The 115343-nt window shown below is 71.5% G+C and carries 93 protein-coding genes and 1 other RNA gene (2 of these 94 running past the window's edge); 34 read left to right on the top strand and 60 right to left on the bottom strand.

What is annotated here, in order from left to right; genetic code table 11:
* Together ACTOQ3_RS15460 and ACTOQ3_RS15465 are read right to left on the bottom strand one after the other, a co-directional pair.
* A protein-coding gene (locus ACTOQ3_RS15460; RefSeq protein WP_440084072.1) for an acyl-CoA dehydrogenase crosses the window boundary here: on the bottom strand, positions 1 to 242 show its beginning. 1996 nt of this gene lie to the left of the window's left edge; the window shows 242 of its 2238 coding nt (coding positions 1–242); it begins with the start codon at positions 240 to 242; the stop codon falls past the left edge of the window.
* Between the two features lie 193 nt (positions 243 to 435).
* Positions 436 to 1680: a hypothetical protein gene (locus ACTOQ3_RS15465; protein WP_440084073.1), complete on the bottom strand. Its 1245-nt coding sequence runs from the start codon at positions 1678 to 1680 to the stop codon at positions 436 to 438.
* Positions 1681 to 1814: 134 nt separating this feature from the next.
* Here ACTOQ3_RS15465 and ACTOQ3_RS15470 point away from each other — a divergent pair, with 134 nt between their 5' ends.
* The gene (locus ACTOQ3_RS15470) at positions 1815 to 3323 is read left to right on the top strand and encodes an AMP-binding protein (RefSeq protein ID WP_440084074.1); all 1509 of its coding nucleotides are present in this window, start codon (positions 1815 to 1817) and stop codon (positions 3321 to 3323) included.
* Between the two features lie 19 nt (positions 3324 to 3342).
* Positions 3343 to 4464 (top strand): S1C family serine protease, encoded by a 1122-nt coding sequence (locus ACTOQ3_RS15475; protein WP_440084075.1) that lies wholly within the window; start codon positions 3343 to 3345, stop codon positions 4462 to 4464.
* A gap of 93 nt (positions 4465 to 4557) precedes the next feature.
* Here the strand turns inward: ACTOQ3_RS15475 and ACTOQ3_RS15480 are convergent, their stop codons facing one another.
* Entirely contained in the window at positions 4558 to 5628 is a 1071-nt protein-coding gene (locus tag ACTOQ3_RS15480) for a polysaccharide deacetylase family protein (RefSeq protein ID WP_440084076.1), read from the bottom strand.
* Between the two features lie 367 nt (positions 5629 to 5995).
* On the opposite strand from ACTOQ3_RS15480, the gene ACTOQ3_RS15485 reads away from it, so the two are divergent.
* The 4 genes from ACTOQ3_RS15485 to ACTOQ3_RS15500 all read left to right on the top strand — a co-directional run bounded on the left by ACTOQ3_RS15485 (position 5996) and on the right by ACTOQ3_RS15500 (position 9142).
* Positions 5996 to 6826: an MIP/aquaporin family protein gene (locus ACTOQ3_RS15485; RefSeq protein WP_440084077.1), complete on the top strand. Its 831-nt coding sequence runs from the start codon at positions 5996 to 5998 to the stop codon at positions 6824 to 6826.
* 97 nt (positions 6827 to 6923) lie between these two features.
* Positions 6924 to 8441 carry a glycerol kinase GlpK gene (gene glpK / locus ACTOQ3_RS15490; RefSeq protein ID WP_440084078.1) on the top strand — a complete coding sequence of 506 codons (1518 nt, stop codon included), beginning with the start codon at positions 6924 to 6926 and terminating at the stop codon, positions 8439 to 8441.
* Between the two features lie 129 nt (positions 8442 to 8570).
* Positions 8571 to 8771, top strand: coding sequence for an Arc family DNA-binding protein (locus ACTOQ3_RS15495; RefSeq protein ID WP_440084079.1), 201 nt, complete (start codon positions 8571 to 8573; stop codon positions 8769 to 8771).
* Positions 8768 to 9142: a type II toxin-antitoxin system death-on-curing family toxin gene (locus ACTOQ3_RS15500; protein WP_440084080.1), complete on the top strand. Its 375-nt coding sequence runs from the start codon at positions 8768 to 8770 to the stop codon at positions 9140 to 9142. Before ACTOQ3_RS15495 ends, ACTOQ3_RS15500 begins: the two co-directional genes overlap by 4 nt.
* Before the next feature lie 134 nt (positions 9143 to 9276).
* Here the strand turns inward: ACTOQ3_RS15500 and ssrA are convergent.
* The 5 genes from ssrA to ftsE all read right to left on the bottom strand — a co-directional run bounded on the left by ssrA (position 9277) and on the right by ftsE (position 14124).
* Positions 9277 to 9661, bottom strand: a transfer-messenger RNA (tmRNA) gene (ssrA, locus tag ACTOQ3_RS15505).
* 340 nt (positions 9662 to 10001) lie between these two features.
* The gene (locus tag ACTOQ3_RS15510; protein ID WP_440084081.1) at positions 10002 to 11903 is read right to left on the bottom strand and encodes a penicillin-binding transpeptidase domain-containing protein; all 1902 of its coding nucleotides are present in this window, start codon (positions 11901 to 11903) and stop codon (positions 10002 to 10004) included.
* 2 nt (positions 11904 to 11905) lie between these two features.
* Positions 11906 to 12373 carry an SsrA-binding protein SmpB gene (smpB, locus tag ACTOQ3_RS15515; RefSeq protein WP_362679364.1) on the bottom strand — a complete coding sequence of 156 codons (468 nt, stop codon included), beginning with the start codon at positions 12371 to 12373 and terminating at the stop codon, positions 11906 to 11908.
* A 121-nt stretch (positions 12374 to 12494) separates the two neighbouring features.
* Positions 12495 to 13403 (bottom strand): permease-like cell division protein FtsX, encoded by a 909-nt coding sequence (gene ftsX, locus ACTOQ3_RS15520; RefSeq protein WP_440084082.1) that lies wholly within the window; start codon positions 13401 to 13403, stop codon positions 12495 to 12497.
* A gap of 31 nt (positions 13404 to 13434) precedes the next feature.
* A complete protein-coding gene (gene ftsE / locus ACTOQ3_RS15525) occupies positions 13435 to 14124 on the bottom strand; it encodes a cell division ATP-binding protein FtsE (RefSeq protein ID WP_012888192.1) in 690 nt (229 codons plus the stop codon).
* 236 nt (positions 14125 to 14360) lie between these two features.
* Between ftsE and ACTOQ3_RS15530 the strand changes: the two genes are divergently transcribed.
* On the top strand, positions 14361 to 14552 hold the full coding sequence (locus ACTOQ3_RS15530; RefSeq protein ID WP_440084083.1) for a hypothetical protein: 192 nt from the start codon (positions 14361 to 14363) through the stop codon (positions 14550 to 14552).
* Between the two features lie 192 nt (positions 14553 to 14744).
* Here ACTOQ3_RS15530 and prfB read toward each other — a convergent pair whose 3' ends face one another.
* Complete coding sequence (prfB, locus tag ACTOQ3_RS15535) at positions 14745 to 15863, bottom strand: peptide chain release factor 2 (protein ID WP_362837605.1); 1119 nt, start codon at positions 15861 to 15863, stop codon at positions 14745 to 14747.
* Between the two features lie 103 nt (positions 15864 to 15966).
* Between prfB and ACTOQ3_RS15540 the strand changes: the two genes are divergently transcribed.
* Entirely contained in the window at positions 15967 to 17037 is a 1071-nt protein-coding gene (locus ACTOQ3_RS15540) for a hypothetical protein (protein WP_440084084.1), read from the top strand.
* 129 nt (positions 17038 to 17166) lie between these two features.
* Here ACTOQ3_RS15540 and ACTOQ3_RS15545 read toward each other — a convergent pair whose 3' ends face one another.
* From ACTOQ3_RS15545 to ACTOQ3_RS15555, 3 genes are all read right to left on the bottom strand, one after another.
* Complete coding sequence (locus ACTOQ3_RS15545; protein ID WP_440084085.1) at positions 17167 to 22047, bottom strand: NAD-glutamate dehydrogenase; 4881 nt, start codon at positions 22045 to 22047, stop codon at positions 17167 to 17169.
* A 548-nt stretch (positions 22048 to 22595) separates the two neighbouring features.
* Positions 22596 to 22799: a zf-HC2 domain-containing protein gene (locus ACTOQ3_RS15550; protein WP_440084086.1), complete on the bottom strand. Its 204-nt coding sequence runs from the start codon at positions 22797 to 22799 to the stop codon at positions 22596 to 22598.
* A complete protein-coding gene (locus tag ACTOQ3_RS15555) occupies positions 22799 to 23338 on the bottom strand; it encodes a sigma-70 family RNA polymerase sigma factor (protein ID WP_329090583.1) in 540 nt (179 codons plus the stop codon). Before ACTOQ3_RS15555 ends, ACTOQ3_RS15550 begins: the two co-directional genes overlap by 1 nt.
* Before the next feature lie 306 nt (positions 23339 to 23644).
* Between ACTOQ3_RS15555 and ACTOQ3_RS15560 the strand changes: the two genes are divergently transcribed.
* The 5 genes from ACTOQ3_RS15560 to ACTOQ3_RS15580 all read left to right on the top strand — a co-directional run bounded on the left by ACTOQ3_RS15560 (position 23645) and on the right by ACTOQ3_RS15580 (position 29770).
* Positions 23645 to 24313 carry a DUF4142 domain-containing protein gene (locus tag ACTOQ3_RS15560; RefSeq protein WP_440084087.1) on the top strand — a complete coding sequence of 223 codons (669 nt, stop codon included), beginning with the start codon at positions 23645 to 23647 and terminating at the stop codon, positions 24311 to 24313.
* 5 nt (positions 24314 to 24318) lie between these two features.
* Positions 24319 to 25752: a DUF1996 domain-containing protein gene (locus tag ACTOQ3_RS15565; protein WP_440084208.1), complete on the top strand. Its 1434-nt coding sequence runs from the start codon at positions 24319 to 24321 to the stop codon at positions 25750 to 25752.
* 140 nt (positions 25753 to 25892) lie between these two features.
* Entirely contained in the window at positions 25893 to 26714 is an 822-nt protein-coding gene (locus ACTOQ3_RS15570) for a hypothetical protein (protein WP_440084088.1), read from the top strand.
* Positions 26711 to 28168, top strand: a complete 1458-nt coding sequence (locus tag ACTOQ3_RS15575) for an NADH-ubiquinone oxidoreductase-F iron-sulfur binding region domain-containing protein (protein ID WP_440084089.1) — start codon at positions 26711 to 26713, stop codon at positions 28166 to 28168. Before ACTOQ3_RS15570 ends, ACTOQ3_RS15575 begins: the two co-directional genes overlap by 4 nt.
* Positions 28169 to 28270: 102 nt before the next feature.
* Positions 28271 to 29770 carry an FAD-binding oxidoreductase gene (locus tag ACTOQ3_RS15580; RefSeq protein ID WP_440084090.1) on the top strand — a complete coding sequence of 500 codons (1500 nt, stop codon included), beginning with the start codon at positions 28271 to 28273 and terminating at the stop codon, positions 29768 to 29770.
* A 34-nt stretch (positions 29771 to 29804) separates the two neighbouring features.
* On the opposite strand, the gene ACTOQ3_RS15585 is transcribed toward ACTOQ3_RS15580, so the two are convergent.
* The 5 genes from ACTOQ3_RS15585 to ACTOQ3_RS15605 all read right to left on the bottom strand — a co-directional run bounded on the left by ACTOQ3_RS15585 (position 29805) and on the right by ACTOQ3_RS15605 (position 35140).
* On the bottom strand, positions 29805 to 31784 hold the full coding sequence (locus ACTOQ3_RS15585; protein ID WP_440084091.1) for an acetoacetate--CoA ligase: 1980 nt from the start codon (positions 31782 to 31784) through the stop codon (positions 29805 to 29807).
* Positions 31785 to 32036: 252 nt separating this feature from the next.
* Positions 32037 to 32771 (bottom strand): HAD family hydrolase, encoded by a 735-nt coding sequence (locus tag ACTOQ3_RS15590; RefSeq protein ID WP_440084209.1) that lies wholly within the window; start codon positions 32769 to 32771, stop codon positions 32037 to 32039.
* 220 nt (positions 32772 to 32991) lie between these two features.
* Entirely contained in the window at positions 32992 to 33624 is a 633-nt protein-coding gene (locus ACTOQ3_RS15595) for an HAD family hydrolase (protein ID WP_440084092.1), read from the bottom strand.
* A gap of 140 nt (positions 33625 to 33764) precedes the next feature.
* Positions 33765 to 34271 carry a DUF6912 family protein gene (locus ACTOQ3_RS15600; protein ID WP_362837783.1) on the bottom strand — a complete coding sequence of 169 codons (507 nt, stop codon included), beginning with the start codon at positions 34269 to 34271 and terminating at the stop codon, positions 33765 to 33767.
* A gap of 224 nt (positions 34272 to 34495) precedes the next feature.
* A complete protein-coding gene (locus ACTOQ3_RS15605) occupies positions 34496 to 35140 on the bottom strand; it encodes an HAD family hydrolase (protein WP_440084093.1) in 645 nt (214 codons plus the stop codon).
* 82 nt (positions 35141 to 35222) lie between these two features.
* Between ACTOQ3_RS15605 and ACTOQ3_RS15610 the strand changes: the two genes are divergently transcribed.
* On the top strand, positions 35223 to 36425 hold the full coding sequence (locus tag ACTOQ3_RS15610) for an acyl-CoA dehydrogenase family protein (protein ID WP_440084210.1): 1203 nt from the start codon (positions 35223 to 35225) through the stop codon (positions 36423 to 36425).
* 454 nt (positions 36426 to 36879) lie between these two features.
* On the opposite strand, the gene ACTOQ3_RS15615 is transcribed toward ACTOQ3_RS15610, so the two are convergent.
* Positions 36880 to 37713: a hypothetical protein gene (locus ACTOQ3_RS15615; RefSeq protein WP_440084094.1), complete on the bottom strand. Its 834-nt coding sequence runs from the start codon at positions 37711 to 37713 to the stop codon at positions 36880 to 36882.
* Between the two features lie 132 nt (positions 37714 to 37845).
* Between ACTOQ3_RS15615 and ACTOQ3_RS15620 the strand changes: the two genes are divergently transcribed.
* Positions 37846 to 42462 carry an HAD-IC family P-type ATPase gene (locus ACTOQ3_RS15620; RefSeq protein ID WP_440084095.1) on the top strand — a complete coding sequence of 1539 codons (4617 nt, stop codon included), beginning with the start codon at positions 37846 to 37848 and terminating at the stop codon, positions 42460 to 42462.
* A 66-nt stretch (positions 42463 to 42528) separates the two neighbouring features.
* A complete protein-coding gene (locus ACTOQ3_RS15625) occupies positions 42529 to 42654 on the top strand; it encodes a hypothetical protein (RefSeq protein WP_440067410.1) in 126 nt (41 codons plus the stop codon).
* A 119-nt stretch (positions 42655 to 42773) separates the two neighbouring features.
* Here the strand turns inward: ACTOQ3_RS15625 and ACTOQ3_RS15630 are convergent, their stop codons facing one another.
* The 7 genes from ACTOQ3_RS15630 to ACTOQ3_RS15660 all read right to left on the bottom strand — a co-directional run bounded on the left by ACTOQ3_RS15630 (position 42774) and on the right by ACTOQ3_RS15660 (position 48963).
* Positions 42774 to 44132 (bottom strand): glycoside hydrolase family 3 protein, encoded by a 1359-nt coding sequence (locus ACTOQ3_RS15630; protein WP_440084096.1) that lies wholly within the window; start codon positions 44130 to 44132, stop codon positions 42774 to 42776.
* A gap of 144 nt (positions 44133 to 44276) precedes the next feature.
* The gene (gene ptsP / locus ACTOQ3_RS15635; protein WP_440084097.1) at positions 44277 to 45968 is read right to left on the bottom strand and encodes a phosphoenolpyruvate--protein phosphotransferase; all 1692 of its coding nucleotides are present in this window, start codon (positions 45966 to 45968) and stop codon (positions 44277 to 44279) included.
* Positions 45965 to 46222, bottom strand: coding sequence for an HPr family phosphocarrier protein (locus ACTOQ3_RS15640; RefSeq protein WP_362837571.1), 258 nt, complete (start codon positions 46220 to 46222; stop codon positions 45965 to 45967). Before ACTOQ3_RS15640 ends, ptsP begins: the two co-directional genes overlap by 4 nt.
* A gap of 28 nt (positions 46223 to 46250) precedes the next feature.
* Positions 46251 to 46937, bottom strand: coding sequence for an HAD family hydrolase (locus ACTOQ3_RS15645; RefSeq protein WP_440084098.1), 687 nt, complete (start codon positions 46935 to 46937; stop codon positions 46251 to 46253).
* An 81-nt stretch (positions 46938 to 47018) separates the two neighbouring features.
* Positions 47019 to 47474 carry a PTS sugar transporter subunit IIA gene (locus tag ACTOQ3_RS15650; protein WP_440084099.1) on the bottom strand — a complete coding sequence of 152 codons (456 nt, stop codon included), beginning with the start codon at positions 47472 to 47474 and terminating at the stop codon, positions 47019 to 47021.
* A gap of 153 nt (positions 47475 to 47627) precedes the next feature.
* Entirely contained in the window at positions 47628 to 47864 is a 237-nt protein-coding gene (locus ACTOQ3_RS15655) for a glucose PTS transporter subunit EIIB (protein WP_440084100.1), read from the bottom strand.
* 64 nt (positions 47865 to 47928) lie between these two features.
* Positions 47929 to 48963: an SIS domain-containing protein gene (locus tag ACTOQ3_RS15660; protein WP_440084101.1), complete on the bottom strand. Its 1035-nt coding sequence runs from the start codon at positions 48961 to 48963 to the stop codon at positions 47929 to 47931.
* 159 nt (positions 48964 to 49122) lie between these two features.
* Between ACTOQ3_RS15660 and ACTOQ3_RS15665 the strand changes: the two genes are divergently transcribed.
* From ACTOQ3_RS15665 to ACTOQ3_RS15675, 3 genes are all read left to right on the top strand, one after another.
* Positions 49123 to 49863, top strand: coding sequence for a GntR family transcriptional regulator (locus ACTOQ3_RS15665; protein WP_362837563.1), 741 nt, complete (start codon positions 49123 to 49125; stop codon positions 49861 to 49863).
* Positions 49864 to 50134: 271 nt separating this feature from the next.
* Positions 50135 to 51529 (top strand): PTS transporter subunit EIIC, encoded by a 1395-nt coding sequence (locus tag ACTOQ3_RS15670; protein WP_440084102.1) that lies wholly within the window; start codon positions 50135 to 50137, stop codon positions 51527 to 51529.
* Positions 51530 to 51831: 302 nt separating this feature from the next.
* Positions 51832 to 52404 carry an Rv3235 family protein gene (locus ACTOQ3_RS15675; RefSeq protein WP_440084103.1) on the top strand — a complete coding sequence of 191 codons (573 nt, stop codon included), beginning with the start codon at positions 51832 to 51834 and terminating at the stop codon, positions 52402 to 52404.
* 59 nt (positions 52405 to 52463) lie between these two features.
* Here ACTOQ3_RS15675 and secA read toward each other — a convergent pair whose 3' ends face one another.
* Entirely contained in the window at positions 52464 to 55277 is a 2814-nt protein-coding gene (gene secA, locus ACTOQ3_RS15680; RefSeq protein WP_440084104.1) for a preprotein translocase subunit SecA, read from the bottom strand.
* A gap of 252 nt (positions 55278 to 55529) precedes the next feature.
* Here secA and ACTOQ3_RS15685 point away from each other — a divergent pair, with 252 nt between their 5' ends.
* Together ACTOQ3_RS15685 and ACTOQ3_RS15690 are read left to right on the top strand one after the other, a co-directional pair.
* Positions 55530 to 55847 (top strand): HGxxPAAW family protein, encoded by a 318-nt coding sequence (locus ACTOQ3_RS15685; RefSeq protein WP_440084105.1) that lies wholly within the window; start codon positions 55530 to 55532, stop codon positions 55845 to 55847.
* 234 nt (positions 55848 to 56081) lie between these two features.
* The gene (locus ACTOQ3_RS15690) at positions 56082 to 57272 is read left to right on the top strand and encodes a winged helix-turn-helix domain-containing protein (RefSeq protein WP_440084106.1); all 1191 of its coding nucleotides are present in this window, start codon (positions 56082 to 56084) and stop codon (positions 57270 to 57272) included.
* 174 nt (positions 57273 to 57446) lie between these two features.
* Here ACTOQ3_RS15690 and ACTOQ3_RS15695 read toward each other — a convergent pair whose 3' ends face one another.
* From ACTOQ3_RS15695 to mtrA, 6 genes are all read right to left on the bottom strand, one after another.
* Positions 57447 to 58151, bottom strand: coding sequence for a response regulator transcription factor (locus tag ACTOQ3_RS15695; protein ID WP_329090540.1), 705 nt, complete (start codon positions 58149 to 58151; stop codon positions 57447 to 57449).
* A 94-nt stretch (positions 58152 to 58245) separates the two neighbouring features.
* Positions 58246 to 58905: a ribosome hibernation-promoting factor, HPF/YfiA family gene (gene hpf / locus ACTOQ3_RS15700; RefSeq protein ID WP_440084107.1), complete on the bottom strand. Its 660-nt coding sequence runs from the start codon at positions 58903 to 58905 to the stop codon at positions 58246 to 58248.
* Between the two features lie 518 nt (positions 58906 to 59423).
* Complete coding sequence (locus ACTOQ3_RS15705) at positions 59424 to 60128, bottom strand: ComF family protein (RefSeq protein ID WP_440084108.1); 705 nt, start codon at positions 60126 to 60128, stop codon at positions 59424 to 59426.
* A gap of 168 nt (positions 60129 to 60296) precedes the next feature.
* Positions 60297 to 62078: an LpqB family beta-propeller domain-containing protein gene (locus ACTOQ3_RS15710; protein ID WP_440084109.1), complete on the bottom strand. Its 1782-nt coding sequence runs from the start codon at positions 62076 to 62078 to the stop codon at positions 60297 to 60299.
* Between the two features lie 139 nt (positions 62079 to 62217).
* On the bottom strand, positions 62218 to 63939 hold the full coding sequence (mtrB, locus tag ACTOQ3_RS15715) for an MtrAB system histidine kinase MtrB (protein ID WP_440084110.1): 1722 nt from the start codon (positions 63937 to 63939) through the stop codon (positions 62218 to 62220).
* Positions 63940 to 63964: 25 nt separating this feature from the next.
* On the bottom strand, positions 63965 to 64642 hold the full coding sequence (gene mtrA / locus ACTOQ3_RS15720; protein ID WP_030907316.1) for an MtrAB system response regulator MtrA: 678 nt from the start codon (positions 64640 to 64642) through the stop codon (positions 63965 to 63967).
* 343 nt (positions 64643 to 64985) lie between these two features.
* Between mtrA and ACTOQ3_RS15725 the strand changes: the two genes are divergently transcribed.
* The 5 genes from ACTOQ3_RS15725 (at position 64986) to ACTOQ3_RS15745 (ending at position 70570) form a co-directional block, all read left to right on the top strand.
* Positions 64986 to 66290, top strand: a complete 1305-nt coding sequence (locus ACTOQ3_RS15725) for a hypothetical protein (RefSeq protein WP_440084111.1) — start codon at positions 64986 to 64988, stop codon at positions 66288 to 66290.
* Positions 66275 to 66916: a DUF4129 domain-containing protein gene (locus tag ACTOQ3_RS15730; RefSeq protein WP_440084112.1), complete on the top strand. Its 642-nt coding sequence runs from the start codon at positions 66275 to 66277 to the stop codon at positions 66914 to 66916. Before ACTOQ3_RS15725 ends, ACTOQ3_RS15730 begins: the two co-directional genes overlap by 16 nt.
* Complete coding sequence (locus tag ACTOQ3_RS15735; protein WP_440084113.1) at positions 66913 to 68166, top strand: DUF4350 domain-containing protein; 1254 nt, start codon at positions 66913 to 66915, stop codon at positions 68164 to 68166. Before ACTOQ3_RS15730 ends, ACTOQ3_RS15735 begins: the two co-directional genes overlap by 4 nt.
* Before the next feature lie 74 nt (positions 68167 to 68240).
* Complete coding sequence (locus tag ACTOQ3_RS15740; RefSeq protein ID WP_440084211.1) at positions 68241 to 69203, top strand: AAA family ATPase; 963 nt, start codon at positions 68241 to 68243, stop codon at positions 69201 to 69203.
* A 2-nt stretch (positions 69204 to 69205) separates the two neighbouring features.
* The gene (locus tag ACTOQ3_RS15745) at positions 69206 to 70570 is read left to right on the top strand and encodes a DUF58 domain-containing protein (protein ID WP_440084114.1); all 1365 of its coding nucleotides are present in this window, start codon (positions 69206 to 69208) and stop codon (positions 70568 to 70570) included.
* Between the two features lie 107 nt (positions 70571 to 70677).
* On the opposite strand, the gene ACTOQ3_RS15750 is transcribed toward ACTOQ3_RS15745, so the two are convergent.
* On the bottom strand, positions 70678 to 71673 hold the full coding sequence (locus ACTOQ3_RS15750) for a stage II sporulation protein M (protein ID WP_440084115.1): 996 nt from the start codon (positions 71671 to 71673) through the stop codon (positions 70678 to 70680).
* 37 nt (positions 71674 to 71710) lie between these two features.
* Between ACTOQ3_RS15750 and ACTOQ3_RS15755 the strand changes: the two genes are divergently transcribed.
* Positions 71711 to 72829, top strand: a complete 1119-nt coding sequence (locus ACTOQ3_RS15755) for an RDD family protein (RefSeq protein ID WP_440084116.1) — start codon at positions 71711 to 71713, stop codon at positions 72827 to 72829.
* Between the two features lie 187 nt (positions 72830 to 73016).
* On the opposite strand, the gene ACTOQ3_RS15760 is transcribed toward ACTOQ3_RS15755, so the two are convergent.
* Positions 73017 to 74399 carry an LVIVD repeat-containing protein gene (locus tag ACTOQ3_RS15760; RefSeq protein WP_440084117.1) on the bottom strand — a complete coding sequence of 461 codons (1383 nt, stop codon included), beginning with the start codon at positions 74397 to 74399 and terminating at the stop codon, positions 73017 to 73019.
* A 278-nt stretch (positions 74400 to 74677) separates the two neighbouring features.
* On the bottom strand, positions 74678 to 76099 hold the full coding sequence (locus tag ACTOQ3_RS15765; protein ID WP_440084118.1) for an LVIVD repeat-containing protein: 1422 nt from the start codon (positions 76097 to 76099) through the stop codon (positions 74678 to 74680).
* A 182-nt stretch (positions 76100 to 76281) separates the two neighbouring features.
* Here ACTOQ3_RS15765 and ACTOQ3_RS15770 point away from each other — a divergent pair, with 182 nt between their 5' ends.
* Positions 76282 to 76911 carry a DUF305 domain-containing protein gene (locus tag ACTOQ3_RS15770; RefSeq protein WP_440084119.1) on the top strand — a complete coding sequence of 210 codons (630 nt, stop codon included), beginning with the start codon at positions 76282 to 76284 and terminating at the stop codon, positions 76909 to 76911.
* Positions 76912 to 77060: 149 nt separating this feature from the next.
* Here the strand turns inward: ACTOQ3_RS15770 and ACTOQ3_RS15775 are convergent, their stop codons facing one another.
* Entirely contained in the window at positions 77061 to 78302 is a 1242-nt protein-coding gene (locus ACTOQ3_RS15775) for an adenosylhomocysteinase (protein ID WP_440084120.1), read from the bottom strand.
* 145 nt (positions 78303 to 78447) lie between these two features.
* The gene (gene ahcY, locus ACTOQ3_RS15780) at positions 78448 to 79875 is read right to left on the bottom strand and encodes an adenosylhomocysteinase (protein ID WP_440084121.1); all 1428 of its coding nucleotides are present in this window, start codon (positions 79873 to 79875) and stop codon (positions 78448 to 78450) included.
* A gap of 221 nt (positions 79876 to 80096) precedes the next feature.
* On the opposite strand from ahcY, the gene ACTOQ3_RS15785 reads away from it, so the two are divergent.
* Complete coding sequence (locus tag ACTOQ3_RS15785; protein WP_440067461.1) at positions 80097 to 80438, top strand: MerR family transcriptional regulator; 342 nt, start codon at positions 80097 to 80099, stop codon at positions 80436 to 80438.
* Between the two features lie 195 nt (positions 80439 to 80633).
* Here the strand turns inward: ACTOQ3_RS15785 and ACTOQ3_RS15790 are convergent, their stop codons facing one another.
* The 5 genes from ACTOQ3_RS15790 to ACTOQ3_RS15810 are packed head-to-tail and all read right to left on the bottom strand — an operon-like array spanning position 80634 to position 84668.
* Positions 80634 to 81566 carry a cation diffusion facilitator family transporter gene (locus ACTOQ3_RS15790; protein ID WP_440084122.1) on the bottom strand — a complete coding sequence of 311 codons (933 nt, stop codon included), beginning with the start codon at positions 81564 to 81566 and terminating at the stop codon, positions 80634 to 80636.
* 47 nt (positions 81567 to 81613) lie between these two features.
* A complete protein-coding gene (locus ACTOQ3_RS15795; RefSeq protein WP_440084123.1) occupies positions 81614 to 82720 on the bottom strand; it encodes an SIS domain-containing protein in 1107 nt (368 codons plus the stop codon).
* Positions 82717 to 82890: a Trm112 family protein gene (locus ACTOQ3_RS15800; protein ID WP_012888128.1), complete on the bottom strand. Its 174-nt coding sequence runs from the start codon at positions 82888 to 82890 to the stop codon at positions 82717 to 82719. The genes ACTOQ3_RS15795 and ACTOQ3_RS15800 overlap by 4 nt, the downstream gene beginning before the upstream one ends.
* Positions 82891 to 82894: 4 nt before the next feature.
* Entirely contained in the window at positions 82895 to 84250 is a 1356-nt protein-coding gene (locus tag ACTOQ3_RS15805; RefSeq protein WP_440084124.1) for a phosphomannomutase/phosphoglucomutase, read from the bottom strand.
* Between the two features lie 49 nt (positions 84251 to 84299).
* Positions 84300 to 84668, bottom strand: a complete 369-nt coding sequence (locus tag ACTOQ3_RS15810) for a DUF3499 domain-containing protein (protein ID WP_329090499.1) — start codon at positions 84666 to 84668, stop codon at positions 84300 to 84302.
* Between the two features lie 240 nt (positions 84669 to 84908).
* Between ACTOQ3_RS15810 and ACTOQ3_RS15815 the strand changes: the two genes are divergently transcribed.
* Complete coding sequence (locus tag ACTOQ3_RS15815) at positions 84909 to 85364, top strand: metallopeptidase family protein (protein WP_362679198.1); 456 nt, start codon at positions 84909 to 84911, stop codon at positions 85362 to 85364.
* Positions 85365 to 85556: 192 nt separating this feature from the next.
* On the opposite strand, the gene ACTOQ3_RS15820 is transcribed toward ACTOQ3_RS15815, so the two are convergent.
* The 4 genes from ACTOQ3_RS15820 to ACTOQ3_RS15835 form a co-directional block, all read right to left on the bottom strand.
* A complete protein-coding gene (locus ACTOQ3_RS15820) occupies positions 85557 to 86972 on the bottom strand; it encodes a DUF5719 family protein (protein ID WP_440084125.1) in 1416 nt (471 codons plus the stop codon).
* Positions 86969 to 89851: a glycosyltransferase gene (locus ACTOQ3_RS15825; RefSeq protein WP_440084126.1), complete on the bottom strand. Its 2883-nt coding sequence runs from the start codon at positions 89849 to 89851 to the stop codon at positions 86969 to 86971. Before ACTOQ3_RS15825 ends, ACTOQ3_RS15820 begins: the two co-directional genes overlap by 4 nt.
* A 303-nt stretch (positions 89852 to 90154) precedes the next feature.
* Positions 90155 to 90415, bottom strand: coding sequence for a WhiB family transcriptional regulator (locus tag ACTOQ3_RS15830; protein WP_037969494.1), 261 nt, complete (start codon positions 90413 to 90415; stop codon positions 90155 to 90157).
* A 228-nt stretch (positions 90416 to 90643) separates the two neighbouring features.
* Positions 90644 to 93178 carry a hypothetical protein gene (locus ACTOQ3_RS15835; RefSeq protein ID WP_440084127.1) on the bottom strand — a complete coding sequence of 845 codons (2535 nt, stop codon included), beginning with the start codon at positions 93176 to 93178 and terminating at the stop codon, positions 90644 to 90646.
* Between the two features lie 239 nt (positions 93179 to 93417).
* Here ACTOQ3_RS15835 and cofD point away from each other — a divergent pair, with 239 nt between their 5' ends.
* On the top strand, positions 93418 to 94434 hold the full coding sequence (gene cofD / locus ACTOQ3_RS15840; protein WP_440084128.1) for a 2-phospho-L-lactate transferase: 1017 nt from the start codon (positions 93418 to 93420) through the stop codon (positions 94432 to 94434).
* The gene (locus tag ACTOQ3_RS15845) at positions 94431 to 95750 is read left to right on the top strand and encodes a coenzyme F420-0:L-glutamate ligase (RefSeq protein ID WP_440084129.1); all 1320 of its coding nucleotides are present in this window, start codon (positions 94431 to 94433) and stop codon (positions 95748 to 95750) included. The genes cofD and ACTOQ3_RS15845 overlap by 4 nt, the downstream gene beginning before the upstream one ends.
* Before the next feature lie 58 nt (positions 95751 to 95808).
* Here ACTOQ3_RS15845 and ACTOQ3_RS15850 read toward each other — a convergent pair whose 3' ends face one another.
* From ACTOQ3_RS15850 to ACTOQ3_RS15895, 10 genes are all read right to left on the bottom strand, one after another.
* Complete coding sequence (locus tag ACTOQ3_RS15850; RefSeq protein ID WP_440084130.1) at positions 95809 to 96681, bottom strand: tetratricopeptide repeat protein; 873 nt, start codon at positions 96679 to 96681, stop codon at positions 95809 to 95811.
* A 241-nt stretch (positions 96682 to 96922) separates the two neighbouring features.
* Complete coding sequence (locus tag ACTOQ3_RS15855; protein ID WP_440084131.1) at positions 96923 to 98164, bottom strand: RNA polymerase sigma factor; 1242 nt, start codon at positions 98162 to 98164, stop codon at positions 96923 to 96925.
* Positions 98161 to 98499 (bottom strand): YciI family protein, encoded by a 339-nt coding sequence (locus ACTOQ3_RS15860; RefSeq protein WP_440084132.1) that lies wholly within the window; start codon positions 98497 to 98499, stop codon positions 98161 to 98163. The genes ACTOQ3_RS15855 and ACTOQ3_RS15860 overlap by 4 nt, the downstream gene beginning before the upstream one ends.
* Before the next feature lie 250 nt (positions 98500 to 98749).
* Positions 98750 to 100480, bottom strand: a complete 1731-nt coding sequence (locus ACTOQ3_RS15865; protein ID WP_440084133.1) for a substrate-binding and VWA domain-containing protein — start codon at positions 100478 to 100480, stop codon at positions 98750 to 98752.
* A gap of 111 nt (positions 100481 to 100591) precedes the next feature.
* Positions 100592 to 103201, bottom strand: coding sequence for a bifunctional FO biosynthesis protein CofGH (locus ACTOQ3_RS15870; protein WP_440084134.1), 2610 nt, complete (start codon positions 103199 to 103201; stop codon positions 100592 to 100594).
* Positions 103202 to 103580: 379 nt separating this feature from the next.
* Positions 103581 to 104390, bottom strand: a complete 810-nt coding sequence (locus ACTOQ3_RS15875; RefSeq protein WP_440084135.1) for a DNA-3-methyladenine glycosylase family protein — start codon at positions 104388 to 104390, stop codon at positions 103581 to 103583.
* A 178-nt stretch (positions 104391 to 104568) separates the two neighbouring features.
* On the bottom strand, positions 104569 to 105648 hold the full coding sequence (locus ACTOQ3_RS15880; RefSeq protein WP_440084136.1) for a sugar phosphate nucleotidyltransferase: 1080 nt from the start codon (positions 105646 to 105648) through the stop codon (positions 104569 to 104571).
* A 32-nt stretch (positions 105649 to 105680) separates the two neighbouring features.
* On the bottom strand, positions 105681 to 106802 hold the full coding sequence (locus ACTOQ3_RS15885) for a glycosyltransferase family 4 protein (RefSeq protein ID WP_440084137.1): 1122 nt from the start codon (positions 106800 to 106802) through the stop codon (positions 105681 to 105683).
* Between the two features lie 91 nt (positions 106803 to 106893).
* Positions 106894 to 107811, bottom strand: a complete 918-nt coding sequence (locus ACTOQ3_RS15890; protein WP_440084138.1) for a lysylphosphatidylglycerol synthase domain-containing protein — start codon at positions 107809 to 107811, stop codon at positions 106894 to 106896.
* Positions 107812 to 107959: 148 nt separating this feature from the next.
* Entirely contained in the window at positions 107960 to 108799 is an 840-nt protein-coding gene (locus ACTOQ3_RS15895) for a class I SAM-dependent methyltransferase (RefSeq protein ID WP_440084139.1), read from the bottom strand.
* Positions 108800 to 108925: 126 nt separating this feature from the next.
* On the opposite strand from ACTOQ3_RS15895, the gene ACTOQ3_RS15900 reads away from it, so the two are divergent.
* Positions 108926 to 109891 (top strand): lysylphosphatidylglycerol synthase domain-containing protein, encoded by a 966-nt coding sequence (locus ACTOQ3_RS15900; RefSeq protein ID WP_440084140.1) that lies wholly within the window; start codon positions 108926 to 108928, stop codon positions 109889 to 109891.
* Here the strand turns inward: ACTOQ3_RS15900 and ACTOQ3_RS15905 are convergent.
* The 4 genes from ACTOQ3_RS15905 to ACTOQ3_RS15920 all read right to left on the bottom strand — a co-directional run bounded on the left by ACTOQ3_RS15905 (position 109846) and on the right by ACTOQ3_RS15920 (position 114530).
* A complete protein-coding gene (locus tag ACTOQ3_RS15905; protein ID WP_440084141.1) occupies positions 109846 to 110946 on the bottom strand; it encodes a glycosyltransferase family 4 protein in 1101 nt (366 codons plus the stop codon). The genes ACTOQ3_RS15900 and ACTOQ3_RS15905 overlap by 46 nt on opposite strands.
* Positions 110946 to 111839 carry a glycosyltransferase family 2 protein gene (locus ACTOQ3_RS15910; protein ID WP_440084142.1) on the bottom strand — a complete coding sequence of 298 codons (894 nt, stop codon included), beginning with the start codon at positions 111837 to 111839 and terminating at the stop codon, positions 110946 to 110948. The genes ACTOQ3_RS15905 and ACTOQ3_RS15910 overlap by 1 nt, the downstream gene beginning before the upstream one ends.
* Before the next feature lie 162 nt (positions 111840 to 112001).
* Entirely contained in the window at positions 112002 to 112259 is a 258-nt protein-coding gene (locus ACTOQ3_RS15915) for a type II toxin-antitoxin system Phd/YefM family antitoxin (protein WP_440084143.1), read from the bottom strand.
* A gap of 168 nt (positions 112260 to 112427) precedes the next feature.
* Positions 112428 to 114530, bottom strand: a complete 2103-nt coding sequence (locus ACTOQ3_RS15920; protein ID WP_440084144.1) for a hypothetical protein — start codon at positions 114528 to 114530, stop codon at positions 112428 to 112430.
* 225 nt (positions 114531 to 114755) lie between these two features.
* Between ACTOQ3_RS15920 and ACTOQ3_RS15925 the strand changes: the two genes are divergently transcribed.
* A protein-coding gene (locus ACTOQ3_RS15925; RefSeq protein ID WP_440084145.1) for a hypothetical protein crosses the window boundary here: on the top strand, positions 114756 to 115343 show its beginning. 870 nt of this gene lie beyond the right edge of the window; 588 of the gene's 1458 nt are visible here — the first part of the coding sequence; the start codon lies at positions 114756 to 114758; the stop codon falls past the right edge of the window.

Consider the following 115343-nt stretch of genomic DNA (forward strand, 5'->3'; position numbering starts at 1 on the left):
CGCTCGCCGAGGGCCTCGACGGCGACGGCGGTCTCCAGCAGGCCGTAGCCGCTGCCGCCGTGCTCCTCGGGGACGTGCAGGCCGAGCAGCCCCTGGTCGGCCAGTGCCGCCCAGAAACCGGGGCGCTCCGCGCCCTCGGCCGCGACGGCGGCGCGCACGACCTCGGACGGGACGTTGCGCTCCGCCCACCTGGTCACCGACTCCCGGAGCGCCTCGTGCTCCTCGCTCAACCCGATCGCCATGACAGCCTCCAGACAGGATTCAATGCCAGAACCATATTCTAGAAGGTGCTTCCATCACAACGCGCGAGCCCTCATCACCGGGTACGCCGCCCCCTGCCGCCCCGCCCCGGGCCGGCCCGCTCCGTGGACGGCCGGGGAGAACCCGCTCGCCGGAGATCCCGGCCCCGGCGAGCCGGGCGGGTGCCGGAGAACGTCAGAGGGCGCGGACGCTCGCCATCAGGGGGGCGATGTCGGCCCAGAGCCGCTTGCGCGTGTCGGGCACGGTCACGAAGAGCACGGAGGGCTTGCGGCGGCCGACGTCGATCACCGCGAGCGCCGCCTGGGAGGTGTGCCTCACGCCCTTGACCTGGTAGGTGACCCGGTAGCCGAGCATCCACCCCTTGCCTCCCGCGGGCCGCTGCGAGGCGGTCCAGGTGACCTTTCCCCCCGCCGGGTGGTGGTTGCGGATCGTCCACCGCACCGCGTTCAGCGCCGCCCTGCGGTAGTCGGCGTCGCTCTTGAGGGCCTTGGCCGGGGTGGCGCCGGGAAGCGGCCCCGAGGCGATGACCGTGCGCGGCAACCTGGCCGTGCCGACCTGCTGGCCGACGGAGAACGACGGCACCGCCTCGGTCTTCCAGGGTGCGCCCAGGCTGACGTAGGTCAGCGCGGACCTGGTGTCGGTCACCGCGCCCAGCACCACGCTCGGCCTGCCCGGCAGAACCCGCAGGGCGGTCGCGCCCGGCAGGGCGGGCAGCGTGATCGGCGAGACGGTCGGCGAGGGCTTCGCGGTGGGCAGCACGGCCCGGCCGACCCCGGCCGGATCACCGGGCTCGTCACCGGAGAACAGCACGAAGATCAGGACCACGATGACACCGGTGAGGGCGGCGGCGCCCAGGCTGTAGGCGACCCGGATCGGGATGTCGCCGATCCGCATCAGCAGGCCGCCGGACCTCTTCGTCCCGCTCTTCGCCTCCGGGCCGCCCTGCGCGCCACCGGGCCGGCTCTGGAGACCGGGCTCCGCGAACACCTCGGGCCGCTGCGCCGCGCCGGGCCATCCCGCCGCCACGCCACCGCGTCCGTCACCGGCGTCCGCCGAGGCGCCCGCGCCCGGCCGGCCGGGCATCCCGTTCCTGTCGGGACGCCAGGGTCCCGCGGATCCGCCTACCTGCCTGACCGGGATCGTCCCGATCCCACCCGATTCGTGCACCTGGCCGGCGTCCGCCTCCGGCTCGTCCCGCCGGTCGCCGGGCGCGGCCACGGGGCGAGGGAACGATCCAGGGGGCCTGGAGACCAGAGCGGTCTCCTCGCCGTCGCCGATGGGGAACCTCCGGGGCACCCGGGGGCTGATGATCGAACCGTCCTCGGCGGGAATGGCGGGTATGGGAGCCGTGGGCGCGTCATATGAGGGGATGTATCTCTCGTGAGAGCGCCCGGAGGAGTTGCCGCCGACGTCCGCCATACGCGCCAGGTTATGTCACCTCGGAAAGATTCGACGCATCGTCCTTTATTACGCTTCGGCCACGAGGTGTGCATCAGCCCAGGTAACCGTCCTTCCCCTTCCATGAACAGAATGTCGTTCTGTATGGTCGCGCCATGAGGGCTACGAGGGGCTTCTACGAGATCGCGGCGGCCGATCCCGGACGCGTCGCCGTCGTCGCGGACGCGACCACGACCACCGCCACGGACGCGACCGGGGACGCGACCACGACCTACGGCGAGCTGTACGAGCGGGTCAACCAGGTCTCGCACGGCCTTCTGGCGCGCGGCACCCGGCCGGGGGACACCGTCGTGACGGTCCTGCCCAACGGGGTCGACGCGATCACGATGATGCTGGCGACGTACCAGATCGGCGCCTATCACGTCCCGGTCAACTGGCACTACACGGCCGACGAGGTCGGTTACATCGTCACCGACTGCGCGGCGCGGGTGGTGGTGAGCTCCGAGCGGTACGGGCACGCGGTGCCGGGCGGGTTCACGGAGACCGGCGCCCTCGCCGAGGGGCGGCCGGCCACGCCCCCCGAGGGGCGCAGGGCCGGGTCGATGATGCTCTACACCTCGGGGACCACCGGCAGGCCCAAGGGCGTGCGGCGGCGGCTGATCGAGCTGAGCCCCGAGGACCTCTACCCGATCCTGATGCGCAAGGGCTGGCGGCACTTCGGGCTGCCGCCCGACGGGGTGCACCTGCTACTTTCGCAGCTCTACCACTCGGCGCCGTACGGGCAGGCGATGATGGCCCTGCAGTTCGGGCACACCCTCGTGGTGACCGAGCGGTTCGACGCCGGGGAGACGCTGGAGCTGGTCGAGCGGCACCGGGTGACCAACGCGTTCATGGTGCCGACCATGTTCCACCGGCTGCTGGCCCTGCCCGCCTCCATCAGGACAAAGTACGATTTATCGTCATTGACGCATCTGTATCACGGTGCCGCCCCCTGCCCGCCCGCCACCAAGCAGGCGATGATCGAATGGCTCGGCCCCGTGCTGTGGGAGTACTACGGCTCGACCGAGGCCGCCGTGGCCACGATGGTCTCCTCGGCGGAGTGGCTGGAGCGGCCGGGCACCGTCGGCCGGGCGATCGACGGCATCACGTTCACGATCATCGGTGACGACGGCGCGGAGCTCCCGCCCGGCGAGCCCGGCATGGTCTACATCGGCGGAATCAACCGCTTCGAGTACCACCGCGACCCGTCCAAGACCGCCTCCACGATGCGCGGCCCCCTCTACACCCCCGGCGACATCGGCTACCTGGACGAGGACGGCTACCTGTTCCTCTGTGACCGGCGCACAGACCTGATCATCTCCGGCGGGGTCAACATCTACCCGGCCGAGATCGAGGCCGTGCTCCAGGAACACCCCTCGGTCGCGGACGTGGCGGTGATCGGCGTCCCCGACCCGGAGTGGGGCCAGCGCGTCGTCGCGCTGGTCCAGCCCGCGGCGGGCGTCACCCCCGGCGCGGAGCTCACCGGCGAGCTGCTGGCCCACTGCGACTCCCGGCTGGCCCGCCTCAAGCACCCCCGGGTGATCGAGTACCGCGACCCGCTGCCGCGTACTCCCACGGGCAAGCTCAGCCGGAGCAACCTGCGCAATACGTATCTTCCTTCCTGAGCTGGGCAAATACCCTTGCATGGGGGGATCAACGACAGGCGCCGCGCTACTGGCGGCCGCCGTCATGACGCTCGCGGGCTGCGGTCAGGGCCTGCAACTGCAAACACCCGGGACGGCCGGCTCGCCGGGCGCTCCCACACCCGGCGCGTCGGCGAGCATCTCCGCCACGGCCTCCCCGAGGGGCTCACCCACCACCCCCGGCCCCGTCCCGGACGCCCTGGAGGCCGCGTACGAGCGGACCATCGCCAGGGTGCTGCCGTCCATCGTGCAGATCACCACGGGGGACGGTCTCGGCTCGGGGATCGTGTACGACACCGCAGGGCACGTCATCACCAACGCCCACGTGGTCGGGAGCGCCAGGACTTTCAAGGTCACGCTCGCCAACGGCGGCACCCCGCGCACCGCGAGGCTGGTCGACTCGTTCGAGCTGGGCGACCTGGCGGTGATCAAGGTGGACGACCCGGCCGGGCTGAAACCCGCCGTCTTCGGCGACTCCTCCAAGCTGAGGGTCGGCGAGATCGTGATGGCCATGGGAAACCCGCTGGGCCTGTCGGGCAGCGTCACCGAGGGGATCATCTCGGCACTGGGCCGCACGGTCACCGAGCCCGGGGGCGAGGGCTCGCCGGGCGCGACGATCAGCGGGGCCATCCAGACCTCCGCGCCCATCAACCCGGGCAACAGCGGCGGCGCCCTGGTCAACCTCAGGGGCGAGGTCGTCGGCGTGCCGACCCTGACCGCCGTCAACCCCGAGCTCGGCAACGCCCAGGCCCCGGGCATCGGCTTCGCGATCCCGGCCAACACCGTCAAGGACGTCGCCACGCAGATCATCAGGGACGGCAGGGTCACCAACACCCGCAGGGCCGCGCTCGGCGTCGTCGTACGGACCGTGATCGACATGAACGGGCAGCCCGCGGGCGTCAGCGTCGTACGGGTACAGCGCAACAGCGGCGCGGAGCGTGCGGGACTCAAGGCCGGGAACCTGATCGTCTCGGTCGACGGCATGCCCACCCCGTCGACCCAGGAGCTGGCGGCGGTCCTCGCCCAGCTCAGGCCCGGCCAGGACGCGAAGGTCGAGGTCCTGCGCCCCGACGGCTCGACGACCACCGTGGTCGTCCCCCTCACGGAGCTCCCGGGCGGCTGACGCCGGCGCCCCGCCCGATCACGCCGGGACCACCGCGGCCGCCCGGCCGGCGTGATCCGTGATCGGGCGGCCGGGCCGGGCGGGCCGGGGCGGTCAGTAGGGCAGGACGCGGTCGGTGAAGGGCTTGGCCACGAAAGGCGCCTTGAACTTCGGGAAGGCGACCGTCTTGACGTCGCCGTCGGAGGTGTAGCGCTCGTCGGCGTTCGCCTTCAGCCAGTCGAGCCAGGCCACGGAGCAGAACTTGGCGCAGTCGCCCTTCTTGTCCATCGAGCGGATGCGCGGGATGCCGAGCGGGTCGAACTTCTTGTTGAACGGGGACAGCGCCGGGGTGTAACCGGCGAGGAACACGCCGCCGTAGTCGTAGGAGACGTCTCCCGAGGAGCCTTTGCGACCCCACGCCTTGCCGTCGGGCTGAATGCCGTACGGCAGGGCAAGCGTGACCGGCGGCACCTTGATCAGGCCGGTGATGAGCCTGTGGCCCGCCGCCACCTCCGCGTTGACCGCCTTCTTCGGCTTGCCGCCCAGGCTGAGATGGTCGCGGGTGTGGTTGCCGATGTCGAAGCCCTTGTCGGTGAGCCAGAGGAGCATCTGCGCTCCCTCCTCGGGCGTCGCCTTGCCGAACATGTCGCGCGTGACGTAGAACGTTCCAACGCCGCGGAAGCCCGGGTAGGTCTTGGCGACGTCCTGGAGGATCGCGACGGCGGTGTTCGGCTTGGGCAGCCCCATCCCGTCCAGCTCGAACTGCGAGGGCGAGGAGTCGTCGAAGGTGAGGACGACGGGATGCTTGCCCGCCGGGATGTCCATGCGCCCGGTGACGAACTCGGCCGCGGTGACCGCGACGTAGTCCTCCTTGGCCAGCCGCTCCAGCTCGGTGCGGAACTGCTTGGGTGTGCGGTCGTCCTGGGTGGAGGGCTTGTCGATCACCCGGTGGTACATGAGGACGGGCACCTGCCCGAGCTCGTTGGCCTTGACCTTGGCGGCGGCCTGCGTCTTGGCCTTGAGGAGGTTGGCCTGCGAGGCGCCGGCGGCCGACGCCTTGGCCGAGGCCGCCACCTTGGCCTTCTGTTCGTCGCCCTCGCCCGAACCCGTCGATCCACATCCGGCCAGCACGGCTCCTGTCGCGATGACGACCACACCGGCCCTGCCCACTCTGAGACGGCCCATCGAATTCCTCCAAAGCGCACTGACGATACGCTTCTCATCCCCCTCCGACCTGCGGATCGACCTCCACGCCCGGCAAAGGTTCCCGCCGGAGCGGCTCTCGGCGGCTCTAGGCGGCACTGCGCGGCATCGGGCGGCACCGCGCGGCTCAGCCGGAGACGGGGGCCCTCCACACCCGGAGACGCCGGACGGTGACAGGGTTCTCACCCAGCGGAGACACCGCAAGTGCGGACGTCATACCACATTTCGGTCTCGTTACCGACACCTTAGATTGTTGACCAAAATTCAATAATTTCGTCACGTTACCGTTGACTGCCCTGAAATTCCCGCTTACCGTCCGGGCATCCGAGCGGCGTCGTGAGGGGGAAAGATGGCGGAACGCCTGAAGAATCGGGGGCTTGTCGGCGAGCTGGCGGCCGAGTTCGCGGGCACCATGATCCTGATTCTGTTCGGGGTGGCGGTGGTGGCCCAGGTCGTGGCGGCCGAGATCGGCGACCACGACAGCATCGCGTGGGCGTGGGGACTCGGAGTGACCCTGGGCGTCTACGTCGCCGCCCGCACCAGCGGGGCCCACCTCAACCCCGCCGTCACCATCGCGCTCGCCGCCTTCAAGGGGTTCTCCTGGCGCAAGGTCCTGCCGTACTCCCTGGCGCAGACGGCGGGCGCGTTCGTGGCGGCGCTCATCGTCCGCTTCAACTACAGCGAGGTACTGCAGAAGGCCGACCCCGGGCTCACGATCAAGACCCAGGGCGTCTTCTCGACCCTGCCCGGCAACGGGAGCCTGCCCATCGGCACCTGGGGCGCCTTCCGCGACCAGGTGATCGGCACCGCGATCCTGCTCCTGCTCGTCCTCGCCGTCTCCGACGCGCGCAACTCGGCGCCCATGGCCAACCTGGCCCCCTTCGTGGTCGGCCTGATCGTGGTGGCCATCGGGATGGCCTGGGGCACCAACGCCGGGTACGCCATCAACCCCGCCCGCGACTTCGGGCCGCGACTCGCCTCGTACCTCACCGGATACGAGACCGCCTGGCAGGATCAGTACGGCCAGCTCTACTTCTGGGTGCCGATCGTGGCGCCCGTCATCGGGGCCCTGATCGGGGCGTTCCTGTACCAGGTCCTGATCGCCAGGTTCCTTCCCCCCGAGGACGCCGAGCCCGAGGTGGGGCGGATGCCGTCCGACGAGGGGGCCACCCCCGCCTGAACGAGGGCGGGTGACGGCCCTCGTCCGGACGGGGCCGGGAACCGTTACGGGGAGAGCGGCAGATCTCCCGGAGAGTCTCACAGAGGAGGCACCATCCATGCCTGACTTCGTCGGAGCGATCGACCAGGGAACGACGAGCACCCGATTCATGATCTTCGATCATGGCGGTAACGAGATAGGCCGCCACCAGCTCGAACACGAGCAGATCCTGCCCCGCGCCGGATGGGTGGAGCACAACCCCACGGAGATCTGGGAACGCACGAGGGCGGTGATCGAGACCGCGATGAACAGGGCGGGCCTCGCCGCCTCCGACCTGGCCGCGCTCGGCGTCACCAACCAGCGCGAGACCGCGGTGGTCTGGAACCGCAGGACCGGGCGCCCGTACCACAACGCGATCGTCTGGCAGGACACCCGCACCGACCGGATCGCGTCCGCCCTGGACCGAGACGGCAGGGGCGACGTCATCCGCCGCAAGGCGGGCCTGCCCCCGGCGACGTACTTCTCCGGCGGCAAGATCCAGTGGATCCTGGAGAACGTCGACGGCGTGCGCGAGGCGGCCGAGGCGGGAGACGCGATCTTCGGCAACACCGACACGTGGCTGCTGTGGAACCTGACCGGCGGCACCGACGGCGGCGTGCACGTCACCGATCCGACCAACGCCAGCCGCACGATGCTGATGGACCTGGAGACCCTCGACTGGGACGACGAGCTGCTGTCGTTCTTCGGCATCCCCCGTCAGATGCTGCCGTCCATCGCCCCCTCCTCCCACCCCGGCCTGTACGGCACCACCCGGGCGACCGGCCCGCTGAAGGGGGAGGTCCCGCTCTCCGGCGACCTCGGCGACCAGCAGGCCGCCACCGTCGGGCAGGTCTGCTTCGGCGTCGGCGAGGCCAAGAACACCTACGGCACCGGCAACTTCCTGCTGCTCAACACCGGCACCGAGCTCGTACGGTCCCAGAACGGCCTGCTCACCACCGTCTGCTACCGCTTCGGCGAGGAGCCGCCGGTGTACGCGCTGGAGGGCTCCATCGCGGTGACCGGCTCCGCCGTGCAGTGGCTGCGCGACCAGCTCGGCATCATCTCGGGAGCGGCGCAGAGCGAGGCGCTCGCCCGGCAGGTCGAGGACAACGGCGGCGTCTACTTCGTCCCCGCCTTCTCCGGCCTCTTCGCCCCGTACTGGCGGTCCGACGCCCGGGGCGCCATCGTCGGCCTGTCGCGCTTCAACAACAACGCCCACCTCGCGCGGGCCACCCTGGAGTCCATCTGCTACCAGAGCCGCGACGTGGTCGAGGCGATGCGGCAGGACTCCGGCGTCGCCCTCGACGTGCTGCGCGTCGACGGCGGCGTCACCGCGAACGACCTGTGCATGCAGATCCAGGCCGACATCCTCGGCGTGTCCGTCTCCCGGCCCGTCGTGGCCGAGACGACCGCCCTGGGGGCCGCGTACGCGGCGGGGCTGGCGGTCGGCTTCTGGAAGTCGACCGACGAGCTCAAGCAGAACTGGCAGGAGGGCCGCCGCTGGGAGCCCCAGTGGTCGGACGAGCAGCGGGCCACCGGCTACGCCGGCTGGAAGAAGGCGGTCGAACGCACCCTCGACTGGGTCGACGTGTCCTGACCTGCGGGGATCACGGGACGGCTGATGAAATGTGCTACCCGACGGCACCGGGTGGCACATAAGTCGTACGTCGGCATGCGCCGGGAAGTGACACCATTTTTTGACACCATTACTGGGTACCATTGCGTCATGGACCTTCGACTCCGCCTTCCCGACGAGACCCACCGGCGGCTGCGCGCCGTCGCCGACGAGAGCGACAACAGCCTCAACACCGAGATCCTGATCGCCATCGAGGAGCACCTGGAGCGCAGGCAGACCAGCGCGGTGCGGGCCATCGCCCGCAAGGTCGCCAAGCGTGACGCCGAACTCCTGGACAGGCTCTCCAAGTGACCGTCTACCTCACGAAGGCCGACGTTCTGGCCATCGCCGAGGAGATCCTGCCTTCGGTCGGCCTGCGGGACGGCGGCCAGTTGCACGCGGCGGTGCTCAGGCCGCAGACCAGCGTGTTCGGAGACGACGCCTACCCAGACCCGTGGACCAAGGCGGCGGGGCTGATGCAAAGCCTGATCATCGGCCACCCTCTGGTCGACGGGAACAAGCGGCTCGGCTGGACGTCGGCCGTCGTCTTCCTGGAGCTGAACGGCGAGACGCTGAGCGGCACCGACACGGACGCGGCCGAAGCCCTCGTGATCGCCGTCACCACGGGAGAGCTGGACGACGTGACCGAGATCGCCAAACGGCTCCGCGAGCTGGAGCCGTAGTTCGCGGCGGACTCGACCGCGGTCCATGTCCGCCAGGGAGTGTGGCCACAAGAAGACGAAGGGCGGCCGGGACGGCACGGGGCCGACCCGACCGCCCTTCGGCGATCTGCTCCGCACGGTTCGATGCGGAACGGGGGTGGAGGTGGCGGGAATCGAACCCGCGTCCTTCAACTCCAAGACAGGGCTTCTCCGGGTGGAGCCTGCTGTGCTTTTCTCAGCCCCGGCAATCACGCAGGCAAGTCGCCGACGGGCTCAGCCACTGTAAGATTTCCCGATCTTCCCCGTGGCCGGGTCGATCGGTTGAGCCTCCTAGCGATGCCGGATCCGGGCCGGAGGCGCTCCCGGGCCGGCAGAAGTCACTCGCTGCTTAGGCGGCGAGTGCCAGGTTGCCCTGGCTGACTTCGGAGTGCGTCTTATTGGCACTTGTTGGTCGCGGTCACAGTGTTAACGAGGTTATGTCCGCAGTCCTCGACCCGCTTCACCTGACTTGAAAAGCCAAAGTCGAAACCAGTCACCCCCTGTTGAGTTTTCAACGCGACCCCGAGGGGCCGAGCCATCCGAAGATACCCCTTACAACACGGCTGACGCGAATCGAATTCCCGCCGGGCGCGCCACGGCGGGCCGGGGACGCCGGCACCCCGGGAACGCCGAAACCCCGGGGACACCCGCGAATCGCGAGCGTCCCCGGGGTTGACCGGCAGGGTCGAGCCGGTCCTGACGGCAGGGCCTCCCCCGAGATGAAGCCCTGATCTCATCACAGCGACCGGGTCCGCAACCCCCCAAGCGGAGCCCGGTCACTTAGAAGGACGCAAACAAGACACTCCATGGTTGCTCAGGGTGAAAAGAATATTCCGCAGCGTCACAGACCGGCGTGCAGCCCCTGGAAGAAGCGCCCGGCGGCGGAAGCTCCCGCCGTGGCGTCCGAGCTCTGCGTCAGCACGGCGACGGCCACGTCCCCCTGCCACCCGACGAACCAGGAGAGCGGCTTGCGGTTCTGCGAGGCGGAGGCGGTGATGCCGTGGACGGGGTCGCCGGGGGCCGCGGCGGCCCGCGCGGAGCCCCCGGTCACTCCGCTGCGCATGAAGGCGCGGAGGGTCTCGACCGTCTTGTCGTCCAGCTGGACCGGGGCGGGCGCCTTGGAGGGCTTGGCGTCGGTCGTGGGGTCGGCCGTCTGGGGCTCGGTGACCAGGACCGGCGGGCGCCAGGTGCCGGAGGCGACGGCCCCCGCGACCAGCGCCATGGACAGCGGGCTGACCAGGACGTTCTGCCCGGTGATGGCCTTGGCCGTGGCCGCGTCGTTCTTCAGCGGTTTCTTGGAGTTCACGGAACCGCTGAACGACTTCAGCGGGAGGCTCCAGGGCACCCCGATGCCGAACTTCGCGGCGTCGGCCGTCAGCTCCGCGCCGTTGATCCTGCGGGCCAGCGCGGCGAGCGCGGTCACGCAGCCGGTGGCGAAGTTGGCCTGGAGGGTCGGCGAGCCCCCGGCGGGCCCGCCCTCCTGGTGGAACTCGGCCCCCCCGACGGACCTGTCGGCCGGGCAGGCCACCTTCTGCTTGGGGTCGATCTTCGCCCTGAGCATGCCCTCGACGGTCATGATCGAGAACGCGGTCCCGGCGGGGAATTTCCCGGCGAGGGCGGGCGGCCTCTCCGGGTTGTCGTACTGCTCGGTGCTCGACACCGCCAGGATGTCGCCGGTCGAGGCCTGGACCGCGACCAGCATGCCGGGGGTCCCGCCCAGCAGCGCGCCGTCGGCCGCCTTCTGGTGGGAGCGGTCGAGCGTGGTCCGGACCGGCGAGGTGGCGCGGTCGGGCCGCCACTTCTTGAGCTCGGTCACCTTGAGCGTCTTGAGGTCGACGGTGATCACACGGGTGTCGGTCGAGCCGGTCAGATGCTCCTGGTACGCCTTCTGCAGGCCGGCCCTGCCGACCGTGTCGCCGGCCCGCTGCGGGCCGCCGAGCTGCTGCTCGCTCTCCGCGGTGACGGCGGTGACGGTGCCGACGATCTGGGTGGGCGAGGCGGGGGCCACCGCCTGCTCCTGCGCGGACAGGGTGATGCCGGGGATCGCCTCCAGCTGCCCCTGCAGCTGCCGGAACTTCGTACGGCTGAAGGTGACCAGCGGCACCTGGAGGTTGGGCGGCGCGGAGCGGATCCGGCTCAGCAGGCGGTCCTGCGGGAAACCGGTGATCTTGGAGAGCTTCTCGCAGAGCTTGTCCGCCTCGCCGTCCTTCAGGTTGGACGGCACCACGCTCGCCACGTGCAGGACGGCCTTCTCCTGCAGCGGGTCACCGTTGCGGTCGAGGATCGGCTGGCGGCCCTCGGGGGTGACCTTCACGGCGAACCGTTCACCCTCGCGCAGCTGGGGGTGCAGGACGCTGGGCGACCAGCGCACCCGCCACTGGCCGTCGACCAGGTGGAGCGGCAGCTTGCCCTCGTACTCCCACAGGGGGTTGTTCTCCCCCAGGTCGACCTCGGCGTCGAAGTCGGCCTCGACCTCGTCCGCCGCGCGCCGCATGCTCTTGACGTTGAAGCGGAACGAGGCCGCGTCGAGCTGGAGCTTGGCGTCCTCCAGCGCCCGGCTGACCACCTTCTGGTCACCGTCCGTGCGTCTGGCCGCGGCGGCGTAGTCGCCCGTCTGCCAGCCGATCAGGAAGTCACGCACCGCCTCGTGGGCCGAGGGCTCCTCGAAGCAGGCGGACAGCATGGGAGCCGTCGCCACCAGCGCGAGCGCGGCGGCGGCGGTTCGCCGGGCCCTGCCCCTCACGATCACCTGTTCCTGTGCCTGAGCGCGCGCGCCATCTCCCGCTTGGCCTGGTTCTCGGCCAGCGTCTGCCGCTTGTCCCAGTCTTTCTTTCCCTTGGCGAGGCCGATCTCTATCTTGGCCTTGCCGTCCTTGAAGTAGATGGCGAGCGGCACCAGGGTCAGGCCGCCCTCCTTGGTCTTGGAGACCAGCTTGTCGATCTCCTTGCGGTGAAGCAGGAGCTTGCGGGTTCGGCGCGCGGCGTGGTTGGTCCAGGTCCCCATGGTGTACTCGGGGATGTGGACGTTGATCAGCCAGGCCTCGCCGTCCTTGATGACGGCGTACCCGTCGAGGAGGGAGGCACGGCCGAGCCGCAGCGACTTGACCTCCGTGCCCTGGAGCACGAGACCAGCCTCGTAGGTGTCCTCGATGTGGTAGTCGTGCCAGGCACGCTTGTTCTGGGCGATCACCTTACGCCCGGTCTCACGTGGCATGCCTGGAGCCTACCGGTGACCGGAACCGCGAGCCGCGCCCGCGAGCGCGGGCGGGACCTGGATCGGCGCGCGGAAGCGCCACGCTCGCGGGACGGTCACAGCGGACGGGGCCACGGGGTCGTCACACACGCAGGTAGCGGCGGAGGGTGACGAAGGAGGCCAGCACACAGATGAGCACGCCGAAGACCATGGTGACACTGATCACCGAGGCGACCGTCTCCCAGGACAGCTGGCTGTTGGGAGAGAGGTAGAGCTGCACCCCGTCGAAGAGGAAGACCTTGCTGACGATCAGCAGCATCGCGGCCAGCACACCGCCGATCAGACCGGCGATGACGCCCTCCATCACGAACGGGAGCTGGATGTAGAGGTTGGAGGCACCCACCAGCCGCATGATGCCGGTCTCCCGCCTGCGGTTGTACGCCGAGAGCCGGACGGTGTTGCCGATCAGGAGCGTGGCCGCGAAGACCAGGATGATCGCCACCACCAGGGCGGCCCAGCGGAGCTTCTCCAGCAGCCCGAAGAACTTCTCCAGGAGCTCCTTCTGGTTGACCACGTTGGAGACCCCCGGGGCGCCCTTGACCGCCTCGATCACCGGCCCGTACGCCTCGGGGTCCTTGAGCTTGACCCGCAGAGACTCGGGCATGTCCTCGACCTGGATGGCCGAGAGCAGCACGGTGTTGTTGGCGTTCTGGTCCCGGAAGTTCTTGTAGGCCTCGGTCGCGTTCTCCACGGTGACCGCCTCGACCTGGGACATGCCCTCGATGGTCGACTTCAGCTCGGCCTGCTCCTGGGCGTTCACGCCGCCGCTGCCCTTGCACTGCGGGAAGGGGTCGTTCTTCTTGCACAGGAAGACCGAGACCTCGACCTTGTCCGCCCAGAAGTCCTTCATGCTGTTGATCTGGGAGTTGATCATCAGACCGACGCCCAGCAACGCCATGCCGATCGCCACGGTCACGATGACCGCGATGGTCATCGTGAGGTTGCGGCGGAGGCCGATCCAGACCTCGGAGAAGATGAAGTTTGCCCGCATGCTCTTCCTGTCGCTCTATCCGGTCCTGGTGTCAGTACGCCTGGCCGTACACGCCTCGCGACTGGTCACGGACGATCTTTCCGTCCTCCAGTTCCACCACCCGCTTGCGCATGGAGTCGACGATGGCCGCGTCGTGCGTGGCCATGACGACCGTGGTGCCGGTCCGGTTGATCCGGTCGAGCACCTTCATGATGCCGATGCTCGTCGCGGGGTCGATGTTTCCGGTCGGCTCGTCGGCCAGCAGGATCATCGGCCGGTTGACGAACGCCCGGGCCATCGCGACCCGCTGCTGCTCGCCACCGGACAACTCGTCGGGCATCCGATGTGCCTTGCCCTCGAGGCCGACCAGTTCGACGACCTCCGGGACCACCTTACGGATGAAACGCCGGGGCTTGCCGATGACCTCCAGAGCGAACGCGACGTTTTCGTACACGTTCTTGTTCGGGAGCAGCCGGAAGTCCTGGAAGACACATCCGATCCGGCGGCGCAGGTGCGGGATCTTGAAGTTGGACAGTCGGGCGAGGTCCTTGCCGGCCACGTGGATCGCACCCGAGTTGGGGCGCTCCTCCTTCAGGACCAGCCGGAGAAAGGTCGACTTCCCGGACCCCGAGGGGCCGACGAGGAACACGAACTCGCCCTTGTCGACGTCGACGCTGACGTGGTCCAGCGCGGGCCGGTTCTGGTTCGCGTAGACCTTGGTGACATTATCAAAATGGATCACGGGCGCATCACGGCATGCCAGTCTAGGGGTTAGGACGGTCGCAGGAGTGGCAGAGGGCCACTTCCGCCTCTCGCCGGCCGGGGGGCGCCGGTCTTTTACTCTCGATCGACGTTCCGGTTGGCCGGAGCCCAGTCTAGGGGGAAGACTGGCATGGAAAGCCCATAACGGAAACAAAACGATTCGGCGCCCGGTAACGACCGCATAAAGTAGTTCTGACCTCGAAGAGGGAGGACGTCATGAGCTGTGAAGACCTGGTCTGCGCGGGGTGCGCTCACCCCGTGGCCGAAGGCCGCTGCCCCCGCTGCCGCGCGTACCGCGACCGGATGCACCAGAACGGCTTCGGAGGCATGACCCCCGCGCTCCTGTCGCTGGTGCTGATCGCGCTCTTCTTCCTCACCCTGGCCCTGAAGCACCTCAGCGGCACCTGACCGCCCTTCCGGGGGCTCCCCGGGCTTCGCGGGCGGAGATCGCGTCACAGGCGCTCAGGGGCGCCCGTGAGCGATCTCCTCGACAGGCCCGGGGACGAGACGAAGGCGGCGGGAGAGGACGGTTCTCCTCGCTCTCCTCGCCGGCCCCCGGCGTCGCGCGTTCCGCTCCCGGGGACCGGGAGCGGGGACGCCCTACTCGTCGGCGCCCGACTCCTGGCGGCGGGTCCAGCGGATCTCGGCCTCGATGAAGCTGTCCAGGTCGCCGTCGAGCACCCCGCTCGGATTGCCCTCCTCGGCGCCCGTCCGCAGGTCCTTGACGATCTGGTACGGGTGGAGCACGTAGTTACGGATCTGGGTGCCCCACGACGTGGTCGACTCGCCCCGGATCTCGTTCAGCGCCGCCTTCTCCTCCTGGCGCTTGCGCTCCAGCAGCTTGGCCTGCAGGACCGCCATCGCGGTCGCCTTGTTCTGCAGCTGCGAGCGCTCGTTCTGGCAGGAGACCACGATGCCGGTGGGCAGGTGGGTCAGGCGGACCGCGGAGTCGGTCGTGTTGACGCCCTGGCCGCCGGGGCCCGAGGAGCGGTAGACGTCGACGCGCAGGTCGTCCTCGTTGATGTCGATGTGGTCGGTCGTCTCCACGACCGGCACCACGTCGACGCCCGCGAAGGAGGTCTGGCGGCGCCCCTGGTTGTCGAACGGGCTGATGCGGACCAGGCGGTGGGTGCCGTGCTCGCCGCGGAGCGTGCCGTAGGCGTAGGGAGCCTTGACCGTGAAGGTCGTCGACTTGATCCCGGCCTCCTCCGCGTAGGAGGTCTCGTAGACGTCGGTCGGGTAGCCCTTGCGCTCGGCCCACCGCAGGTACATCCGCTGGAGCATCTGGGCCCAGTCGGCGGCGTCCACGCCACCCGCCTGGGACTGGATCGTGACGACCGCCTCGCGGGCGTCGTACTCGCCGGACAGGAGGGTGCGGACCTCCAGGGCGCCGATGTCGCTCTTCAGGGACTCCAGCTCGCGGTCGGCCTCCTCCCGCGTGTCGTCGTCCTCCTCGTCGGCGGCCAGCTCGTACAGGACGGAGAGGTCGTCCAGCCGCTGCCCCAGCGACTCGATCCTGTTGACCTCGCCCTGGAGGTAGGAGAGCCTGCTGGTGACCTTCTGGGCGCGATCCTGGTCGTTCCACAGGTCGGGCGCGGCGGCCTGATCCTCCAGCTCCTCGATCTGCTTGCGCATCGCGCCGAGGTCGAGCACGTCCTGGATGCTGTTCAGCGTCCCGGTAAGCTCGTTGATCTGTTCTGCCGGATCGATGAGTGCCACGTCTGTAAAGGGTACGCGACCTCCGAACCCCATCGTGTACGGCGCGCTCCCCCACCATGGCTAGCATGGCCCGCATCGGGGGAGCATCGGGGAGCATCGGGAGGTGGACGTGCGCGAACACGGGCGACGGGGTGCGCTCGCACTCGCGCTGGTGTTGATCACCGTGACCGCCGCGACCACGGCGTGCTCCGGTTCCGGCGACGCCCCGCCGGAGCGGAGCTCCCCGACCGGCGGCGGTGTCACGCCGGCCACCTCCGCCGCGCCCGTCCCCCCGCCGCCCCCGGTCACGCTCGCCGAGGCGGCGAAGGCCCTGGCGGGCGTCGTGGGCGCCGACGGGGTGCTGGGAGCGGCGGTGCCGCACCTGGACGCCGACCGCAGGCTCATGCAGGAGCAGACCCGCGACGGGCAGGAGGCCCTCACCGCGGCGGCCTTCAACGGCTCCGCCGAGGCCCTCCCCCACTACACGTGGGGCACCCCCCGGCTGCTGGTCCCGCGCAACCAGCGGGGCCCGCTCTGGTTCGCCGCGGTCGTGGACCGCGAGGAGCCCTCGGGCCGGGTCCGCACCGCCGTGCTGACCCTGATGCGGCATGACGGGGAGGACTGGCGGGTCAGCTCGACCTCGCTGCTCGACGAGGGCGTCCGGCCCCCGGTGGTCGCCACGGACGCGGAGGGCTACACGACGGCGCTGGGCGAGGAGGACGCGACACTGGCCATCAGCCCGCGGCTGATGGCCCCGCTGCACGCGACCTCGGCCGAGGAGGGCGAGCGGGGGTTCGCGGCGGGGCTCATCGAGGCGGGCCCGCACACCACCGGCTTCGCCGACGAGATCACGAGGAGGCGGGCGGACGGGAAGGCGGACGACTGCCTGAGCTACGACTCGATCTTCGCCGCGAGCGACTACCCGGTGCACGCGCTGCGCACCGCCGACGGCGGCGCGCTCGTCCTCTACTCCCTGATCAGGACGACGACGCGGACGATCAAGATCACGCCGTGCGGGTCGGACATCCAGATCCCGCCCGAGGCCAGGAAGCTGACGAAGGAGCGGTTCATCCCCAAGGAGCTGCGCACGGTGGAGACGCAGCTGTACGTGAGCACGGTCCCGGCCAAGGGCAGCGGCCGTCCGGCCAAGGTCATCGGCTATCTCGGCGGCCTCACCAAGGTCACCGTGGCATAGCCCGCGCGACCGGGCTCACCCGACCGGGCCCGCGTGACCGTCCCTCCCTGCCCCTCCCGCGGCCGGACCCGCCGGGGACGTGCCGCGCGGCCGGGCCCCGATGAGGGACCCGGCAGGACGTCGGGCGGGTCAGGCGTCGGCGTGCGGGAGGTTGATGGTGGCCACCAGCGTGCGGATCGCGCGCAGCGCCACCGACAGCGTCGCGAGGTCGAAGTTGTCGCTCTCCCAGATCTCCGACAGGGTCTGCCGCGCCCGCGAGACCGCCGCCGAGTTGGCCTCGGTCCAGCGCGCCAGGCGCTCCTCGGGCGACAGCCCGGGCGTGCTGTGCGTCAGGACGTTGTGGGTGAGCGCGGCGTGCGCGGCGTAGAGGTCGTCGCGGAGCGCGGCCCGCGCCATGGAGTTCCAGCGGCTGTCCCTGGGCAGCGCGACGACGCGCTCGCGCAGCCTGGAGAGCTGGAGCCGGTCGGCGAGGTCGAAGTAGACCTCGGCGACGTCGTGCACGGGACGGCCGGTGCGCCAGGCAACCTCGACCAGGTCGAACGTGGAGTAGGCGGGCACCATGGCGGCGACGCGCTCGGCCAGCTCGGACGGGACGCCCCGGGAGACGAAGGCGTCGCGCCGTTCCTCGAACGCCGACAGGTCGGACCCGGTCAGCAGCTTGGGCAGGTGCGGCAGCAGGCCGTTCATGCCCTTGGCGAAGAAGCCGACGGTGGAGGCCAGGTCGAGCGGCGGGCGCCGGTTGCCCAGCAGCCAGCGGGTGCCCCGCTCGACGAGCTTGCGGGCCTCCAGCTCCATCGCGATCTGGGTGGAGGTGTCGACCTTGTTGTCCAGTTCCTCGATCTGGCGCCAGAGGCTGGGCATGTCGAAGACCTCCCGCGTGACCAGGTAGGCGCGGGCGATGTCCGGGGTGGACGCGCCGCTCTCCTCGCCGAGGCGGAACATGAAGGTGGTCCCGCTGGAGTTGACCAGGTCGTTCACCACGCCGGTGGTGATGATCTCCTTGCGGAGCGGGTGGGTGCCCATGTAGGCGCGGAGCCCGGGGTCGCGCAGCGCCGACGGGAAGTAGGACACCAGCCAGGACTCCAGGTAGGGGTCGTCGGGCAGGTCGGAGGCGAGGATCTCGGCGTCGGCCACCAGCTTGGTGTAGGCGAGCAGCACCGAGAACTCCGGTGCGGTCAGCCCGAGCCGTGCCTGGCGCCGCTCCGCGAGCATCTTGTCCGACGGCAGGAACTCCAGCTGCCGGTTGAGCAGCCCTGCCCGCTCCAGCCTGCGCAGCTGGCGCGAGTGGATGTGCAGCATCTCGGGAGCCTGCTCGCGGGCGGCGGCCAGCACCACGTTCTGGTCGTAGTTGTCGCGCAGGACCAGCCCGGCCACCTCGTCGGTCATGTCGAGGAAGAGCTGGTTGCGCTGCTTGTCGGTGAGCTCCCCGTCGCGGACGGCCCGGTCCAGCAGGATCTTGATGTTGACCTCGTGGTCGGAGGTGTCCACCCCGGCGGAGTTGTCGATGAAGTCGGTGTTGACCAGGCCGCCGTTGAGCGCGAACTCTATCCGGGCGAGCTGGGTGAAGCCCAGGTTGCCGCCCTCGCCGATCACCTTGCAGCGCAGCTCGGCGGCGGTGACCCTCAGGGCGTCGTTGGCCTTGTCGCCGACGTCGGCGTTGGACTCGCTCGACGCCCTGACGTAGGTGCCGATGCCGCCGTTCCACAGCAGGTCGACCGGGGCCCGCAGGATGGCGCTGATCAGGTCGTTGGGAGCCAGCGACGTCACGTCGCCGTCGATGCCGAGCGCGGCGCGCGTCTGCGCGGAGACGGGGACCGACTTGGCCGTACGGGGCCAGACGCCGCCTCCCTTCGAGATGAGCGAGGCGTCGTAGTCCTCCCAGGAGCTGCGGGGCAGCGCGAACAGCCTGGCGCGCTCGGCGTAGCTCCTGGCGACGTCCGGCTGGGGGTCGACGAAGATGTGCCGGTGGTCGAACGCCGCGACCAGCCGGATGTGCTGGGAGAGCAGCATGCCGTTGCCGAAGACGTCACCGGACATGTCGCCGACTCCGACCACGGTGAAGTCGGTGCTCTGGATGTCGACGCCGGTCGTGCGGAAGTGGTACTTGACCGACTCCCAGGCGCCCCTGGCGGTGATGCCCATGGCCTTGTGGTCGTAGCCGATCGAGCCGCCGGAGGCGAAGGCGTCGCCCAGCCAGAAGCCGTACTCCTTGGCCACCGCGTTGGCGATGTCGGAGAACGTCGCGGTGCCCTTGTCGGCGGCGACCACCAGGTAGGTGTCGTCACCGTCGTTCCTGACGACGTCGGCGGGCGGGACCACCTCGCCGTCGACGAGGTTGTCGGTGAGGTCGAGCAGGCCGGAGATGAACATCCGGTAGCAGGCGATGCCCTCGACCAGGGTGTCCTCCCGCGACCCCGACTTTGGCGGATTTTTTACGACAAAGCCGCCCTTGGAGCCAGTGGGAACAATGACGGTATTTTTCACCATCTGCGCCTTCACCAGGCCGAGCACCTCCGTACGGAAGTCCTCCATCCGGTCCGACCAGCGCAGCCCGCCCCGCGCGACCTTGCCGAAGCGCAGGTGCACGCCCTCGACCCGGGGCGAGTAGACGAACACCTCGAACCTGGGCCGGGGCAGCGGCAGCACGCTGATCGACGGCGAGTCGAGCTTCAGGCTGACGTACGGCTTGCGCTCGCCGTCGACCCGCTGGAAGTAGTTGGTCCGCAGGGTGGCGCGGATCATCTCCAGGTAGGCCCGCAGGATCCGGTCCTCGTCCAGCGAGGCCACGTCGTCCAGGGCGGCGAGGATCTCCTCGTGCAGCGCGTCGGACAGGTCGGAGCGGACCTCGGCCGAACGCCGGGGGTTGAGCCTGGCCTCGAACAGGCGCACCAGCAGCCGGGCGAGCCGCACGTTGCCCATCAGCACCCGCTCGATGTACTCCTGGCTGAACGTGGTGCCCGCCTGGCGCAGATACCTGGCGTAGACGCGCAGGATCTCGGCCTGCTCCCAGGTCAGCCCGGCGGCCAGGACGAGCCCGTTGAACCCGTCGCTCTCCACCCGCCCGGCCCACAGGGCGCCGAACGCGTCCTGGAAGAGCCGCTTGAACTCGTCCCTGTCGACCTCGGGCGAGGGCGTGTAGCGCAGGCCGAAGTCGTAGATCCAGGCGTCCTTGGTCGCCGGGTCGTTGTCGCGGTCGATCTCGTACGGCCGCTCGTCGACCACCTCCACGCCCATCCGCTGGAGCAGCGGAAGCACGCGCGACAGGGAGACGGGCGCGCCGAGGCGGTAGAGCTTGAAGCGGCGCTCGCCCTCCGAGGCGTCGTACGGCTCGTAGAGGTTCATCCCGATCTCGTCGGTGGAGGAGGCCAGCACCTCCAGGCGGCGCAGGTCGGCGACCGCCATCCGGGCGGGGAAGTCGGCCTTGTAGCCCTCGGGGAACGCCGTGGCGTAGCGGCGGATGAGCTTGGGCGCCTCGTCCTCGGGGCTCAGCTCGGTGATCGCGGAGGCCAGGTCGTCCTCCCAGGACCTGGTGGCGGCGGCCAGCCTCGCCTCCAGCTCCTCGACGTTCACCGTGTCGGCGCGCAGCGGCCTGCCGCGCTCGCCGCGCACCACCACGTGCAGCCTGGCGAGGGCCGACTCGCCGATCATCGCGCTGTAGTCGAAGGAGGTGCCGCCGAGCGCCTTGAGCAGGATCTCCTGCATCTTGATGCGGATCTTGGTGGTGTAGCGGTCGCGCGGGAGGTAGATCAGGCACGAGACGTAGCGGCCGTAGTCGTCCGGGCGCAGGAAGAGCTTCACCTGCTTGCGCTCGCGGAGCCTGAGCACGCCGAGGGCGATCGGCAGCAGCTGGTCCACGGAGGTCTGGAAGAGCTCGTCGCGGGGGAAGGTCTCCAGGATCTCGATGAGGTCCCCGCCGTCGTGGCTGTCGGCGGTCAGCCCGGCGAGCGCCATCACCTCGGCCAGCTTCCGCCTGAGCACCGGGACGCGAGAGATCGACTCGCTGTAGGCGACGTGGGTGAAGAGGCCGAGGAAACGCCGCTCGCCCACGACCTCGCCCGAGGCGTCGAAGAGCTTGACGCCCACGTAGTCGAGGTAGGCGGGGCGGTGGACGGTGGCCCGGGTGTTGGCCTTGGTGATGATCAGCATCTGCTGCTTCTCACGGGCCTTGGCGCGCAGTTCCGGGGGGAGCGCGGCGAAGCTGCCGGAGTCGGCGCTGTCGTTGCGGAGGATGCCCAGCCCGGTCCCGGGCATCGGGTGCAGCCTGTCGCCCTGCTCGCCCTCCTCCAGGCGGTACTCGCGGTAGCCGAGGAAGGTGAAGTGCCCGTCGGCCAGCCAGCGCAGCAGCTCCAGGCTGTCCTCCACCCCGGCGGGATCGAGGGGCGGCGGGTTGGCCGAGACGTCCTCGGCGGTCCGCAGGGCGAGGGCCCGCATCTTGACGAAGTCCTCGACGGCGCCGCGCACGTCCTCCAGGACGCGCTGCAGGTCGGTCTCGATCGCCTTGAGCACGGCCTCGCCGGCCTGCCTGTCGATCTCGAAGTGCATCCAGGACTCGGCCAGCACCTGCCCGGTGACGTCCTCCTCGCCGGCCCCGAGCAGCTTGCCCGTCATGTCCCTGCGCACCCGCATCTGCGGGTGGACGACCAGGTGGGTGCCGATGTCGTGCCGGTCGAGCTCCATCGTCACCGAGTCGACGAGGAAGGGCATGTCGTCGGTGACGATCTCCACGACGGAGAACCCGGGATCCCAGCCGTGCTCCTCCGTGGTGGGGGTGTAGGCCCGCACCAGGGCGCGGCCCTGGGGACGCCTCTCGGCGAGCCGCCGCTGGGCCATCGCCGGGCCGTACACGTCCGTCAGGTCCCGGCCGAGCAGGTCCTCCGGGGCGACATGCCGGTAGTAGAGCCGCAGGAAGGCGAGCGCCTCCTCCACGCTCACGTGATCGCCGCCCGGTGTGCGCGCGTACGTCTCCGCGGCGCTCCTCAGCAGCTCGTCCTTGGCCTCGTCGAGCGGCATGTCGCTCTCACTCCTTTGTGAGGGGTTGTGCATGGTTGGACGGGAATCCATGGCGAAAGTCATGATTCCCGGAGAAATGTTGCCCAGCGGAGCGGAAGTGATGTCGCGCGCGCCCGCCGGGATGCGGTGCCCCCGCCCGGCCACCGGCTCCGCTCCTGGAAGATCCGGGCCCGGGACGCCCGCCGCGGGGCGGACGTCTCGTCACGGATGATCGGGATCTCGGCCAGGCGCCACGGCTCGTCATGGGAGCCACGGTCTCTCGCCGCTGTCGGCGGGGAACGGAAGGGCTCCTGGTCGGAGACGGCGGGTTCTCCCTGCGAGGTGGCGGTAGGGCAATCATCCCACAGGGTCGCCTCGGAACGGCTACGGCGCCGCCGGGCGAGTCCGACCTCGCTCCGGGCGCCTCGCCCGGCGGGCGGGGCCGGTCGGCCCGCACTCCGCCCATCGGGCATGGCCCGTGGCACGACACCTCCAGTGGCCGCCTGTCCCGATCCTCGTTGACCGGGACACACCACCGCTTCTGATATCACCCCAAAACCGGCCAAACGTCAATGTGGCATCCGGTCGTCGTCCAAAGCATTGGAGCGGTCCCGTTTGACCCCATCGAGGAGTCCGGGAACCTCACTGAGTTCCCGGAGCTCGACCTGGCACTCCTCGCACGTCATGAGGTGACGTTGGAACACCTCGTGGTCCTCTTCGTCGAGAACCCCGAGCGCGTACGCCGCCACGTCATGATGCGGGGAGGAGACCATCAGCTCGCGACACCTCTCTCCTTCAGGACCTTTCGGAGAGCCCGGATCCCGTAGTAGAGCCGGGACTTGACCGTACCCGGCGGTATCCCGAGGATTTCCGCCGCTTCGTTAATCGTACGGTCCCGTAGGTAAGTCTGCTCGATGACTTCGCGGTGTTCTGGGGACAGTTCTCGCAACGCCTCGGCGACGATCATCGCCTCCAGCGCGCGATCGGCCCCGTCGGGAACGGGCACGGCGTTCGCGTCGGCGGGCTCGACCTCCTGTGGTCTAGTCCCTCGCCTGCGACGACCGTCGATGACGATACGCCGGGCGACGGTCAGGAGCCAGGCCCACAGAAGGCCGGGCTCTCGTTGCAACCTTCCTGCATTGCGCCAGGCTCGGACGAGCGTCTCCTGGACGACGTCCTCCGCCCATTGCAGATCGTTACCGGTGGCCTTACGCACATGGCGGAGCAGGGGTACACCGAACTCCCGATACAGATCTTCTACCAAGAGGACATCGGTGTCCGCGCTCTCGAACCGACTGTCGAGTTGACGCACGGGCACATCTTTACACCTTCGTTATGAGTCCCGTCTGCAACTCTGGCAACTCCAGTCATTTCTAACTATCTCATCACTTCTTCTGAACCACCCCGGGCGGCACCGCGTACCTCCCACCAAGTGCGCCCGCACCGGCGGGCCTCGGGGAAAGGAAACGACATGGCAGTGCGGCACATTCCGTGGCCGGTCGGAGCTGTCCTCCTCCTCACGCACCCGGCCCCCCACGGGCCGGGCGGCACGTTCGACACCACGCCGGGCGCCGAGAAGGCCCTGGTAGCGGCCAGTCTCTGAGAGCGGAACCGGGCCATGTTCAGATCACTGTTCCGCCGCTTCAAGAACGGCGAACCCCTGCTGTTCGGAGCCTTCATCGCGATCGCCGCCGTGGCGGTCGTCCTGATCACCCCACCCGGCGGCGGGGCGGCCGCGCAGGGCTGGGTCCAGACCCCGCAGGGGCCGCTGGGCGCGGCCGACCGCGACCTGCTGGTCAAGGTCCGGCTGGCCGGTCTCTGGGAGATTCCCAGCGGTCAGCAGGCCCAGCAGAAGGCCGCGAGCAAGCGGGTGAAGGAGGTCGGCATGCACCTGATGACCGACCACCTCAAGCTCGACGAGGAGGTTCGCGCCCTCGCGGCGAAGCTGAACGTGCCGCTGCCCGACCAGCCCAACGCCGACCAGCAGGGCTGGATGGCGCAGCTGGCGGCGGTGAAACCGGGCGCCGAGTACGACCTCCTGTTCGCCCAGCTGCTGCGGGCGGCCCACGGAAAGGTCTTCGGGGTGGTCGCCGGCGTACGATCCGGCACCCGAAACGACCTGGTCAGGACATTCGCCCAGCGGGCGGTCGAGGTGGTCATGAAGCACATGACCCTGCTGGAGAGCACGGGGCTGGTCGACTACTCGGACCTGCCCGAGCCTCCGATGCCCTCCCCGGCGCCGCCCGTCTCCGCTCTCGACACACCTGTGAGGAGAGAAAACGCTTGAAAATCATGAAACGCTCGCTCGTCTCCCTGTCGGCGCTGGCGCTGGCCGCCAGCACGCTCACCACCGTCACGTTCACCGTGGCGGTCACGGCCCCCGCCTACGGTGACCACTGCGACCCCGCCGAGCAGGGCCAGAACCAGCAGAACCAGCGCAGCCAGCAGGACCAGCCCGCACAGGACCAGAACAACCAGCAGGACCAGAACCAGGACCAGCAGAACCAGGACCAGGCGCCCCCCGCGCAGGACGCTCCCGCGCAGGACCAGACCCCTCAGGACCAGCCGGCCCAGGACCAGCCCGCGCAGGACCAGCCCGCCGACGCGCCCCTCGCGGGCGGAAGCCTCATCCAGACGTCTCCCACGGAGCCGCCCGCCCCCGAGGAGTCGGCCGACCAGCAGCAGGCCCCGGAGCAGGAGAACGCCGACGACGGCAACGCCCGTCGCAGGCCCACCCAGGCGCCCTCGCAGAGCCCCACCCAGGCACCGCCGACCGACGCCCCGCCGAACGACCCGCCCGCGGAGACGCCGGCTCCCAGTGAGACCCCCGCTCCCCCGCAGGACGACGAGGAGGCCGAGTGCGCCGACCTCGGGCCGTTCCCCGAGGACTTCATCGACATCCGGCAGGTCCCGCGGAACGTCCAGGAGATCCGGCCGCGGCGCAGCGGCTCCGCCGGCCTCTTCACCTCACGGTGCGGCACGAACAGGAACGGCCACCGCAACTCCGACAACTTCATCGTGGCCCCCGGCGTGACCAACGGCGCCCACCACGTCCACGACTACGTCGGCAACCTGTCGACCGACGGGTTCTCCACGGACCAGTCCCTGGCCGCCGCGGGCACCACGTGCGCGCTCAACGACCGCTCGACCTACTTCTGGCCGGTCCTTCGCGACCGTACGAGCGACGCCAACGCCGACGACCCGGACGGCAACGTCGGCACCATCATGCAGGCGCGCCAGGTGAGCCTGCAGTTCCGCGGGAACCCGGTCTCCAGGGTGAGCCCGATGCCGCGCTTCATCAGGATGATCACCGGTGACGCCAAGGCCGCCACCAACGGCGGCGCGAACGCCCTCGCCAAGTGGAGCTGCACCGGCTTCACCAACCGGATCACCACCAAGTACCCGCTCTGCCCGCGCGGCAGCCAGCTCGTCCGGATCCTGGACTTCCCCAGCTGCTGGGACGGCCAGAACACCGACAGCGCCAACCACCGCACGCACGTGCTGTTCCCCGACGCGAACGGCGCCTGCCCGTCCGGCACCAGGGCCGTCCCGCAGCTGCGGATGACCTTGGTCTACGCCACGCCGCGTACGCCGTCCTTCGCGCTGGACGCCTTCCCCGAGCAACGGCACAACCCCGTCACCGACCACGCCGACTTCGCCAACCTGATGCCCGACCGGCTCATGAGGTTCGCGGTCGACTGCATCAACAGGAACCGTCGCTGCTGACGGCTTCCCTTCGGGACCGCCGCCCCCCGTCTCCGCGCCTCTTCCACACCCCGCGGAGACGGGGGGCGGCATCTCGCGATATCAGAGTCCATCACCCTCGGACGCGGACGTCCGAGCCGCTTCGCAGACAGGAGCCATAGGTGGGTAACAGACGGACTCCGAGACACACCCGGTCGGAGGCCGGGATAAGTCTCGACCAGAGGCCCGCCAGGATCGGCCTCGGTGTCACGATCACGATCTCCGTGGTCGGCCTCCTCATGCTCGGGCGGACAGCGCCCGGCATGGAGGTGGCAGCCGCCGTCCGTGGCGTCTTCTCGTTCTTCTCGGGCGTGATCGCCCTCGTTTCGCTCACCGCGACCGTGGCACTCGGCCTGCTCTCCGCCGACCGGATCGTGCTGCCGGTCCTGGGCAGGATCCGGTCGCAGCTCGCCCACCGGGCCGCCGCCATGCTCGGCATGGGCTTCCTCTCCATCCACGTCATCATGAAGATCGTCGAAAGCAGGACCTCTCTCGCGTCCGTCGTGGTCCCGCTGGGCGCGAGCGGCCAGAGCCTGTACGTCGGCTTCGGCGCCATCGCCTCCGACCTGATGATCCTTGTCTTCCTCACCGGGGTCGCCCGGGCCAGGTTCGCGGAGAACCGCAGGCCGTGGCTCTGGCGCATGCTGCACGGCTCCGCCTACCTGGCGTGGCCGATGGCGGTCCTGCACGGGCTGACCGCGGGCCGCGCACCCGCGGAGTGGGTGACCTGGAGTTACGTGGTCTGCCTGGTCGCGGTGGGAGCCGCCCTGCTGATCAGGGTGATCTCCGAGCTGCAGCCCCAGCCGATCGTCGTGCGCGAGGAGGTGCCCGTGGAGGTGCCCGTCGCCGTGGAGCTGACCCCGCCCACGAGCATCGTCGGCCGCATCCCGCGCATCGTCCGTGAGGACCCGCCGGAGCTTCGTCGTATCGGAGATGTCGGATGATTCCCTACCGCGTTCCCCCCGTCCGCCAGTTAGGACCCGCCCGGCTGACCGCCGGGCTCGAGGACTGCCGCAGGATGGACCTCGCGGAACACCGCGACATGCACGGCACGGCGCCGGGCATGTCCGGCGAGGAGCTGGCCGCGCTCGCCGACGAGGTGGACATGCGCGGGCGGGGCGGGGCCGCGTTCCCCTTCGCCCGCAAGGTCCGCGCGGTGATGGACAAGAAGGCGGACAAGATCGTTCTGGTCAACGCGGCCGAGGGCGAGCCCGCGAGCAGCAAGGACACGATGCTGCTCACCAGGACCCCCCACCTCGTCATCGAGGGCGCGCTGCTCGCGGCGGGCGCGATCGGCGCCAAGCAGGTCGTGATCGCGACCGTCGAGGGCGGCATGGGCCAGGCGTCCGTGGCCGCCGCGGTGGAGGAGCGGGGCATCAGCGGCCAGGTCCGGGTGGTCGGCATCGTCGAGAGGTTCATCTCCGGTGAGGGCGGCGCGCTGGTCCGTTCGGTGAACGGCCAGGTCGGGGAGCCGCCGGGCCGCAAGGTCAGGGCCGTGGAGAGCGGCGTGAACGGGCTGCCCACCCTGCTGTCCAACGCCGAGACGTACGCCCAGCTCGCGGTCCTCGCGACCCTGGGCGCGGAGCGGTACGCCGACGTCGGCACGGCGCGCGAGCCGGGGACGGTCCTGCTCACGGTGGGAGGCTCCGCCAAGGCCCCGGCCGTGGTCGAGGTCGCGACCGGCACCCCGCTGTACGCCGTCCTGGACGCCTGCCAGGCCTCCACCGGCGACGGGGTGCTGGTCGGTGGCTACCACGGCGCGTGGCTGCACGCGGACGCGGCGGCCGTGGCGACCGTCTCCCGCCAGGGCATCGCGGAGGCGGGCGGCCAGCTCGGCGCCGGGATCATCGTGCCTCTCGGCGGGGAGACCTGCCCGCTGGGCGAGACGGTCAGGGTCGCGAAGTACCTGGCCGCCCAGTCGTCGGGGCAGTGCGGTCCCTGCCGTCTCGGACTCCCGGACGTCGCGCAGTCGATGGCCGAGCTCGTGAACGGGTCGGCCTCCGCCCTGGACGAGCTGCGGAGCAGGGCGGCGAGCGTCAAGGGCAGGGGCGCGTGCTTCCACCCCGACGGAACGTCCAGGTTCGTGCTGTCGGCGCTGGACGCCTTCCCCGAGGACATCGAGGAACACCTGCTGCGCGGCAGCTGCGGGCGCCCGGTGCTCGGCGTGCTCCCCCTGCCCCCGCAGGAGAACGAGCCCGAGGTGAAGCTCACCGTGGACTGGACCCGCTGCCAGGGCCACGGCCTGTGCGCCCAGCTCGCCCCCGACCTCGTCCACCTCGACGAGCACGGCTACCCGGTGTTCGGCCGCGACACCGTACCCGCCCAGTTCCGGCGGATGGCCCGCAGGGCCGTCGAGATGTGCCCGGCCCTCGCGCTGCGCGTGGCGCAGGGGGCATGAGCCGCTTCCATCACCTCAGGAGTGACGCGAATGTGACCAACCGGAAGGGCGGTGCGGTCGTCCTATCGGGAAGGGTGACACCGAACCTCGGGGAGTAACGACATGCGGACCCCTCCGGACAGGCGGGCATTCCTTCGGACCGGCGGCCTGGCCGCCCTCGCACTGGGCGCTCAGGGCATACCCGCCCTGGGCGCCGCCGGCACGACCGGCCGGGGCGCCGCGAGCGCGCCACGGCCCGCCGACTGGCGGGCCCTGGCCGGCGGGCTGGAGGGCAGGCTCGTCCGGCCGGGCGACGCCGCGTACGACGGCGCCAGGAAGCTGTTCAACCCCGCCTTCGACGCGGTCCGGCCCTCGGGGGTGGCCTACTGCGCCAACCCCTCCGACGTCGCCGAGTGCGTCGCCTTCGCGCGCCGGCTGAAGCTGCCGCTGGCCGTACGGTCCGGCGGCCACTCCTACGCGGGCTGGTCCACCGGGACCGGCCTGGTCCTGGACGTCTCCCGGATGAGCAAGGTGAGCCACGCCTCGGGGCGGGCGACCGTCGGGGCGGGCGCCAAGCTGATCGACGTCTACGACAGGCTGGCCACGAGCGGGGTCAGCATCCCCGCCGGGACCTGCGCCACGGTCGGGGTGAGCGGGCTGGCGCTGGGCGGCGGGATCGGCGTGGTCTCCAGGAAGTACGGCCTGACCTGCGACGTGATGGAGTCGGTCCAGATCGTCACGGCCGACGGGCGGCTGCTGACCTGCGACGCGAACCACAACGCCGACCTGTACTGGGCCTCGCGGGGCGGCGGCGGGGGCAACCTCGGCGTCGCGGTCTCCTTCGGGTTCCGCACCCACCCCACCCGCGAGGTCACGGTGTTCTTCCTGCACTGGCCGTGGTCGAGGGCGGTCAGGGCGCTGCGCGCCTGGCAGGCGTGGGGGCCCTCGGCTCCCGACGCCATGTGGTCGGGCATGCACCTGAGCCGCGACGGCGGGACGGACGTGGAGGTCGTCGGGCTCTACCTCGGCGGCAGGGCCGGTTGCGAGCGGCTGCTCGACCGGCTGGCCGACGCGGCCGGGTCGCCGTCGTCGAGCTCCGTCCGGCAGACCTCCTACCGCCAGGCCATGCTGACCATGGCGGGCTGCGGCTCGCTCTCGGTCACCCAGTGCCACCTGGGCGGCTCCCCGCCGGGGCAGACCCGGGGCGGGCGGTTGTCCAGGGACACCTTCAAGGCCAAGTCGCACATGGCCTACCGCCCGCTCTCCGAGGCCGGGGCCAGGGCCCTGGTCGCCCAGGTCGCCCGGCCCGGCGAGCACACCGTGCTGCTGGACGCCCTCGGCGGCGCCGTCGCCAGGGTCCGCCCCGACGCCACGGCCTTCCCGCACCGGGCCGCCCTCTACAGCGTGCAGTACTACGCCCACCGCTCCGGAGCGGCCGGCTGGGCCAGGACCGCGCACGCGGCGATGCGGCCCCACTTCGGCGACCACGCGTACGTCAACTACGTCGACCCGGAGCTCGGCGGCTGGCGCGCGGCCTACTACGGGGGCAACGCCACCAGGCTCGCCCAGATCAAGGCCGCCCGCGACCCCGGCCGCCTGTTCCGCCTCCCCCAGGGGATCTGACCCCGGCGGCCACGGGCCGCCGGGGCCGGAGAGGTCAGTGCCGCGTGACGTCGGCTCCCGGGGCGAAGTGGGAGAGGACCTCGGGGTTGGCCATGGCGTCGAGGTTGGCGGCCTTCTCCGGAGCGACCCCGAGGAGGATCTTGCGGACGGGGACCTCCAGCTTCTTGCCGCTGAGGGTGCGGGGGATGCCGGGGACCTCGATGATCTCGTTCGGCACGTGGCGCGGGGAGAGACCTTCCCGCAGCTCCCGGCGCAGGCGCGCGACGAGGTCGTCGTCCAGGGTCGCCCCCTCGGCCATGGTGACGTACAGCAGCAGGCGACCCTCCTGCCCGAGCTGGCCGGTGTCGATCACCAGGCTGTCGGTGATCTCCTCGAAGCGCTCCACCACGCGGTAGAACTCGCTGGTGCCCATCCGGACACCGCCCCGGTTCAGGGTCGAGTCGGAGCGGCCGTAGATCACGCAGCCGCCGTCGGGAAGGATCTTGATCCAGTCGCCGTGCCGCCAGACGCCGGGATACTCGGAGAAGTAGCTGTCCCGGTAGCGGGAGCCGTCGGGGTCGTTCCAGAACATCACCGGCATCGACGGCATCGGCAGGGTCAGCACCAGCTCGCCCACCTCGCCGACCACCGGCGCGCCCGACGGGTCGAAGGACTCGACCCTCGCGCCCAGGCAGCGGCACGGGATCACCCCCGCCCGGACCGGGAGCAGCGGTACGGCGCCCACGAAACCGGTGCACACGTCGGTGCCGCCGGAGAACGAGCCGAGCTGGACCTCCGGCAGCGCCTCGTGCACCCAGGCGAACCCCTCGGGCGGCAGCGGCGAGCCGGTGGACCCGAGCCCCCGCAGCCGGTCGAGGCCGGACGGCTCGAGGCCGGCCTTCATGGACGCGATCACGTACGAAGCCCCCGTGCCGAAGTAGGTGACCCCCTCCTCGGCGGCCAGCCGCCAGAGCGCGCCGGTCTCCGGGTAGGTCGCCGCCCCGTCGTGGAGCACCACCGTCGAGCCGACCAGCAGGCCGCCGACGAGGTAGTTCCACATCATCCAGCCGGTGGTGGTGTACCAGAAGAAGACGTCGTCCTCGCCCAGGTCCTGGTGGAAGGAGAGCGCCTTGAGGTGCTCCAGCACCACGCCGCCGTGACCGTGCACGATCGGCTTGGGCAGCCCGGTGGTGCCCGAGGAGTAGACGATCCAGAGCGGGTGCCCGAACGGTACCGGTTCGAAGGCGAGCGGTCCCGCGACGGCGCGCACCTCCGCCCAGCTCACCGTACGGACTCCGTCCCCGGTCACGGCCGCGTCCCGAGGCTCCGGGGCGTCCGCCGCGCCGGGCGCGGCCTGGGCCGGGATGCGGACCCGCGCCACCAGGGTCGGCAGCTTGGCGGCGATGTCCTGGACGACCTCGCTGCGGTCGAAGCGCCTGCCGTTGTAGCCGTAGCCGTCGACCGCGACGAGCACCTTCGGCTCGATCTGGGTGAAACGGTCGATCACGCTGGGCGCGCCGAAGTCGGGCGAGCAGGAGGACCAGATGGCCCCCAGGGACGCGGTCGCCAGGAAGGCGATCAGCGCCTCGGGGACGTTCGGCACGTAGGCCGCGACCCGGTCACCCCGCCCGACGCCCAGCGCGGCCAGCCCGGTGCGGACCCGCGCCACCTCCTCGGCCAGCTCTCCCAGGGTGAGCGTCCCGCGCCCGCCCGTCTCGTCGCGGGAGACCACCGCGATCCGCCCGGGGTCGGCGGCGGCCCGGCGCAGCGCGTTGGCCGCGTAGTTCAGCATCGACCCGGCGAACCACTCGGTGCCGGGCATCTCCCCCGACATGACGGGCCCGTCACCGCGCTCTCCCACCACCTCGAAGTAGTCCCAGATCGACGTCCAGAACTCCTCCGGGGCGTCGACCGACCACTGCCACAGGGACTCGTAGTCACCGGCCCGGCCCAGCCACTCCGCGTAACGGGTGACCTTGGCGTTCCTCACGATCTCCGGGGACGGCTCCCAGAGCGGCGCACCTTCCTCAACCATGGCCCCATCCTCTCGGCGCCCCACCCGAATGTCATCCCCCGTGGCCACACACCCTCCGGCCGCCCCGTGTGGGACGGCCACGTACGCGCTCCTCGCCGGGAACCGGCGGCGGTCGGCCACGGACATGAAAACCTGCCGGACATGTGGGACCGGTCAGCGGCGACGAGCCCGGCTCGCCCCGATCCACCTCGCGCGATTCACCTCGTACGGCTCATCTCGTACGGCTCATCCTGTACGGCCGGGGGCCGGGGGTCAGCGGCCTGCCGGGGAACGGCCGGCGCGCCGGGCAGGGGAGGTGAGGCCGGCGACGGCGGCGACGACCTCGGAGGGGTTGGAGAGGTCGGGCAGGACCACGTCGGCTCCCGCCTCGTGCAGCTCGGCCGGGAGGGAGCGTCCCGAGGCGACCCCGATGATCGCGGCTCCGGCGATCCTGGCGGCCTGGACGTCCCTGGCCGAGTCGCCGATCAGCACGGTGTTGTGCCCGTCGAAGACCGCTCCGTACTTCCGCTTGGCGCGGCCCTGCGCGACCTGCAGGAGGGTGGCCTTGGGGTAGACCTCCTCGCCGTAGCCGCCGATCTCGAAGTCGACGTGCTTGTCGAGGCTGAACGCGGTCAGCTTGTGCACCGCGTTGCTCTTGATCGTGCCGGTGAGCACCGACTGGACCACGCCGTCGAGCCTCGCCACGGCCTTCAGCGCGTCGCGGGCACCGGGCATCATCCGGCCGTCCTTGGCCAGGCGTTTGCGCCGCGCCCCGAAGGCCCCGGCCAGCGCGTCGAGGAACCGGGGAAGGTGGTCGTCCCCGGCGACGATCCCGTTGATGGCGAGCATCTCGAAGACGATCTCCGAATCGGGGCGCCCGTTGGCCTGGGTCAGTTTGACCAGCGGCCTTCCGGTGACAGCGCGGAAGGCCTCCGCGTATGCCTCGCGAGTGACGATCGACACGTCGACCAGCGTGAGGTCGATGTTCCAGAGGACGAGGCGATTGATCGGGGGCCTCCCGGAATGGGTGCGGATGCCCAGGGTAAGGCCCTGAGCGCACGGCGACCGCCTTCGATACCGAAAGGATCCGTTTGCCGGTTCTCACGAGGTCGCGTGGCGGGCCGTTCCCGCGAGATCGCGTGACGGGCCGTTCCCGTGGAGTCGCGTGACGGGCCGTGCTCACGGAGTCGTGTGGCGGGCCGTTCCCGCGAGGTCGCGTGACGGGCCGTCAGGCGTGGTCGAGCGCGTTCTCCAGGGTGTCGACGACGGGGACTCCGCAGGCCAGCAGATCGGCCCGGCTGGTCATGCCACCGGTGTAGAGGACCGCGCGCGCCCCGACGTGCTGGGCGGCGTGCGCGTCGTCCAGGCTGTCGCCGATCACCAGGACGTCGGCCGGGTCGACGCCGAGCGCGGCGAGGTGGGCCACCATCGACTCGGCCTTGTGCCCGCCGGAGGCGCTGCGCAGGCCGTCGATCCGGGTGAAGTGGTGGTCGATGCCGAATTCCGCGATCTTGGGAACCAGCCGCTCGTGCGCCCACATGGACAGCAGCGACTGCCTGCCTCCCGCGCGCTCCCAGCTCTGCAGGGTGGAGAGGGCGTCGGCGGCCAGCCCGCACTCCAGCATCAGCCGGTGGTAGCTCTCGTGGAAACCGAGGTCGAGTCTCTCCCACTCGCCGTCCTCGAGGGCACGGCCGAGCATGCGCTCGTAGGCGGCCCAGATCGGGCGCGTGTAGACCGCGCGGAAGCGGTCGGCGTCATAGGAACCCAGCCCGTACGGCTCGAACACCGCGTTCGTCGCACCAACGACGGCGTCGATGTCGTGAAACAGCGTGCCGTTCCAATCCCAAACAATGTGTCTCATATTGCCGTCCAGAATAGCGAAGATCCCCGCCGGAACGGCGCCGCGACAGGGGAATCGGCCCGCGCGGGGCCCTCACGGCACACGGATCCCGCCCCAGGCCCAGGGGGTACGGGCGCCGGACTCGGGACGCGGCGCGGAGGTCAGCCGACCAGGTCGGGAATCTCCTGGGTGGCGTACCACAGAAGCTCGTTGGCCTCGGCGCCGTCCACGGTGAAGCGGGCGTCGTCGTCGCCGCCGTCGGCCGCGGGCAGCGCGGCGAGAGCGGCCTCGACGTCCTTCACCGCCGACGGGTCGTCCACGTGGACCGCGGCGATCAGCCCCAGCGGGACCGCCGCGGCGAGCCGCACCCGGGCGCGCTCCTCCAGGTCGGCGCTCGCGCTCACGTCACCCTCCGGTACGTCGACGGCGACGACCACCCGCCGCGCGGCGACCTCCACCCCGTCGGCGCGGTCCGCGGCCAGCATCCGCAGGGAGTCCCTGGCGGCCTCGGTCAGGGCGACGTACTCCAGTTCCTCGGTGTCACCCGAGACGTACCACTCGATCAACGCGGGGGTCACCGCGTAGCCGGTCAGCGGGGCCGGGCCGAGCTCCCCCACGGTGGCCACGCGGGCCAGCGCCGGGAGCGTACACGGCAGGTAGACGCGCATCCATGCCTCGATCTGTCTCTCCGACATCGGCGCCGCTCCGGCGCCGATTCACGCATCGAGTGTGCCAGTACCCGCGACCCCCGGTGGTACCGCCCGCGCGGAGCGACACGATCCGGGGGTCCGGCCGCGCTCCCCACCGGGCGGCACCCGGCGGGGAGCGGAGAGACGAGCGGCATCCTGTGGATGGAGCGGGGAAGCGGGGAGACGGGCGGACGGGCCGGGGGTCAGCGAAGCGTGACCTGGAACAGGGTCTCCAGTTCGGTGATGGTCAGCTCGGGGTCGCGGTGGTGCACGCCGACGATGCCGAGCCGCCGGGCGGCCTCGATGTTTGCCTCGATGTCGTCGACGAACACGCACTCCTCCCCGGCCAGGCCGAGCCTGCCGAGCGCGTGCTCGAAGATCCTCGGCTCGGGCTTGCGCATGCCGATCTCTCCCGAGATGACGACCTCGTCGAAGAAGTCCTCCCAGCCGTCGCGGGGATACTCGTTCGCCCAGGAGTTGGAGAGCAGGCAGGTGCGCAGCCCCGCGGCACGTGCCTCACGGAGCATCTCGTACATCGGCTCGACCCGGTGGAAGCGGGAGAACATCCTGGCCAGCAGCCCCTCGGCGACCGGCGGCACGCCGTCCGTCGTGATCAGCCTGGCCGCCAGGTCGCGTTCGAAGTCCAGGGCGGATATCTCTCCGCGCTCCAGGGCGTGGATCGTGTTCTCGCCGTTCTCCGAGTTCTCGTACGCGTGCACGATGAGCTCGCGCATCACCTTCCGGTAGTGGGCCTCGTCGAGACTCTCGGCGACGATCCACTCGGCGGTCGCCTCGGCAAGATCGACGGTGAGCACGCCACCCCAGTCGATCAGCACGCCCTTCAGCATCTGTCCTCCTTGATGGAACGGGTTCCAGGTTAGGTGCGGACCGATGGACGACCGAAGAAGGGGTGGTGCCAAACTGGCCGCCATGGACTTCGCGCTCAGCGACACGGCGCAGGAATACCTCGCCAATCTGACCGATTTCATGGCTACCCACATCTATCCGGCGGAGCCGGTCTACCACGCGTGGCGCCGGACCAGAGGGCACGACGACCACGAGCTGCCACCGGTGGTGGAGGAGCTCAAGTCCGAGGCACGCTCACGCGGCCTTTGGAACCTGTTCCTGCCCGCCGAGTCGGGCATGTCGGTGCTCGACTACGCCAGCCTGGCCGAGGTCACCGGCCGCTCCATCGACCTCGCCCCCGAGGCACTGAACTGCGCGGCCCCCGACACCGGGAACATGGAGGTCCTGCACATGTTCGGCTCGCCCGAGCAGCGGGACCGGTGGCTCAAGCCCCTGCTCTCCGGCGAGATCCGTTCGGCGTTCGCGATGACCGAGCCCGCGGTGGCCTCCAGCGACGCCACCAACATCGCCACCTCCATCGGGCGCGACGGCTCCGAGTACGTCGTCAACGGCCGCAAGTGGTTCATCACCGGGGTGGCCGACCCGCGCTGCGAGATCATGATCGTGATGGGCAAGACCGACCCCGAAGGACCCCCGCACCGCCAGCAGTCGATGATCCTGGTCCCGATGGACACCCCGGGCGTCGAGGTCGTGCGCCACCTGCCGCTCTTCGGCTACCAGGAGCAGCACGGCCATTCGGAAATCGTCTTCACCGACGTCCGGGTGCCCGCGGCGAACCTCATCGCGGAGGAGGGGGACGGCTTCCGCATCGCCCAGGCCCGGCTCGGCCCCGGCCGCATCCACCATTGCATGCGCGCCATCGGGATGGCCGAGCGCGCTCTGGAGTTGATGTGCGCCCGCGCCGCCAACCGGGTGGCCTTCGGCCAGACGCTGGCGCAGCAGGGTGTGGTGCAGCAGCAGATCGCCGAATCGCGGCTCGCCATCGAGCAGGCCAGGCTGCTCACCCTGAAGGCCGCCTGGATGATCGACACGGTCGGCGCGAAGGCGGCCGCCTCGGAGATATCCGCCATCAAGGTGGTCGCCCCGAGGATGGCGTGCGACGTCATCGACCGCGCCATCCAGGTTCACGGCGGCATGGGACTGTCCGACGACGTCCCGCTCGCGACGATGTACGCGCAGGCCCGCGCGATGCGCATATTCGACGGCCCGGACGAGGTCCACATCCGCGCCGTGGCCCGCCGCGAGCTCAAGCCGTACCTCTCCTAAAACATCCCCAAACGGACAGCGAGCGGTCCGGGCTGCCGGAGATTCATCCCCTAACATCCGATTCAACGGCCGTTACGCGTTTCGCGGCCACGATACGAGGAAGATTACGAGAATGGCACTCGGGCCATATAACCGCACGTAGAAGGCATGATCGACCTCCTGCGGGCTCCATTTGCACCTTCCCTCGGTTCCCATGAGGAGGGATCATGGCAGTAGCTCAGACGAGCCGGTCACGCGCCCGTACGGCGCAGAGACCGACCACACCCGCAACGTCCACCACGCATGCCCAGGCAAGCAGGCAACAGGACGGCAACTCACTAACGCTCAAACTTCCGATGCTGACCGTGCAGCTGCGGCCGCCGCATGTTCACATGCCGCACGTCAGCAGGCAGGAGGCGGGACAGGCCGTTGACGCGGCCAAGTCGTTCCTTCCTCCGGCCGAGCGCATCGCCTACTACGGAGGGCTCGGCGCGCTCGCGGTGGCGGGGTTGCTCGAATGGCCGGTAGCGGCGGCCATCGGGGTCGGGACGTTGATCGCGCAGCGTGCGCGCGGGAAGAACGGGTCGTCGAGCCCGGTCTCCAGACCCGCGAGCTCCGCTTCCGGGTCTTCGACGGCCACCTCCGCGTCTCGGAAGACGGGTTCGACGTCCAGGTCCCGGGCGGGAGGCACCACCTCCCGGACCACACCCGCGTCCCGTACGGCGGCGTCCGCGTCACGCACCGCCTCCAAGGCCGCGAGCACCGTGTCCCGGGCCGCGGGCACCGCCGCGTCACGCACCGCGGGTGCCGCGACCCGCGCGGCCGACACCGCGTCACGCACCGTGGGCGCCGCGACCCGCGCGGCGGGCACCGCCGCCTCCCGGGCGACCGGCGCCACACCACGCACCAAGAGCTCCACGTCCCGGACGACCGGCACGACGTCCCGGGCGAAGAGCCCCACCTCACGGACCCGGAGCACCACCTCCCGCACGGGAGGCACCACCTCACGGGCCACGAGACCCGCATCACGCACCGCAGGTGCCGCGTCACGCACCGTGGGCGCCGCGACCCGCGCGGCGGGCACCGCCGCCTCCCGGGCGACCGGCGCCACACCACGCACCAAGAGCTCCACGTCCCGGACGACCGGCACGACGTCCCGGGCGAAGAGCCCCACCTCACGGACCCGGAGCACCACCTCCCGCACGGGAGGCACCACCTCACGGACCACGAAGCCCGCGTCCCGGACCGCGAGGCCCGCGTCCCGGGCCACGACGTCCGCGTCACGATCTTCGGCGTCCACGTCCCGCACCGCGGGCTCCGCCTCCCGGACGAGGAATTCGGCTCGCGGGAGATCGTCCAAGTAATCGCAGCGACGGGGCCGATCAGGCCGCGCGTAACCACGGCCTGATCGGCCCCGTCATCTTGCCTGCCGGAGATCTGAATGTTCGTGCCCCGTCTGCTGTCCGTGCCCGCGGAAACCCTCTGGAACGTCGTGCCCGGTGCGATCAAGGTCGTGCCCGCCGCGGTCATGAACGCCCTGCCGCATTCGCGCGGCAAACGGGTCTGTCCCGGAGGGCTCCATGTCGATCTGCGCGTGATCGGCTCGCCCGGCAGCGAGCCGAAGGCCCGGCGGCTGGAGAACGCCCTGCTGAAGCTCGAGGGGATCGAGCGGGCGGAGGTCAACGGGATACTCGGCTCCGTCTTCGTGGGATGTGACCCCGGGGCGATCGATCTGGAGAAGCTGCTGGCGATCGTCGACGCGCTCGACGGCGAGGGCCCGGGGGACGACGATGACGACGATCTGACCGACGGCTACGACGACCTGGACGAGGACGTAGAGGACGCGGACGCCGAGGACGAGGACGCCGAGTCCGGCGAGGCCTCGTCTCCGGAGCCGGGGTCCCTCATCTCCATGCTGGTGCAGCACCACACCGCCAGGCTGGTGGAACGGCAGACCCGTGCCGGCATCCGGCTCGGCGCGAGCCTGGTCGGGGCGGGCATGGCCTTCGCCGGGCACGCGGTGCGCGCACCGTCGGTCCCGGCGATCTTTCCCGCCCTGCTGGGCCTGGCCGAGTCCACCCCGAGAGTCCGCCACGAGATGGAACGCCACCTCGGCGGCCCGGCCACCGTCACCCTGTTCACGACGGCGAACATCATCACCCACACGCTGGCGCTGCGCCGGGTGGGGATGCTCGTCCAGTCGGCCACCGCCGCCGGCCGCTACATCGAGGCGCGCGACACGCGGCGGGCCTGGGAGGCCCGCCAGCACGAACTGGCGTCGCGGAAGGGCTCCTACCGCCACATCCGCGCGGCCGGGAAACCACGTCCCGCGCCCATGGCCCACAGCCCCGTGGACCGGTTGGAGCGCGTCGCGAGTCCGGTGGCGGCCGGCGCGTCCGGGCTGACGTACCTTCTCAGCGACGGCCACGCGCGTGCCGTGGCCATGCTCACCGCGACGACGCCCAGGGCCGCGAAACTGGGCCGCGAGTTCTTCGCCGCCGCGATCGGGCGGGCCATGGCGAGACGCGGCGCGATCGTTCTCGACGATCGCGCCCTGCGCCACATGGACGGCGTCGACACGGTCGTCCTCGACGCCGACGTGCTCGGCACCGGTTCGTGGGAGATCGACCGCATCGTTCCCCTCGGCGACGCGGACTCCGCGAACGGCGAGGGCCTCGACGGGCTGCGCGCGCGGATCCTCACCCTGATCGACGTCGACGACCCCGGCGCGCGCCGGGAACGCGACACGTGGAAGGCCGAGCCCCTCGCGGGCCCGGCCGGGCTCATCACGGAGGACGCCGAGGATTGGGAGGCCCGGGGGATACGGGCCGTCCGCGTGACGAGGAAGGGCGTTCCGGCCGCCCTGGTCGGCCTGGCGCCGCGCGTCGACCCGCTGGCCGACGCGATCGTCGCCGCGGCCAGGGGCGCGTGCGCCGTGGCGCTCGCGGGGGGCGACGCGGAACTCGGCCTGCGGCTCGGCATCGACGAGATCGTGCCGGGCGGTTCCCGGCTGGCCCGGTCGATCCGCACGCTCCAGGCTGACGGCCACGGGGTCGCCGTGGTGTCGGCGCGCCGGATGGCCGCGCTGGCCCAGGCCGACCTGGGCATAGGCGTGCTGCGCGGCTCGGGCCGGGTGCCCTGGGACGCGGACGTGATCGCCGAGCTCGAGGAGGTCCACCTGCTCCTGAGCTGCCTGGGACCGGCGAGGAAGACGAGCGAGCGCTGCGTGTGGCTCACCGCCGCGGGAACCGCCGCCGGAGGCGTGTTGACGACCCTCGGCCCGGCGGAGGGGTCACAGCACAAGGCGCAGCTCGCGAGCAGCTGCACGTCGTTGGCCACCCTCGTCACGGGCGGGTGGGCGGGCTGGCAGGCCGGGCGAGAGGCCCCGCCGACCCGGGTCGACCGGACCCCCTGGCACGCGATGCCCGCCAAGGAGGTCCTGGCCCTGCTGGGCTCGTCGGCCGGCGGGATCAGCGAGGCCGAGGCCGCGCGGCGCAGGTCCGCCACGGGATCGGGAGAGCCGTCGGGCCCCGATTCGCTGCTCCGCGTGTCCGTCGAGGAACTGGCCAACCCGCTGACCCCCGTCCTGGCGGCCGGGGCGGGCCTGTCGGCCCTGGTCGGCTCGGTGTCGGACTCGGTGATGATAGGCACGGTCGTCCTCGCCAACGCGCTCATCGGAGGGGGCCAGCGATACAGCGCCGACCGGGCGCTGCACCGCCTGACCGAGGCGGTGGCGGTTCCCGTGCGGCTGCGCCGCCCCCGGGAGAAGGCGGGCGCGAAGGAGAAGGCGGGCGCGGCTCACTCTCCCGGGCGTGGCTCTCAGGAGAAGGCGGGCTCCCGCCCTCACGAGCAGGCGAACGCGACCGTCGAGGACCTCGTACCCGGCGATGTGGTCGAGCTGCGCGCGGGCGACACCGTGCCGGCCGACTGCCGCGTGCTCAAGGCCGTGGGCCTGGAGATCGACGAGGCCGCCCTCACCGGCGAGTCGCAGCTCGTCACCAAGTCACCGGAGCCCGTCAACGCGCCCGCCATCGCCGACCGGACCTCGATGGTCTACGAGGGGACGACGGTGGCGGCCGGCAGCGGGCTGGCCGTGGTGGTCGCGGCGGGCGAGGCGACCGAGACGGCCAGGACCGCCAGGCTCACCGCGGAGCGGCCTCCGGTCACGGGCGTGCGGCTGCGGTTGCGGGAGCTGAGCCGGCGGGTCCTCCCGGTCGCGGTCGGGTCCGGCGTCGTCCTGCTCGCCGCCGACCTGCTGCGCGGCAGTTCGGTGCCGCAGGCGCTCGCGCCGGCGGTGAGCCTCGCCGTCGCCGCCGTACCCGAGGGGCTGCCGTTCGTCGCCTCGGTCGCGGAGCTCGCCTCCGCGCGGCGGCTGTCGACCCGCAACACCCTGGTGCCCAACCCCTCCACGATCGAGGCACTCGGCCGGGTCAACGTCCTGTGCTTCGACAAGACGGGAACCCTCACCGAGGGGCGCATCAGCCTGCGGTGCGTCTCGGACGTGCAGGACGAGCGCACCGTGGAGGACCTGACGCCCGAACTGCGGCACATCGTGACCGCCGGGATGCGCGCGTGCCCCCGGCACGACGAGGGGCGCCCCGTCCCGCATCCCACCGACCGCGCCGTGCTGAAGGGGGCCGAGCGGCTGGGAGTGACCGAGAAGGGGACCGGAAGCTGGGAACGGGTCGACGAGCTTCCCTTCGAACCGGGACGCGGCTACCACGCCGTGCTCGGCAAGGGCGACTCGGGCCCGTTGCTGAGCGTCAAGGGCGCCCCCGAGATCGTGGTCACCCGTTGCACGTCCATCCTCCGTGACGGCCAGGTGGTCCCTCTCACGAACCACCTCGTGGCGGAGATCGAGAAGGAGCTCGACCAGCTCGCCCGGCAGGGCTACCGGGTGCTCGCGGTCGCGGAGCGCTCCGCCTCCGACCGCCGCGACCTCGACGAGTCCCGCATCCAGGACCTGTGCTTCCTCGGGTTCCTCGGCCTGGCCGACCCCGTGCGGCCCACGGCCGCGGAGAGCGTCGGCCGCCTCACGCGGGCGGGCGTGCGCATCGTCATGATCACCGGCGACCATCCGAGCACGGCGGAGGCGATCGGCGCCGAGCTGAACGTGCTGAACGGCGGGCGGATCATGACGGGGCCCGAGCTGGACGAGATGGACGACGACAACCTGGTGAAGGCGTTGCCGGACGTGACGGTCTTCGCCAGGACCACCCCTGCGCACAAGGCGCGGATCGTCGACTGCCTGCGCCGGACCGGCAAGGTCGTCGCGGTCACCGGCGACGGCGCCAACGACGCCCCCGCGATCCGGGTCGCGGACGTGGGGATCGCCCTCGGGTCCCGCGCCACCCCTGCGGCGCGGGCGGCGGCCGACATCGTCGTGACCGACGACCGCATCGAGACGATCGTCGACGCGATCATCGAGGGCAGGGCGATGTGGGGCTCGGTCCGCGACGCCCTCAGCATCCTGCTCGGCGGCAACATCGGTGAGATCGTCTTCGCGGTCGGATCCAGCCTGATCAGCGGCGGGAACGTGCTGAACGCCCGGCAGCTGCTGCTGGTCAACCTGCTCACCGACATGCTGCCCGCGATGGCGGTGGCCTCCCGGCCGCCGGCGGCCACCAGCCCGGAGAAGCTGCTGGACGAGGGCCCGGAGGCCTCGCTGGGCGCCTCCCTGACCCGGGACATCTACCTGCGCGCCGCCACCACGGCGAGCGCGGCGGGCCTGGCCTGGGCGATCGGCCGGGTGACCGGTACGCGCGGGCGGGCGGACTCCATGGGGCTGGTCGCGCTCGTGGCGTCGCAGTTGCTGCAGACCCTGGCCCTGGGCAGCCGGGATCGCCTGGTGGTGCTGGCCTCGCTCCTGTCCCTGGCCGTCCTGGGCATGGCCGTCTCGGTTCCGGGGCTCTGCCGGTTCTTCGGCTGTCACTTCCTGGGGCCCGTGGGGTGGACCGTCGCCCTCGGGAGCGCCGCCACCACGACGGTCGCGGGGGTGGCCTTCCAGGCGTCGACGCGGGGAACGTCACCGAATGTTCACCGAACAGCAACCTCATGACTGGTGACTTAGACTGCTTCAGTATGAATTATCAGCTTAAGTCCCTTTTCTCCCTGTGAGGTTGCTATGTCCGGATTCATCTCCACCGTGCTCGCCAAGGCCGCCGTCATGCTGATCGAGGCCCTGCTCACGCGCATCGTCCAGTCGCTCGTCGTCTCGCTGGCCAGGACCGGCAACCTCCAGTTCGCCTGATCCGGCCTCGCGGCAGGGCCCCTGGATCCTCCTTCAGCGGGCCCGTGAGGACTTCAGCGGACCCGCGAGGTGACTTCAGCGGGCCCGTGAGGTGACTTCAGCGGGCCCGTGAGGTGACTTCAGCGGGCCCGTGAGGTGATGAGCCGGGCGACCTTGAGGTGCTCGGCCGAGCGCAGCACCCGCTCGGCTTCGGCCGGGTCGGCGACCGGCGCCCTGTCCAGCAGGCCGCGGGCGGCCTTCAGCGTCAGCAGGCGCCGGACGGACTGGTCGAGTCGCGCCTTGGAGATCTTCCCGGACGCCACGGCGGCCAGCAGCGCCCGGTGGGCCTCGCGGTAGTCCGGCGGCATGAGCAGCAGGTCCACCCCTGCCTGGATCGCCCGTACCGCGACCTCCCCGTCCCCGTACTTCTTGCGCACCCCCGCCATGTCCAGCGCGTCGGTCGAGACGACCCCGTCGAAGCCGAGTTTCTCCCGGAGCAGCCCGGTCAGGATCGGCTTGGAGAGAGTGGCCGGGTCACCTGAGGGGTCGAGCTTCGGCATCACCACGTGCGCGCTCATGATCGCGTCGACGTCCTTGCCGATGGCGGCGGCGAACGGCGGGGCGTCCAGCCTGTTCCACTGGGAGCGGGAGTGCCTGATCACCGGCAGGCCGGTGTGGCTGTCGACGCCGGTGTCGCCGTGGCCGGGAAAGTGCTTGGCCGTGGCCCCGATCCCCGCGTCGTGGAAACCCTGGACGGCGGCGGCGACCATCGGCGCGACCTTCTTCGGGTCCGAGCCGTACGCGCGCGGGCCGATCACCGGGTTGCGCGGGTTGAGGTTGACGTCGGCGACGGGCGCGAAGTCGAGGTTGACGCCCAGGGCGCGCAGTTCGGTGCCCGTCACCTCGGCGGCCCGGCGGGCCAGCGAGAGGTCGCGGGTCGAGCCGATGACCGACGCCCCGGGGAGGGGGGTGACCAGCGGGGCGAGGCGGGAGACCTTGCCGTTCTCCTGGTCGGTGCCGATCAGCAGCGGGATCTCGGGGGACGCCTTCTGCAGGCCGTTGGTGAGCGCCACGACCTGCCGGACGCTCTTGACGTTGCCCGCCCAGGGAAAGAGGATCACCCCGCCGGGGCGGTATCGGGCGATCATCTTCGCCGGGGTGTCCACGCCGAACCGCGCCTGGTTCTCCCCCGACGCCGTGTCGGCCGACGGGCCGTACAGCACGGGCATGAACAGCTGGCCGACCTTCTCCTCCACGCTCATCGAGGCGAGCACGCCCTCCACCCCCGCCACCTCCGCCGTCGCGGAGGCCGCGGCGGGAACGGACGACTCGGAGGATCCGGAGGACCCCGGGGTGACGGCCGTGGTGGCGCCGGGTGCCGCCGCGTCGGCGCTCGCGGAGGTCTCGCCCGCCCGCGTCGCACCGGACGCGGGCGGAGCGGTCCTGCCCGCCTCCGCGCATCCGGCCACCATCGTCGCGATCACCGCGATACCCGTCACACGTCTCCACCCAGCCATGCCGCTTACGCTATCCGGGCCCGCGCCCCGGCGCCCGCCCATCCACCCGGTCACCATCGGCCACACGCCTCCCACCAACCGGTGCTTTCCGGCCCGTACGTCACTCATGAAGGAAGTCCGCCCACGTCACAGGGCCAGGCCGGCCAGGCCGGGCAGGTGCGAGCGCGCCTCGGCACGCGCCTCCTCCGGGGAGGCGGCGGCCCGCGCGGCCGCGGCGGCGAGATGGCACTGCTGCCGCGTGTGGCGCGACAGCGCGGCCCGCACGGCGGGCAGCGCCGGGGCGGACATCGACAGCGAGGTGACCCCGAGCCCGACGAGCACGCAGGCCAGGGCAGGGTCGGCCGCGGCCTCACCGCAGGCCCCGCACTGCCTGCCGCGCTCGGCGGCGCCCGCCGCGGCCAGGGCGACCAGGTCGAGCAGGGCGGGTTGCCAGGCGTCCTGGAGCCCGGTCAGCGCGCCCAGCTGCCGGTCGGCGGCGAGGGCGTACTGGGCCAGGTCGTTGGTGCCGATGGAGAGGAAGCCCGCCCGTACGGCCAGGTCGGAGGCGCGCAGGGCCGCCGACGGTATCTCGATCATCACTCCCGACGACGGCAGCCCGGCCGCGTCGCAGGCGTCGGCGAACCAGGCGGCCTCCTCGGCGGTGGCCACCATCGGCGCCATCACCTGAAGCCTCGCCGACGAGCGCGCGGCCGCCGCGGCCAGGGCGGCGAGCTGGGTGCCCATGATCTCCGGATGCGTCCTGAACAGCCGCACCCCCCGCTCCCCCAGCGCGGGATTGGGCTCGTACGCTCCCGGCGGCAGGAAGGCGAGGGGCTTGTCGGCTCCCGCGTCGAGGGTCCGCACGATCACCCTTCCGCCGGGGAAGGCGTCCAGCACCTCCAGGTAGGCGGCCTCCTGCTCCGCCGCGGAGGGCGCCTCCGCCCGGTCGAGGAAGAGGAACTCGGTCCGGTAGAGCCCGATCCCCTCGGCCCCGTGCTCCAGCGCGGCGGCCACGTCGCGAGGCCCGCCGATGTTGGCGAGCAGCGGCACGGCGTACCCGTCGGCGGTCGTCCCCGGCCCCGTGGCGGAGGCCAGCACGGCCTCCCGCGCGGCGGCGGCGTTGCGCGCCCCGAGGACCTCGTCGCCGGAGGGCGCGGGCCGCACGAGACCGGAGGCCCCGTCGACCAGCACCGGCGTCCCCGGCGCGATCGAGGTCGCCCCCGGGCAGGCCACCACGGCCGGCACCCCCATGGCACGGGCGAGGATCGCAGTGTGGCTGGTCGGGCCGCCCTGCTCGGTGACGAAGGCCGCCACCACCTCCGGAGACAGCAGCGCCGTGTCGGCGGGCGCCAGGTCGCGAGCGACGAGGACGTACGGCTGCCCGGTGTCCGTGGGAACGCCGGGCACGGGCCGGCCCTCGATCACCGCGACGGCGCGGTCCCTGACGTCGTCCAGGTCGGCGACGCGCTCGCCGAGGTATCCCCCTGCGGCGGCGAGCAGGTCGCGGTAGTGGCCGAACGCCTCGTAGACCGCGCGGGCCGCGGCGGTGCCCGCCTCGACCAGCGTGGCCACCCCGTCCGCCAGGCCGGGGTCGCGGGCCATCATGGCCTGCGCCTCCAGGATCTCCCCGGCCTGGCCACCGGCGAGGACCCCCCGCGCCTCCAGGTCGGCGGCGACCCGCTCCAGCGCCCGCCCGGCCACGGCCAGCTCCGCGGCCGCGTCCCCGGCGCCCCCGCCGTGCCGGGAGTCCGGGGCCGGGACGTTCGCCTCGTACGCGAGCACGTAGGCGGGACCGACCCCGACCCCGGGGCTCACCCCCACCCCGGTGAGGGTGCTCACGGCGCCGACGCGATGCCGGCCAGCTGGTCGAGAAGCTCGTCGGCTCCCTCGCCCTCCGCTCTGATCATCACCGTGTCGCCCTCCCTGACGTCGAGCGCGAGGACCGCCAGGATGCTCTTGGCGTTCACCGGCTCGCCGGACCCCTTGGCGACGGTGACGTCCAGAGACGACTTCGCCGCCGTCTGGACGAACGTCGCGGCGGGCCTGGCGTGCAGGCCGACCTCCGCCTTGACGGTGACTTGGCGCTCGGCCACGTGTTCCTCCCAGAAGTTCGCCCGCGGTCTAGACCGCGAGATCATTGATGTTCGACGGGGGCCAGTCGACCCCCGTCAGGTCCGCGACCACGAGATCGGCCTCGGCCAGCTCAGTGCCCGGGTGCGTGGTCGCTATGCCCACGCACGCCATACCGGCCGCCTTGGCCGCCGCGATCCCGGCGATCGAGTCCTCGAACGCCACACAGTGTGCCGGATCGACCGACAGGCGTGCGGCGGCGAGGAGGAACCCCTCGGGGTCGGGCTTGCCCACGGCCACGTCGTGGGCGGACACGATCGTCTCCAGCAGGTCGCGGATGCCGACCTGCGTCAGCCGCTCCTCCGCCCAGTCACGGCCGGCGGAGGTGACGACCGCGATCGGCGAACCGTGCGCCGAGACCCTGCGGACCAGCTCGGCGGCGCCGGGCACCGGCACGATGTCCGGCAGGCCGGGATGGTCCTGGAAGGAGAAGACCTCCTCGATCAGGTCGTCGATCCGCTTGCCGGGGAAGAGGTGGGCGCTCTCCGTCAGGACGTCGCGCCCGCGCCGCCCCATGAACCCGCGCAGCACGACCTCGTCGTGGACCACTCCGTGGCTGTCGAGCAGCATCGACCACATGGCCATGCTCCGTCGTTCGCTGTTGATCAGCGTCCCGTCGAGATCGAAGAGCGCCGCCCTCACCGGCGGTCTCGCCGTCGTCCCCATCCTCGTCACCACTCCCGGCTCCGTTTTCGTCCGCACGGACGCCGCCCGCGTCCGCGTTCCACGTTCCTCGCCCTTTCCCCGTCCCGCGAGTCCTCAGGCGGGATCGCTCCACTCGAAAAGCTCGTCACCGGCGCCGACGGGCCCCGTGGCGAGGCCGGTGACGGAGTTCGCGGCGGCGTCCAGCGCCACGACCGGGCAGATCGGGTAGCGTCCGCCCGCCTCGATCCCGGCCGGGTCCCACGCCACCACCGGCTGCCCGGCGCTCACCCGGTCGCCCTCGGCGGCGAGCGGCTCGAAGCCCTCCCCCCTGAGCTCGACCGTGTCGATGCCCAGGTGGACGAGGACCCCCCGGCCGTCGTCGCCGACGACCACGAACGCGTGCGGGTGCAGCTTGACGATGGTGCCCGCGATGGGGGAGAGCACCCGGCCGGGCGCCCTGTCCGGCTCGATCGCCATGCCGGGCCCGACCAGCCCCTCGGAGAAGACCGGGTCGGGCACCGAGCCGAGCCTCACGGCCACCCCCGCGACCGGTGCCAGAACTGTGGTCACCGCACCCCCCTCGGCATGCCGCCGCCCGCGAGGACGGCCCGTCCGCGCCCCCGGCCGCCCACGAGTGTCGTCCGGGGCACGCCCCGCCCGCGAGAGCGCCTTGTCAGCCCCTGCCGGCTCCCGCCGGCCCTGCTCAGCCGATGCCGGCTCCGCTCAGCCCATGATGTCCTCGATGTCGCTGGCGATCGTGTCGGCCTCGGGACCCACCACCACCTGGACGACGTTGCCCGCCGCCATCACACCGTGCGCGCCGGCCGCCCGCAGGGCCGCCTGGTCGACCTTGGAGGCGTCGCGCACCTCGGTGCGGAGCCGGGTGATGCACGGTTCGATCTCGATGATGTTGTTCGCACCACCGAGTCCAGCGATGATCGCGTCGGCGTCGGCCGCCATGTCGCCCTCCAGATGTGATCACCCTGTTCCCAAGGCTATGACCAGGCTAAAGGACATATCGCGATCAGTCGGTCTGGGTCACCTTGTTGAGACCGCGGGGGGCGTCGGGGTCGATCCCCAGCCTGCGCGCGAGCGCCTCGGTGAGCAGCTGACCGGGGACGATGAGGCCCAGCGGGGCGACCCACTCGGGAAGGTCGGGGCCGTTCAGCGCGGCGGTGGAGACCGAGGAGAGCGCGGTACCGCCGCCGACCGTGTAGGCCGAGGCGCCCGCACCGGTCACCCGCTCGGCGAGCGCCACGGTGCCGGCCAGGGTCGGGCCCTCCCCCGCCGCGACCAGGATGGCCGGGGTGTCCTCGTCCACCACGGCGATCGGGCCGTGCAGCAGGTCGGCGTACGACAGGCCCATGGCGTGCAGGTAGCACGCCTCCTTGAGCTTGAGCGCCAGCTCCAGCGCGGTGGAGAAGGCGAGCCCCCTGCCGGAGACCACGACGCCCGGCTTGTCGGCCAGGCCCTCGACGATCGCCTCCAGGTCACCCGGGTCGCCGACCAGCTTCTCGACCGCGTCCGGCACCCGCTGCAGGTCGGCGGCGTCGACGTCCGCGCCGAGACCGAGGGCGAGCACGGCGAGCGCGGCGAGCTGGGTGGTGTAGGTCTTGGTGGCCGGGACGGCCTTCTCCTCGCCCGCCACCGTGCACAGGGCGAGGTCGGCGGCCTGGGCCAGGGGGCTCTGCTCGCCGCCGTTGGTGATGGCCACGGTCCTGGCGCCGCAGTCCTTCGCCCAGGCGAGGGTCTCGACGATCTCCTCGGTCCTGCCCGACTGGGAGAGGGCGACGGCCAGCACGCCGTCGAGGTCCAGCCTGCGCCGGTAGGTCGTGGCGATCGAGGGAGCGGCGAGAGTGGAGAGCCTGCCCGTGTGGGCCTCGGCCAGATAGCGACCGTAGACTGCGGCGTTGTCGGAGGTGCCGCGGGCGATGAACAGCAGCTGGCGGGTCTGCCCCGCGAGCCGCTCCACCTCCCCGATCCGGGGAAGGAGGGCGTCGAGTGTGGCTCGCAGCGCGGCGGGCTGCTCGGCGATCTCGCTGCGCATCTTGGTCGTCATCTCGCGCTCATCCTTCGCTTCGGACGGACGAGACCGGGCCGTTATCGATCCGTCTCCGGTCCGTACGTTGACACCCTTTTCCGGCCTGTGGTCTAGTCCGGACTAGACCAGTACGAACCCTAACTCATGCGACATCTCAGATCGAGGGGGGAGGATCCTGTGGCCCAGATCGATCCGGACAGCCCGGTGCCCAAATACTTCCAGCTCCGGGAGATCCTGCTCGATCTGATCGAGAACAACGAGCTGGCGATCGGCACGGCGATCCCGTCCGAACGCGAGCTCTGCCAGCGTTTCGGGCTGTCGCGCATGACCGTACGGCAGGCCGTGGACCACCTGGTCTCCGAGGGCAGGCTCCAGCGGGTGGCGGGCAAGGGCACCTTCGTGGCCCGCCCCAAGATCGAGATGTCCCTGCGGCTCACCTCCTTCAGCGACGAGATGCGCGCCAGGGGCATGGAGCCCGGCTCCCGCGACCTGGACCGGCGGGTGGTCAGGGCCAGCGCGCACCTGGCCAGGGAACTCGGCATCCAGCCGGGCGACGAGGTTCACTTCATCGAGCGGCTGCGGACCGCGGCCGACGAGCCCATGTGCATCGAGCGGGCCCACATCCCCGTCTCCCTCGCGCCCGACCTCGACACCCACGACCTGACGGGCCGCTCCCTCTACGCCCTCCTGGAGACCCGCTACGGCCTGGTGCTCGACGCCGGTGAGCTCACCATCGACGGCGGCATCGCCGATCCCGGGGACGCCGACCTGCTGAAGTTACCGCGCGGCGGGGCCGTGCTGCTGCTCCAGCGGCGCTCCTTCGCGGGAGGCGTCTGCGCCGAACTCGGGGTGTCCACCTATCGCGCCGACCGCTACCAGCTCCGTACGATCCTGGAGATACCTGCCCGCCGCGCCTGATCCCGATGCCCGCCCGACCACGGCCCACCCGCCACACCCGCTCCGACCGCCTCCGGAGCACGTCCCACCGACCGCGCCCGTCCCGACCCCGTCCAGAGCACGTCCCACCCGCCGCGCCCGTTCCGACCGCCTCCCGGCCCCGCCGACACCTCGCCCGCTCCGACCGCACCCCCGGCCCACCCGCTCCGACCGCCGCCGTCACACCCCGTCCTGTCCCGCGCGACCGCCCCTTCGCCGCCCTCCTCCCTTCCAGCCCTTGGAGGAAAGCCCGATGAGCTCTCTCCCGGCGGACGCGGGCCCGCCCGCCGCCCACCCGGGGGCCGCCGTGATGAGCGTGCTCCAGCGCCTGGGACGTTCCCTGATGCTGCCGATCGCGGTCCTGCCGGCCGCGGGCCTGCTGCTCAGGCTCGGGCAGGACGACCTCCTCGGCAGGACCGACAGCGCCCTGCTCGACGACGTGGCCCGCGTCGTCGGCACCGCGGGCGGCGCCCTGTTCGACAACCTGCCCATCCTGTTCGCGATCGGCGTCGCCATCGGGTTCGCCCGCAAGGCCGACGGCTCCACCGCCCTGGCCGCGCTCGTCGGCTACCTGGTCTTCCACGCCGTCAGCATGAACATGTTCTTCATCCTCTTCGACGCCGACCTGAGGGAGCCCATCACCACGGAGGTGTTCGACAGGGCCGACCCCGGCGTTCCCGAGGCGGTCCTGAACCTCGGCGCGCAGAACCCGACCCGGGTGCTCGGCGGCATCGTGATGGGCCTGGTCTCCGCACTGCTCTGGCAGCGCTACCACCGCACCAAGCTGCCGACCTGGCTGGCCTTCTTCGGCGGGCGCCGCCTGGTGCCGATCCTCACCGCCTTCGCCGGACTGGTGATCGGCGTGCTCCTCGGCCTCGTCTGGCCGGTGCTGGGAGGCTGGGTCCGCGCCTCGGGGACCTGGCTCGCCTCCAACAGCGAGCTCGGCGCCGGGGTCTACGGCATGATCAACCGCGCCCTGCTCCCGCTCGGCATGCACCACATCGTCAACAACGTGATCTGGACCCAGGTCCCCGAGTGCGTGGTCGACGGCAAGAAGCTCGCCGGGGACCTGATCTGCTTCAACAACGGCGCCGTCGGCTACGGCGGCTTCGAGGCCGGCTTCTACCCGGTCCTCATGTTCGGCCTGCCCGCCGCCGCGATCGCCATCTGGCGGGCCGCGCCACCGCACCGCCGCACCGCGGTCGGCTCGATCATGATCTCCGCGGCGCTCACCGCGTTCCTCACCGGGATCACCGAGCCGATCGAGTTCGCCTTCATCTTCGTGGCGCCGGTCCTGTTCGTCATCCACATCGTGCTGACCGGCATCTCCCTGGCCCTCGCCTCCGCCCTGGGCGTCAAACTCGCCTTCAGCTTCTCCTCCGGGCTGATCGACCTCGGCCTGTACGGGACCGCGCCCAACGCCCGGGGGGTACCGATCATCATCGTGATGGGGCTGGTCTACGCGGTGATCTACTACACCGTGTTCAGTTTCCTGATCAGGAAGCTGAACATCATGACCCCCGGCCGCGAGCCCGAGCCCGATGTCGACTCCGGCGAGCCCTCGGCCCCGGCGCGGGGCAGGGCGGACACCGGCCCTCCCGCCACCCGGGAGGCGCACCGCCCTCCCCCCGACCCGACCTCCGCCTGAGCCGCCCTCCCCCTGACGCGACCTCCGCCCGAGGAGGCACGACGCCCTCCTCCCGAGCCTGAGCCGATCCCCGCCGGAGAGGCGCGCCAAGCGGTTTCGGCCGTCCACCGGAGATCACGCCGCCGGCCGCAACCCGCCCCCTCGCGAGGACCGACCGCTCCAACCCGGGGTCACCTTCTCCGCCCAACAGGACGAAGCGACCGGGATTCACCGGAAGTTGGCGGACGGCGTATCTGCGCGGCAGACCGGAAACTCCCTGATATGTCAGTTTCTCCGTCCCCACCGAGCACATCGGAGTTCCCATGTCGCCCCCACGACGTCCGGCCTCGCTCCCCAGGATCGTGCCCTCCCCCGCCGCCGAGCCGCCCTACGACGACGACCGCCCCGCCGGTGACACCCCGGCCATGCCGCCGTACGTGCAGGGCACCCTCGCCCTCGCCCTCGATCCAGGAACGCCGGGCCTCCCGGCCGGGAAACCGCTGGTCTGGGGCTCGCCCGGCGCGGTTCCCGACGAGCGCCGGCTGCGGGCCCTCGCGCAGGCCGTCGCCGAGATCCTGTCCGGCAGGCGCCCTCCGGCGAGCGTCTCCTGCCACATGACCGGCAGGGCCCAGGCCGAGCTGGCGCGGAGCGGGAAGATCATCACCAGCGCGCGGCCACCCCGGGTGGGCCGGGCCCACGTCTCCCAGCCGGAGGACGGGGTGGTGGAGATGTGCGCCGTGGTCGACTGCGGCGACCGCTCGCGCGTCCTGGCGCTGAGGCTGGAACGCAGGGGCGTGCGGTGGCTGTGTACCGAGTTCGAGACGACCCCCGATCCGCGTCCCGTGCGGGGAACGGCTCGCGACACGCCGCCCGGCCACCGGCCCGCGCTCGCCTGAGAGGCCCGGACACGCCGGAGGGCCCGCACCGTGCCGGGTGCGGGCCCTCCTGGCGACGGTCAGACCTCGACGTGCTTGGGGTCGCCGTGGCAGCGCTTGTACTTCTTGCCGGAACCGCAGGGGCACGGGGCGTTGCGCTCGACGTTGCCGTACGCGTCACGCTCGGCCTTGGTGCTGATCCGGGTGTGCTCCACCTCGCCGCTCTCGCCCGGAGCCGTGTACTCCAGCTCGGTGGGACGCTGCGGGCCGCGCAGGCCGCGAGCGATGATCGAGCGGGTCTCCGCGATCGCGGCGTCCTCGGAGTGGTCGTGCTCCTCGACGATCGGGTTGCTCTGCACCTCGACCTCGAGGTTGAACAGGTAGCCGACCGACTCCTCCTTGATGCCCTCGAGCATCTGGGAGAACATCTCGAAGCCCTCGCGCTGGTACTCGATCAGCGGGTCACGCTGGGCCATCGCGCGCAGGCCGATGCCCTCCTGGAGATAGTCCATCTCGTAGAGGTGCTCGCGCCACTTGCGGTCGAGGACCGACAGGATGACGCGGCGTTCCAGCACCCGCATGCCCTCCGGGTCCATGGCCTGGGCGTTGATCTCCTCTTCGCGACGGTCGTAGGCGGCCATCGCGTCGGCCTTGATCCGCTCGTCGAGGAACTCGGCGGTCAGCTCCTCGCGACCCCCGGCCTCCTCGATGAGCTGTTCGGCGGTGATGCTGATGGGGTACAGCTGGCCGAGCGCCTTCCACAGCTTGTCGAGGTCCCACTCCTCGGCGAAGCCCTCGGCGGTGGCGCCCGCGATGTACTCGTCGATCACGTCGTTGACGAAGCCGCGGATCTGCTCGTGCAGGTCCGCGCCCTCCAGCACCCGGTGGCGCTCGGCGTAGATCACCTTGCGCTGCCGGTTCATGACCTCGTCGTACTTCAGAACGTTCTTGCGAATCTCGAAGTTCTGCTGCTCGACCTGGTGCTGGGCGGAGGCGATGGCCTTGGAGACGATGCCCGACTCGATCGGGACGTCGTCGGGGATGTTGAGGCGCGTCATGATCATCTCGACCCTGGCCGAGTTGAACAGGCGCATGAGGTCGTCCTCGAGCGAGAGGTAGAAGCGCGACTCGCCCGGGTCGCCCTGACGGCCGGAACGGCCGCGGAGCTGGTTGTCGATGCGCCGCGACTCGTGCCGCTCGGTGCCCAGCACGTACAGGCCGCCGAGCTCGGTGACCTCGTCGTGCTCGGCCTGCACGGCGGCCCTGGCCTTCTCCAGCGCCTCGCCCCAGGCCTTGTCGTACTCCTCCGGGGTCTCGACCGGGTCGAGGCCGCGGCTGCGCAGCTCCAGGTCGGCGCGGAAGTCGGGGTTGCCGCCGAGCATGATGTCGGTGCCTCGACCGGCCATGTTGGTGGCCACGGTGACGGCGTGCTTGCGGCCCGCCTCGGCGATGATCGCCGCCTCACGGGCGTGGTTCTTGGCGTTGAGGACCTCGTGCTTGACGCCCTTGCGCTTGAGCTCCTTGGCGAGGCGCTCGGACTTGGCGACGCTCGTGGTGCCGACCAGGACCGGCTGCCCCCGCTCGTAGCGCTCCTTGATGTCCTCGACGGTCGCCATGAACTTGGCGTCCTCGGTCTTGTAGACCACGTCGGCCTGGTCCTTGCGGATCATCGGCCGGTTCGTCGGGATCGGGACGACGCCGAGCTTGTAGGTCTGGTGGAACTCGTTGGCCTCGGTCGCCGCGGTGCCGGTCATGCCGGAGAGCGTCTCGTAGAGGCGGAAGTAGTTCTGCAGCGTGATCGTGGCGAGAGTCTGGTTCTCGTCCTTGATCTTGACGCCTTCCTTCGCCTCGATGGCCTGGTGCATGCCCTCGTTGTAGCGGCGGCCGTGCAGGACGCGACCGGTGAACTCGTCGACGATCAGGACCTCGCCGTCGACGACGATGTAGTCCTTGTCCTTCTTGTAGAGCTCCTTGGCCTTCAGCGCGTTGTTGAGGAAGCCGACCAGGTGGGTGTGCTCGGGCTTGTAGAGGTTCTCGATGCCGAGCCAGTCCTCGACCTTCTCCACGCCGGACTCGAAGATGCCGACCGTGCGCTTCTTCTCGTCGACGGCGTAGTCGCCGGTGTTCTCCTCACCGTCCTTGCCCTCGGTGCCCCTGCGGAGCCGGGGGACGATCTTGGAGAACTCGGCGTACCACTTGCCGGACTGCTCGCCGGGACCGGAGATGATCAGCGGCGTCCTGGCCTCGTCGATGAGGATCGAGTCGACCTCGTCGACCACGGCGAAGTGGTGGCCGCGCTGGACGCACTCCTCGAGCGACCACGCCATGTTGTCACGCAGGTAGTCGAAGCCGAACTCGTTGTTCGTGCCGTACGTGATGTCGGCGTTGTACTGCTTGCGGCGCTCGTCGGACGGCATGTTGGCCAGGATCACGCCGACCTCGAGACCGAGGAAGCGATGGATCCGGCCCATCTCGTCGCCGTCACGCTTGGCCAGGTAGTCGTTGACCGTGATGACGTGGACGCCCTTGCCCGAGATGGCGTTGAGGTAGGTGGGCAGCGTGCAGGTGAGGGTCTTGCCCTCACCGGTGCGCATCTCCGAGATGTTGCCCATGTGCAGGTTGGCCCCGCCCATGATCTGCACGTCGAAGTGACGCTTGCCCAGCACGCGCCGGGACGCCTCGCGAACGGTGGCGAAGGCCTCGGGAAGCAGGTCGTCGAGGGACTCACCCTCGGCGTAGCGCTGCTTGTAGTCGTCGGTGAGCGCGCGAAGCTCGGCGTCGGTCAAGCTCGTGAAGTCGTCTTCAATGGAGTTGACCTGGTCGGCGATCCGCTTGAGCTTGCGCAGAAGCTTGCCTTCGCCGGCGCGAAGAATTCTATCGAGAAAGGCTGGCACTTTAGGTAAAGCTCCTCGCAGGTCTTCCACGGCCGGACCGGCCCGGCTGAGGACGAGACATGGTTCTCCGCTGCCATCGTAGGCGGTTCCGCCACCAGACACAGCCACCCTGAAAGACGCTCTTGTGGCCCAGGGAGTTCCTTGCCCGCTTCTTTGAGAGAGTACGACCAGCTTCAGCGGGTATGCCGCTCTTTGTCACGTCCGCGATGAATCCGCGCGGGCGCGTCGCCGTGTCTGGAGGGAGGAGCCGTGATGGCGGAGGACGCGCGTCAGGCGACTGGCGGAACCCACGAGGGCCAGGGGGGTGACGGCGGTCCCGCGGTCCACCAGGGCTCCGGGGGCCACGGGGGCCGGGCGTCGTCCTGGCTGGCGGTGACCGTCATCCTGCTGGGCTTCACCATCGCGGGGGTCGCCCTCTGCCTGGGCCCGAACTGGCCCCTCCTCTGGATGGGCGCGGCGGTCTGCGTCATGGGCGGCATCCTCATGCTGGTCTTCCGCGTCTTCCAGGACATCGTCCTCGAGGCCCCTCGCTCGATGAGCGGCGGAAGCGGACAGGGCGTCCTGGACTGAACGGCCGGCTCGGCGGAGGCACCTCTCCTGAACCGACCGGTCTCCCGAGCCGCCAGGCTGGCTCGACGGAGGCACTTCTCCCGAACCGACCGGCCGACTCGGCGAGGGCACCTCGCTCGACGTGACTTGCCCTAATTCGCCCTGATCACGGACACCCTGACACCGGCGTAGCCTTTTCGTCGGTGTCAGACGCTAGCCTCGGCCCACGACGTGTTGTCTCCCCCTGGGGCGGTCATGCAGCTTTTTCTTTCCTCCGACGAGGCCCGCCGTGTGATCCTCCGCGCCCAGGGGTTCCTGGGCGCGGAGGCCCGGCGAGGCGGCGCCCCCGCTGTCCTGCGCCGCCTCGGGGCCGTCCAGCTGGACACGATCTCCGTGCTGGCCCGCTCCCACGAGCTGGTCGCGTACGCCCGCCTCGGCGCCGTCGGCAGGCAGGAGGTCGAGCGGGCCTACTGGGACGAACCGGCGCGAGCCTTCGAATACTGGTGTCACGCCGCCTGCATCCTCCCGATCGGCGACTGGGCCCTGTACGCCTTCAGGCGGAGATATTTCCGCGCCAGGAAGTTCCGCTGGCACGAGGTGCCCGACAGCGTCGGCAAGGTGCTGAACCTGGTCCGCGAGAGCGGCCCGGTCACCACCGCCGACATCGGCGGCGCCAAGAAGGGCGGCCCGTGGTGGGACTGGTCCGACTCCAAGATCGCCATTGAGTGGCTGCTCGACACCGGCGAGGTCGTCTGCACGCGCAGGGTGGGCTGGCGACGCGTCTACGACCTGGCCGAACGCGCGGTCCCCGCGGATCTGCTGGCCGAGGAGCTCTCCGACGCCGAGTGCGTCACCCGCCTCGCCGGGATCGCCGGGGTCGCGCTCGGCGTGGCCACCCGCGCCGACCTCGTCGACTTCCTGCGCCTGAAGGCGCCCGAGGCGCGGCTGCTCGACGCGTGCCTGCTCGACGGTTCCACCGGGCTGGTGCCCGTCCGCGTCGCCGGGTGGCCCGAGCGGGCCGCCGACGCCTGGGCCGACCCGGCCGCGCTGGAGACCGAGCCCAGGGGCCGCCACCGCACGACCCCGCTCTCCCCGTTCGACTCCCTTGTCTGGGACCGTGCCCGCACCGCCCGCGTCTTCGGCTTCAACCACCGCCTCGAGGCGTACGTGCCCAAGGAGAAGCGCGTCCACGGTTACTTCACGATGCCGGTGCTGGCCGGGGGCAGGCTGATCGGGCGTATCGACCCGGCGCGCGAGGGGGCGACGCTGGTGGCCCGCCAGGTGAGCCTCGAACCCGGCGTCCCGCCGGGCAGGGGGGCCGTATCGCTGGCCGGCGCCCTCTGGGAGGCCGCGAGCTGGGTCGGCTGCGAGGCCGTCCGGGTCGAGCGCGTCGATTCCCTCCTGGCCGGCCCTCTCCAGGACGCCCTGCGCCGGAACGCTCCCTGAGCGGGAAGGATCCCGCCGGACCGGGTCGTTTCCCGAACCGGGACGACCTGTCCGGCCGAGCCGCCCCCGGAGCCGGAACGCCGGGCCGGGAGGCCCGTCCGCGACATCGGCTCGGGACACCTGTCCCGAGCCGGAGTGCGGTGACCGCCGGACGGTCACCGCACCGGCCGCGTGTCAGGTGATCTCGAGCATCCGCTCGCGGACCGCGTAGACCACCGCCTCCATCCTGGAGTGAAGCTGAAGCTTGTCCAGGATGTTTCTGACGTGGTTCTTCACGGTGTTCTCCGAGATGAACAGCTGCTTGGCGATCTCGCGGTTGTTCATCCCCTTCGCGACGAGGCGGAGCACCTCCATCTCCCGTTCGGTCAGGCGTGGAACGGGGAGTTGCGGGGGCCGCTCGGCCTCCTTGCGGCTCATGTTGGCGAACTCGCTGATCAGTTTGGCGGCCATAGCCGGGTTGATCAGCGACTGTCCTTCGTGGACGCCGCGGACGGCTTCCGGGACCTCGTCGAGCTGGACGTTCTTCAGCAGGTAGCCGGTGGCGCCCGCCTTGATCGCCTCGAAGAGATCCTCCTCCTCGTCACTCACCGTCAACATGATGATCCGCGTGCTCGGCACCGAGGCCTTGATTTCACGAGTGGCCTCGATACCGCTCCTCCGTGGCATCCGGACGTCCATGAGCATGACATCCGGAGTGAGGCGGTCGGCGAGTTCGACCGCTTCCTGTCCGTCGCTCGCCTCGCCGACAACCTCGATGTCCGTCTCCGCTGCCAGCGCCATCTCCAGGCTGCGGCGGATCAGCGCGTGATCGTCAACGATCAGCACGCGGATCGGTTCGCCGCGTCCGGTCGGGCCGGTTGCGTCGTCGGGTTCCGTCACGCCTCCTCCTCGGGGGGCCAGAGCCGGTGGACCGCCATGATTACACGGGTTTCATGGTCCTCGGTTGGTCGGAGAGGATCTTCGAATGCGTTCGTCAGGGCTCAACGAGCCGCAGCACGCCGTAGTTGTACCCCTGTCGGAGGTATACGACGCTCGGCTGCCCGCTCTCCTTGTCACGGAAGAGATAGAAATCGTGTCCCACCAGTTCCATCTCAAGAAGTGCCTGATCGATCGTGATCGGATCGGCCTCGTGGAACTTCTCCCTGACCATCAGCGGCCCGTCTCCATCCATCTGGATCGGGATGATGGTCTCGTCCTCTGGAACATCGGCCTCGGCCTGGGACTCGGCCGGCGACTGTTCGGTGAGCAGGTCGGCCGGGGCGCTCTCGAACGATTCGGCGAGCGCGGTGGCCGTCAGCTCCGCGACCGACGGAGGGCAGTGGTTTCCGTGATGGATCTTCCTGCGATCGGCGAGACGCCGCAGCCGTCCCTCGAGTTTGCCGAGTGCGATGTCAAGGGCGGCGAAACGGTCGTCGGCCGAAGCCTCCGCCCGGACCGCGGGACCACGTGAATGGATCGTGAGCTCGACTCGCTCTCGCTGGTCGACGATACGGGGATTACGTTCCTTGGACACCTCCACGTCAACGCGAATGAGCTTGTGGTCCAAACGCTCGATCCTGGCCAGCTTGGTGTTCACGTGGTCACGGAATCGGTCACTCACTCCGGTGTGCCGACCCTTGACGATGATCTCCATGCACAGCCCCCCTTCGAATCTCGACGGTGGTATTGCGGCACCCGCTCGGCCGACCTGGTCTTCGTCCCCACATCCGCCTGCTGAGGGTTTCGCAGCTCTTTGCCACTACATGCCCTTCTCTTCTGGCAAGGAACATCTGGCTCCTTGGGAAGGCAGGACTTACCTCTAAGCCGCACCGTGATCGATCGACGAAAAGTCGTCTTACGTGGACCGTTTGGCCTGCGGCTGGCATCGGCTAGCCGGGCCGGCCTCCTCGCGGAGGTCGGTCCGGTGCAACCACGGACCCGAGCGGGTGCCATGGCTCAGACGCTATCCGCATCCTGGCCGAATGTCAGCCTGACGATCGGCCAAAGGATCACTTTGCGTAATTCACAGCCGGGTGGCCGGCCCCCTGGTCCCTTGCGCCCGCGGGTGAGCGACATCACAGGCGAGGGCTTCTCGCGTTCGTTGAACAGCCGGAAAGCACCGCGGGACAGTGAGGTGTGGCTTCCGGGTGAGGCCGGAACCGGGGCGCGTTCTCACCCTCCGTCACGGTCGCCAGTTTTGGATCTTCGGCGTGTCGCGGCGACCGTGGCGGCGAGGGACGGCGTCACCCCCGCCTCGCGCATCGCCCTGGCGGCCTCCGCGAGCGTCGCACCGGTGGTGACGATGTCGTCGACCAGCACAATCGCCTCCGTACCGCCCCAGGAGCGCGGCACGGGCGCGTTGCGACCGACCGTGACCGTGAAGGCGGTGGACAGATTCGCGGCCCGCTGGAGGGAGCTCAGCCCCGCCTGGTCGGCGACGCGGCGGCGCTGGGAGAGAACCCTCGCCACGCTCGCGGGCCAGCCGGCCTGGCGGAGGTAACCGGCCGCCAGCCCCGCGAGCCGGGCCACCGGATCGTGCCCGCGGCGCCTCAGGGCCGGCCGTGCACTGGGCACCGGCACCAGCAGCACCGGCCGCTCGCCGACCGCCGTGGCGACCGCGAGGGCGAGGGCCCCGGCCAGGGGAGGAGCGAGGGCCGTGCGACCGCGCTCCTTGTAGGCGATGATCGCCCGCCGCACGGCGGGGGTGTATTCGGCCGCCGACCAGCACTCGGGCAGGCCGGGCGGGACGGGGTCGGGCATCCGGAGGGCGGGCGCTCCATGAAGCTCCGCCGCGCATCGGGGACAGACGAGGGCGCCCGGCGCGTCGCATCCGGCGCAGCGGGGCGGCAGGATCAGGTCGAGCATGGCGATCGTCACGGATCCAAGGTTTCAGATGGCACCGACAAAAAGCCCAGTCCAGAGTACCGGAGGGGGGTTCGGTGCCCGTGGGGAGGCGGCGGCCGGCCCCGCCCGGTGCCGGGGTGGCCCTCCCCGGAGAACGCCTCGACCCAGGGCGAAGGCCACGCACCGGCGAGCCCGCCGGGTTCAGCCCAGGGGGAAGGCCGGGGAGGAGGGGCCGTTCTCGGTGAAGTCCGTGGTCCCGGTCTCGTTCTTGATCAGCGGCTCCCACTTGGTGGAGTTCCAGAACAGGACCTGCCGGTCGCCCTGCTCGTCCCTGGCCCCGGCGAGCAGGGTGCCGTCCAGGGCGGTGATGCTCTCGATCCGCGAGTCGAAGGGCAGGGACTTGGGCTCGGCGGTGACCGAGGCCTCGAGCAGCTCCGACTTGCCGGTGAGCGCGTACAGGGTCTTGCCGTCCTTCCAGGCGATGTCCTTGATCGTCCGGTTGCCGTCGGTGTCGACCACGGTCTGGAGGTTGGCGATGCGGGTGCTCTCCCGATTCCCGATGACGGTGCCGACCTGGACCTGCTCGCCCAGCCCGTCCCTGACGACCACCGCGACGTGCACGCCGTCCCGCGCGACCTTGAGCGACTCGATGTAGAACGTCTCCAGGTCGGGGGCGGACACCCGGTACCGGTGCTTGTTGTCGCCGTCGTGCCGGGTGATGACCGAGGTGTGATCGTTGGGCCGGTCGACCGTCCAGAGCGTGTGGTAGCGGTCCCAGGCCGGCGGGGCGAGGGAGACCCCCGTGGCCCACACCCGCCACTCGCCGCCCGCGGCGAGCGGCGCGACGGAGACGCTCCTGTCCCCCTCGGAGAGGGCCGCCACCTGCTGCAGGGGCTGGCCGCTGATCGCGGGGCGGGTGAGCCCGACCCCCTTCTGGCCGGCCCTGCCCGGCACGATCCGTCCGACGTTCTCCTTGTCCAGCAGCCGCAGCGCGCCGTCGGCGAGATAGAACGGGTGGACGGCGTCGGGGGTCGTCCAGGGGTCGAAGTTCGACTGCTCCTGGGCGTCGATCTGGAGGGGCGCGTCGGGATAGTACGGCTCGCCGTTCACCTTGACCTCGAAGCCCCAGCCGCCCTTGGTGAGCGCGGCGAGGGTCGCGGCGAGCTGGGCCGACATCGGGTCGATCAGATCGGAGTCCACCCGCCTGGTGAGGTCGACGACGACCCTGTTGTTCTCGATGGTGACGTCGATGAGCTCGGTGTCGGTGAAGGCGGTGCGCACCGCGTCCTTGAGGGAGCTGCTCGGCCCCCGCAGCAGCCGCTCGACCGTCGTCTTGGCGAAGTTGGAGCCCGGGTCGATCGGCACCCGTACCTGGTCGACCACCAACCCCTTCCACTGGGAGTCGAGGAAGTACAGGTCCACGGGCAGGTAGCCGCGGGCGACGTCGGCCTCGGACAGCAGGAGGCCGTCGGGGGCCATGCTGATGCGCCACTGGCCGTCGGCTCCCCTGGCGAGCGTGAAGGGCTGGTTCAGCGGGCCACCGCTCGGACGGTATCGACCATCCTGGTCAATGATGGCGGTTTTGGTGCCCTTAAGTGTGACCTGAGCCTGCTTGTCCTCATCCGTGAGGGGAGCGAACTTCTCGTAGTCGCCCTGCCGGTAGACCGTGACGCCGCTGCGCGGGTTCCACTTGGCGGCGAAGTCGCCGGTGAGGTATTTGCGGGCCACCTGGAAGTCGGGGTCGTCGGGGCTCGCCATGGCCGCGCGGAAGCCGGTGACGACCTCCTCGGGCGACCAGCCGGCCTTCGGCGGCATGGCGATGACCCGCGCGTACGGGTCGCCCAGCGGGCTGCCCTTGCGCTCGTTGTCCACCGCGACGACGGACTTGCCGCCGGTGGGGATGACCGAACAGGCGGTCATCCCGTAGACCAGGGCGATCGCCAGGAGCACCGTCCCCGCGTTCCGCGCGCCCGCCCTCAGCACCGGCCCGCGCCCGTGTCGCCTCCCGTCGGTCCGGGACCGCGCCGCGCCTCCTCCCGGCACCGGCCCGTACCGCGCCTCGCGGATCCCGGGCCGCGCGGCGCCCCTCGCCGGCTCCGGCCGGCGTCGCGCCCGTTCGGTTCTAGTCCGCATCGCGTCCCCCGTCGGCCACCGCCGGCGACAGCACCGGCGTCACGTGCCCTCGCCACGTGCGTCGCATCTCGACCTCCGGGGGTACGAGCGGCAGGGGCGAGCCCCTGAGCACCGCCCCGGCCACCCTGGGCAGCGAGAGCCGGAACTGCGACCCCTCGCCGTGCGAGCCCCACGCCTGGAGCCAGCCGCCGTGCAGGATGGCGTCCTCGCGGGAGATGGCCAGCCCCAGGCCCGTGCCGCCGATCGTGCGCGCCCGGGACGGGTCGGCCCGCCAGAACCGGTCGAACACCAGGTTCTCCTCGCCGGGTTTCAATCCCACCCCGTGGTCCCGTACGGCCACCGCCACCGCGTCCCTGTCGGCGGCGACCGAGACGATGACGTCGCGGCCCTCGCCGTGCTCGATCGCGTTGAACAGCAGGTTGCGCAGGATGCGCTCGACCCGGCGGCTGTCCATCTCCGCCATGCACGGCTCGCCGGGAAGGCGCAGGTCGAAGCGGGTGGAGTGGCGCTCGGCCAGCGCCTCGGAGTCGGCGACGGCGCGGAGCACCACGTCCCTGACGTCCACCGGGTCGACGTCGAGGTCGGCCGCGCCCGCGTCGTAGCGGCTGATCTCCAGGAGGTCGGCGAGCATCGCCTCGAACCGGTTGAGCTGGTTCTGCATCAGCTCGGCCGACCTGGCCGCCATCGGGTCGAAGTCCTCGCGGGCGTCGAAGAGCAGGTCGGCGGCCATCCGCACGGTGGTCAGCGGGGTGCGCAGCTCGTGCGAGACGTCCGAGACGAACTGGCGCTGCACCTGGGAGAGCTCCTCCAGCTGATGGATCTTCAATGCCAGGTTGGCTGCCATCTCGTTGAAGGAGGTGGCCAGGCGGGCCAGGTCGTCCTCTCCCCGCACCTTCAGCCGCTCGTCCAGGCGTCCGGCGGCGAGCCGCTCGGCGGCCTGCCTGGCCAGCCGCACCGGCGTGACGACCTGGCGGGTGACCAGGGAGGAGATCGCGGCCAGCAGCAGTACGAGCCCGGCGCCGACGAGGATGATCATTTGCTGCACCGAGGCGAGAGTCTGCTCCTCCCTGTCCAGCGGGACCAGGTGGTAGATCTCGTACGACGAGTCGAGGCGGGTGCCGATGATCATTCCGGGCACCGGCTGCTCGGGCTGCCCCTTGTAGTACAGCGGGGTGTACCAGGTGCTGTCCTCGCCCGCCTCCTTCTTGAACAGCTCCTCGCGCTGCCTGGGCGGGATGCTGCGGGGGTCGATGTCCGTGGTCCCGTAGAACGCCCCGGGCAGCGCCTCGTTCCGGATGATCACCGAGTAGCGGCTGGCCGAGCCCGCGCGCCGCGCGAGCGCCTCCGTGGCCTGACCGAGCGGGCTGCCTCCCGCCGCCTGCGGCGCCTGGCCGGGCTCGACGGGCTGCTTGGCGGCCTCGGCCGCCGGCTGGCTGAGATAACCGAGCACCGCGTTCCTGTCGGCCTGCGCCTCACTCTTGGCCGCACTCTCCCTGGTCTCCAGGGTGGTCCTGATGATCTGCTGCATGAGGAAGACGCCGAGCACGGCGACGACCACGATGGAGATGACCATCGTGCTGGTGACCACGCGCAGCTGGAGCGAACGCCAGAAGACGCGGCGCGCCCGGCCGGCCACGCGCCGGGTGCGGCGCCGCACACCCCGCAGCAGCTGGCGCGGGGTGCGACGGCGTTTCTTCGGTGCGGGAGGCATCTCGGGGTCCGGGGGAGGTCGGCGGCTAGGCCGGTCCGGCCTTGTAGCCGACCCCGCGGACCGTCACGACGATCTCGGGGTGCTCGGGGTCCTTCTCGATCTTCGCCCGGAGCCGCTGGACGTGCACGTTGACCAGGCGGGTGTCGGCCGCGTGGCGGTAGCCCCAGACCTGTTCGAGCAGGACCTCGCGGGTGAAGACCTGGCGCGGCTTCCTGGCGAGGGCGACCAGCAGGTCGAACTCCAGCGGGGTGAGGTTGATGGTCTCCTCCTCCCGCTTGACCGAGTGCCCGGCGACGTCGATCGTGATGTCGCCGATCTGCAGGATCTCCGGCGTCGGCTCGTCGGTGCGGCGCAACCGGGCGCGGACCCTGGCGACGAGCTCCTTGGGCTTGAAGGGCTTGACGATGTAGTCGTCGGCCCCCGACTCCAGCCCGAGCACCACGTCGATGGTGTCGCTCTTGGCCGTCAGCATGACGATCGGCACCCCGGACTCGGCCCTGATGCGCCGGCAGACGTCGATCCCGTCGGCACCGGGCAGCATCAGGTCGAGCAGGACCAGGTCCGGCCGGGTGTCGCGGAACGCGTCGAGCGCCTTGTCACCGTCGGAGACGAAGGAGGGTTCGAAGCCCTCCCCGCGCAGCACGATACCGAGCATCTCGGCGAGAGCGGCGTCGTCGTCGACGACCAGCACGCGTCCTTTCATGGCCCCTCATTCGGTTTACGCAGTTCGGGAGTTATTGGGATAAACCGCTCGATCGTCGAAGATTACCCTTGTCCGCCTACTGGATGACACCGGTCGACGACCGGGCGTCCAAATGACGAATTTTAAGCGCACGCAACGTGAAACGCGCAGTGGTGCCCCCCCACGGCCGCCGCCGGCCCCGGCGACTGCGGACGCCGGGCGGTGATGACCACGGTCACAGTCTGCGGTAAACCAAGGCGTCTCGGCCATCCCTCCGCCATCTCCGCCGCTCTCGGGAAGGATGAAACGTTCGCGTGATCGCCCGATCACCACGGATGGCGGGTCCACATGTCAGGATTGGGATATGTCAGACGGTCACGGCTCCACTCCCGGCGCTCCCGACACGCCCCCCGGCTGGGCGTCCAACCAACCTCCGCCGTACGGAAACGCCCCGGGATCGCCGTGGACCGCGCCCGGACCGGCGTCCGGCACTCCCCAGGGCCCGCCCCAGGGGTTCCCGCCGGGCCCTCCGCCGGGCCCCGGGCAGCCCTACGGCCAGGCGCCGTACCAGCAGCCGTACCAGCAGCCGTACCAGCAGGGCCCCTACGGCGCGAGCGCGCCGCCCCCCGCGATGCGCCCCGGCATCATCCCGCTGCGCCCGCTCGGCCTGGGCGACATCCTCGACGGCGCGATCAAGCTGATGCGCTCCAACCCCAAAAGCGTCCTGGGCCTGTCGGCGATCGCCGCCGCGCTGGGCGCGATCCCCCTGGCGGTCGGGCAGGCGATCATGCTCACCTCTCTCGCCCCGATCGTGGAGAACCCGGCGGCGGCCCCTCCCGAGGCGAGTTTCCTCACCCAGTACGGCGGCAGCCTGCTCTCCTTCGCGGTCCAGTTCGTCGCGGTGACGCTGCTGACCGGCGTGCTGACCCGCATCCTGGGCCGCGCGGTGTTCGGCGGCAAGATGACGGCCGGCGAGGCCTGGACGCTGACCCGCAACCGGGTGCCCACCCTGTTCGGGCTGGTCGTCGTCAACCTCGTGATCCTGCTCGTCCCGATGGCCCTGATCATCGGCCTGTTCCTCGCTCTCGGCGCGGCCGGGGCCGGGGTCTCCGCGGTGGCGGTCGTGGGCGTGGTGGCGCTGCTGGCCTACGTGGTCTACGCCTTCTTCGTCACCACCCGGCTGCTGCTCGCCCCGGCGGCCGCGGTGCTGGAGCGGCGCGGCGTCGTCGACTCCCTGCGCAGGTCCTGGCACCTGGTCTCGGGCGGCTTCTGGCGGACGCTCGGCATCATGATCCTCACCCAGATCATCGCCTTCCTGGTCGGCCAGGTGCTCGCCTTCCCCTTCGTCCTGGGCGGAAGTTTCTTCGCCATCCTCGGCGGGGGCTCCACCGGCGCGCAGATCGCCTCGGCGGTCCTCATCGCCGTGGGCGTCACCCTCGGCTCCATGATCACCTATCCCTTCCAGGCGGGGGTGAACGGCCTGCTCTACGCCGACCGGCGGATGCGCTCCGAGGCTTTCGACCTGGTGCTCCAGACCGCGGCGATCGAGCAGCGGCGGCAGGGATGGGTCCACGCGTCGGCCGACGACCTGTGGGATCCCTCCGTCACGCCCGGAGGCCCCACCCGGCACGGGTCCCCCGACCAGGGAGCCCCGTGGTCCCACTCCTGACGTCCCCGATCGACGTCGAGCGCGAAGAGGCGCGGCGCCAGGCGATCCAGGAGCTGCTCAGACCCGAGTACGCCAAGGAGTCCCTGGTCGACCGCCTCTGGCGGAGCGTCAACCAGTTCCTCGGCGACCTGCTCGACCAGGAGTCCCTGGGCGCCGCCGGCAGCGTGGCGGCGCGGGCGGCCCTCCTGGTGATCGTGATCGGGATCGTCGTCGCGCTGCTCCTGATCGCCCGCAGGACCGCCGGGGGCGGCGCCTCCCGCGCGGAGGGGATCTTCGGAGACCGCCGCCTCACCGCCGCCGAGCACCGCGAGGCCGCCGAGCGGCTGGCGGCGGAGAGCCGGTGGGCCGAGGCGGTCCGCGAGCGGCTCCGGGCCGTCGCCCGCGATCTGGAGGATCGCGTGATCATCGACTCCACGCCGGGCCGTACCGCCGGTGAGCTGGCCGTCGAGGCCGGTCGCGCGCTGCCCGCGCTCGCCGCCGAGCTGGCCTCCGCGGCCCGGGTGTTCGACGACGTGACCTACGGCGAGGTGCCCGGCACGCCCGAGGCGTACGGGATCATGCGCGACCTCGACGATCACCTGCGCGCGGCCCGCCCGGCGCCCGTCGTACGGGCGGACGCGCCATGAACCCCGCCGCGCCCGGACAGCGGGGATCCACCGCCCCCGAGGCCTCCGCCGAGGCCGTCCCCGGGACCTCCGGGCGGACCGGCTCGCGGGACTCCGCGACGACCTCCACCTCGCCGACCGCCGCCGGCCTCTGGCGCGGCGGCAGGGGCGCCCTCCTGGTGGCGCTCCTCGTGGTCGCCGTCGCCGTCGCCGGCGTGCTGCTCGGCGGCTCCGGCGGGCCGGGCAGCACCCTCGACCCCGCCGGCACCTCGCTGTCGGGAGGCAAGGGCCTGGCCAGGCTGCTGCAGGCGCGGGGCGTGCGGATCGAGCGGGTCACCTCGGTCTCCGAGGCCGCGGCGCTGGCCGGGCAGGCGGGTCCCGCGGGCAGCACCCTGCTGGTGAGCCCGGACTTCCCGCTCGACGAGGACGAGGCGGAACGCCTCGCCGCGCTGCCCTCGGACCTGCTGGTGGCGGGCGTGCGAACCCACCTGGACGTGCTCGCGCCGGGAGTGGTCCCGATGCGGGAGGCGCGGGCGCGCTCCCGCGAGCCCCGGTGCGGGCTGCCGGCCGCGGCGAGGGCGGGCAGCGCCTACGCCGGCGGCGTGGCCCTCACCCCGCCTCCCGGGTCGATCGGCTGCTACCCCGCGAACGGGGTGCCCACCCTGGTCTCCCACAGCGGCGCGGGCCGGACGGTCACCGTCGCGGGCGACGGGCAGTTCATGACCAACCTGCGGCTCGCCGAGGACGGCAACGCCGCGCTGGCGACGAACCTCGCCGGCGGGCGGCCCACCCTGATCTGGCTGACCGCCCCCGAGACCGCCTCCCCCGCGGGCGGCGGCGGCAAGGCGGGCTTCTACGACCTGGTCCCCGAGGGGGTCAAATGGGCCGTGGTACAGGTACTCGTCGCGGTGCTGCTGCTGGCACTCTGGCGGGGCCGCAGGCTCGGCCCCGTGGTGGCCGAGCGGCTGCCCGTCGTCGTGCGGGCGGCCGAGACCGTCGAGGGACGTGCCAGGCTCTACCGCGCGCGGCGGGCCCGCGACCGGGCCGCCGCGGCGTTGCGGGCGGGCTTCGCCGACCGGGTCACCCCCCGCCTCGGGCTGCCCTCGGGGACGGGACCCGACGCGCTGGTGAACGCGATCGCCGAGCGGACCGGCCAGGCGGCGTCGCACGTGGGCGCCGCCCTGTACGGACCGCCGCCGGTCGACGAGGCGGGGCTGGTAGCCCTGGCCGAATACATGGACATCGTGGAAAGGCAGGTCGGAAAGTCGTGACCACACCACCGGGGAACGGCGGTCCCGCCGAGGCGACCTCCGTCGTCAGGACCGCGCCCGGCGCATCCGCCGTACTGCCCGCCGCGCAGGGCGCGGACCGCGCCAGGGAGGCGCTGGGAGCCCTGCGCGCCGAGGTCTCCAAGGCGGTCGTCGGCCAGGACGCCGTGGTCACCGGGCTGGTGATCGCGCTGCTCTGCCGGGGACACGTGCTGCTCGAGGGCGTGCCCGGCGTCGCCAAGACCCTGCTCGTCAGGACGCTGGCGGCGGCTCTCTCCCTCGATTTCAAGCGGGTGCAGTTCACCCCCGACCTCATGCCGGGCGACATCACCGGCTCGCTGGTCTACGACGCGAAGACGTCGGAGTTCGAGTTCCGCGAGGGGCCGGTCTTCACCAACCTCCTGCTCGCCGACGAGATCAACCGCACGCCCCCGAAGACGCAGGCCGCGCTGCTGGAGGCGATGGAGGAGCGCCAGGTCAGCGTGGAGGGGTCGGCGCGCGGGCTGCCCGACCCGTTCATCGTGGCCGCCACCCAGAACCCCGTCGAGTACGAGGGCACCTACCAGCTGCCCGAGGCGCAGCTCGACCGGTTCCTGCTCAAGCTGACCGTCCCGCTGCCGCCCCGCGACCAGGAGATCGCGGTGCTGGAGCGGCACGCGCTCGGCTTCGACCCGCGAGACCTGTCGTACGTCAAGGCCGTGGCCACCGCCGCCGACCTCGCCGCGGGACGCTCGGCGGTCGGCCAGGTGCACGTGGGCCCCGAGGTGCTCGGCTACATCGTGGACATCGCCAGGGCCACCCGCCAGTCGCCCTCGCTCCAGCTCGGCGTCTCCCCGCGCGGCGCCACCGCGCTGCTGGCCGGGGCGCGGGCCTGGGCGTGGCTGTCCGGCCGCGCCTACGTGACGCCCGACGACGTCAAGGCGCTGGCCAGGCCCGCGATGCGGCACCGGATCCAGATACGTCCCGAGGCCGAGCTGGAGGGCGCGACCGCCGACGGCCTCATCGACGCCGTCCTCGCCTCCGTCCCCGTCCCCCGCTGACCATGGCGCTGACGGGACGGGCCGCGCTGCTGGCACTGCTGGGCACCCTGGCCGTGCTGCTCGCCCCCCGGCCGGGGCCGGCCGTGGCCGGGGTGGCACTGCTGATCGTGGCGCTGGTCGTGGTCGACCTGCTGCTGGCCGGGAGCGTGCGCCCGCTGCGCTTCACCCGCTCGGGCGAGCGGCTGGTACGGCTCGGCGAGTCGGTCGCGGTCGAGCTGATCGTGGAGAACCCCGGCCCCCGCCGGGCGCGCGGCGTGCTCAGGGACGCCTGGCCGCCGTCCGCCGGCGCCACGCCCCGGCACCTGCCGCTGGACGTGCCCCCGGGCGAGCGCCGCCGGCTGGTCACGACGCTCACTCCCACCCGCAGGGGCGACCGCGAGGCGGTCACGGTGACGGTGCGGTCACTAGGCCCGCTGGGCGTGGCGGCCCGCCAGGGCTCGCACCGGGTGCCCTGGTCGGTCCGGGTGCTGCCGCCCTTCCTCAGCCGCAAGCACCTGCCCGCCAAGCTGTCCAGACTCAGGGAGCTGGAGGGCCGGCACCCGTCGATGATCCGGGGGCAGGGCACCGAGTTCGACTCGCTGCGGGAGTACGTGGTGGGTGACGACGTCCGCTCGATCGACTGGCGGGCCACCGCGCGCCGCAACGACGTCGTGGTCCGCACCTGGCGGCCCGAGCGCGACCGCCGGGTGCTGATCGTGCTCGACACCGGGCGCACCTCGGCCGGCCGGGTGGGCACCGCCCCGATCCCGCTGGCCGGCGAGGTGCCGGGGACCGCCGGGCGCGGGCGGTCGCGGGTCGTGCCAGGCTGGCCCCGCCTGGACTGGTCGATGGACGCGGCGCTGCTGCTGGCCGCCCTGGCCTCCCGCGCGGGCGACCGGGTCGACTTCATGGCCCACGACCGGGGGGTGCGCGCCTGGGTGTCCGGCACCGGCCGCACGGAGCTGCTGTCGTCGCTGGTCAACACCATGGCCCCGATCGAGGCCGAGCTGGTCGAGGCCGACTCCGCGGGGATGGTCGCGGCCGTCATGTCGCGGGCCAGGCGGCGCTGCCTGGTCGTCGTGCTGACCGACCTCAACCCGGCGGCGCTGGAGGAGGGCCTTCTGCCGGTCCTGCCTCGCCTCTCCTCGCGGCACCTGGTGCTCCTGGCCGCCGTCTCCGACCCGCAGGTGGCCGAGATGGCCGCCGGGCGCGGCACCTCCGAGCTGGTCTACGGCGCGGCGGCGGCCGAGCACCTGAGCGCGGGACGGCGCAGGATCACCGCCCTGCTGCGCCGCCAGGGCGTGGAGGTCGTGGACACCGCCCCCGAGCAGATCGCCCCGGCCCTGGCCGACGCCTACCTGGCGCTGAAGGCGGCCGGGCGGCTCTGAGCCGCGTGGCGCTCAGCCGTCGTGGGGAGTGACCGTGTGACTCTGAGCCGCGTGGCGCTCGGCCGGCCGACGCCGGGCACGGCCGGGCGGCTGTGAGGTGGGGGTGCTCAGCCGGCGCTGGGGGCCAGGTCGGGGGCGCGCTCCACGTCGCCGCTCTCGCCCGCGGCCACGGCCCGGCGGCCGAAGAAGATCACGTAGGCGAGGAAGGCGGCCTCCGCGACCACCCCGATGCCGATTCGCGCCCAGGTGGGCAGCCCCGAGGGGGTGACGAGGCCCTCGATGAGCCCCGAGACGAGCAGCACCACGACCAGACCGAGGGCCACGCTCATCACGGCCCTGCCCTGCTCGGCCAGGGCCTCGGCACGCCTGCGCGGGCCGGGGTCGACGACCGTCCAGCCGAGGCGCATGCCGACGGCCGCGGCTAGGAACACCGCGGTGAGCTCCAGCAGGCCGTGCGGGGTGATCAGCCCGAAGAAGATGTCGAGCTTGCCGCGCGAGGCCATCAGCCCGGCGGAGACGGCCACGTTGAGCGCGTTCTCCCACAGGACGTACGGGATCGGCAGGCCCAGAAAGATCGACATGATGATGACCTGCATCGAGACCCAGGCGTTGTTGACCCAGACCTGCCCGGCGAAGGAGGTCGCCGGGTTCTCCGAGTAGTAGTCGGCGAAGTCGTGTTCGACGAGCTGGGTGATCTCCTCGGGGGTGGCGATCGCCCCTTGGACGTCGGGGTTCTGCCCCACCCAGACGGCGACGACCGTGGAGACCAGCAGGAATGCGACGCTCGTGGCCAGCCACCACCAGCGGGCCCGGTAGGCGACCACCGGGAAGGAGACCGTGAAGAAGCGGACGAACTCCCGCCAGGCCGGGGTGTGCGCCCCGGTCACGGCGGAGCGGGCGCGGGCGACGAGCGCCGACAGGCGGCCCACCAGGATCGGGTCGGCGGAGGCCGATCGGACGAGGGAGAGGTGCGTGGCGACCCGCTGGTAGAGGTCGACCAGCTCGTCGACCTCGGCGCCGTCCAGCGAGCCGCGCCGCCGGACCAGGTCCTCGAGACGGTCCCAGGCGGGCCGGTGCGCGGTGACGAAGGCGTCGATGTCCACGCGGGCAGCCTATCCAGTCGAAGGTAGGGTGCTGATTGTGTCCGATGTCGTAACCGGCGAGGCCGTCGTCGTCGAGGTCCGTGTCGCCCAGCTTCCGAGCAGGGCCGCGGCGCTGCTGATCGACATGACGGTCCAGGTCGTGACGCTGTTCGGCGCCTCCCTGCTGGTCGGCAGCCTGGGATTCCTGAACGATTCGGCGCTGACGACGATGGTCTACATCGTGCTCACCGTGCTCGTGGTCGTCGGCTACCCGGTGATCTTCGAGACGCTCACGCGCGGGCGCAGCCTGGGCAAGCTCGCGTTGGGGCTCCGGGTCGTCAGCGACGACGGCGGCCCCGAGCGGTTCCGGCAGGCCCTGTTCCGCGGGCTGGCGGGGGTCCTGGAGTTCTGGATGCTCAGCGGCGCCCCCGCGCTGATCAGCTCGCTGATCTCGGAGAAGGGCAAGCGGCTCGGCGACGTCTTCTCCGGCACCATGGTGATCTCCGAACGCGTCCCGCGGCAGTACGGGCCGCCGCTGGACATGCCGCCACCACTCGCACCGTGGGCGGCGACGCTGGAGCTGTCACGGCTGCCCGAGCAGGTCGCGGCCACCGCGAGACAGTACCTCATGCGCTGGCACGACCTGGCCCCCGCCGTCCAGCACGAGATGGGCGTGCGCATCGCCACCGAGATGTCGGCCTTCGTGTCCCCGCCCGCCCCGCCCGGCGTGCCGCCGTTCGCCTACCTGACCGCCGTGCTGGCCGAGCGCCGCCGCCGCGAGCAGGCGCGTCTGGCCCAGCAGTGGCACGACCGGCAGCGGCCCGGCGAGCAGGGGTCCGGTCAGCGGTGGTCCGGCCACGGCGCGCCGCCGCCCCACCGGGCTCACCCGCCGTCCCTCCAGCCCTACCCGGCCGTGCCGCCCCCGCCGTACGCGCCTCCGGGGAACGGGGACGGGCCGTACGCGCCCCCGGGGGCCCCGGGGAACGGGGACGGGCCGTACGCGCCTCCCGGGTCGGTGCCCCGGCCTCAGGCCCGGCCCGACCACCTGCCGCCGCAACCGCGGATCCCGCTGCCTCCCCCGGTGGACCCGCCGCACCCGGCGCCCCCGCCGCCCGCGGCCGGGCCCTCCACGCGGGAGCCCGGCCCCACACCCGGCGGATTCGTCCCTCCCGCCTGACCTCTTCCGTCGGATCCCCCGCCGTCGCGCCGCCGTACGGGCGTGACGGCGGGGGCGACGGCGGGGGCGACGGCGGGGGAACGCGAAGAGGGACGGCGGGAAGACCCGCCGTCCCTCTCCTCATGAGACCCGCGAACCCGCTACGGGTGTCTCATCGGTGCCGCTCGCCCTCGCGGGCGACCGCGCGTCAGTGACCGTGACCGTAGGAGGCCTGGGTCTGCACGTTCAGCCGGTCCAGGCGGACGCTCCTGGCCGGGTCGGTGCGGCGGTCGTCGATCTTGAGAACGTCCAGTCCCCTGCGGAAGTCGCTGGCGTAGACGTAGCCGTTGTAGTAGTACGCGGACCAGATGCCGCCGCCTCCGCCGTCGGGCTCGGGGCCGCGCTCGAAGAAGCCGAACTCCTGCGGCTTGGTGGAGTCGGTGAAGTCCACGAAGGAGACGCCGCCCTGGTACCAGGCCTGGACCATGATGTCCTTGCCCTTGACCGGGATCAGCGAGCCGTTGTGCGCGACGCAGTTCTCGGTGTCGGCCTGGTGGCGAGCGATCTTGAAGTAGCTCTTGAAGACCAGCTCGCCGCGGACGATGTCGTAGTAGGCGTTGGCGCCGCGGTTCGGGCCGATCACCTCGTTGCAGGTGGCCTGGCCGCCGCCGCCGAGCTCGTCGGTGAAGATGACCTTGGTGCCCTTGTTGTTGAACGTCGCCGAGTGCCAGAACGCGAAGTTCGGGTCGGTGACCCGCGCGGTGATCACCGGGTTCTCCCGGTCGGAGATGTCGAACAGGACGCCGTCACCCATGCAGGCTCCGGCCGCGATGTCCTTCTCCGCGTAGACGGTGATGTCGTGGCAACCGCTGGTCGGCAGCAGCAGGCCCGGCTGCGTCTCGTTGCCGCCGTCGGGGAAGATGACCGGCGTCTTGACCACGGCCGCGGCGGTCGGGTTGCGCAGCGGCACCTTGATGACCGAGATCTTGTCGTGCGGCGGCTGGCAGTCGGGGAACGTGGCGTTCGGGTTGTAGGAGGAGACGTAGAGGTAGACGTTACGCCGGTCCCTGGACTTGCCGGGAACGAGTGTCAGGGTGTGGGAACCGCAGTTGGTCTCGACCGACTTGATGTACTTGGGGTTCTTCTTGTCGCTGATGTCGAAGATCCGAACCCCTTCCCACGACTCCTTGACGCTGGCCGGCTGGCCGAGGCTGTTGCAGGAGTCGTCGCTGCGGGAGTTGTCGACCGCGGCGAACAGCAGGTCGCCGTGGACCGACACGTCCATCTGGGAGCCCGGGCACAGGACGCCGCTGACGAGCTTGGCGCGCCTCGGGTTCCTGATGTCGTAGATCGAGAAACCGCCGTAGTTGCCGACGTAGGCGTAGTCGCCCTGGAAGGCGATGTCGCTGTTGGTGGTGGCCTCAAGGCCGGGGAGCTTGGGCAGGGTGCCCACGTGCGTCACGTTGGGGCTGGTGACGATCTCACCGGGCGGGGGAATGTCGGCGGCCTGGGCCGAGACCGTGGACATCAGCATCGCGGCGGCCGTCGCCGCCACTACCAACGCCCGGACGGTCCTTCGGGGAGCGAACACTCGGGTGCCTCCTTGGAGCGGACATAAGGCATGCATAAATTAGCAAATCGCCCCTCCTGACAGCCGGATCGACGCAGCGCGACTTTGTCACAATAAAATATGAGGTGAACTCTTTACTGAAGCCCGAGAAAAGTTTACGGTCTATGCCCCTCCTGTAGCTTTTGGGCTTTCCTGATACGCAGGACGGCCACCGGGCGCTCGCCGAGCGCCCGGTGGCCGTCACCGGGTGGTGGCCCTGGCCGTCGTCAGAGGTCGATGGCCGTGACCGCCCTCAGATGTCAGTGACCGTGGCCGTGGCCACCGCGGTAGGACGCCTGGGTCTGCGCGTTCAGGATGTCGAACTTGACCCTCTCCGCCTTGTCCGTACGCCGGTCGTGGATCTTCAGGACGTCAAGGCCGAGGTTGAAGTCGCTGCCGTAGATGTGGCCGTTGTAGTAGTACGCGGACCAGAAGCCGCCGCTGAGCGGGGGGGCGGTGTTGTCGGGGCCGCGCTCGAAGAACGCGATCTCCTGCGGGTTGGCCGAGTCGGTGAAGTCGACGACCGAGATGCCGCCCTGGTACCAGGCCTGGACCATGATGTCCTTGCCCTTGACCGGGATCAGCGAGCCGTTGTGCGCGACGCAGTTCTCGGTGTCGGCCTGGTGGCGGGCGATCTTGAAGTAGCTCTTGAAGGTGAGCTGGCCGCCCTCGATGTCGTAGTAGGCGTTGGCGCCGCGGTTCGGGCCGATCGCCTCGTTGCAGGTGGCCTGGGTGCCGCCGCCGAGCTCGTCGGTGAAGATGACCTTGGTGCCCTCGTTGTTGAACGTCGCCGAGTGCCAGAACGCGAAGTTCTGGTCGTCGCGGACCGTGGTGGTCACCTTCGGCTCGAGCGGGTTGGAGATGTCCATCAGGACGCCCTCGCCCATGCAGGCGCCGGCGGCGATGTTCTTCTCCGGGTACGCGGTGATGTCGTGGCAGCCGCTCGTGGCCGAGGTGCGCTCGGGGTAGGGCAGGGTCTCACCCGGGTTGCCGCCGTCGGGGAACAGGACCGGGGTGGCGACGACCGAGGCGGACGCCGGGTCGCGCAGCGGCACCTTGATGATCGAGATCTTGTCGTGCGGCGGCTGGCAGTCGGGGAACGTGGCGTTCGGGTTGTAGGAGGAGACGTACACGTAGACGTTCTTGCGGTCCCTCCCCTTGCCCGGGACGAGCGTCAGGGTGTGCGAGCCGCAGTTGGTCTCGACGGCCTTGATGTACTTGGGGTTCTTCTTGTCGCTGATGTCGAAGATCCTGATGCCCTCCCACGACTCCTTGGTCGCCGCGCTCTGGCCGACGCTGCTGCAGGAGTCGTTGTTGCGAGAGGAGTCGACCGCGCCGAAGAGCAGGTCGCCGTAGACCGACACGTCCATCTGCCCGCCGGGGCAGACCACCGAGCTGACCAGCGAGGTCTTGCTCGGCTTCCTGATGTCGTAGATCGAGAAACCGGTGTAGTTGCCGACGTAGGCGTAGTCACCCTGGAACGCCATGTCGGTGTTGATGTCCGTCAGCGGACCGGGCTTGGGCACGTTCAGGACATGCTCGATGTTCGCGCTCTTGGCGATCTCGCCGGGAGCCGGGATATCGGCGGCCTGCGCGGGGAAGGCAGCAAGCGCCGTCGCGACGGCAACCCCGGCCACAAACAGGAAGCGGCCGGTCAGGCCCTTCCCGAGGGGGGTGGACACTCGTGAACCTCCTTGACACATGCACCCAAATAAAAGGTGCATAAATGCTTAAATGGTTCATGGTGTACGGTCATCCGGCAAGCCGTCACAGTGTCAGCAACTGTTACCGGTGTGCGGTCTTTACGGGCCGGCCCCGCAGGGGTTACGGTCTTTCGTCACTGGACAATCACGAAGGAGGCCGGGTGCGCGTCGCGCTCATCGTCGTGCTCGCCGCCCTGTCCCTCAGCGCGTGCGCCTCCGAGCCCGAGCCGGCCCCGTCCCCTCAGGCGTCGGCGCCGATCATCGTTCCCGGCAGGCCTGGTGAGGTCGCCAGGACCGTCGGCCCGAGCGAGGCCGCCACGCTCGTGCCCACGCCCACCCCCAACGCCGCCGACGTGACGTACGTCCAGAAGATGGTCGTCCACCATCGCCAGGCCCTCGACATGGCCTCCCTGGCCCCGACCCGGGGCGAGCACGTCAGGCTGAAGAGCCTCGCCTCGCGCATCAAGGACTCGCAGGGGCCGGAGATCCAGTTCATGATCTCCTGGCTCCAGCAGCAGGGCCTGCGGGCCCCCGAGCACCACGCCGAGCACGACGCCATGCCCGGCATGGCCTCGCCCGAGCAGATGGAGGCGCTCAAGGCCGCCTCGGGCAAGGACTTCGACCGGCTCTTCATCCAGCTCATGACCGCGCACCACCAGGGCGCGCTCAAGATGTCCGAGCAGGTCCTGATCTCCGGCTCGCACCAGCGGATCGAGGAACTGGCCAACGACGTCTCGGCCGGCCAGAGCGCCGAGATCCGCAGGATGCAGGAGATGCTGGCCGAGCTCTGACGACGGCGGGCGTGACGGCGGGCTCGGACGGCGAAGGCCCTCACCACGAGACCCCGACGACGGCGGGCGTGACGGAGGCCCGTGACGACGCCCGAGAGCGTGACGCGAGGCTCAGGCGGCGAGGCCCGTGACGACGCCGGAGGGCGTGACTACGAGCCGAGCCGCCAGGAGTGGAGATACTCCTCCTGCTCGGGGGTGAGCTCGTCCATCTCGATCCCGGCCGCGGCCAGCTTGAGCCGCGCCACCTCCACGTCGACCTCCCCCGGCACGTCGTAGACCCCCGGCTCCAGCCGCGCCCGCTCGCGGACCAGCCACGCCACCGAGAGCACCTGCGCGGAGAAGGACATGTCCATGACGGCGGCCGGATGCCCCTCGGCGGCGGTCAGGTTCACCAGGCGGCCCTCGGCGAGCAGCAGGAGCCTGCGGCCGTCGGCGAGGACGTACTCGTCGGTGTTGGGGCGCACCCCCCGATGGACGGCGTGCGCCAGGTCGTCCAGGGCGCGGACGTCGATCTCGACGTCGAAGTGCCCGGCGTTGGCGAGGATCGCGCCGTCCTTCATCTCCGCCAGGTGCTCGCCCCTGATCACGTCACGGTTGCCGGTGACCGTGACGAACACGTCCCCGGCACGGGCCGCCGCCGCCATCGACCGTACGTCGTAGCCCTGCAGCGAGGCGTCCAGCGCCTTGACGGGGTCGATCTCGGTCACCACGACCCGCGCCCCCAGGCCCCTGGCCCGCTCGGCGACGCCCCGGCCGCAGTAGCCGAATCCGGCGACCACCACGGTCTTGCCCGCGAGCAGGGTGTTCGTGGCGCGCATGATCCCGTCCATGGTCGACTGGCCGGTGCCGTAGCGGTTGTCGAACATCCGCTTGGTCCGCGTGTCGTTGACCGCCACCACGGGGAACCTGAGCGCCTTCTCCGCGGCCATCTGGCGGAGCCTGATGATCCCGGTGGTGGTCTCCTCACACCCGCCGGAGACCGTCTCCAGCAACTCGGTCCGCTCCGTGTGCAGGATGTTGACGAGATCGCAGCCGTCGTCCAGGACGATGTCCGGGACGATGTCGAGCGCCTGGTGGATGTGGCGGTAGTAGGCGTCCATGGTCACCCCGGCCTGCGCGTGCACGACGACGCCGTAGTCACGGAGCGCCTCGGCGACGTCGTCCTGGGTGGACAGGGGGTTCGACGCGGCCAGGGCGATCTCGGCCCCGCCCGCCTTGAGGGTGCCCATGAGCACGGCGGTCTCGGCGGTGACGTGCAGGCACGCGGCGATCCGCAGTCCCTCGAAGGGCCGCTCGGCGGCGAACCGCTCACCGAGGGCGGTGAGCACCGGCATCGCCCGCGCCGCCCACCCGATCCTCAGCTCCCCCTCGGCCACCAGAGCGCCGTCCACGTCTCTCCCCAGATTGCCGGAACCTCAGATTGCCGGAATCCCGGATCATCCGAAACCCGAAACCTCGAATTCCGGAACCCGAAACCCCGGATCGCCCGAAGGCCCCCGCGAAGCCGCGGGGGCCGGTGGAACTCGACCGAAGGGGTCAGTAACGGTAGTGGTCGGACTTGTAGGGACCCTCGACGTCCACGCCGATGTACTCGGCCTGGGCCTTGGTGAGCGTGGTGAGCTTCACGCCAAGGGCGTCGAGGTGGAGGCGCGCGACCTTCTCGTCCAGGTGCTTGGGCAGCACGTAGACGCCGACCGGGTAGTCGTCGGTCTTGGTGAACAGCTCGATCTGCGCGATCACCTGGTTGGTGAAGGAGTTGGACATGACGAACGAGGGGTGGCCGGTGGCGCAGCCCAGGTTCATCAGGCGGCCCTCGGCGAGCACGATGATCTGCTTGCCGTCGGGGAAGCGCCAGGTGTGGACCTGCGGCTTGATCTCGGTCTTCTCGATGCCCGGAATCCGCGCCAGGCCGGTCATGTCGATCTCGTTGTCGAAGTGACCGATGTTGGACACGATCGCGTTGTGCTTCATCTGGGCCATGTGGTCGGCCGTGATGATGTTGAAGTTGCCGGTCGTCGTGACGAAGATGTCGGCGATGCCGACGACCTCCTCCAGGGTGGTGACCTGGAAGCCGTCCATGGCGGCCTGGAGCGCGCAGATCGGGTCGATCTCGGTGACGATGACGCGGGCGCCCTGGCCCTTGAGCGCCTCGGCGCAGCCCTTGCCGACGTCGCCGTATCCGGCGACGACCGCGACCTTGCCGCCGATCAGCACGTCGGTGGCGCGGTTGAGGCCGTCGATCACCGAGTGGCGGCAGCCGTACTTGTTGTCGAACTTCGACTTGGTCACCGAGTCGTTGACGTTGATCGCCGGGAAGAGCAGCGTGCCGGTCTTGAACATCTCGTACAGGCGGTGCACGCCGGTGGTGGTCTCCTCGGTGACGCCCTTGATGCGCGAGGCGACCTGGGTCCAGCGGCCCTCGTCGGTGACCGTGCGGCGGAGCAGGTCGAGGACGACGCCCCACTCCTCGGGGTCGTTCTCGCCCGCGCTGGGCACGGCGCCGGCCTTCTCGTACTCGCTGCCCTTGTGGACGAGCATGGTGGCGTCGCCGCCGTCGTCGAGGATCATGTTGGGGCCGTCGTTACCGGGCCACGTCAGGGCCTGCTCGGTGCACCACCAGTACTCCTCCAGGGTCTCGCCCTTCCAGGCGAAGACCGGGACACCCTGGGGGTTCTCCGGGGTGCCCTCCGGGCCGACGACCACGGCGGCGGCGGCGTGGTCCTGGGTGGAGAAGATGTTGCAGCTCACCCAGCGAACCTCCGCGCCGAGCGCGACCAGGGTCTCGATGAGCACGGCGGTCTGGATGGTCATGTGCAGCGAGCCCATGATCTTCGCACCGGCCAGCGGCTGGGCCGCGGCGTACTCCTCGCGGATGGCCATCAGGCCCGGCATCTCGTGCTCGGCGAGCTGGATCTCCTTGCGCCCGAAGGCCGCAAGAGAAAGGTCGGCGACCTTGAAGTCCATGTGTGGTTACCCCTCTGGTTGATGGCGGCGTTCGCCTCACACCCTCGCCCGTCGCGCTCGTATCGCGATCGTGCTTCGTTCCGGGGCCGGGCTCGCCGTTCCATCGGAACAGTCGACGCCTGCGAGTTTAGGCGGCTGAAGCACCTCCGCGCACCTTCTGAACGGGTAACCTGACACAAGAATGTAAGGTTTCCCGCAAAATCGCTGGAAAGAGGTCACCGATGCGGATCACCGAGGCCGCCGGCAGGCTGGGCATGTCCCCCCGGATGCTTCGCTACCGCGAGGCGCTCGGGCTGCTCCCCCCGGTCAGGAACCAGGGCGCGCACCGGCGGTTCGGCCCCGACGAGCTCTCGGCCGTCGCCCAGAGCCTCGAGCTGGAGAAGCGGTTCGACATCTCCCCCGCCGAGCTGGCCTTCGCGCTGCGGGCGCTGAGCGAGCCCGCGGTCGCGCAGGCCGTACGGGACCTGGGGCTGCGGATCGGCCGCCTGCAGGCACCCCGCAGGGCACTGGACTTCGAGAAGGAGAAGGCGCTGCGCCTGCTCCAACGTCGTTCCCAGGGCTGACGCCCCGGGCCGGCGACCCCGCCCTCACGGTGCGCCCGGCCCGCCGCGGACACCGCGCCCCGGGAGAACCCGGCCACCCCGCGGTCCGGGAAAACGGAGGACCCCGGCGGCGTGCGCCGGGGTCCCGGGTCCGGGCCTGGATCCGCACCGTGGGGTACGGCCGTCGGGGCCCTACACGTGATCGATCACGTCCGGTCAGACGACGGGGCCGTTGACGCTGCTCCTGTCGAGGTCGGGCTCCAGGTAGATGACGCGGGCCTCCGGGACGGCCGCGCGAATGCGCTGCTCGGCCTCGTCGATGCCGCGGGCCACGTCGGCGGCCGTGTCGTCGTGGTCCACCGCGATCTTGGCGGCGACCAGGATCTCCTCGGGCCCCAGGTGGAGCGTGCGCATGTGGATGATCCGGGTGACCTCGGACGCGCTCTCCAGGGCGTCCGCGATACGGGTCTCGACCTCGGGCCCGGCGCCCTCGCCGAGCAGCAGCGACTTGGTCTCGATCGCCAGGATGATCGCGATGATCGCGAGCAGGACACCGATCATGATGGTGCCGATGCCGTCCCAGACGGGGTCGCCGGTCACCACGGCCATGGTCACGCCGAAGAGCGCGAAGATCAGGCCGAGCAGCGCGCCCAGGTCCTCAAGGACGATGACCGGCAGCTCGGGCGACTTGGAGCGGCGAATGAACTGCACCCACGACTGGTTGCCCCGGACGTGGTTGGACTCGATGATCGCCGTCCGGAACGAGAACGACTCGGCGATGATCGCGAAGATCAGCACGCCGAAGGCCCACTGGGGGGACTCCAGCGGCTCGTGGGCGGAGAGCTTGTGGATGCCCTCGTAGAGGGAGAACACCGCGCCGATGGTGAACAGCACCACCGCCACCACGAACGCGTAGAAGTAGCGCTCCCGGCCGTACCCGAAGGGGTGCTGGGGCGTGCGCGCCCGCTGGGCGCGCTTGCCGCCCAGGAGCAGCAGCGCCTGGTTGCCCGAGTCGGCCACCGAGTGGACCGACTCGGCGATCATCGATGACGAACCCGTGAAGAGAAACGCCACGAATTTGGCCACGGCGATCGCCAGGTTGGCCGCCAACGCCGCGATGATTGCCTTAGTACCGCCGCCCGCGCTCACGGCAGCCTCCGCTCAGCTCGTTAGTCAGGAAAGACGAGACAAGGATCCTATTGCGAAACCCTTGCCTTGAGTTCTGTGATCGCCGACACAGTGGCCGGGTCGATCCCGTACCCGAGAGCGAGGTACGTACTCGCGAAATCCCCGAGCGCGATCAACGTGGCGAGCCGCTCCAGCGGGTGCGTCCCCTCGGCGGCGATCTGCGTGACCGGGACGCCGCGATCCTCCGCCAGCCGCACCGACACCTCCCGCTGCCGTACCACCCGGGGATGCTCCTCCACGTCGCGCAGCACGAACAGCCGGAGCGACCTGCCGCTCTCGTCGGCGAAGATGTCGCGCTGGGCGAGCGGGCCGTCGAGGACGGCCACCTGGTCGTGACCGGCCTCGGGGAGCTCCCCCCACATCGCCGGGTATTTGCCGTTCGTGGTGAGCTGACCGGCCCACCGGCGGGCCGCGACGGCCGCCAGCGGGGAGGACCCCCAGATCATCGGCACGGTCTCGGCGAGCTCCATGGCGAGCGACTTGCCCGGGTTGATGAACGACTCGCTCGCCGGGCGGCAGCGGTGGGCGAGGTCCTCGAGGCGCTTGGCCACCTCCTCGAACACCTCCTCGCCGGCCTCGACCAGGCCGAGCTCGGCGGCGGCGACGACCAGCGGGACGGACAGCGCCCACACCGCGGCGCTCGCCCGCCCGCCGCCCGCGACGGGCACGAACGGCGCCCCCGCCTGCCTGGCGATCGCGTGGAGCGGCGAGTCGGGCCCGCCGACGGCGAGCAGGCGGCAACCCCGGCGGACCGCCTCGGTGGCCACCGCGAGCGTCTCCTCGGTCCTGCCCGAGCGCGACACCGCGATCACCAGGTCGGTCGCGCCGATCCAGCCGGGCAGCCGGTAGGACCTGACGGTCAGGATCGGCAGCGGGGCACCGTGGCCGCACACCACGTTGAGGATGTCACCGGCGATGCCCGAACCGCCCATGCCGGCGACCACGACCGCCCGGGGACGGCCGTCCCCGGCGAGCGAGGACAGGCCCGACTCCAGGGCGGCCCTGCGGGAGGTGCGGACCTGCGCGGCCGAGTCGGCCACCGCCCGCAGCATGCCCGCCGGGTCGCCCTCGGTCAGTCCTTTGTGGTCGTCGAGCCGATCGGGCTCCCAGCTCACGACTTCCGCGCCTCGTCGACCAACAGGACCGGGATGTCGTCCCGGACCGGATAGACCAGGCCGCAGGAGGCGGAGGTGCAGGACAGCTCGTCCACCTCGGGTTCGGCTCGCAGGGGGGACTTGCAGTTGGGACAGGCCAGGATCTCCAGCAGCCAGTCGTCGATCTTCACTCGTTCAGCTCCTCACGACAGCAAGGACCTCGTCCCTGATCGCTGCCATCTGAATCTCGTCGGCCGCCTCGGCGTTCAGCCTGAGCAGCGGCTCTGTGTTGGACGGACGAAGGTTGAACCACCATCCGGGGCCGGAGACGGTCAGGCCGTCCAGCTCGTCGAAGGTGACGCCGTCGCGGGCGGCGAAGGTCTCCCGGACCCGCTCCGTCGCCGCGCCCTGGTCGGCGACCGTGCTGTTGATCTCCCCGGAGGCCGCGTAACGAGTGTATTCGGCGAGGATGTCCGAGAGCGGCTTCTCCTGCTCGCCCAGCGCCGCCAGCACGTGCAGCGCGGCCAGCATGCCGGAGTCGGCGAACCAGAAGTCCTTGAAGTAGTAGTGAGCGGAGTGCTCGCCGCCGAAGACCGCGCCGGTCTCGGCCATCTCGGCCTTGATGAACGAGTGGCCCACGCGGGTGCGGACCGGGCGGCCGCCGTGCTCGGCGACGATCTCCGGGACGCCCCTGGAGGTGATCAGGTTGTGGATGATCGCGGCCCCGGGGTGCCTGCCCAGCTCGCGGACCGCGACCAGCGCGGTGATCGTGGACGGGGAGACGGACTCGCCGTGCTCGTCGACCACCCAGCAGCGGTCGGCGTCGCCGTCGAAGGCCAGCCCGATGTCGGCGCCCACGTCGAGCACGGCCTTCTGCAGGTCACGCAGGTTGTCGGGCTCGATGGGGTTGGCCTCGTGATTGGGGAAGGTGCCGTCGAGCTCGAAGTAGAGGGCGGTCAGCTCGACGGGCAGTCCCTCGAACACCGTCGGGACCGTGTGCCCGCCCATCCCGTTGCCCGCGTCGACCACGACCCGCAGCGGCCGGACGCCGGACAGGTCGACCAAAGTGCGCAGGTGGTCGGCGTAGCCGCGCAGCAGGTCGCGCTCGGAGACCGTCCCGCCCCCCTGGCCGCCGAGGGTGCCCGAGGCCAGGATCGCGGCGGCCCGGTCGCGGATCTCGAGGAGCCCGGTGCCACCGCCGATCGGCACGGCGCCCGCCCTGCACATCTTCATGCCGTTGTAGCGGGCCGGGTTGTGGCTGGCGGTGAACATCACCCCGGGCAGGCCGAGGCTGCCGCTCGCGTAGTAGAGCAGGTCCGTGGAGCCCAGGCCCGCGTTGATCACGTCTGCCCCCCGCGAGGTCGCCCCCCGGGTGAAGGCCGCGGCCAGCGGCACCGACGACTCGCGCATGTCGTGTGCCACGACGACGGTCCCGGCCCCGGTCACCTCCACGAAGGCGGCGCCGACCGCCTCGGCGGTCGCCTCGTCGAACTCGTCCGGCACGACGCCACGAACGTCGTACGCCTTGAAGATCTTGGCGAGGTCGCCCACTCCAGCTCCACCCTTTACGTCGTGTTTCGTGCCCCCCAGCCTAGTAGGGTCAGCGGTCACGCTGGGGCTGAGCGGAGCGCAGCACGCGCAGATGGCCTCGGCGGCCGACCTCGACCCCCTGGCCGACGGGCTCGGTGCCGCCGCTCGGCGCGGGTCTGGCCGCCTCGCGAACCGCGTTGGCGAGGGCCTCCAGGTCGTCCGTGCTCGGCGGGGCGCCGTCGGTCGGCAGGCGGACCACCTCCCAGCCGCGGGGGGCGGTGAGCCGCTCGGCGTGCTCGGCACACAGGTCGTAACAGTGCGGCTCGGCGTACGTCGCCAAGGGCCCGAGGACAGCGGTCGAATCGGCGTAGACGTACGTGAGCGTGAAAACGGCAGGCTGACTGCACGCGGTGCGGGAACAGCGGCGGACGGGGCTCACGGTGGGACCGTATCCGGTAAGCGTCCGGGGCGCCACTATCTGAGCGCTCTTAACGAGCGTGTCGCCACAATTCGGACACGTGTCCCGGGTTCCACCCGCCTGTACGGCTTACACCCCCTGTCCGCACGCCTCCCGGCGGCATCTCCTCTCTCCCGCGCACCCGCCGTCACGGTTCCCACCCCTCCGCGCTTCCATCACGGCACCTCCCGCCCCCGTCCGGGTCACGTCTAAGCTGGGGCCGTGAGCCCGGCACCCGGCAGACCCCGTTCTCCCCGCAGGCGCGACAGGCACGGTCGCGGCCTGCGCGGCCCGCTGGCGCCCTCGCACGTGCCGATCGCCAAGGCTCGCAGCGAGCGGTTCGACGATCTCGTCCTGGACGCCGTCGACCGGCTCAAGCCCCGATGGGCCAAGCAGTTGTCGGCCGTGGAGTTCGCGGTCGAGGAGGTCCCGCCGATCAGCGAGCTGGGCGACGGCCCCGGGCTGCTGACCGGCGAGCCCATCCCGTTCGGGCGGGCGGAGCCCGCCGCGGGAAACCGCCCGGCCGTCGTGATCATCTACCGCCGCCCCCTGGAGAGCAGGGCACGCGACCGCGACCACCTGGGCGCGATGGTGCACGAGGCGGTGGTGGAGCAGGTCGCGGGCCTGTTCGGCCTCTCCCCCGAGTCGGTCGATCCCGGCTTCGACGACCACGACTGACCCGACGCCCTCCGAGGCGACCACGACCGGCCCGCCGCGGCCCAGGGCGACCACGACCGAAGCCTTCCGGTACGGACCACGACCGCCCGGCGCCTTCCGAGGTGACCACGGTCGGTCCACCGCGGCCCAGGGCGCCCCGACGGTCCCGCCGTCTCCCAGGGCAGGACGGTTCACGAAGCAGGACGGTCGCTCTCAGGGCAGGACGGTCGCGGCGGACTCGGCGATCGGCGGGACCAGCGCCCACATGCGGGCGGGGGCCAGCGGCTGCACGGTCAGCGCCAGCCCGTCCTTGAGCCGCTCGTCCAGGACGCGCCCGCCGTAGACCGGCCCCGAGCCGGGCAGCGGCTGCACGACCACCGCGAAGGGCCCGTCCACCTTGGTGAGCGCGACCTGCTTGGTCCGCGAGGCGGGGATCTCCACCTGGAACGGCTCGCGCGGCTCGCCCTCGCGCGGGACCACCTGCACGCTCACCGTTCCCGCCGCGTCCGGCGCGGTCAGCAGCAGCCGGGAGCTCACCTTGCCGCCCGTACGGTTGTCGGCGACGACGCTGCCCAGGTCGATGGGGACCGCTCCTGCGGTGAAGGCCACGTCGGTCCTCGAACCGGTGCCGGTGGCGACGAGCCCGGCGACGATCGGGGTGTCCGAGGTGAGCATCAGCGCGGACGGCTGGCCGCCGATCCCGCTGGACAGGTCGACGGAGGCGACGGAACCCGCGGGCACCTCGACGAGCTCGCGGCCCTGGAGCTCGTACGTGCCTTCGGGGGTGAGGGCCTTGACCTCCACCAGCGTGTCGACCTCCTCGGCGGAGGCGACGAGCAGCTCGCGCCTCCCGCCGCCGCCGGGGATGCCCGGCACGACGACCCGGGTGGCGGGGGGCGCGGCGACCGGCAGCCAGTCCACGCCGCGCCCGTCGTTCATGAGCGCCCGCGCCGCGGCGGTGACCCGCCCCGAGCTGGTACGGACCTGGATCGCCAGGACGAGCGCCGAGGGCGCGAGATCCAGGACCTTGATCGTGCGGCTCTGCCCCGGCTTGAGGGTGAACACGCCACCGGTGTCGTCGAACACCGGGCCCTCACCCGTGTAGACCATGATCTCCGCGATGGCCGGGGCGAGGTCGGCGTTGGTCAGGTACAGCGTGACGTCCGCCGCGGCCGGCCCCGGCCCGACCAGCCAGGTGCTCCCCGCCGGCTCGGCACAGCGCGTCCCGGCCAGTCCCCGCTGCTTTCCCGACTTCTCCCGGCGGGTCTGCGCCACCTCCAGGCCCGCGGCCATGCTCCCGTCGGCCGCGACGACGAGGGGCGGCGACGAGGCCGGCACCTCGTCGTGCCAGAGACGGCCGGGGGTGTCGACGGTGGCCAGGGTCTTGTCCCCGGTGACGAGCGTCGCGGAGCCCGGCTCCCGGCTGCCGGGCGGGGCGACCACGCCGACGGAGGTGTCGCCGGGCGACGGGCAGACGGCCGTCACCGAGGCGACGGGCACCTTCTCGAACCCCGGCGCGGGGGTGGCGACGGCCGGCGGCTGGGTGGCGTAGGCCACCCCGTACAGGGCGAGCAGGGCCACCAGGACCAGCACCAGCAGGCTGAACCGGTTCTCGATCAGGGATTTCACCGGGCGGCCAGCTCTCTGCGAGGTTCGGGCAGGTCCTGGGGAACGGCGGGCTCGTCGGGCTCGGTACGCGAACCCGGCGCGGCCAGAACCGAGACGATCAGCACCAGCACGGCCTGGGCCCAGAGCCAGCGGCCGTGCCAGGGGTCGCCGGGCGGGGTCGCGGGGAGGGCGACCGGCTGGGTGAGCCGCCACACGCCGACCGAGCGGGACAGGCTCATCCTCGCCAGCGAGGGCTGCGAGTCGAGCGCGTGGCTGATCTCCGGGCCGACGGGCGCGGTCACCACGACGAACCGCACGCCGTGGGCGGCGAGGACCCGGGCGTCGTCACCGCCCCTGCCGGACACCAGCCCGGCCGCGGCGACCCGGACCTGCTCCCTGGGACCGTCGGGGACCGGGATGTCGGCCTCGCCGATCACCGGGGTGCGCCCGCGCAGCACGGTGAAGAGCAGGCCGCCCGGCGAGGCGCGCAGCAGCAGGGTCCGCTCGCCGCCCGCGGAGTTCTCCGCGGCGAGGGCGGGCACGACGTCGCGTACCGTCCCGCGGAGCGGGCCGTCCACTCCCTTGGCGATCCACATGCCCGCCGCGAGCAGCGGCGTGGAGAACGCGACCAGCACGACGCCGAACGCGGCGAGCCTGCGCACTCCCCCTGCCGCCCGGAACTCCACGACCCTGTCGGCGGTGAGGGCGGCCACCACGAGCATGCCGGTGGCGGCGAAGGCCAGCGGCACGCCCGGCCAGGCGGGGGCCTCGACGTCGCCGTTGATCGAGGTGACGGTGGTCCTGCTCACCAGGATCGCCACCAGCACGCCGAAGAGCGCGACGCCCCAGCCGACCGCGATGACCATCCGGTTGCGGCGCATCAGCAGCGCGGCCAGGCAGGCGGCGAGGAGGCCGCCGGTCACCCAGAGCGGCGGCATGCCGGGACCGCCGGGGCTGAGCAGCAGCAGCGAACCGGCCGGCAGCCCGGGGTCGACCAGCGCGGGCTGGTGCAGCCCGGCCTCCAGCAGGAGCTGCCCCGGGTCGGCGACCACCTGGGCCAGCCAGGGGAACAGCAGGACCACGGGGACGGCGAACGCGACGAGCATCGAGACCGCGACGCCCCTGCGCGGGAAGGCCAGCGCCGCCAGCGCGCCGAGGATCGCGGTCAGCGGGTAGACCAGCGGGGCGAAGGCCGTGCCGACGGCCAGCAGGAGTCCCAGCCCCCAGGCGGCGCGGCGGGCGCGGCGGCGCTCCCCGGCGAGCACCGTGGTGGCGAGCGCCGCGTAGACGGGCAGCAGCACGAAGACCACCGCGGTACCGAGCCGCCCCGCGGCGACCGCGCCGGTGGCGACCGGCAGGAGGGCGTACGAGGAGGCCAGCCAGACCCTGGTCCAGCGGCCGGGGACCATCGACCGGGTGGCCGCGTACGCGGAGATCCCGGCCAGCGGCACGCAGCCGAGCAGCAGCAGCGACACCGCGAGCCACGTCTTGCCGAACAGCACCGTGGAGAGCACGGCCAGCACCGCCACGTAGGGAGGGGCCCACGCGTCGGTGCCCAGGCCCACCTGGTGGTAGCTCTCGCGGTAGAGGTTCCACAGGTCGGAGGCCCCGCCGATCACCGGGACGAGCGCTCCGCCGCCCAGCCTGGCGCCGCCCGTCACCGCGCGCTCGGCGACCAGCGTGACCACGGTGAGCGCCAGGAAGAGCAGGACGCCGGGGTTGCCGAAGACCCGCTGCATCACCCCGGCGTCGGTGAGCAGCTCCTCGCCGTCCTCCTGCGCGTGCGGCGAGGCGGCCACGGCATGGTGGCGTCCCGCGGACTCCACGAACCCGCCCCCGGCCAGGTAGCTCTGGGCCCGGTCGACGAGCCGCCGGTAACCGGCGCCGGGCGGGGTGAGCAGCCGGCTGACCGCCGCGTACCCCTGCCTCCTGCCCTTGGCCCGCACCCGCCTGGCCTTGATCATCCGGATGGGGTGACCGAAGACCGAGCCGAACGCGAGGAACTCGTCCAGCGCGTTGGCGGGCTGCTTGGCCACCAGGAACAGCACCGTGCGGAAGAGCGACCCGAACGCGTTGCGCACCAGCGCCCACAGCAGCGGGCGGGCGGGCAGGTTCGCCATGACGACGAAGAGGGCGTTGCGGCGGTCCAGGCGGCGGGGGTGGTCACCGCTGGCGGTGATGCGGCGCCGCCGCCGGGTGGCCGCCTCGGCGTGCCAGGCGATCGCCCGGGTGACGTTCTGCACGCGGTACCCGGCGGTCCTGACGCGCCAGCACAGGTCGAGGTCGTCGCGGAACAGCGGCAGCGCGGGGTCGAGCCCGCCGACCTCCTCCCAGACGTCCCTGCGGATCAGCATGCCCGCGGTGGAGACCGAGAGCACGTCCCTGGTCCCGTCGTACTGCCCCTGGTCGAACTCGCGGGCCTCCAGCCCGGTGTCCCTGCGGCCGGTACGGTCGACGGTGACGCCGACCTCCAGCAGAAGCCGCCGGTCGAGCCAGTCGCGGAGCTTGGGGCCGAGCACCGCCGCCTTGGGATCCTCGTCGGCGGCCTCCAGCAGGAGCCGCAGGGCGTGGACGTCCGGGGCGCAGTCGTCGTGCAGCAGCCAGATCCACTCCCGGCCGCCGCCGGGGCCGAGCCGGCCGAGGACCTCGGCGACGGCCTCGCCGAAACCGGTCGAGCGCGGCAGGGTGAGCACCGCCCTGGAGCCGAGGGCGCCGGTCAGCAGCGCGGCGCTGCCGTCCCTGCTGCCGTTGTCGACCCCGACGACCCGGTCCACCGGGCGGGTCTGCCTGAGCAGGGCTTCCAGGGTCTCCCCCAGCCAGCGGGATCCGTCGTGGGAGACGACGATCGCGGTGACGGTGTGCTGGGGGCGCTGGGGGTGAGGGGGGTCGGTGATGGACATACGTCCCGTGTTCAGGAGTGGTGGTGATCGGCGCGACAACGATACGGCACCCTCTGTCTGGCTATGTCTTACACCTGGTCGCGCGCATGAAAAAAGGGTCACGCGACCGACGGTCACGTGACCCCATGGACATATTCGTCAAGCGCCTCGGAGAGGCGTCACATACTTCTGTCAGACCGCTCGACCGTCTTCGGCACTTCTTCGGTGTCGATCGGTGTTCATAGTGTTCATCGGTGCTCGGACGTCCGAACCGTCCGGATCCCAGAGCGCTCGGACCTTCCCGCCATCCGGTTCGCGGACGGCTCAGACGGCCTCACGCTTGATCCGGCGGCGCTCACGCTCCGACAACCCACCCCAGATTCCAAACCGCTCGTCATGCTCGAGCGCGTACTCAAGACACTCGGCACGCACCTCGCAGGAGCGGCAAACCTTCTTGGCCTCGCGGGTGGACCCTCCCTTCTCCGGGAAGAACGCCTCCGGGTCGGTCTGCGCGCACAAGGCGCGCTCCTGCCAGCCAAGCTGCTCTTCAGCGATGCTCTCCTGTGCGATGACCAGGTCGGCCACTGCACACCTCCCTGCCGCACGCCCGCAAAATTGGAGCCCCCCTATGAACGCCTCCCCCTTACCCACCCAGAGGAAGGCGTAACAACACGTGTGTAATTACACGCGCGTGGTCGGTGTGGCGTCAAGCGGCATGCTGGTATCCGGGGAAAGACCTGCTCTCCCCGGTTGTGGGTCGTGTGCCTGCCACGACGGCAATTGCACCAGGTGATCGCTTCGACCGCCAGGGGCTCAGTGCTCTCGGCGGTCGGAACCGTACCAGGACATGTTCTGATCCTGACCGGGGCCCACCCTCTCTCTATCCGGGGTTTCCTCATCCGTGACCTGACCTGGGCGTTGTTCGGGCTTGTAGATCGCCGTGGGGTCTATCGGCTGCGAGTCCCACGTCCTGGCGGCGGGCGCGGGGTCGCTCAGCGGGTCTCCCTGGTAGGCGTTCGGGTCGAACCGGAGCGTCGACTCCGACTGGGGGTCCCACTGGTGGGACTGGTAGGGCGGTGTCTGGGGAGCCTGGGAGGCCTGCGGAGCCTGAGAAGCCGGCGCGGGCTGGGGATTCTGCGGGGTCTGAGGGGCCTGCGGGTGCCCGAACGGGCCCTCGTAGCCCGGGGAGCCGTACTCGGGGACGCGCAGCTGAGGCTCGGTGCCGCCCTGCTGGGCCTGCTGCTGGTAGCTCTCCGCCTGCTGGTAGGCCTGGGCCATCTGCTGGGACCTGAGATCCACCGGGTCGGGCGCGGAGTAGGACGGGCCCTGCTCGGCCTGGCGGCCGAACTCCGCGCCCGAGTAACCGCTGAACGGCTGGCCGTAGTTCTCCGGAGGCTGCGGGAAGGACTGCGGCGGCCGGCCGTCGAACGGCGGGCGCGGCTGGGCGTCGAGCGGCTGGTCCTGGCGCCCGTCGGCCGGCGGGTAGGACGCGGGGGCCTGCTGCTCGGGCTGGTGACCGTACCCGGGCGACTGCGGCTCCTGCTGCCCGCCGAAGCCCTGGGCCTCGGACCGCTGGTAGCCCTGGGAGTCGGCCTGCGGGTATCCCTGCGGATCGGGCTGCTGGTAGCCCTGCTGCTCGGACTGCCGCCGGGAACCCGACGACTGCGGCTCCTGCCCGTACGCCGGAGAGGTCGGGGAGGCCGAAGAGGGAGACGAGGCCGAAGGCTCGGGCTGCTGGCCGAAGAGCGGGTCGGACTGCCCGTAGTCGGGCTGCGACCGGTCCGAGCGCCGGCCGTACGCGGAGGAGGCGGAGGAGTCGGCCTGCTGGCCGAAGCCCTGCGAGTCGGACTGCCCGTACGACGAGGAGTCCGAGTACTGGGAGTAGCTCGGCAGGTTGGGGCTGGAGTGCCGCCCGGAACCCGACGACTGCGACTCCTGCCCGTACGCAGAAGAGATCGGGGAACCCGGGGAGGTCGGCGGCTCGGCCTGCTGGCCGAAGCCCTGCGACTCCGGCTGCCCGTACGACGAGTCGGGCTGCCCGTACGACGAGGAGTCCGGGAACTGGGGATAGCTCGGCAGCCGGGGTTCCGTCTGGGCCTGCGGCTCCACCGGGGCGGCGTAGACCGGCGGGTCGTAGGCCGCGGCCGGCGAGTCGTAGGCCGCGGCCGGCGGGTCGTACGGCTTGGCCGGGGCCGGGGGCTGGACGTCCGCCGCGACGTACGGGCTCGGGGTGTAGCCCGCGGCCGGGGCGGCGGGCTGCGGCGCCTGCGGAACGGACTGCGGGTAGCTCTGCGGCTCCGGCTGCGCGTACCCCTGCCCCTGGGGCTCCGGCTGCGGGTAGGGCTCGCCCTGGGGGGCGTACTGCTGGTTCTCGGCGGGCGGCGTGTAGGGGGCCTGGGCGTATCCGTCACCGGCCTGCGGCGCGGGAGACGCCGGCGGCACGGGCGCCGCGTGGGAGGGCGCCTGCCGGCCGTACCCCTCCGAGTCCCCGGCGGAGCCGTGCTCGGGCGCGGGCGGAAGCGCGGGGCGGTTGTACGGAGGCTGCGGGGCCGGGGCGGGCGGAGCCTCCTGCGGGTAGCCGTGGCCACCCTGCGGGCCCTGGTCCTGCGGGTGATGAACACCCTGCTGGGGCATCTGCCCCTGGGGACCCTGGGGACCGGGACCCTGGGGCCCCTGGGGACCGGGACCCTGGGGCCCCTGGAAACCCTGGGCGTGGGGGTACGCGCCCTGCGGAACGCCCTGCCCATGAGGGCCCTGAGGGCCCTGGGGCCCCTGGGGGTACTCCTGGAAGGGGGCCTGCCCCTGCGCGGGAGCGGGCGGCTGACCGTAGGCGCCGTACCGCTGGTCCTGCGGATGCTCCGGGGAGCGGCCGAAGCCGCCGTCCGCGCGGAACGCGCCGTCGCGTGAACCCGCGGGGACCGCCTTCGGCAGCACATACAGCAGCGCGACCGCGGTCAGCGCGAGGGCGGGCAGGTTGACGAGAAGGAACTCGACCTTCCCCAGGAAACCCTCCACGCCGCCGAACAGCCCGCCGAACAGGCCGATCAGGCCGAACAGCACGGAGAGCCCGAGCGTGCCGGCCACCACGAGGGCCATCACCTTCAGCCGCTGGATCACCGGGCCGAGGTTGGTCGCCAGCAGCACGCCGCCGACGAGCAGCGCGGTGGCGACCGGCGAGGCGAGCTGCCCCAGGGAGGCCGCCGCGCGCTCGGCGAAGGAGAACGATCCGCTCCCGAACAACAGGCGTTCGATGCCGACGAGAACGCTCGCGGACGCGACGGCGACCATGAGCCACGCCGCCGGTTCCCGGAGCCGGACTGCCTCGACATTGATCACAACTACCCCCATAGGGTCTTTAGGTAAACCCGGGTCAGTTTTGCACATGGCTGACTTTGTTGCCGGTGGTCCCAGGAAGCCCACCAACCCCATAAGTGCTCCATTACACCCTATAAGCTCACATTTCGGGCGGCCAATCAGGCGATCCGGCCAGGGTGGACACCCCTCATAACGATCATGAAAAGACTACTGGGAACCGCCCGCGGACACCCCGCCAACAGGCTTGGTGACCTAGTGGAACACTGGACGGCATGCGCATCGTGTCCCTCGCCGGCGGCATCGGCGGCGCCCGTTTCCTGCGGGGCCTCCTCACCACGGCCCCCGATTCCGAGATCACCGTCATCGGCAACACCGGTGACGACATCAGCCTCTACGGCCTGCGGGTCTGCCCCGACCTCGACACCGTGATGTACACGCTGGGCGGCGGCATCGACGAGGAGCAGGGCTGGGGACGGCGGCAGGAGTCGCACGTCGTCAAGGAGGAGCTGGCCGCCTACGGCGTCGAACCGCAGTGGTTCGGCCTCGGCGACCGCGACTTCGCCACCCACATCGTGCGCACCCAGATGCTCGACGCCGGATATCCCCTGTCCGCGGTCACCGAGGCGCTGTGCGCTCGCTGGCGGCCGGGCGTACGCCTGATCCCGATGAGCGACGACAGGACCGAGACCCACGTGGTCATCTCCGACGAGCGGGGCCGCCGCGCCGTCCACTTCCAGGAGTGGTGGGTGCGGCTGCGCGCCTCGGTCCCGGCCGAGCGGATCATCCTGGTCGGCGCGGACGAGGCCTCCCCCGCCCCCGGCGTGCTGGAGGCGATCGCCGCCGCCGACGCGGTCATCCTCCCGCCGTCCAACCCGGTCGTCAGCATCGGTACGATCCTGCAGATCAAGGGCATCCGCGAGGCCCTGGAGGGCAAGACCGTCGTCGGCGTCTCGCCCATCGTCGGCGGCGCCCCCGTCCGGGGCATGGCCGACGCCTGCCTGACCGCGATCGGCGTGGAGACCACCGCGCAGGCGGTCCTCGAACTGTACGGATCGCCGCTGGTGGACGGCTGGCTGGTCGCGGAGGAGGACGCCGGGGTGGCCCTCGGCGGCGTCGACGTCGAGGCCCGTCCACTGATCATGCACGACGTCGAGTCCGCCGCCGCCATCGCCCGCGCCGCCCTGGACATGGCCGTGCGGCTCGCGGGCCGGGACACCGGCCCTCCGGCCCCGTACGAGCGGTCCCCCGTCGCGGACGAGGCCTCGGCCCGTGAGGAGGGTTCGCGATGAGCAGGCTCAGGCGCGGGCGGGAGGAGCCCGCCGACGTCAGGCTGGAGATCTTCGCCGTCCCCGGCATCCCCGAGGTGCGCGAGGGCGACGACGTCGGGGAGCTGATCGCCACGGCCATGCCCGACCTGCGCGACGGCGACATCCTCGTGGTCACCTCGAAGATCTCCAGCAAGGCCGAGGGCCGGGTGCTGCGCGGCGTGAGCCGCGCCGAGGCGGTCGGCACGGAGACGAGACGGGTGGTGGCCCGCAGGGGTGAGACCGTGATCGCCGAGACGGCGCACGGGTTCGTCATGGCCGCCGCCGGGGTCGACGCCTCCAACACCCGTCCCGGCACGGTCGTCCTGCTGCCCGCCGACCCGGACGCCTCCGCCTCGGCCGTGCGGGCGCGCGTCAGGGAGCTGCTCGGCGTGTCGGTCGGCGTGGTCGTCTCCGACACCTTCGGCCGCCCGTGGCGCAACGGCCAGACCGACATGGCCGTCGGCCTCGCGGGGGTGACCCCCGCGCTCGACTACCGGGGCATGTCCGACGACCACGGCAACGCGCTCGAGGTCACCCTGACCGCCGTCGCCGACGAGTTCGCGGCCGCCGCGGACCTGGTCAAGGGGAAGGTCGCGCAGACCCCGGTGGCGGTGATCAGAGGTCTGGCGGAGTACACCACCGAGGATGACGGGCCGGGAGTCGGCGAGCTGCTCCGCCCGTCCGCCGACGACATGTTCCGGTACGGTTCGCGCGACGTGGTCTTCGCCCGCAGGACCGTCCGCGAGTTCTCCGCGGACCCCGTGGACGGCGACAAGGTCCGCAGGGCGGTCGACGCCGCGATCGCCGCGCCCGCCCCGCACCACACCACCCCGTGGCGGTTCGTCCTGCTGGAGTCCGCCGGGACCCGCGAGAAGCTGCTCGACGCCATGCGGGACGCCTGGATCGCCGACCTGCGCGGTGACGGCTTCTCGGAGGAGTCGATCGTCAAACGGGTCAGGCGGGGTGACGTGCTGCGCGCGGCCCCGTACCTGGCGGTGCCCTGCCTGGTGATGGACGGCTCGTACACCTACCGCGACGACCGGCGCAACGCGGCCGAGCGGGAGATGTTCGTGGTCGCGACCGGTGCGGGGGTGCAGAACTTCCTGGTCCAGCTCGCGGTGGAGGGCCTGGGCTCGGCCTGGGTGTCGTCCACCATGTTCTGCCGCGACGTGGTCCGCGAGGTCCTCGGCCTGCCCGCGGACTGGGACCCGATGGGCGCCGTCGCCATCGGCCACCCCGCCGCCCCGCCCAGGGATCGCGCCCCCAGGCGGGCGGCGGACTTCATCGTCGTCCGCTAGGACCTCGCCGTCGTCCGCCGTCGTCCACCGGACCCGCCTGGAACCCGGTCCCGGCGGGTCAGCCCTCCGCGTCCCCGTCGAGTTCCATCGCCCGGTTGATGTCGACGAGCGAGTCCTCGTAGCGGCCGAGGGAGCGCAGGACCTCGCTCCTGCGGATGTAGGCCCAGGTGTACTCGGGGTCGATCTCGATCGCCCTGCTGAGATCGGCCACCGACTCCTCGTTCCGCCCGATCTCGTGCAGGACCGCGCCGCGGCTCGCCAGGGCACGGTCGTTGTCGGGCTCCAGCTGGAGGGCGTGGTTCAGGTCTCCGAGCGCCTCGTCGAACGCGTCCGTCATGCGGTGCGTCTCCCCGCGCGAGACGAGCGCCCAGACGCTGTTCGGCTCCAGGCTCAGGGCGTGGGAGAAATCCGTGATCGCGTCCGCGTAGCGGTCCATCTGGTAGTACAGGTCGCCGCGCGCGTTGTACAGGTCGGCGTCCTCGGGAGCGAGCATTACGGCCCGCATCAGGTCGGTCTCCGCGTCGTCGTACCGCTCGAGCCCGCGCAGCAGCCTCGCCCTGTCGCCGAGGAGCCAGACCTGGTCCGGGGTCAGCTCGATCGCACGGTCGAAGTCGGCCAGCGCCTCGGCGGGCCGGTGGAGCGCCGCGTGGGCCTGCCCCCGGCTGCCGATCGCGAACGCGTACTCCGGATCGATCTCGATCGCGCGGTCGAAGTCGGAGACGGCCTCCTCGAACCGCTCCATCCTCCGGTACAGCTCGCCCCGGTTGGCCCACGCGATGTCGTCGGCGGGGTCGAGCCGCAGCACCTCGGTCAGGTCCGCGGCGGCCTCCTCGAAGCGCTCCATCTCCGTGTAGGTCTTGGCCCGCTCGATGAGCAGCCTCCGCCGCTGCCCGCCGCCCTCCGAACCGGCACGCGAACTCTCCTCGCTCACCCGCCCTGCCCCCTTTTTCTGGATCACCCCTGTGATCGACCGTAGGCACGATATCCCAATAGATCGCCACATTTTGCCCTGCCTGCACGCGGGCGGGCCCGGTGCACCGGCCGTTCAGGGCGAAGCGGCGAACCCGGTCGGAGGCGATACCTCGCACACCCCGGCATCGTTCGACGACGCTCCCGCTCGCTCCGCGCCGGGGCGTGCCGCGGTCCGGCCCGGCCGCCGGAGTGGCCCTGGCTCAGGCCCAGGCCAGCCTCTGTTCCAGCAGCCGCTGCTGGGCCGGGTTCGCGGTCAGCTCCAGCGCCCGCTCGTCACAGGCGCGTGCCCGTTCGGCGTGGCCGAGCCGGCGCAGCAGTTCGGCGCGGACGGCGTGCAGCAGCGGGTAGCGGGCCAGCACCTGCCGCAGCTCGTCGAGTTCGGCCAGTGCCGCCTGCGGTCCTCGGGCGTAGCCCAGGGCGACGGCACGGTGCAGCCGGGTGACGGGCGAGGGCGCCAGGCGCAGCAGCATGTCGTAGAGCACGAGGATCTGCGCCCAGTCCGTCTCCTCGAACGAGGTCGCTTCCGCGTGGCAGGCCGCGATCGCCGCCTGCACCTGATACGGCCCCGGCCTGCGATGCACGCGGGCGGTGCGCACCAGCAGCGCGGCCGCCGCCTCGATCGCCGCCCGGTCCCACAGCGCGCGGTCCTGGTCGGCCAGCAGCACCAGGTGGCCGCGGGCGTCGAAACGGGCCGGGCCGCGCGCCCGGTGCAACCGGATCAGCGCCAGCAGCCCGGCCACCTCCGGCTCGCCGGGCACCAGGCCCGCCAGCAGCGCGGCCAGCCACTCGGCGTCGTCGACCAAGCCCGCGGCCTGAGCGTGCTCGGCGGTGCTGGACAGGTAGCCCTCGTTGAACAGCAGGTAGATGACCGCCAGCACGGCCTGCAGCCGCTCGGCCAGCTCGTCGCCGGCCGGGACGCGGTACGGGATCCCCGCTTCGGTGATCTTCTTCTTGGCACGGGTGATGCGCTGTGCCACCGTGGCCTCCGGCACGACGAACGCCGCGGCGATCTGCGCCGTCGACAACCCGCACACCACCCGCAGGGTCAGCGCGATCCGCGCCGCCCGCCCCAGCGCGGGATGACAGCAGGTGAAGATCAGCCGCAACCGGTCGTCAGCCGGGGCGGGCTCCGGCCGACGCAGCTGAGCCAGCTTGGCCCGGTAGGTCGTCTCACGGCGCAGCACGTCCAGGCCGCGCCGCCGGGCCACGGTGAACAGCCAGGCATCCGGCCGGTCAGGGACGCCCTCGACCGGCCAGCGCCGCAGCGCCGTCTCGATCGCGTCCTGCACCAGGTCCTCGGCCGCCGAGAAGTCGCCCAGCAACGAGATCAGACCGGCGGCCAGCCGGCCCGCGTGTTCACGCACCACGCGGGCCAGCACCTCGTCACTGCCGGCGCTCCCATGGACACGACCGCCGGTGGGCCCGGCCACCCTCTCCGTCATGAGACCGGGCGGATCTCCACGACCGGGCACGCCGGCCACGAGCGGGCCAGTTTCAACGCCTCGTCCAGATCGGCCACCTCCACTTCGGCGAACCCGCTGACCACCTCCTTGCCCTCCACGAACGGTCCGTCGGTGACGACCGGCTCACCGGCGTCCAACCTCACCGTGGTCGCGGTGTGCACCGGCGCCAGATGCGTATGGTGAGTGATCCTGTCTCCGTGCTCGGCGAACCATCGGCCCACCGCCTCGTAGGCGGCCCGCTGTTCCAGCTCGCCCATCGCCTCCAGTTCCTTGGCGAACTGCTCGGTCTCCACGAACATCAGCACGTACTTCACGTCTTCGCCTCTCGCGTCGTCTGTCGCTGTTGTACCCGGCGCCGTTCTCAGCCGATCGGCAGGACCGCGTACAGGCCGACGCCGCCTCCGCCGGGGTCGGCCACGGTCGTGCACCGCACACCCCGGAGCGCGCCGAACGGCCTGGAGGACCGGCCGGGCCCTTTGTCACCAAGACGATCGGGACGGGCCTCGATACGACACCCACGGTGCCGCGTTTCGAGCGGGCCGTCCGCCGGTTCCCCGGCCCGGGTCAGGCGGGGGTGCGGCAGGTGGGATGGCACAGCCGCCTGGCGAGGGCGGACAGGAAGACGTCGATGATCTCCTCCGGGCCCTGGGCGACGTGCAGGGAGCCGTTGGTGACGGAGGTGACCTGGGTGAGGGCGGCGCGGTCGAGGTCGGTGCCGAAGGCGAGGACGACGACCTGGACCGGCGCCTCGGGATCCCACTCCTCGCGCAGCGCCCGCACCAGGCCGGTGCCCGAGACACCCTTGCCGTCGTCCTTTCCCGCCGTGATGACGACGAGGGTGTTGTTCATGTCCTCGTCGTAGACCTTGGTCATCTCCCGGAACCCGGCGAGGATCGAGTCGTACAGGGCACTGGGCTCCTTGGGGGCGGCGCGCAGGGTGCGGGTCAGCTCCTCCAGGCGGCCGCGCCGGACGACCTGCCCGCCGTCGGGCTCGACGACCGGGCCGATGCGCACCCGCTCGCGCTGGTCCCTGCCCTTGGCCGAGGAGAAGTCCCACAGGCCCATGTGGGTGGAGTCGGGGAACAGCTGCAGGCCGAGCCTGGCGGCCTCCAGGGCGACGGTCAGCCTGGTCTTCCCCTTCTGCCCCCTGATCGGCTCCGCCATGTGCCTGCCGGTGTCGGTCATGACCAGGATGTTGGTCGGCGGGGCGAGCCTGCTCCACGCCTCCAGCGCCTCGTCGATCATGGCGGGCAGGATGGTCGGGCGGGTGCGAGGTGCCTCGGTGGGGATCTCGGGACCGGGCGAGTGCGGGCCCAGGGAGCCGTCGGCCGAGCGGAACCCCGCCCTGCGGGCCCCCTCCTGGGTCTCCGGGGAGCGCAGCCAGGCGGCGAAGGCCCGCGACCCGCTCGCCTTCACCTCGTCGGAGGAGGTGACCACGTACGGGTAGTCGAGGTTGATCGTCCCTTCGCGGGGGTGCAGGGCGACCACCGGGTCGTCGGAGGGCAGGCGGTTGTGCGCCCACACCGCCGACTCCGGCACGATCACCACCGGCCGCTTCCAGAAGGAGCGGTCGTCGACGGTGGCGAGCATGCTCCGGTAGTCGGGCGCCGACCCCGCCTGCGCCCAGCGGACGAACGCGGTGAGCGCCCGGTCGGCCTCGGGGCCGCTGCCGACCACGTCCCTGGCCGCGGCCACGGTGGCGATCCCGGCCCCCGCGAGCGACGGGTCGGGGACGCGGACCACGTCGGGCTCGTTCTCGTTCGGCCGGATCCGGCCGCGGGTGGTCGAGGGGAAGACCATCCGCCAGTTCATGTCGGTCCTGCCCATGGCGAAGCGCCGGGCGAGGGACTTGCGGGTGGCGAACACCAGGGGCGAGGTCGCCACGACGGTCTCGGTTCCGGCCAGGTTCGCGGCCCCCTGCTTGCGGGCGAGGCGGATCCAGGCCGAGGAGTCGGAGATCCAGCCGTCGGGGCGGCGGCTGAGCACCCCCGCGGTGCCGCCGAGCAGGGTCCGCAGCACGGTGGCGGGTGGCTGCTCGGTCACCTGCACCAGCACGCACCGGCCGTCGACGCCCGTCCGGCTCCGGTTGAACCGCCCCGCCGCCTCCATGACGGCCGGGGCGATGTCGATGGCGGCGGCGACGCCGACCAGCACCGGGTCGCGGGCCGAGCACGAGTTCCCCACCCGGCCGGACACCAGGGCGGCACCGCCCACCAGGGCGACCGCGATCGCGACCGCCGCCAGCGACAGGCGCAGGCGAGCCTGACGCCGGCGCCGCTCGATGCCGGCGGCCACACGGTGTCGACCGGAGGAGGACAAACCCGCACCTCTCCCTACATATACCTACAAGGGAATGATGATTGTGCCCACGAACCTCTCACGAAAGACGGACAGACGTAGAACTCGTTATAATTTTGCCGACGGCTCCAGGGAGAGCAGCGGGAGGGCGTTGGGGCGGACGCTGCGGCAGACGCCGTCGCTCGCCCTGGCCGCGGCCACCCGTCCGGCGTCCGGCACGCCGTAGGAGGTGGTCCGCTGCCGGACCGGCCTCCCGGTCGGGGCGACCATGGCCTCGATCTCGCTGATCGTCTTGAACGAACCGTTCTCCGACCCGGCCATCCTGCTGATCGTCTCCTCCATCAGCGTGCCGCCGAGGTCGTTGACCCCGCCCAGCAGCACCTCGCGGCAGAGCCCGTCCTGGAGCTTCACCCACGAGCACTGGATGTTGGCGATCGCGCCGTGCAGCAGGACGCGGGCCAGCGCGTGCACGGCCCGGTTCTCCCGCGCCGTCGGCCCGGGACGGGCGATCCCCGCCAGGTAGATGGGCGCGCTGTGGTGGACGAACGGCAACAGCACGAACTCGGAGAACCCGCCGGTCTCCTCCTGGATGCGGCGGATCAGACGGATGTGCTGCACCCAGTGCGCGTGGTTGTCGACGTGGCCGTACATCATCGTGGAGGTCGTCGGGATGCCGACCCGGTGCGCGGTGGAGATCACCTCGACCCACTCCCTGGTGGGAAGCTTGCCCTTGGTCAGCACCCAGCGGACGTCGTCGTCGAGGATCTCGGCCGCGGTGCCCGGGAGCGAGTCGACGCCCGCCTCCCTCGCGGCGACCAGCCAGTCCTCGATGGACAGGTTGGTGCGACTGGCGCCGTTGATCACCTCCATCGGCGAGAACGCGTGGACGTGCATCTCCGGCACCCTGGCCTTGACCGCCCTGGCGATGTCGAAGTACGCGGTGCCGGGCATGTCGGGGTGGATGCCGCCCTGCATGCACACCTCGGTCGCCCCGGCCTGCCACCCCTCCCAGGCGCGGTCGGCGACCTGCTCCAGCGAGAGGGTGTAGGCGTCGGCGTCGGTACGGCGCTGCGCGAAGGCGCAGAAGCGGCAGCCGGTGTAGCAGACGTTGGTGAAGTTGATGTTCCGGTTCACCACGTAGGTGACGTCGTCGCCGGCCGCCTCCCGGCGCAGGCCGTCGGCGATCCGGCAGAGCTCGTCCAGCGCCGCGTCGTCGGCGCCCACCCCGTCCTGGTCCCCGGCCAGGTCCAGCAGGACGAGCGCCTGGGCGTCGCTCAGCCCCGCCGGGTCGCTCTCGGCCTGCCTCAGCGCCTCCCGCACGTCGCCCCGCACGATCGAGGAGGCGGCGGGCAGACGCTCCCTGAGCGCCTCCCAGTCGCCGTACACGTTGTCGAAGTCGTCGCGGCGGTCGGCGCTGCGGCCTTCGGTGTCGACGGCCGTGTGCAGGTCGACGCGGCCCACGGAGACGAAACCGCCGTCCGGCTCCTGCCAGGGGCGGCCGGTCGGGACCGCGTCCTCGCGGGCGAGCCCGGTCTCCGGGTCCGCCAGGGCGGCCACGTGCGCGTCGAGCCTCGGATCGAGCCAGGGCTCCCCCGCCAGCACGAACTCGGGGTAGATGGTGAGCCGCTCGCGCAGCGCGAACCCGGCGGCGGCCGTACGGGCGGCGAGGTCGTCGATCTGAGGCCAGGGACGCTCGGGGTTGACGTGGTCGGGCGTGAGCGGCGAGACGCCGCCCCAGTCGTCGATGCCCGCCCTGATCATCAGCTCGTACTCGGAGTCGACCAGGTTCGGCGGGGCCTGCACCCTCATCTTCGGCCCCAGCACCAGCCGGGTCACCGCGATGGTCGCGGCCAGCTCCTGCAGGTCGGCGTCCGGCATGCCGCGCATCGCGGTGTCCGGCTTGGCGCGGAAGTTCTGGACGATGATCTCCTGGATGCCGCCGTACTCGCGCGCCACCCTGCGCAGCGCGAACAGCGACTCGGCGCGGTCCTCGACCGTCTCCCCGATGCCGATGAGGATGCCGCTGGTGAACGGCACGTTCGTCCGCCCGGCGTCCTCCAGCACGCGCAGCCGCACGGCGGGGTCCTTGTCGGGCGAGCCGTAGTGCGCCTGCCCCTTCTCCTCGAAGAGCCGCCGCGAGGTCGTCTCCAGCATCATGCCCATGGAGGGCGCGACCGGCTTGAGCCGCTGCAGGTCCTGCCAGGTCATCACGCCCGGGTTCAGGTGCGGCAGCAGCCCGGTCTCCTCCAGCACCCGCACGGCCATCGCGCGGACGTAGGACAGCGTGTCGTCGTAGCCGTGCGCGTCCAGCCACTCGCGGGCCTGGTGCCAGCGGTCCTCCGGCCGGTCGCCCAGGGTGAACAACGCCTCCTTGCACCCCATCGCCGCGCCCTGCCCGGCGATCTCCAGCACCTCGTCGGGACTCAGGAACATGCTTTCCAGCTTGTGCGGCGCGGTGGCGAACGTGCAGTATCCGCAACGGTCGCGGCAGAGCCGCGTCAGGGGGATGAAGACCTTGCGGCTGTAGGTGATGATCCCTTGCCGCCCGACCGCCTCCAGGCCCGCGTCCCGCACCCTCCCGGCGTGGTCGAGGAGGGTCTCCAGATGTTCGTCCCGTGCGTGCAGCAGGACGGTGGCTTCGGCGGTATCGAGAGCTTTGCCGTCGCGGGCCCTGGCCAGAGCCCGGCGCATCGCGTTGTCGGTGGGGTTAGCGCTCATGACGGCACAGTACGGCGCGAGACGAACATGTGGGGCGGCGGGTGCCCCCTCGCGGGCCCGGGACCCGCCTCGGGCGTCGACCGCCGGACCGGGGACTCGACACTTCAGATCTGCTAAAGCGTACGGTCAAGCAAGTCTCGATAGACGTAAATACTTGCAGGTGCATAAATTAGAGATGTCCACAGGAACCCCGCGTCCGCGGGGAATCCACTCGGATCCTCCGAGGAAACCCCCTCGGACCCCACCCGGCAGGAGCCGAAAATGATCGCGTTTCTCATCGTCCTCGTCGCCGTCGCCGTCCTCGCCCCGCTGATCGGCGCCGACACGCGCGACAGCCTCGACTGGCATCGCGACGAACCGTCCCCCGGCGAGGGGGCGCTCAGAACGACCGGTAGTCGCGCACGGGCGTTCTCGGCCCGCGAGCGGGTGGCCGCACACCGCCCAACCCCAGCAGCCGGCTGACCCGGTGCCGGTGCCCCCGGTAGGGAGCGAGCAGCCGCAGCATCCGCGCGTCGTCCACCCGCTCGCCGCTGAGCGACCAGCCGACCAGCGACGGCAGGTGGAAGTCGCCCACCGAGACGGCGTCCGCGTCGCCGTGCGAGCGCTGGCGCACCTCGGCGGACGTCCACACCCCGATCCCGGGCAGCGCCCTTAACAGCCGATCGGCGTCGGCGCTGCCCTCGATCGCCTCCAGCTTCCCCGCGTGCCGGGCGGCGTTCGCGATCGTACGGGCCCGCACCGCCTCCGCCCCCGCGCGGTGCCAGTCCCACGACGGGATCGACCGCCACACCTCGGGCTCGGGGAAGACCCTCATCCCCTCGGGCGCGGGACCCGGCGCGGGCTCGCCGTAGCGGCCCAGCAGCCACCGCCACGCCCGCCACGCCTCGGTGGAGACCACCTTCTGCTCCAGCACGGCCGGGACCAGCGCCTCGAACACCCGCGACGTCCTGCCGATCCTGAGCCCCGGATAACGTCTCACCGCGTTCCGCAGCACCCTCGGCCAATCGTGGCCGGGAACGAACCCCGACACGTCGTCACCGGCGCCGAGCAGCGCGGGAAGCGTCTCCAGCATCCACTCCGCCCCCGGCCCCCACGCGGCGGCCGCCACCCGGCCACCCGGCCCGCCACCACCCCCGCCACCGCCACCGCCACCGACCCCGCCACCGACCCCGCCACCGACCAGGGCCACGCGCAGCGTCCCCGGCCCGTCGGGTGTGCGCGAGGTCCGCCAGAAGACCCGCCGGGCGCCGTCCTCAGGGTGGGGTCGCCGGTCCCGCGCCGGTGCGGGTCGAGGGCCAGCGCCAGGTCGACCGGCCACGGCGGGCACCACTCACGTTCCCTCACGAAGGTGCCCGCGCCGCGAACGGTCAGATGTCGCTGGAGAAGCGGATCGCGAACTCGGGGAGCACGACGCCCGGCCAGACCCGGCTGCCCGCGATCAGCTCGTTCCCCGAACCGACCACGGCGCCGTCGCCGAGGACCACGTCCCTCAGGACCGCTCCAGAGCTGACCCGCGCGCCGATGCCGACCACCGAGTCGACCACGACCGCGCCCGAGTGCACGACGCAGTCGTCCCCGAGCACGCTGCCGCTGATCTGCGCCTCCGACTCCACGACCGCGCGGGCGCCGATCACGGAACCGCCGGAGACCTTGGCCGCGGGCGAGATCATGGCACCGGGCAGGGCGAGGAAGTCGCCGGTGGGCCCCGGCAGGGCGGGCGAGGCGAGACGGCCGAGCACCAGGTCGCGGGAGCCCTTCACGAAGGCGGCGGGCGTGCCCACGTCGAGCCAGTAGGAGGCGTCGGCGTAGCCGAGCACCAGGGAGCCGTCCTCGATCAGGCCGGGGAAGGTCTCCCGCTCGACCGAGACGACCTCGCCCGCCGGGATCGTGTCGATCACCGAGCGGGTGAAGACGTAACACCCGGCGTTGATCCGGTTGGTGACCGGGGTGGGGGTCTTCTCCAGGAAGGCGGTCACCCGCCCGTCCTCGTCGGTCGGCACGCACCCGAAGCGCGAGGGATCCTCCACCTCGGTCAGGTGCAGGGTGACGGCGGCCTTCCTGGCGACGTGCGCCGCGACCTGCTCGCCGATGTCGTGACCGGACAGGATGTCACCGTTGAGTACCAGCACCGGAGCGTCGGGGCCGCAGGTCAGTGCCTCGGCCGCGTTGCGGATGGCCCCGCCGGTGCCGAGCGGGACCTCCTCCGTCATGTATTCGAGCGAGAGGCCGAACGCCTCGCCGTCCCCGAAGGCCTCGGAGAACATCTCCGCCCGGTAGGAGGTGGCGAACACGATGCGCCGCACGCCGAAGGCCCTCGCCTTGGCGAGCTGGTGCGCCAGGAAGGGAACCCCGGCCGTGGGCAGCAGGGGTTTCGGGGTGCCGAGCGTCATCGGGCGCAGGCGCGTCCCTCGTCCACCGACAAGGAGGATCGCCTCTAGATCGGGCAAGGGGGTCTCCATCATTCCGCGAGGTTAGCTCACTACTCGGCCGCGCGCTGGTAGGAGAGCAGGTGCGCCTCGGCCGAGGCGTCCCAGGTGAACTCCTTGGCGCGGGCGATCCCGGCCACGGACAGCTTCTCCCTGTGCTCGGGCGACGAGAGCAGCGTGCGCAGCGCCTCGGCGATGCTCTCGGCGTCGGGCTCGGTGTAGGCGACCGCGTCGCCGCCCACCTCGGGCAGCGAGGTGCGGTGGGTGGTGAGCACCGGCGCGCCACAGGCCATGGCCTCCAGCACCGGCAGCCCGAAACCCTCGCCCCGCGACGGGAAGGCCGCGACCACCGCCCCGCCGAGGAAGCCGCACAGGTCGGCGAACGACAGGAAACCGGGACGGAGCACCCGCACGGTCGAGGGGACCTCCTCCACCGCGGCGTCCACCTCGGCGTCGCGGACGCCCCCGGCGAGCACCAGAGCGGGCGGCTCCGGGATGTTCTCGACGGCGCGGACGAAGCCGCGGATCAGGTTTGGCACGTTCTTACGCGGCTCCAGCGGGCCGAGGAAGGCCACGTACGGGGTGCCGTGCAGGCCGAGCCGGTCGGAGGCGTGCGTGATCTCGCGTTCGGACGGCGGGTGGAACAGCGCCGGGTCGACACCGTGGTAGGCGACGTCGATGCGGGTCGGGTCGGCCGAGAGGATCCTGATCAGCTCGTCCCTGGTCGCCTTGGAGGGCACGATCACCCGGGCGGCGTGCCGGACCGCGGTACGGGTCGCGGCGCGGAAGAACGCCGCCTTGACCGCGTCGTGCTGCAGCGGCTCGGTGAAGCAGGTGAGGTCGTGAACGGTCGCCACGGTCGGCAGACCCGGGCTCAGCGGTATCGAGTAGTAAGGGGCGTGGATGACCTGGGCGCCGACCTGCCGGGCGAGGAACGGCAGACCCGTCTGCTCCCACGTCAGGCGCGCGGCCCGGTTGGTGATCCCGTGAGGCCCCGGCACGATCCGCGCGGAAGGCGCCAGGCCGGCGTATCTGGCGGCGTCGGCGCGCTGGCAGACGACCGCGAGGTCGGCGCCCGCCCTGTCCAGGGCGGCGACGAGTCCATCGACATACCTGATCAGCGCACCGCGATCGGCCGGAACCGCGGCCGCGTCGACGAGCACTCTCGGCGGCAAGAAGGATCGCTCCCCTCATGATCCACGGCGGGACGACCGTCCCCTTCCTCTGTTTACTCTATTGCCAGACTCTCCGGAACCGTGGGGGAAATCACACTGCTTTTCCCGAAGCGTGGTCCTTCCGGGACCCCTCGGCGCGGCGCGCGACCAGACCCGCGAGACCCGCGCAGAGAAGGTCCCCGAGGATGATCACGATTCGGGAGCAGAGCGCCGCCGCGATGGCCGATCCCTGGTCCAGAACCGGCGCCAGGACGGCCACCATCGCCACCTCGCGCACCCCCGCTCCCGCCGGGACGACGAACGTCATGATCCCCAGGCACCACGACAGCGCGAACGCGCCGATCGAGAACAGGACCGCGGGCAGTCCGGAGGATCCGAGGTCGTGGACGATCGCCGCCAGGTGCAGCCCGTACGCGATCCAGCCGAGCAGTGCCCAGCCCAGCGCGGTGAACATGCCCCTGCGGGTGAGCGGGCGCTCCAGCGGCTCGCGCCTGAGCTTCCGCAGCCCGAACCCGAGGACCGCGTTGACCACCCTCGGCTCGAAGGCCACCGCGAGCACCGGGATCAGCAGGAACACCCACGCGTACGGCGCCACCGACCCCGGCAGCGCCGCCAGCAGGGTCACCCCCGAGACCACCAGCCCGCTGCCGAGCTGCACCGGCAGCGTCAGGAAGAACGCCGCCGCGCTCCGCGACCGGGGCACGCCCAGCTCCCGGCCCATCTCCATCTGGGCGATCACCGGCCACAGCGAGCCCGGGATGTACTTGCCCAGCTGACCCACGAAGAAGACCTTCGCCCCGTCGCGCAGGGGCAGCGGCGAGCCCAGGTCGGCCAGCAACGCCCGCCACGTCATCATCCCGCCGCACAGCGCGGCGAGCACCGCGACCAGCGACAGCGCGAGCGACGTCCACGACAACCGGGCGAACCCCGCGCGGATCTCCTCCCACTGGCTCGCCACCACCCACGCGCCGAACCCGAGCGCGACGAGCAGGAAGGCGACACGGACCACACGCTTCAGGGTGGACCTGCCGGATCCGGTGCCCGCGGTCACCGAGGACCCGCCGGAGTCGTGGCCGGGTCCGTACCGGATCCGGCGGTCACGGCGCGTCTCCCGGCGCGATGACCGCGGAAAGGCCCACCGGAGGCCCGTGAGGAGCTCACAGGGGACGTACCGGCTCTGGCGGCCGGGGCAGGGAGGGGCCGGCCGGGCGGCGGTCGCCCTTGGTCGCCACCCACAGGTAGGTGGGCACCACCGGCAGCAGGGCCCGCAGCACCGGGCGGGGCAGCCTCGAAAGCACCCCGCCCGCCACCCGTCCCACCAGGCCGGGGAAGAGCTCGTTCCCGGCGAACGCGGCCGGGGTGGCGAGCACGGGGAAGGTGTAGTCCCACACCCGCAGGCCGCGCACCATCCTCCGCAGGCCCCGGCGGGTCCGGTAGCGCTCGTAGTAGCTGTCGGCCCGGCCGGAGAGGCGCACGTAGCGGTCGGCGAGCGCGGGCGGCAGGTAGGACAGGAACGGCAGCCTGTAGTGCGGCTCCATCACCCCGAGCCGGTTGCCCAGCCCCAGGTAGAGGACGCCGTCGTCGGAGAGCACCCGGCGCATCTCGGCCATGATCGCGTCCGGGTCGACCACGTGCTCGTAGATGTGGTTGAAGACCAGCACGTCGACCGAGCCGTCGGGGAAGGGCAGCGCGGTGCCGTCCGCGCACACGAACTCGACCCGCTCGCCGAACCTCTGGGACGCCCTGCGCAGGCCCGGAACGTCGATGTCGACGCCGAAGGTGTGGCTCGCGCCCGCCGCGGCCAGCTCGTCGGCGATGAAGCCCGCCGAGCAGCCGATGTCGGCGACCGTCAGACCGGCGAGGACGTCCTTGTCCCTGCCGAGGAAGTGCCCGAGCACCGCGACGATCTTCGCGGCCTTCCTGCGGCGCTTCTCCTCGTCCAGCATCGCCGCCTGGAACTCGGAGTACTCAAGCTGCGCGACCCGCTCGGCGCTCATCACTCGCTCACCGTTCCTCTTCTTCCCTCCGCGTGACGCGGTCCGCCGCCGCTTCGCCACGCCGCCCAAGAGTACCGGTGACCGGTGACCCTACCGCCGGGTAAGGGACCGTCGTAACCTGGGCGGATGCTCAGCCGACTGCGGTCAAGCCGCCTCCTCCGGGTGCTGCTCGCGCTGGTCGCGGTGGGTTTCCTCGGCTACGGCCTGGTCAGGAACCGTGACGAGACGGCGGCCGCGATCTCGCAGCTGTCGTGGTGGTCGCTCGGCGGCTCCTACCTGTCGGTGATGGCCGGGATCGGCGTCATGGTGCTGGCCTGGCGGGCGGTGCTGGCCGGGATGGGCTCGCCGCTCCCCCTCGGGAGCACCGCGAGGGTGTTCTTCGTCGGCCAGCTCGGCAAGTACGTGCCGGGCAGCGTCTGGGCGTACGCCGCGATGATCGAGCTCGGCCGCGACCACGACGTCCCGCCCCGGCGCATGTTCGGCTCCGTCTCCCTCGCCCTGCTGGTCTCCCTGGGCTGCGCCCTGCTCGTCGCGGCGGTGACCCTGCGCGAGACCCTGACCCGGGCGACCCAGGCGTGGTACCTGCTGGCGCTGATCCCCGTCATCGCCGTCTGCCTGCACCCCGCGGTGCTCACCTTCGGGCTCAACCTGGCCCTGCGGGTCGCCCGCCAGGAGCCCCTCGGCCAGGGCCGGCTGCTCAGCGGCAGGGCCGTGCTCGTCGCGGTCGCCCTCACGGTCACCGGCTGGCTGGTGTACGGCCCCCACCTGCTGCTCCCGATGGCCGACCTGGGCGCCTCGGGCGCCTCCCTCTATCCGGTGGCGGTCGGCGCCTACGCGCTGGCCTGGGCGACGGGCATCGTCACGGTGATCGTCCCCGCCGGGATCGGCGTCCGCGAGGGGGCGCTGGTGCTCGCCCTGGCGCCGGTGCTCGACACCCCCAGGGCGCTGGTGGCCGCGGTGGTGTCGCGGGTGATGTTCACCCTGGCCGACCTGAGCTGGGCCGGGATCGGCTTCCTGTGGGGACGCCTCTCCGGCCCCGCGGACCGTCAGCGCAAGGAGCCCGAGGGGTCGGAGACCAGCGTCTCGACGTAGGAGGCCCAGTACGGCTCGGGGTCGACGGCCTTGACCCCGGCGCGCAGCCGCTCGGGCTCGCCCGGCCGGTAGAACGCGGCCAGCGCGGCGCGCAGCCCCTCCACCGAGCCCGGCTCGACCAGCAGCCCGTCCACCCCGTCGGTGACGTGGTCGCCGAGCGTGCCCGCCCGGCTGGCGACGACCGGCACCCCGTGCTCGTGACCGAGCCACACCTGCTGGCTGGCCGTCCCGCTCCGGTAGGGCAGGACCAGCGCGTCCACGTCCGCGAACAGCCCCGGCACGTCGGCCGAGGCCACGTACCCCGGCCGCAGCTCCACCCGCCCGTCCAGCCCCAGCTCGGTGACGAGCGCCCTGGTCGTCTCCTCCAGGCCGCCCCAGAACTCCCCGGCGACCCGCAGCGACACGCCCTCGGGCAACGCGCGCAGCAGCAGGTCGAGCCCCTTGTACGGCCGGACGAGACCGAAGAACAGCAGCCTGTGGTGCACGCCCTCTTCCGGTCCGCGGCGATCGGCCCCCGGATCGGCCCCCGATGGAAGGTGCGGCGCCATCTCGGCCACCCGCACGGGCGTGGCCGCCAGGTCGCGGGCCTTGCCCGCCTGTCCCTCGGAGTGGACGAGCACCGCGTCCACCCGGCGCAGCAACGCCTTCATCAGCGGCGTGTCGTACGGCTTGCGCTCGTGCGGCAGGACGTTGTGGCAGAGCGCCACGACCCGGGTCCGGCGGCGCAGGCCGTACAGGATGCCCAGGTACGGCGGGACCTGCACCGGGCTGAGGACCGCGAGGACGACCAGGTCGGCGCTCCTGAGCCGCCTCCCGGCGCGGACCCAGCCGTCCGGGCGGCGCCAGTCGAGGTCGCGCCGGACGTGCGGGAACGGCTCGCCGTCGGGCGTCTCGGCGGTCTGCTTCCCCGGATACAGGAAGGAGGGGTACTGCGCCCGCCACGACTCGATCACCACGTCGTGCCCGGCGGCCCGCAGCCGGTGGGCGAGCTCGGTGGTGTGCGCGGCCCCGCCGCCCTTGTAGGGGTACGTCGGCCCGACGACGGCGATCCGCACTACTCGCTCCTGGAGCGCACGATGAGGTCGGCCAGCAGCGCCAGCGAGCCGATGAGCAGGCCGGACAGGAAGATCACGATGGTGTTGCTGGTCAGGTAGAACCCGTAGCGGACGATGTCGACGACGCCCTTGACCATGCCGATGCCGACCAGCCAGAGCGCGGGCGGCATGAGGACCTTGAGCGGGTTGAAGTACATGACCATCCGCAGCACCTGCAGGATGTAGCGGTAGGCGTCGGAGACGAAGCTGAACTTGGACTTGCCCGCCCGCTTGCTGTAGCCGATCGGCAGGTAGTAGACGTCGTGCTGGTTCGACAGGAACGACAGCGTGATCGTCGTGACGCAGGAGAACCCGGGCGGCAGCAGCCTCAAATAGGGCTTGGCGACCGACTTGCGGAACGCCCGCAGCCCGCTGTTGAGGTCGGGGATCTTCTGCCCGGCCAGCCGCTCGGCCACCTTGCGGATGAACCACTTGGCCGGGACCCGCAGGAACTTGTGCGAGCCCTCCTCGCTGGTCCGCGCGCCCACGACCTGGTCGATCGCCGGGTCCTTCTCCAGGATCTGGATGAGCTCGGGGATGCGCTCGTTGGGGTACGTCATGTCGGCGTCGGTCCACACGACGATCTCGCCGTTCGCCTCCTGGGTGCCGATCCTGCGCACCGTGCCGGAGCCGCCGTTGCGGTGGAAGGCCCTGATCCGCATGTTCGGGAACCTGGGCGCGGCCTCCTGCAGCCTGGCCAGGGTCTCGTCGGTGGAGAAGTCGTCCACCGCCACGAGTTCGTAGGTGTATCCGCTGTGGTCCATGGCCTCGCAGATGCGCTCGACCTCGGCGATGACGTGGTCCTGCTCGTTGTAACACGGCAGGACGATGGTCACGTACGGCGTTGCGTCCACGGCTGATCCACTCTCGGGCTCTCGGGCATGCTCTCGACGGGCGAGGATACTCTGCCCGGGCGGGGCCCGAGCGCACATCACCTTCTCAGGACGGCTTCCCGGTGTGGCTTTGGGCCGCTCCCACCGGACCGGCTCATTCCCCGCCCATACCCTCCGCGATGATCATTCACCGAATCCGTCAAGATTCTCGTCGGCGCGGGAGGCCCACCCGGGATCTCCGCCGGCGGCACAGCCCACAGCGGGCATGACTCTCCTGGGCCGGCGCGAAGAGACGACCATGGCGATGGGTTCTCCCCTCTCGGCGACGCTCAGCGCCTCGCCCACCTTGACGCGGGCGAGGACCTGACCGGTTCCGTGCGTGAGGTCACGCACATCCGCCGCGTGGTCGTTGAACTCATCGTCGGACAACGGCTCGCTCATGTGGCGATCGTAATTTCGAGGCGGCCACATCGGCAGGGAAACCTCTCCGACCGGCGTCGCCAGCCTGCCGAAAAGGTCATTCAGAGGTCGACGGCCGCTGCGCCGACCAGCGGGGCACGACGAACCCGCGCTCCGGTTCCCCGGCGGGCGACTCCTCGGCTCCGTCCCTCACGTGTCCCTGTTCGCCCGCGGGACGGTCATCCAGACGTCGGCGGCGAGGGACCAGGTGCCGTTGGGGGCGTCGACGAGGGAACGGTCGTCCTGGCGGGTGCGGAGGTTCATGATGTGGACGGGGGTGCCGTATCCGGAGAGCTGCCGGGACTCGGCGGCGAGCAGGACCGGGATGCGGCCGGCGGCGCGGACGCGGGCGGCCAGGCGGGCGACGTCGGCGGACCTGGGGATGTCGGAGCGGTAGATGGTGAGCCGGGCGGCCGGGAGACCGCAGACGCCCCGGACGACCTGGGTGAAGCGGGCGGCGGTGACGCGCTCGACGACGAGCACCGAGGCGCGCGGCGGGAGGGCCGCGCACATGGTCTCGACCGCGGCGAGCTCGCCGCGGTCGACCGGGCTGAACGCCGTTCCCCCCGAAGTGATCACCGGGGGGACGAGGAGGAGGACCGCGCCGGCCGCGACGAGGCCCCTGCGCGCCCCCTGGCCGTACCCCGACCTCCGCGCCCTGTCGCGCGTCCAGCGCAGCCCCCAGGCGGCGAGCAGGATCAGGCCGGGGATGACGACGGGGACCAGCCGCCGGGCGGCCCACGGGTGGTCGGGGGTGATGCCGGGCCGGTAGAGCGTGGTGACCGTGGTCCAGCCGATGACGGCGAGCGGCAGCAGCCAGCCGGGGGCCGTTCCCCTGACCAGCCTGCGCGTGAGCACGACCGCGGCGAGGGTGGCCAGGAGCGCCGCGGGAAGCCCGATGTACCAGATCACCCAGTGCGCCGAGTTCTCGTAGTAGAGCCGGGAGCCGTCGAGCGGCAGGCGGTTGATCCGCTGGACGCCCTTGATGAACTCCGCGGTCACCCGGTCGTCGTCCGTGACGGGCGGCCGGACCACGGTCTCCAGCCACGGCCGGGCGGCGAAGGCCGCCGCGACCAGCGCGACCAGGCCGGCGGCGATCTCGGGCAGCCTCGGGACACCGGCCACCCGCCGCAGCGGGGCCGCGAGCCGCGGGGCGAGCGCCGCCGCCACCACGGTGAGGATCCCGACCGCGCCGCAGATGGCCAGCAGCGGGACGACCGAGTCCGACAGGTAGTCCAGGTACGGCCTGGACAGCAGGTAGGCGGCGGCCAGGCCCAGCCCGGCCCCCGCCACCAGCCCGCCGAGCAGCGGCACGCCCAGCCGTCCCCCGTCGCGGTCCCCCGCCCGGCTCAGGGCGATGAGCAGCCCGGCGTAGACGAGCACGGGGAGCACGTCGCGCAGCCCGTCGATCCTGACCAGGACGGCCAGCCCGAACACCAGCCCCGCCAGGGCGGCCCCCGTCCGCGCCGCCCCCTCACCGGAGCCGGAGCCGGACCCGGAGCGGAGCCTGGCCTCGGCGTCGTACAGCAGGGCGAGGCCGCCGAAGAGCAGGACCAGGGACGGGATCTCGCTGAAGGTCGTCCGCGAGGTGTAGAGGATCGGGAGGCAGACGGCGAAGGCCAGCGCGGCGAGAGGTGCCCAGCGAGCCCCGACGAGCCGGGCGACGACCCCCGCGAGGACCAGCACGGCCGCCGCCCCCAGCACCGGCGGCACCAGCAGCAGCCCCGCGACGTCACCCAGCCAGGCGCCCACCGCGTGGAGCATCGGCGCCCCCGGCATGAACTGCGGCACGACCGCGCCGCCGGAGGCGTAGAAGCCCACGCTGTCGAAGTGGAGCGCCGGGTCGGTGCCGCCGAAGGCCCATTCCTGGGAGGGGATCGGCAGCGAGCCGTGCCGGGCCAGCCAGACGCCGTACTGCGCGTAGGTGGCGGGGTCGCGGCGAACGATCAGCTGCTCGCCGTGCAGCAGGCCGTTGAAGATCCCGGAGGCCAGGGCGGCGGCGACCACCCCGGCGACCTGCCATGCGGTCGCCTCGACGGTCTCCGGCAGGCGGCGCAGGCCGTACCGGCACAGCAGCGCGACGGCCGCCAGCCCCAGCGGGACCGCGACGAGCGGCCGGAACCAGCCGAGCAGCAGCAGCGGCAGCCCGGTCAGCAGCCAGCCCGCCAGGACGAGCGCGGGCACGACGGAGACCACGGCGAGCACCCTGCCCGCCGAGGGCCTGCGCGTACGGTCCAGCCAGCCGGTGGTCATGATGCGAACCGAGCGTAGTGCCACTTCCGGCCCGCACCCGGCACGCCGGGCCCGGGGGCCCGGGTCCGGGCGAGGACCGGGCGGGCACGAGGCCTGACAAGGACCCGGAACGGGGACGGGGACGGGGACCGAGGGCGGGGACGGGGGCGCGGACACGGGACCGGCGCGAGCGCGGGGCCAGGTCGAAGCCGGTAGCGTACGCGCAGCATTCGAGGAGGGGGACGAGTGATCGGGTGGGTGCGGCGGTATCGCGGGTTTCGGGGCGACCGCGAATTTCCTGACCGCCGCGGGCTCCGGGGCCGCCGCCTGCTCCTGGAGCACCGCTGGTTCCTGAGCGTGCTGGCCGCGGGGATCGCGCTGCGAGTGATCGCCATGCTCGGCTACCGGCCCGCGCTCTGGTTCCCCGACTCCTACACGTACGTCGTCACCGCGCTGAAACCCCGGCCCGACCTGGTCCGCCCCGCCGGGTACCCGATGTTCATGCGGCTGCTCGAGCCGTTCCACGAGTTCGCCGTCGTCGCGCTCGCCCAGCACCTGCTCGGGCTGCTGGTCGGCGTGCTGGTCTATCTCACCGCGCGGCGGCTGCGGGCGCCAGGCTGGGCCGCCGCGCTCGCGTCCGTCCCCTCCCTCCTGGACGCCTACCAGATCCAGCTGGAGCACCTGCTGGTCTCCGACACCCTGTTCGCGGCCCTGGTCATGTCGGCGGCCTGCCTGGCCGTGCGCGGGTCCGTCGGGTGGCGTACGGCGTGCGGGATCGGGCTGCTGCTCGCGGCGGCGACGCTGACCAGGACCGTCGGGCTGCCGCTGGTGGCC

The sequence above is a fragment of the Streptosporangium sp. LJ11 genome (assembly GCF_051918945.1).
Taxonomy (GTDB): domain Bacteria; phylum Actinomycetota; class Actinomycetes; order Streptosporangiales; family Streptosporangiaceae; genus Streptosporangium.

Coding starts and splice junctions, on each gene's coding strand:
- ACTOQ3_RS15465 (WP_440084073.1), bottom strand. CDS start 1,680: ATGGCGGACGTCGGCGGCAACTCCTCCGGGCGCTCTCACGAGAGATAC.
- ACTOQ3_RS15470 (WP_440084074.1), top strand. CDS start 1,815: ATGAGGGCTACGAGGGGCTTCTACGAGATCGCGGCGGCCGATCCCGGA.
- ACTOQ3_RS15475 (WP_440084075.1), top strand. CDS start 3,343: ATGGGGGGATCAACGACAGGCGCCGCGCTACTGGCGGCCGCCGTCATG.
- ACTOQ3_RS15480 (WP_440084076.1), bottom strand. CDS start 5,628: ATGGGCCGTCTCAGAGTGGGCAGGGCCGGTGTGGTCGTCATCGCGACA.
- ACTOQ3_RS15485 (WP_440084077.1), top strand. CDS start 5,996: ATGGCGGAACGCCTGAAGAATCGGGGGCTTGTCGGCGAGCTGGCGGCC.
- glpK (WP_440084078.1), top strand. CDS start 6,924: ATGCCTGACTTCGTCGGAGCGATCGACCAGGGAACGACGAGCACCCGA.
- ACTOQ3_RS15495 (WP_440084079.1), top strand. CDS start 8,571: ATGGACCTTCGACTCCGCCTTCCCGACGAGACCCACCGGCGGCTGCGC.
- smpB (WP_362679364.1), bottom strand. CDS start 12,373: ATGCCACGTGAGACCGGGCGTAAGGTGATCGCCCAGAACAAGCGTGCC.
- ftsX (WP_440084082.1), bottom strand. CDS start 13,403: ATGCGGGCAAACTTCATCTTCTCCGAGGTCTGGATCGGCCTCCGCCGC.
- ACTOQ3_RS15530 (WP_440084083.1), top strand. CDS start 14,361: ATGAGCTGTGAAGACCTGGTCTGCGCGGGGTGCGCTCACCCCGTGGCC.
- ACTOQ3_RS15545 (WP_440084085.1), bottom strand. CDS start 22,047: ATGCCGCTCGACGAGGCCAAGGACGAGCTGCTGAGGAGCGCCGCGGAG.
- ACTOQ3_RS15550 (WP_440084086.1), bottom strand. CDS start 22,799: ATGGTCTCCTCCCCGCATCATGACGTGGCGGCGTACGCGCTCGGGGTT.
- ACTOQ3_RS15560 (WP_440084087.1), top strand. CDS start 23,645: ATGTTCAGATCACTGTTCCGCCGCTTCAAGAACGGCGAACCCCTGCTG.
- ACTOQ3_RS15565 (WP_440084208.1), top strand. CDS start 24,319: ATGAAACGCTCGCTCGTCTCCCTGTCGGCGCTGGCGCTGGCCGCCAGC.
- ACTOQ3_RS15575 (WP_440084089.1), top strand. CDS start 26,711: ATGATTCCCTACCGCGTTCCCCCCGTCCGCCAGTTAGGACCCGCCCGG.
- ACTOQ3_RS15580 (WP_440084090.1), top strand. CDS start 28,271: ATGCGGACCCCTCCGGACAGGCGGGCATTCCTTCGGACCGGCGGCCTG.
- ACTOQ3_RS15585 (WP_440084091.1), bottom strand. CDS start 31,784: ATGGTTGAGGAAGGTGCGCCGCTCTGGGAGCCGTCCCCGGAGATCGTG.
- ACTOQ3_RS15595 (WP_440084092.1), bottom strand. CDS start 33,624: ATGAGACACATTGTTTGGGATTGGAACGGCACGCTGTTTCACGACATC.
- ACTOQ3_RS15600 (WP_362837783.1), bottom strand. CDS start 34,271: ATGCGCGTCTACCTGCCGTGTACGCTCCCGGCGCTGGCCCGCGTGGCC.
- ACTOQ3_RS15605 (WP_440084093.1), bottom strand. CDS start 35,140: ATGCTGAAGGGCGTGCTGATCGACTGGGGTGGCGTGCTCACCGTCGAT.
- ACTOQ3_RS15610 (WP_440084210.1), top strand. CDS start 35,223: ATGGACTTCGCGCTCAGCGACACGGCGCAGGAATACCTCGCCAATCTG.
- ACTOQ3_RS15620 (WP_440084095.1), top strand. CDS start 37,846: ATGTTCGTGCCCCGTCTGCTGTCCGTGCCCGCGGAAACCCTCTGGAAC.
- ACTOQ3_RS15625 (WP_440067410.1), top strand. CDS start 42,529: ATGTCCGGATTCATCTCCACCGTGCTCGCCAAGGCCGCCGTCATGCTG.
- ACTOQ3_RS15655 (WP_440084100.1), bottom strand. CDS start 47,864: ATGGCGGCCGACGCCGACGCGATCATCGCTGGACTCGGTGGTGCGAAC.
- ACTOQ3_RS15660 (WP_440084101.1), bottom strand. CDS start 48,963: ATGACGACCAAGATGCGCAGCGAGATCGCCGAGCAGCCCGCCGCGCTG.
- ACTOQ3_RS15670 (WP_440084102.1), top strand. CDS start 50,135: ATGAGCTCTCTCCCGGCGGACGCGGGCCCGCCCGCCGCCCACCCGGGG.
- ACTOQ3_RS15675 (WP_440084103.1), top strand. CDS start 51,832: ATGTCGCCCCCACGACGTCCGGCCTCGCTCCCCAGGATCGTGCCCTCC.
- ACTOQ3_RS15685 (WP_440084105.1), top strand. CDS start 55,530: ATGGCGGAGGACGCGCGTCAGGCGACTGGCGGAACCCACGAGGGCCAG.
- ACTOQ3_RS15690 (WP_440084106.1), top strand. CDS start 56,082: ATGCAGCTTTTTCTTTCCTCCGACGAGGCCCGCCGTGTGATCCTCCGC.
- hpf (WP_440084107.1), bottom strand. CDS start 58,905: ATGGAGATCATCGTCAAGGGTCGGCACACCGGAGTGAGTGACCGATTC.
- mtrB (WP_440084110.1), bottom strand. CDS start 63,939: ATGCCTCCCGCACCGAAGAAACGCCGTCGCACCCCGCGCCAGCTGCTG.
- mtrA (WP_030907316.1), bottom strand. CDS start 64,642: ATGAAAGGACGCGTGCTGGTCGTCGACGACGACGCCGCTCTCGCCGAG.
- ACTOQ3_RS15725 (WP_440084111.1), top strand. CDS start 64,986: ATGTCAGACGGTCACGGCTCCACTCCCGGCGCTCCCGACACGCCCCCC.
- ACTOQ3_RS15735 (WP_440084113.1), top strand. CDS start 66,913: ATGAACCCCGCCGCGCCCGGACAGCGGGGATCCACCGCCCCCGAGGCC.
- ACTOQ3_RS15745 (WP_440084114.1), top strand. CDS start 69,206: ATGGCGCTGACGGGACGGGCCGCGCTGCTGGCACTGCTGGGCACCCTG.
- ahcY (WP_440084121.1), bottom strand. CDS start 79,875: ATGGACTTCAAGGTCGCCGACCTTTCTCTTGCGGCCTTCGGGCGCAAG.
- ACTOQ3_RS15785 (WP_440067461.1), top strand. CDS start 80,097: ATGCGGATCACCGAGGCCGCCGGCAGGCTGGGCATGTCCCCCCGGATG.
- ACTOQ3_RS15825 (WP_440084126.1), bottom strand. CDS start 89,851: ATGTCCATCACCGACCCCCCTCACCCCCAGCGCCCCCAGCACACCGTC.
- ACTOQ3_RS15835 (WP_440084127.1), bottom strand. CDS start 93,178: ATGGGGGTAGTTGTGATCAATGTCGAGGCAGTCCGGCTCCGGGAACCG.
- cofD (WP_440084128.1), top strand. CDS start 93,418: ATGCGCATCGTGTCCCTCGCCGGCGGCATCGGCGGCGCCCGTTTCCTG.
- ACTOQ3_RS15845 (WP_440084129.1), top strand. CDS start 94,431: ATGAGCAGGCTCAGGCGCGGGCGGGAGGAGCCCGCCGACGTCAGGCTG.
- ACTOQ3_RS15855 (WP_440084131.1), bottom strand. CDS start 98,164: ATGACGGAGAGGGTGGCCGGGCCCACCGGCGGTCGTGTCCATGGGAGC.
- ACTOQ3_RS15870 (WP_440084134.1), bottom strand. CDS start 103,201: ATGAGCGCTAACCCCACCGACAACGCGATGCGCCGGGCTCTGGCCAGG.
- ACTOQ3_RS15895 (WP_440084139.1), bottom strand. CDS start 108,799: ATGAGCGCCGAGCGGGTCGCGCAGCTTGAGTACTCCGAGTTCCAGGCG.
- ACTOQ3_RS15900 (WP_440084140.1), top strand. CDS start 108,926: ATGCTCAGCCGACTGCGGTCAAGCCGCCTCCTCCGGGTGCTGCTCGCG.
- ACTOQ3_RS15915 (WP_440084143.1), bottom strand. CDS start 112,259: ATGAGCGAGCCGTTGTCCGACGATGAGTTCAACGACCACGCGGCGGAT.
- ACTOQ3_RS15920 (WP_440084144.1), bottom strand. CDS start 114,530: ATGACCACCGGCTGGCTGGACCGTACGCGCAGGCCCTCGGCGGGCAGG.